Consider the following 107,713-nt stretch of genomic DNA (forward strand, 5'->3'; position numbering starts at 1 on the left):
CCTTCCTCAATCAATCGTGCAAAACGATCTCGCAATTCCATCGGCAACGGTGCTGGCATGATCAATCCTCCCAAAAAGGGTGAACCACAGATCATGTCTCAGGGGAATCCTGCCGACTCAAACTTTTATCGAAATGCTTTATCGCAGGCGGTTCAGACGATCCTGTTGTGGTCGGACACGGCCTTTGACGATCAGCCACCCTTGGCGATGATCGACGGTAACGCGGTCTTAAGACCTGAAATTGCAGATGTGATACGGGCCGCTTATGATCAGGTCATGCCTGCCATGGACCGGGATGCGAGCCATGCGTTGCGGTTACAGGCGAGGATAACACGACCATCATGACACATACCTTCCCTATCCGCGTTTACTATGAAGATACCGACCTGGCGGGCATCGTCTATTATGCCAATTATCTGAAATTCATCGAACGCGCCCGCAGTGAGTGGGTTCGCGGTTTGGGGATTGATCAGGCGCAGATGAAGGCGGAGGGCTATGTCTTTGCCGTCCGCCGGGTCGAGGCGGATTATCTGATGCCGGCCAAATATGATGATGAATTGGTGGTTGAGACGGATACGGTCGAGAATTCGGGTGTTCGCCTGATTGTCCGCCAGGATGTCAAACGTGCCGATGTCACGCTGTTTACCGCCACGGTCACCATCATCTGCATGAATGCCAGTGGTGCCGTGGCCCGGTTGCCAGCGGCGATCCGCCGTTCGATCCATTAAAAGTCGCCAGTTTCAGCTTTGAAATGCGGGATTGATTGGATTTCCCTTTCGCCTTGGGTTATGCCTGTGCCCAATCAGAGCCCAAAATGGGCCTAGAGGCAGAGCAGGCACAATGGAAGCAGCAACCGACTTCACCATGTGGGCGCTATTTGCGCGCGCGACGATTACCGTCAAACTTGTCATGATCATGCTGATCGCTGCATCAATCTGGTGCTGGGCGGTGATCATCGACAAGATCATTCAGTATCGCAAGGCCAAGGCGGAGGCCGATATCTTTGACCGGTCGTTCTGGTCGGGTGAACCGCTGGACGGGCTGTTTGACAAGATCGGGACCGACCCGGATGGCCCGAGCGAGAAGATTTTTGCCGCAGGCATGCTGGAATGGCGCAGATCCCATACCCAAGAGGGTGAGTTGATCGCAAATGCCACCGCCCGGATTGACCGGTCAATGGATGTGGCCATCGCCAAAGAGGCGGCGCGATTGCAGGGCGGTCTGCCGGTGCTGGCCACTGTCGGTTCGACCGCCCCGTTTGTCGGTCTGTTCGGCACTGTCTGGGGTATCATGAACGCCTTTATCGAGATTGCAGAAGCGCAGAATACGAACCTCGCCGTTGTGGCCCCTGGGATCGCAGAGGCGTTGCTGGCCACGGGCCTTGGCCTGCTAGCGGCCATTCCGGCGGTGATATTCTATAACAAATTGTCGGCTGATAGTGATCGGATCGTGGGCGGCTATGAGGCCTTTGCCGATGAGTTCGCCACGATCCTGAGCCGTCAATTGGATAGCTGAGCATGGCTGCAAGTGTTATCAAAACAGGCGGAGGGAGCGGGCGCCGTGGCCGCCGCCGCGGGGGCCGCACCCAACCTATGTCCGAGATTAACGTCACCCCGTTTGTGGATGTGATGCTGGTTTTGCTGATCATCTTCATGGTCGCCGCCCCGTTATTGACCGTCGGCGTTCCAGTGGAACTGCCGCAGACCGCCGCAACCGCCCTGCCGACAGATGATGAGGAGCCGCTGACCGTGACCATAACGGCGGCTGGCGAAGTGACCATTCAGGAGACCGAGACCCCGCGTGATGAACTGGTGGCCAAGTTACAGGCCGTCGCCGCCGAACGCACCAGTGACCGCATTTATCTGCGCGCCGATGGAGCCAATAGCTGGAATGTCGTGGCCGAGATCATGGGTGATCTGAACGCAGCGGGCTTTACCAATATCGGCCTTGTGACGGATGTGGCGAACCCGGAGACCGGCGGGTAGGGCCATGCAAACGCCGGGCACCATTATCTCTGCTGCGGGCCACACGGTTCTGATCGGCTGGCTTTTGCTGGGCTGGGGGTTGAGTTCGGACCCGCTTGAGTTTGACACGATGGTGGTCACAACGGTGAGTGGGGAAGAGTTTGCAGCACTTCAGGCCGCGAGCACACCCGATCCGGGTAGGGCGGAGCCGACCGCCCCTGTGCAACCTGTGACAGATACGGCGCCCCCACCCCCGGCCGATGAGACACCTACCGAAGTGGCGCCGCCGCCGGAGCCTGTTGAACAGCCGGTTGAGGACACCCCACCGCCCCCACCGCCCCCGGCACCACCTGTGGCAGAAGTGGATGATGTCCCCCCTGTTGATCCCGCGCCGCCTGCGCCGCCACCGGCCCGCCCCGATCTTGAGATCAGCGAACGCCCCCGTCCGCGTGTGACTGATACTATCGCCCCTGTGCCAGCAGCACCTCCGCCCCCGGATGCAGCACCGGATGAGATTGCCCGCGATGAGGTTGTGCAGGACGAGACTGCCGATCCTGAGATCATTGAAGATGAGCAGGAAGCGACCGCGCCGCCAGAGGCCGAAACCGAGATTGCGATTGCAGATGAGACGCCCTCGGGTGCAGTGGAAACCTCGATCCGCCCGAGCGCGCGGCCCAGCCGGCCCGCGCCGGAGCCTGAGACAGACGATGCTGTTGCCGCGGCTCTTGCCGATGCATTGGCGGGCGCCGGAGAAACCGCAACACCGGAGGCCCCGGCGGTGGCGGCTGGTCCACCGATGACCGGATCAGAGAAAGACGCGTTTCGCATCGCCATTAACAATTGCTGGAACATTGATCCCGGATCAGAAGCGGCGCGTGTCACAGTCACGGTTGTTTTTGAACTTGGTCGTGATGGCAAAGTTGTGGGTAACCCGCGCCTGATCTCGGGCAGTGGTGGCACTGATGCGAGTATCAACGTCGCATTCGAGGCCGCACGCCGGGCCATTTTACGGTGTCAGGGATCAACTGGATATCAGCTGCCCCCGGAGAAATATGAAGAATGGCGCGAAGTGACAGCCAATTTCGACGCATCGGGGGCACGCTATTGAGAACCCCCGGCGCAGACATGCCAATGGAACCATGCAATACTTGCGGTGTTGGCCAAGAGATGCGCATGGATCATAATAACCAGAGACGCGGTAAAGCGGATGAGAGAGCCCATGTTTAAAAAACTGATGACCCTGCTGTTTGTAGTTTTGCTGGGAACGCAAGCCTATGCACTCGAAATCGACCTGCGAAACCCGCAGGTTGAACCGCTGCCAATTGCGGTACCTGCGTTCCAGGCGGAAAACGCGGCGGCTCAACAGGTGGCCGCCGACATCTCGCGATTGGTGGTGCAGGATTTGACCGGCACGGGTTTGTTCCGCGAAATTCCTCCTAATGCTTTTATCTCGCAGGTGTCATCTTTCACCCAACCAATTGCCTATCCCGACTGGCGTGCGGTTAACGCGCAGGGCCTGATCACGGGAGCCGTGACGGTCAATGGCAATCAGTTGGTGGTCAAGTTCCGCCTGTATGACGTCTTTGCCGGCACTGAGCTTGGGCAAGGCCAGCAACTGGTCGGTACAGTCGATGGCTGGCGCCGCATGGCCCATAAGGTGGCCGATGCCGCCTATTCCCGTATCACTGGTGAAGGTGGCTATTTCGACAGTCGCGTGGTGTTCGTGTCCGAAAGTGGTCCCAAGGACAACCGCCAGAAACGTCTGGCCGTCATGGATTATGACGGGGCGAATGTGCAGTTTTTGACCGATAGCAGTGCCATTGTGTTGGCGCCGCGGTTTTCGCCGAATGGTGATCGCGTGCTTTATACCAGCTTTGAATCCGGTTTCCCGCGCATCAACGTGCTGAACGTGGCCAATGTGGGCCGTCAGCAATTGGCGACCGCACCGGGTGAGATGGCGTTCAGCCCCCGCTTTTCCCGAGATGGGCGGCAGGTGATCTATAGTCTGGCGAATGGTGGCAATACCGATATCTATCGTACTGATCTGGGCAGTGGGCAGCATGTGCGTCTGACCTCGGCACCGTCGATTGAAACGGCCCCCAGCCTGTCACCTGACGGCAGCCAGATTGTGTTTGAAAGTGACCGTTCGGGCACCCAGCAGCTTTATATCATGCCCGCCAACGGGGGCGAGGCACGCCGGATTTCCTTTGGTGAGGGCCGTTACGGCACCCCGGTCTGGTCGCCACGCGGTGATCTGGTTGCGTTTACCAAGCAGAACGCTGGTCGGTTCCATATTGGTGTGATGCGCACGGACGGGTCCGAAGAACGGTTGCTGACCTCGTCTTTCCTGGATGAGGGTCCCACATGGTCGCCCAATGGCCGGGTCATCATGTTCAGCCGTGAAACCCAAGGTGCGGGCGGTACATCGGCGATGTATTCGGTCGATATTTCAGGGCGCAATCTGAAGGCCGTGCCCATTCAGGGGGGCGCGTCCGACCCGTCATGGGGTCCGTTGCAGCCGTAATGAAGTGTGATTCCCAATGCAGGCAAGCCATGCTATGCTGGGACAAAATGAGCAGATAACAACAGGATCAATCCGATGAAGATGATGACACGCGCGACCGTGCTGCTACTGGCGCTCGCCACTGCGGCTTGTACGAACCCGGACCGTTTTGGCGGTGGAGGTGCCGGTGCTGATGGTGCCAATGGGGCGAATGGCGTCAATGGTGGTCTGGCTGGATCGGCCAGTGACCCGACAAGCCCGCAATTCTTTAACCAGACCATTGGCGACCGCGTGCTGTTTGCTGTCGACACCTCGACCATCACGCCCGAAGGCAAGACCATTCTGGATGGTCAGGCCCAGTGGCTGCTGACCAACGCCGATTACCGCGCCGTTGTCGAAGGCCATGCCGATGAACAGGGTACGCGCGAATATAACATTGCCCTGGGTTTCCGCCGTGCGAATGCCGTTCGTGAATACCTTGTGTCGCGCGGTGTGCCCTCTGGCCGCTTGGAAGTGACCAGCTATGGCAAGGAGCGCCCGATTGAGGTGTGCAGCCAAGAAAGTTGCTATGCCAAGAACCGCAGAGCCGTTACGGTGCTTTCATTCTCGGCCATCACAAGCTGATCCAGACTGAAGGAACACCGATGTTGCACCGTATCGCCATTGCCCTTGCCATTGTTCTGGCACCGCTTCCGGGTCTGGCCCAGCAGGATGAAACGCTTGCTGATATCCGCCAGCAGTTGACGGTGCTTTATGTCGATGTGCAGCGGTTGAAACGCGAGTTGTCAACGACCGGTGGTCTGAATTCCGGCGTGGTGGGCAGCACCCCACTGGATCGTCTGAACGCGATCGAGGCGGAGCTGCAACGTCTGACCTCAAAAACCGAAGAGTTGGAGTTTCGCGTCAACCGGATCACCGTGGACGGCACCAACCGTATCGGTGATCTGGAATTCCGCCTGTGCGAGCTGGAGGCAAACTGCGACATCAGCCAGTTGGGTGATACCCCGACCCTGGGCGGTGGTGAGAACCTGACAAATGTGCCGGTGGCCGATCCGCCGCCAGCAACTGGCGGTCCGGCCCTTGCTGTGGGTGAGCGTAACGATTTTGAGCGGGCGCAGGAGGCGCTCGCTGCCGGTGACTTTCGCAGCGCCGCTGACCAGCTTGCGACCTTTGGCACGACCTATCCGGGAAGCCCGCTGACCGCGCAGGCAGAATATCTGCGGGGCGAGGCGCTGGAAGGCCTGGGTGAGATGACCGAGGCCGCGCGTGCCTATCTGGCGGCGTTTTCCGGCGATCCGACAGGCCCCAAGGCGCCTGATGCCCTGTTCAAGCTCGGCGCGTCGCTTGGTGCCATTGGCCAAACCCAGGATGCCTGTCTGACCCTCGCCGAGGTTGGTGTGCGGTTCCCCGGCAATCCGGCGGTGACGGATGCCGAACAGGCGATGTTCAATCTGGGATGTCAGTAGACACCCCCGCTGATGCGGACGCGTTTGATGCGCTGTTGCTGCATTTCGCGCGGACTGTTTTCCTTGATAAGCCACCCCGCCGGATCGGCGTTGCCGTATCGGGTGGCGGGGATTCGATGGCGCTTTTGCACCTTTATGCCCGGCTGGCGCAGGATGACGGTTTTGAAGTTGCCGCCGTCACGGTCGATCACGGTCTGAGATCTGATGCGGTGGCAGAGGCCGCCCATGTTGCCCGCTTTTGCAAGGCTGCCGGGATCAGCCACGACACGCTTCGCTGGGAGGGTTGGGACGGTAAGGGCAACCTGATGGCCGCCGCGCGCACTGCCCGGTATCGCCTGATTGCTGACTGGGCGCATGCCCGTGGCATTGGCGCGGTTGTTCTGGGCCACACGGCAGACGATCAGGCCGAGAATTTTCTGATCAGGCTCGCGCGTAAGTCTGGACCGGACGGGCTGGCCGGAATGGATGTGCGGTTTGAACGCCACGGGATTACATGGGCGCGGCCCTTGTGGCAGCAGTCGCGCAAAGACTTGCGTGATTACCTGCGCAGGCACGGGGTGGCTTGGATTGATGACCCGACCAACGAGGATGACACCTATGAACGCAGTCGCGTGCGCAAGGCGTTGGTGGAACTGGAAGCGTTGGGGATCACAGCAGATGTGCTGAAGTCTGTTGGCGTGACCATGCGCGCCACCAAGGATGCGCTGGATTATTACGCAAGGATTGAGGCAGCAAAGTACATCCGACAGGAGCATGGTGATTTGGTGCTGCATCTGGCCCAAACCGACCCCCTGCCGATGGAGATGCGGCGACGGCTGTGGCGGGCGATGCTGCCTTGGGTCAGTGGCGCATCCTATCCGCCACGCAACACGGCGCTGTTTGAAGCGATCCATGGATTATCAGCCGAGGGCAACACGACGGTTGGTGGTTGCCTGATCACCCGCAAGGGCGAGATGTGGCGCGTGACGCGAGAATATAATGCAGTGGCTGATCTGATCGGCCCGACGACAGCCATTTGGGACAATCGCTGGCAGTTATCTGGTCCACACGCGGATGATCTGAAGGTCCGTGCGTTGGGTGACGGGATCGCCGACTGCCCGGGGTGGCGTGATACGGGGCTGCCGCGCGCTTCGCTTCTGGCGACCCCGGCGGTTTGGCGTGGCGATACGCTGATCGCGGCCCCGATTGCGGGTTTGTCCAATGGTTGGACAGCGCAGATTGTCGCGGATTTTCACGAAGAGGCGTTTGCGCATTGAAGATTAAGGTTTTGCCTCTATTTTAGGTGAAACGCATACGCCGCGACTCTGTCGCGACATTTCCCGATTTCGAAGGAGTTTCTGCCTTGGGCAACGCGCGTAACATGGTCTTTTGGGTCGTCCTGTTCCTTATGGTGCTGGCGCTCTTTAATCTTTTCAGCAGCCCGCCGGGTTCGACGAGCAGTGACTCTCGCAGCTACTCCGAATTTGTGGCCGCCGTCGAAGGTGGCGAAGTCACCGAGGTGGTGATTGATGGCGAGCGGGTGCGCTATACCCAAGGCAGTCGTACCTTTACGACTATCAAGCCGGAAGATGCTGAAATCACTGATCTTTTGATAGCCGCCAATGTCCCAGTTGAGGCGCGCAGTCAGGAAACATCGTTTTTCCAAAGCTTCCTGCTGAGCATTCTGCCCTTCATCCTGCTGATCGGTGTCTGGATCTATTTCATGAACCGGATGCAGGGTGGCGGCAAAGGCGGTGCCATGGGCTTTGGCAAATCGCGCGCGAAGCTGCTGACGGAAAAGCATGGGCGGGTCACGTTTGACGATGTCGCCGGGATTGATGAAGCCAAGGAAGAGCTGGAAGAGATCGTGGAATTCCTGCGCAATCCGCAGAAATTCAGCCGCCTGGGCGGTAAGATTCCAAAAGGTGCGCTGCTGGTGGGCCCTCCGGGTACGGGTAAAACGCTGCTTGCGCGGGCAATTGCCGGTGAAGCAGGCGTGCCGTTCTTCACGATTTCGGGATCGGATTTTGTTGAAATGTTTGTGGGTGTGGGTGCGTCCCGCGTTCGTGACATGTTCGAACAAGCCAAGAAAAACGCCCCATGTATCGTGTTTATCGACGAGATTGACGCGGTCGGTCGGTCCCGTGGTGCCGGTTACGGCGGCGGTAATGATGAGCGCGAACAGACGCTGAACCAGTTGCTGGTCGAGATGGATGGTTTCGAGGCGAATGAAGGTGTGATCATCGTTGCGGCGACCAACCGTCGTGATGTGCTTGACCCCGCATTGCTGCGCCCCGGTCGTTTCGACCGTCAGGTCACGGTGCCGAACCCTGATATCAAGGGCCGCGAGAAGATTCTTGGCGTGCATGCTCGCAAGATCCCGTTGGGTCCTGATGTGGATCTGCGGATCATTGCCCGTGGCTCCCCCGGCTTTTCCGGTGCTGATCTGGCGAACCTTGTGAATGAGGCGGCGCTGATGGCCGCCCGCGTTGGCCGTCGCTTTGTCACGATGATCGATTTCGAATCTGCGAAGGACAAAGTCATGATGGGCGCCGAGCGCCGGTCGATGGTGATGACTGCCGAGCAGAAGGAAATGACCGCCTTTCACGAAGCCGGGCACGCCATTGTCGGGATCACCCTGCCGAAATGCGATCCGGTCTATAAGGCAACGATCATTCCGCGTGGCGGCGCATTGGGCATGGTGATGAGCCTTCCGGAAATGGATCGCCTGAACATGTTCAAGGATGAATGCCACCAGCGTCTGGCCATGACCATGGCAGGCAAGGCGGCCGAGATCATTAAATACGGTGAGGATCAGGTCAGCAACGGCCCGGCGGGCGATATCCAGCAGGCGAGCCAGTTGGCCCGCGCGATGGTGCTGCGCTGGGGCATGTCTGACAAGGTCGGCAATATCGACTATGCCGAGGCCCACGAGGGATATCAGGGCAACACCGCTGGATTGTCCGTGTCCGCCCATACCAAGGAGCTGATCGAGGAAGAGGTGCGCAGCTTTATCCAGAAGGGGTATGAACGCGCCTATGAGATCATCACGGAGCGCAAGGAAGAGTTTGAGCGTCTGGCGCACGGCCTGCTGGAATATGAGACGTTGACCGGTGACGAGATCAAGCGCGTCATGGCGGGCGAACCGCCGCATACCGGTGACGATGCGGATGATGCCAGTTCTGGCGGGACACCATCGGTGACCTCGATCCCGAAAACAAAGCTGAAGAAACCACCGCGCGAACCCGATAGTGGGATGGAGCCAGAACCTTCGGTCTGATTGGATCAAACGCCGCCCTTAGGGGCGGCGTTTTTGGTTGCGGCAGGCGGTGACGTCGAAACGAGCGATGAAGTCCAGCGCGCGTGGGATCGGGTCCGCCCAAAACTGATCCGGCCCGAGATGATTGCGGGCGTTCAGCACTGCTGTGTCAAGCAGATCGAAATCGATCCGCCGGATATCAGCCGACCAGCCTTCGTATCGCCGGGACCAGCCACGCCGATGATGCGACAACAGCGCGTCGCGTCTGGTATAGCCATGAAAATCAAAGCTGATCTGCCCGTCCGTGACATACATATGATGCCCGGGAAGACCGTGGCGCGGGACAATCCATTCGCCATAGCGGGCACAGTATTGCGATTGATTGAGATAGACGCTGGCCAGAATATGGCAGGCCCCGTAACCAAAAAAGATCCGGTCCGGTCGATGCCAGCGCTTGTAGGGATCTTTCTTGATCTCGGGGTCCGGCCAATACATCGCCTCAGCATAGGATTGTTGGAAAGATGTTGAAACCTCATGTCACGATTGCTGATTTGAAGGTCCCGGCGGGATCGGATAGCCCTTGGCTGAGATTGCTTTGGAGTGTGTGATGCCTGCCTTGATACCAACCGAGATTGTGGGAGAAATCGTCTGGATCGGGCGCGTGCCGGATCGTGATGTATCGTTGCGCTCGGTGGCTGTTGAACAGGCGGAACTGACCTATGCCGGTATTCCGGGCGAGGCGCATGGCGGGCTGATCCGTGCTGCCTGTGTGCGGGTGCGCAGCCAGTACGCCAAAGGCGCAGAAATTCGCAATGTGCGTCAGCTCACGGTGATGTCTGCCGAAGAGCTGGCAGAGGTTGCCGCGGATTGTGGTTTGCCCGCATTCGATCCGGCCCATATCGGGGCATCGTTGGTGGTGAGGGGTATACCTGATTTCACTCATGTCCCGCCGTCCTCGCGCCTGCAGTTTCCCGACGGGTCGGCGATTGTGGTCGATATGGAAAACCGGCCCTGCCATCTGCCGGCCAAGGTGATCAATGCGGATCATCCTGGGGCAGGTGATGCGTTCAAGGCGGCCGCCAAAGGCAAGCGCGGTGTGACGGCCTGGGTCGAGCGCGAGGGCCGTATTCAGGTCGGTGATGCCGTGCGGCTGCATGTCCCTGATCAGCGCGCCTGGCGACCCGGGGCCTGTTGATAACGAACCTACGCAACTGGTTTCAGGCAAAATTGCTCAGTTCCAGGAAAAAGAACGCAGGACGAACGGGTTCATTCAAGCTCTTTTGACGCAGAAATGGGCAATTTTGGCGAAACCCCTGCGGGGCGCGGCGCATTTTGCCTCTGCCATCGCGGATTTGCCCTGCCGATGAACCACATCGCTGCGGTCAAATCAGCTTGTCAGCGGCAAAATGTGTCTCGCGCCAGTTGTGCAGGTTCGTTATCAACAGGCCCCAGGTTTCCCATCAGAAACGGTTTCCGCCCGCATGGACGATTCTGAGGGCGAAAATGTCGCAATCCAAGCGCATGCCATGGTGTGCCACCGATAGAAGCGATGGTAATGATCAGTGGCTTTCGGCCGGGCACAGGGAAAAACCAATGGAATACAAGACGGATATCGAGATTGCACGCGCAGCACAGAAGCGTCCCATCCAGGAAATCGGGGCGAAGCTGGGCATCGACAGTGATGATCTGCTGCCCTACGGCCATGACAAGGCGAAGGTCAGCCAGCGGCTGATCGACTCTGTCCAGGACCGGCCTGACGGCAAACTGATCCTTGTGACCGCGATCAATCCAACCCCTGCGGGTGAAGGCAAGACCACCACGACGGTGGGTCTGGGCGACGGGTTGAATGCGATTGGCAAAAAGGCCGCAATTTGTATTCGCGAGGCGTCGCTGGGCCCGTGTTTCGGCATGAAAGGCGGGGCCGCCGGTGGTGGTTATGCCCAGGTTGTGCCGATGGAGGATATGAACCTGCATTTCACGGGCGATTTCCATGCGATCACATCGGCGCACAACCTGCTGTCGGCGATGATCGACAACCATATTTATTGGGGTAATGCGCTGGAGATTGATATCCGCCGCGTCGTCTGGCGCCGCGTTCTGGATATGAACGACCGGGCCTTGCGCCAGATTACGACCAGCCTGGGCGGTGTGGCCAATGGTTTCCCGCGTGAGGCCGGATTTGATATTACCGTGGCGTCAGAAGTGATGGCGATCCTGTGTCTGGCCCGCAATCTGGATGATCTGCAGAAACGTCTGGGTGATATCATCGTGGCTTACAGGCGGGACCGCAGCCCGGTCTATTGCCGCGATATCAAGGCCGATGGCGCGATGACGGTGTTGCTGAAGGATGCGATGCAGCCCAATCTGGTGCAGACGCTGGAAAACAATCCGGCCTTTGTGCATGGCGGTCCATTTGCGAATATCGCGCATGGCTGCAATTCGGTCACCGCAACCACGACCGCGTTGAAACTGGCCGATTACGTGGTGACAGAGGCGGGCTTTGGCGCCGATCTGGGGGCCGAGAAATTCATGAACATCAAATGCCGCAAAGCGGGCCTTGCCCCGTCTTGCGTTGTGGTCGTGGCCACGGTGCGCGCGATGAAGATGAATGGCGGCGTGGCCAAGGCTGATCTGGGTGTCGAGAATGTCGACGCGGTGAATGCCGGGTGCGCCAATCTGGGTCGCCATATCGAGAATGTGAAATCCTTTGGTGTGCCGGTCGTCGTGGCGATCAACCATTTTGTGACCGATACGGATGCCGAGGTTGACGCGGTCAAGGCCTATGTTGCGACCCAAGGGTCCGAAGCGATCCTGTGCAAGCATTGGGCGCTGGGATCTGAGGGAACGACCGATCTGGCCAAACGTGTGGCACAGATTGCCGATGCGGGTGAGGCGAATTTTGCGCCGATCTATGCTGATGATATGGGCCTTTTTGACAAGATCGACACGATTGCCAAAAGGATTTACCGCGCTGATGAGGTAATCGCGGACACCAAAATTCGCGATCAGCTACGCCAGTGGGAAGAGCAGGGTTATGGCCATTTGCCTGTCTGCATGGCCAAGACACAGTATAGCTTTTCAACCGACCCGAACCTGCGCGGCGCGCCAACCGGCCATGCGGTTCCGGTCCGTGAGGTGCGGCTGAGTGCGGGTGCCGGGTTTATCGTGGCGATCTGCGGGGAAATCATGACCATGCCTGGTCTGCCTCGTGTCCCGTCGGCGGAGCAGATCATGCTGAATGCGGATGGTCAGATCGAAGGTTTGTTTTAGGTCGGGCAGGGCGACGCTCGTCCCGGACAGGTCCGGAACATCGCCCCGCCCACCCTCCCATATTGAAAGAGACGATATGACAGCGACAGTGATTGACGGAAAAGCCTTTGCCGCGAAGGTGTGTGGACAGGTGGCCGACCATGTTGCCCGGTTGACGGCCGATCATGGTATCACGCCGGGGCTGGCGGTAGTTCTGGTTGGCGAAGACCCGGCAAGTCAGGTTTATGTCCGCTCAAAAGGCAAGATGACTGTTGAGGTCGGCATGGCGTCATTCGAGCATCGGCTGGATGTCCAGACCACTGAGGCTGATCTGCTGGCGCTGATTGATCAGTTGAACAATGACCCGACGGTGCATGGTATTCTGGTCCAGTTGCCGCTGCCGGATCATCTGGACAGTGATCTGGTGATCAACAGCATTGATCCGGCCAAGGATGTTGACGGCTTTCATATCTCCAATGTTGGCCTTCTGGGGACAGGGCAGAAAAGCATGGTGCCCTGCACCCCGCTGGGCTGCCTGATGATGCTGCGGGATTATCACGGGTCATTGTCGGGGCTGAATGCCGTTGTGGTGGGGCGGTCCAACATTGTCGGCAAGCCCATGGCGCAACTGCTGCTGGGTGATAGCTGCACGGTGACGATTGCCCATAGCCGGACCAAGGACCTGCCCGGTGTGGTGCGGCAGGCCGATATCGTCGTTGCGGCGGTCGGTCGTCCGCAAATGGTACAGGGCGATTGGATCAAGCCGGGCGCAACTGTGATTGATGTGGGCATCAACCGGATTGAAAAACCCGAAGGCGGTACCCGCCTGGTGGGGGACGTGGATTATGACAGTTGTGCGGCGGTTGCCGGGGCCATTACACCTGTTCCCGGTGGCGTTGGGCCGATGACGATTGCCTGCCTGCTCGCCAACACGGTGACGGCCTGTTGCCGGGCGAACGGTCTGGATGAACCCGAAGGTTTGACCGCAACCGCATCCTGAGTTGTGTTACAATTGATTCTGACGGGCAAGCGACGGTTGCCTGACGTGAATAGGTTGGTTAACACACTCATAATGATGAGTTTTCTGTCAAAGGCTGTGCGGTCGTTTGGGACGGATCCGGTTTGGTCGTTTCTGTTCGGGCTGGCGATCATCGTGGCATTGATCGGTCCGTTTGGCACATTTGACGCGCTGAACCTGCCATTGCGGTTGTTGTACTGGGCACCGGTGGTTTTGGGAGCAAATGTGTTTGTCCGGCTCTCCAATCGATTGGTGAACAGGTTCGCCGCAAATCCGACGCCGCTGCAATGGCAGGTCCTGACCATTGTTGTCTTTTCAATGACCTTCTCCCCTGCTGTTTGGTCCTATAGCGCGTTGTTTTCGGATCAGCTTCGCGGCTTGAACAGTCTTTTCGTCATCTTTTTCAACGTATTTTGCGTCACGGCGGCTATCGGGTTTTTGGTGTTTTTCATGACCCGCACGTCAGCTGAAAGGGTTGAAGAGACAACGATCCGCCCGCGTCTTTTCAACCGCCTGCCGGATGGGACTGACGCGGCGATTGTCCGGCTGACGGTGGATGATCACTATGTTCAGGTGCATATGGATGACGGCCATGTGCATCGTATTCTGATGCGCTTTGCCGATGCGGTGAATGAGATGGACGATACGCTGGGGTTTTGCACACACCGATCGCACTGGGTTGCTGCCGGTTTTGTGACGCAAAGCCTGCGCGAGAATAACCGTGAGTTTCTAATGCTGGGCGACGGGGCGAAAGTGCCGGTCAGTAAGACATATCGCGAAAATGTGGCCGCTGCGGGGTTTTTGTGACCGGAACGGCGATGGCTTTTTTTCCGGTCAGGATCGCCATGGGCTGGCCGTCAAACAATTGCTGCAGGCTGGGTGTGTCGCTGGACAGCCCGCCGGTATAGGCCCCATAGGCCGGCATGATTATCCGTGATGCGTTATAAAGAAACGCGGGCCGGCTGCGCCCGGCGAGCCGATGTTTGGGGTGGTAATGTCCTGATACCTCAGCGGTTTGTGTGGATGCGATGTGACGAAAGGTCAGCGCGCCGATGCTGATCTGTGCCAGATGGGTGCCGCCAAGATCAACCGGCCCGGGATCGTGATTACCTTCGATCCAGATCCATTCGCGTCCTGCCTGAAGCCGCGACAGCCAAAGCGCCATGTCGTCCGACAGGCTGAGTGCGGCGTCCAGATCATCGAAACTGTCGCCCAGGCAGATGACCATTTGCGGGCGGGTGGTGTCGATGTCGCTTTCAAGTTTTTCCAGTGTCGCCTGAACCTCGTAAGGTGGCAACATCACCCCGCTGCGGCGCGCGATCCTGTCGGATTTTCCCAGATGCAGGTCAGAGACGCAAAGCAGGTCATGATCCGGCAAATGCAGCGCGCCAGAGGGCAGGGCGGTGCAACGTGTGTCGCAAAAGGTAAAGCTATGGCCGTTCATGATCTGTTCTTTGCGTGATTGTGCCTGAGGGCGCAAGTCCTAAAGGTCGCTGACCCCGGCGGTGTCCATCAGATGCAGCGCGGCCTCTTCCAGCAGTCTGTCTTGGGCAGCCCCGGCGACAGGGACCTTGCCCACCTCAAGGAACAGGGGGGCAGCAAGCGGTGTGACGCGGTCGAGGATCACGTGATCGACGCGGCCCTGCGTGCGGGTCAGCATTTCCTCGATCCGGCCAAAATCCACAAGGCCGCGCATTGCCTCTTCGCGGGTGATTTGCAGCATCAGGTGGTCGGGGTCATATTTCGACAGCGTGTCATAGAGGATGTCGGATGAAAACGTCGCCTGCCGACCGGTCTTGCGGGTTTGTGGCAGGTTGCGTTCGATCAGTCCGGCGATGGTCGCGGCACCTCGAAAGGTCCGTTTCATGACGGCATTCCCGGACAGCCATGTTTCAAATCCCGCCCGCAGATCGGGTTCGCGGAACAGTGGCGCGGGGTCGAGAACCGGATCAAGCCCCCAGATCAGGGTGGCGTAGTCGGTCGCCACGAAGCCGAGCGGGTGCAGGTCCATTTCCTCCATCCGTTGGGTCAATAGCATTCCCAGGGTCTGCATGGCATTGCGTCCGGCAAACCCGTAGGCGCAAATATGCTGCCGCCCGTCATGGGGGAAGCTTTCGACCAGGATGCGGTCGGCCTCGGGCAGTTTGGACACTTCGCGCTGAAGGTTGAGCCACTCGGCGGTGTGGGTGGGCAGTTCGGGCCAGCTGTCCTGCTGGAACATGCGCAGGATGCGTTGCGACAGCTGCGTGGAGTTGGCGAATTTAGTGCCCATGAAGGTGGCGATTTTTGGGGTCTTGCCGCCGCGACGGCTGACCTCAACCGTCATTTCCTTCAGGCCTTCGTAGCGGACAACCTGCCCGCCGATCAGGAATGTATCGCCGGGGGTCAGGGTGGCAGCGAACCCTTCCTCGACCTCGCCAAGTTGTTTGAAACCGCGTTTCAGCCGGACCTTGAGCGTGTCGGTGTCCTGAATGGTGCCGATATTCATGCGAATGCGCTGGGCCGCGCGCGGGTCGCGCAATTGCCAATGGCCATCAGCCGTTTGCAGAAGCCGTTTCCACTTGTCATAGGCGCGCAAGGCGTAGCCACCGGTGGCACAGAAATCGAGGCAATCATCGAATGCGGCGCGTGTGAGTGTGGCGTAGGCACCGACTGTTTTGACCTCCGCAAATAGCGCATCAGCGTGGAACGGGCCGCTGCAGGCGGCGATCAGAATGTGCTGGCACAGTACATCGCGGGGGCCAGCGCCTTTGGGATCACCGTCGAGGTCGTGTTCTCTTGCGGCCTCAAGCGCTGCGACACATTCCACGACCTCGAACCGGTTGGCAGGTACCAAAATCGCCTTGGACGGAGCATTGTAGCGGTGGTTGGCCCGCCCGATCCGCTGCACCAGTCGTTTGACGTTCTTGGGCGCGCCGATCTGGATCACCAGATCGACATCGCCCCAGTCGATGCCAAGGTCGAGCGATCCGGTGCAGACGATGGCGCGCAATTCGCCTGCGACCATCGCCGCCTCGACCCGTTCGCGTTGTTCGCGGGCGAGGCTGCCGTGGTGTATGCCGATGGGTAAGTCATCGGTATTGGCGAGCCAGAGATTATGGAAAAAGATTTCGGCCTGGGCGCGGGTGTTGTGGAAAATCAGCGTGGTTTTGTGCTGTCTGACCTGTTCCAGCACCGCCGGGATGGCATAGGCCGCCCCACCGCCCGACCAGGGCGGTTTTTCGTCGGTCGTCAGCATGCTGATATCCGGGTCGGGGCCGGGATCGGCGTTGATGACCTCGCACGGGTCAGGGTGGCATGCCAGTTGGTGGGCGATGGCGGCCGGGTCTTCGACAGTGGCGGAGAGGCCGATGCGCCGCAGCCCCGGTGCGAGGGTTTGCAGGCGGCTGATGGCCAGCATCAACTGGTCGCCGCGTTTGCTTTCGGTGAGCGCGTGGATTTCATCGACGATGACACGTTTCAACCCCTTGAAGATGCGGGGTGCGTCCTCGTAGCTGGTCAGGAGTGCTAGCGACTCAGGGGTGGTTAGCAGGATATGCGGCGGGTCGGCCCGCTGCCGCCTTTTTTGCGTATAGGACGTGTCGCCGGTCCGATCCTCGATCCGGATCGGCAGGTTCATTTCGGCCACGGGGGTGCGCAGGTTGCGTTTGATGTCAGCCGCCAGCGCTTTGAGCGGTGAAACATAGAGCGTGTGCAGCCCCTCATGCTGGCCATTGGCGAGCTCGGTCAGCGTGGGCAGGAAACCGGCCAGGGTCTTGCCACCACCGGTGGGGGCGATCAGCAGCAGGGATGGCGCATCGGCCCGGTCCAGCATGGCCTGCTGATGCGGGTGGATATGCCATCCGCGACTCGTGAACCAGTTTTCGAAAACGGGGGACAGGGTGGTCATGGCACTAAGGTGCGGCTGGCCGGAGATGGGTCAAGACCCATCTTACGGGCGGGTCCGGGGTGCCAGTGTTTTCAGCGTCGCCTGGGTCGCCCTTAGCAGGTCTGTCTGGTCATCGGGCGCGATGTCGAGTGCGGCGTCGATATCCTTGACCAGAATGCCGATCGTGTTGTCAGGCGCAAAACCGTCGCGTGCGAATTCGATATCGTTGAACCCGGATGCCAGCCAGTTCTGCCCGGAGGCCGTGTGGATCAGGGCGAGCAGTTTGTCTTCTGCCACCCCAGCCGCATCGGCCCAGTCAAGCACCAAGCGTGTCATGGCGGTGTTCGATGCGGCCAACAGGTTGTTCAGCACTTTGGCGGTCATTCCTGCCCCGTAACCGCCCATGTCGTGGATCACGGTGCCCATGGCCTGCAGGAGTGGCAGTACCGCGGACGTATCGCCGCCCGTCATGAAGGTCAGCGTGCCTGCGTCCGCCCGCACCTTGGCACCTGACATCGGGGCATCGATCAACGCGATGCGGGATGGGACACGGCTGCGCAGCGCCTTGACGTAGTTTGGTGACAGGGTGGAACAGATGATGATGGTGTGCAGGTCCGGTGCAGCCGTGACGATCGCCTGATCGTCAAACAGCACTGCGTCCGTTTCGACTGCATCGCGAACCACCGTGATCAGGGTTGTCAGCCCGTCGCAGAATGCGCTGATATCCTGCCCGGCGCCGGGGCGCGGTCGAATGTCAAAACCGCGCGCGTCAAACCCGCCCTTTTGCAGATTGGCCAGCATGCCGGCCCCCATCCGCCCGCAACCGGCCACGCCCACGATATCCGCCATCCTTACCCCCAAACGAAAAAGGCTTCCCCGATGGTATGGGGAAGCCAGTTGCTTGGGAATGTAGAAATGGTGGTGTTAGCGCACGATCTCTTCTTCCTTGACGAACATGTTCGCCCAGGCCCGATCGATCAGTTCCGGCGACATCTGATAGGGGATGCCTTCGAATTCACAGATCGAGATCATCTGGTCGATGAGGAAGATCGGCTGATAGTTCGCATAGACATTGTCGATCTCGGGATAGCGCACGTTCAAGAGGTGAACGAGCGTGTCTTCGTCCAGTGGCATCTTGCGCTTGCGGGCGACCATGGCAAAGATTTTCAGGTAATCTTCCTGGTCGGGGCCATCGATCTTGATCTTGTAAAAGATACGCCGCAGCGCCGCTTTGTCGAAGATCGCGTTGGGGTGGAAGTTGGTCGAGAAGATGACCAGCGTGTCAAACGGCACCTCGAATTTTTCACCTGATTGCAGGGCCAGGATATCCTTGTTTTCTTCCAGCGGAACGATCCAGCGGTTCACAAGGGTCTGCGGTGGTTCGGCCTGACGGCCAAGGTCGTCGACGATGAAGATGCCGCCGGTCGATTTCAGCTGCAGCGGGGCCTGATAGGTCCGCGCGGTGGGGTTGTAGACAAGGTCCAGCATGGACAGCGACAATTCACCACCGGTGATGACGGTGGGCCGCTCGCAGCGCACATAACGGGTGTCGAACCGGCCTGATGTCCGGCGCAGGCTGTTGGGATCGTCCACGTCATCTTCTGCCGCGCTATGTACGATCGGGTCATAGACGGTGATGACCTGGCCGGAATATTCGATGGCACGGGGTACGTAGATCTTATCACCCAGCGCATCGCGAATGCCGTTGGAGATCGAGGATTTACCGTTACCGGGCGGGCCGTACATCAGAATCGAGCGACCGGCGCTGACCGCTGGGCCGAGGTTGGACAGCAAATCCTCTGGCAGAATCAGATGGCCCATCGCGGTGGCCAGTTGATCGCGTGTGATCTGGATGTTGCGGATCGACTGGCGTGCAATCTGTTCGCGATACTTGTCGAGCGGGACCGGCATCGCGCCGTAATATTCCGACTGGCTGAGCGCGTCGAGCGCGCGGGCACGGCCCGCATCGGTCAGCTGATAGCCCATTTCATTGCCGTTATTGGCGTTCAGCGTGCCTGTCGCCTCAAGCAGTAGTTGTCCGCGCGCCAGATCCACAAGTTCTTGTGTGACTGGGATAGGCAGGCAGATGGCGCGGCTAAGCGTTGACACCATGTCCAGGTTCATCCGGAACATGGTCTTGATCAGGATGTCGCGCATCATCGCCATGGGCAGCAGCATGCCTTCGAGGCTGCGCGGCGCTGGCGGCGCCAAGACTGTCGAGTTTTGCACGTTCATATTCATCCAGCCCCTTCAAGAACAACAACCACGCATCACACCGCGTTGTGGTTAAGATTGCAGCCTATTATGGCGAAATAGTGAACAAACATGTGCCAGTAAAAGGCATTGAACTATTTCTCAGCGATATGCCGCCACCAGCAGAAGGTAGAATACCAGGGTCATGCTAAGTGGCAGGCCTTTGGGAAATCGCTTGTCTTCCCAGCTTTTCCAATGCGGGACCTGGGCCCGAATGGGCGTATGTTTGGCCAGCCGGTGCACGATCAATGACGCGATTAGGCACGCGGCGAAGACCCGTAGAATCAGGTCCAGATCGGCCACAGCCAGCATTGGTGCAGCCGCTGCGATGAATTTGGCATCACCCGCCCCCATGACCCGTGCAGCCCATAACAGGATGCAGACCGCCAGCATGACAGGCAGATGCAGCCATTGCCAGAGATACATCGGCAAGCCAAAGGCGAACGGGCCCAGAATTGCGTACACGATCACCAGCGCCATCACCGATTTATTGGTGATTTTCATGGAGCTCATATCGCTCCAGGAGACATAGATGGCGATGGGGATGACGGCTGGCAGAAACCAGTATGCTGCGTATGCCGTCATCCGGGTTTCGGTCTAGTTCGACACGTTGTTTTCAAGTGCGGCGAGCGCCCTTGTTGCTTCTTCGAAAAACCTTGGGTGGGTTTCGATCGCCTCTGACAACAGCGCCTTGCCGGTTGCCACATCATTCTGCTTGATCGCGGTCAGGGCCATAGTGTGCAGAAGCTGCGCCCGTTCCACCTGGGTCATCTGCACAACCGGCAATGTGTAGTCACGCTGGGCCCCGCGTGCCAGAACCATGTTGTTCTTGGCGGTGAACAAGGTCCGATCATACCGCAAGGCGTCGGCGAAAAGCCGTTCCGCCGCGCTGTAATCGCCACGGGTCAGTTTTGAGAAACCCCAGTTGTTGTAGACCGGGGCGGGCCGTGTCGTCAGGCCAATGGCGGTTTCGTAAAAGCTGTCGGCCTTGTCCCATTGTTGGCGGCTATCGGCGACCATTGCTTCGAGACGGTATCGTTTGAACGTTTCATGAGTAGGGGGGACGGTATTAAGGGTTTTCGCCGCGTCGTCCCAAAGATTAGCCCGAATATAGGCGTCGGCCAAATCGACACGATCCGAGCTTTCGGCCTCTTCGTGCGCTACAACCTGTTGCCAGGCTGCGATCGCATCCTGTGGCCGTCTGGCGCGGACCAGCGATTTCGCCAGACCCCTTTGCAGGTCAATGCGGCCTGGATCATTGGCGTTGGCACCTGCGAAGTAGTTCACCGCTTCATCGGGATCCCCCACGGTCAGGAACACGTCGTTGAGGTTCGTTTCGTCAACGACGTTGAGGTCCTTCAGCGCGCGCTCGACCTCAGCCTCGCCGGATTTCTCGCAAGCGGCCAGGCCAGTAACGGCGCATAGCGTCAATAGAATGGTGTGGCGCATTTTTCTGCGTCCTTTTGCTGCTCTACCTATAGTGCCGTCAGGAGTTCAAAATCGCCTCTCCCCCGACGTATCAGATTGAAGTTCTGATTTTCCTGTGCCCCATTATCACCCGGATTTTGTAAATTTGCGAGTGCTAAGCGCAAATTGTCGCGAATTTCGTCGGAATTTCCGTTATCTGCGGCAAATGCACGTCGAAAAACCTCGCTCGCTTCCGCCACATTGCCTCGTTCCATCAAGATAACGCCCAGATTATTCCACGCTGGTGGAAAGGTGGGATCTTCTTCGGTGGCGCGTCGCAGCAGTTTTTCGGCCTGACCCAGGCGCCCCAGTTTGAGGTTTGCCGATCCTAACGCGGACAGCGTATCGACGTTGAGACCCTGCTGAGCTGCCGCGCGGCTGTAGGCCTTCAGCGCCAATTCATATTCATTGGCGGCCATCAGCCGGTGCCCGACGATCAACCCGTCCACGTCCGATTGTCCGGCTACGCCTGGCGCGAAAACCCCGTCCGAACGACCAAGGCCGCCTGAGTTGCAGGCGGCCAATGTGATCAGGGTCAGAATGCACAAGACCCGTTTCAAGCTCATTTTCTGTTTAGCCTCCAGGCTCGACGCCGAGATTTTTTACAATGGCATAGATTGATGGTCCAATGAGAATGGCCATAAGGGGCGGCACCGTCAACATCATCGTAGCCAATGTCATTTTCGTCGGGAGCTTGTTGGCCTTTTCTTCGGCTCGCATCACGCGTTTGTCGCGCATTTCAGAGGCATACACCCGCAATGCATCTGCAATCGACGTACCGAACTGTTGCGACTGCACTAGCACGGTGACAAAGCTTGAGATGTCGGGTGATCCGGCGCGCTCCGCCATATCTTTGAGAACGCTGGTCTTGTCTTTACCGGCTTTCATTTCCTGACTTACGGTCTGGTATTCTTCCGACAGTTCTGGAAACCCTGATTTCAGTTCGCGGGCCACACGCAAAATGGATTGGTCAAGTGACTGTCCAGCCTCGACGCAGACTAGCATCATATCCAAGCTGTCGGGAAAGCCATCCGCAATGGCTCCCTTGCGGATTTCCTGCCGACGAGTGACCCAATACTTGGGGAGCATGTAGCCCGCACCACCTGGGATTAGGATCATGAAGGCAAGTGTCTGTGCGTCGACGTCGCCGATTGTGCTGCTCCAGATCGCATAAACGCCACCAATCAGCAGGCCAAAGATACCCAGAGCAAACTGGAGAAAGTGGAAAATACGAACAGCGTTCTTGCTACGGTAGCCGGCCTGCATCAGCTTGAGCTTTACGGCGGAATACTCTTCCGCATTCTGAGGCTCCAAGAAATTTGAATACTTCTCAAGTTTGTCCTTGCTGCTGGCCGCGCGTAGTTTTTCGCCCTTTTCGGCGGATTTTTTGTCTTGACGCGTACTGGCCTTAAGCCGGTCAAGCGGATCCTCTTCCTTCTTCAGTAGCACAGGCAGCGTGATCAGGATCAGAAAGACCCCAAGTAGACCAACAACCATCAGCGGACCGAAGGGGCCTAGGTATTCAACAATCAGGTTTTGGACAGCTTCCATCGTATCGACCTCAGACTTTGATATTCACAAGCGCGCGCATGACGATCAGGTTCAGCACAAGGAATGCTGCTACCACCAGACAGGCGGGAATGAAGTAGGCGCTTTCCATGACCTCGTCAAAATAATCCGGTCTCACCAGATTGATGCCGATTAACGCAAGGATTGGGAAAGCGGACAACAGTTTGCCGGACCACTTTGCTTCGGCGGTGATAGCGTTTACGCGCCGAAATAGCCGGAATCGCGCGCGGATCACCTTGGCAAGACCGTCGAGAATTTCGGCGAGGTTGCCGCCTGACGTTTGCTGAATGGTTACGGCCACTGCCAAGAAACGCATATCTTGAATGTCGAGCCGTTCGGCCATTGCTTTGAGCGTTTCACCCATATCGCGACCATAAGCAGCTTCGTCTGAGATCATGCCCATTTCAGTACCCAGCGGGTCGGGCACCTCGCGGGCAACAATCGCAACTGCCGACGAAAAGGGGTGACCGACGCGCAAGGATCGCACCATCAGTTCCACTGCTTCTGGCAGCTGTTCACCGATCATGTTCATTCGTTTATTGGCTTTGTTACTGACCCAAGTATAGACGCCACCGACGCCCATGGACACAGCCACAAGAACGCGCACTGCCATCCCGACCTGGGTCATTACAGACAGCAGAACAAAGGCCGCACCGCTGACCAAAATCATCACGAGGATCAGTTGTGTCGGCGTGAACGCGATGTTCGCCTTCTGCGCCTTGTTCGCAAGCATTGAATAGATCGGAATGCTTTGCGATTTCATATGCTGCGTCATTTCCTTACGCAGCTGGTCGAGTACCTGTTCGCGGTTTCCGCCTTTGTCCAGCATTTCAAGGCGACGGTTTACCTTGCCGTCCATGCTGATCGATTTGCCAAAGATGACGAGATAGGCACCTTGCACCAGTGCAAGGACAGCAACAAAGATGATGACATAGATAAGCGGTTCAGTCGAAATCATATCGCTTACTCCGCGACCATTGGTTCAAAGATGGCTGGCGGCAGGTCGAAGCCCCACAGCTTGAAGCGTTCCGAGAAGTGGCTGCGCACGCCTGTGGCCGTGAAGTGGCCGATGATCTTGTTGTCGGGCGTCAGCCCGACCCGCTGGTAACGGAAGATTTCCTGCATTGAGATCACGTCGCCCTCCATGCCGGTGATTTCCGTGATCGAAGTCATGCGGCGCGACCCGTCCTGCAGACGCGAGGCTTGCACGATCAGGTTCACAGCAGATGAAATCTGGCTGCGCATCGCCTTGATCGGCATTTCGATGCCAGCCATCGCGATCATGTTTTCCAGACGGGACACACCGTCGCGCGCGCTGTTGGCGTGGATCGTGGTCATGGACCCGTCGTGGCCAGTGTTCATGGCCTGCAACATATCAATGACTTCCTCGCCCCGCGTTTCCCCCACGATAATGCGGTCTGGACGCATCCGCAGGGCGTTTTTCAGACAGTCGCGCTGAGATACCCCACCTTTGCCTTCGACGTTCGGCGGACGGCTTTCCATCCGGCCAACATGGGTCTGTTGCAGTTGAAGTTCCGCCGTGTCCTCGATCGTCAGGATGCGTTCGGCGTCGTCAATAAAGCCCGACAGGGCGTTCAGTGTGGTTGTCTTACCAGAGCCTGTACCACCGGACACGATGACATTCAGCCGGGTAGAAACGGCGGCCTGAAGATAGGCGGCCATTTCTTCTGTGAAAGCACCGAATTTGACAAGCTCTTCAATACCGAGCTTATCCTTTTTGAATTTACGAATGGAAACCAGGCTGCCGTCAACAGCAATCGGCGGCACCATTGCGTTGAAACGCGACCCATCCGCAAGACGGGCGTCAACATAAGGGTTACTTTCATCGACGCGCCGACCAACCGCCGACACGATCTTGTCGATGATCCGCAGCAGGTGCTTCTCGTCCTTGAAGGCAATGTCGGTCAGTTCAAGTTTACCGTTGCGTTCCACGAAAATCTGCTGTGGTCCGTTGACCAGAATATCGTTCACGCTGTCATCTTTCAGCAGCGTTTCCAGTGGACCAAGACCGGTGACTTCAAAGAACAGATCCTGGCTGAGTGTCTGACGTTCGTCGCGGTTCAGAACGATCCCCATGTCTTCCAGGGTTTCGTTTGCAATCGCGTTGATTTCGGTGCGCAGTTCCTGTTCGGACGCGGTATCAAGAGCAGCAAGGTTCAGGTTATCGAGCAGGGACTTGTGCAGTTCCAGCTTGATTTCCTGCAGTCGTTCCTTGCGCCGTTTTTCCTTGTCCATCGGGCCAGCCTCTGCGGGCCGCTTGGGCATGGTTTTCATCAGGGACTGGCGCGGCTCCTCGGATGGGGCCACGACGATTGGCGATACCTTCCCTTTGGGCGCTGGAGTGGCCGTCTTGACTGGCGCGTCCTTGGGACCATTCGGTTTTTTGTACTTCGAAAACATGGATTTGCCTCTTAAGCTCGGGCTTCGACTGCGTCAGCCTGGTTGACGTCATGCACAGACTTCGCAAGTTTCAGGATTTCCTTACGCAGCGGATTCTTCGGGATGCCTTCGGCCATTGGTGCGCCATGGTCGGCCGCTTGTGCAACAGGCTTACCACCGTCAGGCAGCAAAACCTCGACCGATATTCCAAGGCTTTCGGAAAGTCGTTTCACGCGGCTTTTACCGTTCAGGTCGGTGAAGCCGGGCGCACGGTTCAACACAAAGCGCAACTTTTCAAAAGGCAGATCCTCTGATTGCAAGGCCCGCTTGATCCGCAGCGTATTCTGGGCCGACCGCATATCAAGTTCGATCATGGCGAAATAGACGTGTGCCAGCTCCAGAACGGTCTGCGACCATTCGACCATCGTGGACGGCATATCGATGATGACATAGTCAAAATTCACGCGCGCCATCTCAATCACACGCTGGATGTCTTCGGGTGTGATCATATCCAGCGGAATCATATCGGTGGGCGAGGTCAGGACATGCAGCTTTTCCCCGTAGGTCAAAAGCGCCTGCATGAACACTTCGCTGTCCATGGATTCGGTGTCGGTCAGCATTTCGAGCACGGATTCGCGGCGCGGCAGGTCCAGATATGTCGATGCGGTGCCGAACTGAAAATCAAGATCAATCAGGCAGACCTTGGGCGGATCATCCTTTTCGATATTGGCCAACTCCCAGGCCATGTTGACGGCCAACATGGTTGCACCGGTGCCACCTGCCAGACCATGGATGGGTATCACAACGCCAGACCGATCACCTGTTGCCTTGAATTTGGATTCGCCGCTGGGCGTTTCAACGGGATCTTCGGCGGTCAGGACGCGTTCGATTGCGCGGGCAAGCTCGTTCTCGGGCAAGGGGTAGGGGACAAACTCATCACCGCCTTCGCGCAGCAACTGATGCAGCGCGGTCGGGCTAACATCCTCGGCGATCAGGATAACTTTGACCTTGGCGGCCTTGGCGGCAGCGATAACGCCGGAAATCGTCGGCAGGCTGTCCTCATCCTCTGAGTCCATCGCGATGGTCACAAATTGAAGAGATTTCGCTTCTGGCTGGCTCAGAAAGGATGCCGCATCTTCGAAGCTCAGATCACCCCATGAATCGCCCAGCGCCGCTTCCATGTCCTCAATCAGGAGGTCGAAAATCTGTACATCACGGCTAATTGTGCAAGCAACGATGGGTGGTTGGTCGTGCTGAACGGCCGGGCTCGTGCTCATTGTCTAGCGTCCTCATCATATTCATCGTCGAAACCTATTTCATTTGGTTGCGTGCAGCCAGATGCCGGGTTTCGAGTCAGCCCGAAAACGGGCCCATGGATCCATAATGATGAGTATTGGTTACAATCGTGTCGAGATTTGGACAAAAAGATCGTAATTGTGCGGTATATTGCGACGATCTTGAAGAAATCGAAGGAGTGTTTACGCCGGGCAGTGCCCGGCGTAACAGTTTTTCAGCGGTTATCCGCCTGTACTGATCCGTGTGGTCGTGCGGCCAGAAGGCTGTACAGCCGCGGCAACATACTCGCGGAAGATCACCTGCGCGTACTTGCCATTCAGGATCAGCGGATTGCTTTCTACAAACCCTGACACCTCTGTCACGGTGCGCCGGTTACGACGCTCGCGGTTGGGGGTTTCTACCACTGGTCGCGTCTCACCAAACGATGCGACAGCTTCAAGGCGGCTGCGATCAATACCCTGTGCGACAAGGAACGATACAACAGTTTGTGCCCGGCGGAGACCCAGACGACGGTTGTATGCATTGCTGCCCACAAGGTCGGTATGGCCGTAAACCCGGAAGCGAACCTCTGGGAATTGACGGATCCAATCGGCCTGACGCATCAGGGTCGCCCGTGCATCCGCATCCAGCGTGGTCGAGTTGAAGGCAAAGTTAACGGTGGAATTCACGTCTGCCGCAAAACGACGCGCCAGATTGATCGTGAAATCCTGCTGTTGCCCGGTTTGCGCCAGCATGTTGTTCATGGTGGCGTTGCCGAACGTGCCGGAGTCGACACGTGAACCTGCTTCGACATCAAGATCATCAAAGGCTGGATCTTCCGCCGCGCATCCTGCAAGGAGTGCGGCGGCCATTGCTGTCATCATTAGTTGTTTCATTGACCCGTACTCCAATCATTCATCCAGGACATAGCCATAGGACCCGCTAAAGTCCTGGCGTGCCACTTCGCCTGCACCGCCACTAGATGGCGCGTTCGATGCCGCAACCCGTCCAAACAGGAACAAGTCCTTTTCAGTTGGCGGACGCACGCGATCCGTCGGCAATGCAAGAGCCGTACCCCGCGTTGGCGTGACCAGATGCGGTGTTACAATGATCACCAACTCTGTCTGGCTGCGCTGATAGTCAGCGCTGCGGAACAGGGCACCGAGAACAGGCACATCGCCGATCCACGGTACTTGGCCGCTGAGATCGGTAAAGTTGTCTTGCAGCAGACCCGCAATGGCAAAGCTTTCACCATCTCGCATCTCAACAGTTGTTGATGTTTCTCTACGGGTGAACGCAGCGATTTCGAAGCCACCCGCAGTGAAGCTGTTCGCCGGATCAATGGCCGATACTGCAGCAAGCATCTCGATGTTGATAATGTCATCATCAACGACTGTCGGCACAAATTCAAGCTCGACACCGAAGGGCTTGAATTCGACGGTGATTGTGTCTTCGTCCTCTGCGATGGGAACTGGATACTCGCCACCTGCAAGGAACGTTGCAGCCTGACCACTGAGTGCTGTCAGGTTCGGCTCTGCCAAGGTGCGGACAACACCACGAGATTCAAGTGCCTCAAGGAGGATGCCCACTTCGATTCCGCCGGCGTCAAAGCCGAATAGGAAGGCTCCGTTGCTGTCAGCACCGGATGTCAGTGCGATTCCCGCGTTTTCAACGCCGCGGCCCGAAACGTCTGGTATTGTGGTTACACCGCCACCATTGGTCCCACCAAGTACATTGAGAGCGTTGGATCTGCCGCCCAATGATATGGAGGATGACAGCGCCTTGCTGACAGTCCGCTGCATCTCTGCAAACCGCACTTTCAGCATGACTTGCTGTGTGCCACCCACATTCATGAGGTTGGACACACGTTCTGGTGCGTAGCGTTCGGCCAGTTCTAATGCGCGGTCAAGCCGTGCAATCGAGCTGACGGTACCTGACAGGACGATCCCGTCATTGGCTGTACGCACTTCGATGTTTTCGTTTGGCAGAATCTGCGTCAGACGCTCTTTGAACTCTGCCATGTCGGGGGTTACGTGAACCTCGACATTTGTGATGAGACGACCATCAGTACCCAGAAGGGTCAGTGTGGTGCGCCCCGGTTCCTTACCCAACACATAGATCGTGCGATCGGATAGGGACGAGATGTCTGCAATGCCGGGGTTGGCGATTGAAAGTTCCGTGAATGGAACATCGCTTTCCACGACGACGGCCCGATTCATCGGGACGTTGAGTGCACTGGACGCCGCGCCGCGCAAGACGCGCAACGTTTCGGCCGGTGCCATTGTCGGTGCTGCCGCGGTAAGCGACAACGCCAAGCCGGCTACTGCGGCTTTGATAAATCTGTCATACTTCATAAGTGACCTGCCTCTCCGATCACGCCTCGTTATACGGGTCTTAGATGCCCATGATGTTGGGAACCATGGGGCAGATGCGCATTTATTGCAATAATCAATACGTTGGCGGGTGAACCGAATGTGGATAAATCGCAACACTTCGCTCGATAAAAAAATGGGCACCCGAAAATTCAGGTACCCAAAGCCGTCGGTTTTACTGTCGTCGTCCGGTTAATTGCAGGCGACTTCTTCCTGAATACGCTCTGTTCCGACACGCTTGGTGATGAAGCACCGCTCGGCCTCCTGAACCTCTGGTTCTGGTTCCGGGGCCGCTTCGGCAACTGGTGCTTCAATGCCCAATACTGTTTCAATGTCGGTCTGGATGTCGCCGATTGGGGTTTGGTCACCAGTACCGACAGGTGTCAGCGACAGTCGGCCAGCTTCCTGTGCGGCAGACAGCGCAGCAAAATCTTCTGGTGTGACCTGGATTACGACACCACGACCACGGCTGTTGCCATCTGCATCAGGTTCGTCGACGGCGATGATTTCAAGACCTGACAAAATGATGCTTGTGGTGCTCGTTCCGTCACGCAGCGTGCCGCTCCAATAGATATCAATGCGATCAGTCGGGCGAAGTTCTTCGGCGAAGGCTTCGGTGATTCTGTCAGGCAGGGGAAAGGCTCGCATGCCGGGCTCGAGAAGCGCCGTGATGCCGCGCGGCGCGCCTGGTTCGGTCACTTTTGCCGCGAGAATTGGTTCATTGACTTCCATAGGGCGCGTCACGACCCGCGGAGTATTGGCGCCGAGCGGAAATAGTTCTTCCTCTGTCTTAAAGACGCCTTCCGGAAGAAACTCTTCGGCGTATTTGATAAGTCTTACGTCGTCGGGGGTGATCAACTCACCATAGGTCATCGCCCGTGCCGGTGCGTAGATATCCACTGTAACGATGGCTGAGGCTGCCCTCTGCCGCTCTTGCTGCAGAACCGCTTCTTGCGTTTCAAAGTAACCCTTGACCATATATACTGCAAAGCCGGCAAGCCCCATGCCGACCAAAAGAACCAATCCAAAAACTAGCCGCATCTCTCAACCCTTGCTTATTTGCCTGTCAGCCCGGACGTCATGTTGAGTAGGCCACAGGTTTGCGACCAACTTGCTGTCCATATAGAACATCTGCTCAATGCTCCAGCCTAGGGCAGTATCATGGACCTGCTGCTATTCAAACAAAATACTGATTAAAGCCGTATGACACAGCGGCAATTAGACGCCGCCGTCTTTTAAGAAATGTAATGGTGCGCCTGACCTAAACGACGTAGTCGTTGATGCGGCACCAATTATCTCAAATGTGCGGTTCCTAGTGGTCTTTCGGCCAAGGACTGCCCTTCCTTCGCGGCAAGTTCCGTAGCGCCGTTTGAGATGGACGAACCAACGGCCAAGCCCAAGACCACAATTGCTGCAGTGAGAACGACAAAGTCAACGGTGACTGCGCCGTCTTCCTCTTCGCGAAATTTATTCAAGAGTGTGATCATGCGTCTTTTCCTTTGGTCGTAGTGGCGTCGCGAAAATTCCGCCTGCCTTCGCAAAGCATATACAACAATGCTTAACGACTTGATAAAGATTGCCTGTAACAGTCTGTTTCTAAAAAGAAATTATGTTCAGGCACAAAAAAACCGCGCCGCTTCCGGGGCGCGGTTTTTTCATCTCATACCGACTTATTCGCCAGCAGGGATTGTTGTTTCAACCAGGTTCTTTTCGATTTTGCCTGCCAGAGTTTCAGCACCGTTTGACAGAGCCACGCCGATGGCCAGGCCAAGAACAACGATTGCAGCTGTCAGAACAACGAAGTCAACAGTTACGGCGCCGTCTTCGTCGTTGCGGAATGTTTTCAGAAAGTTAAGCATTGTGGTCCCTCCTCAGGGTATCGCTAGGGTTCATGTTTACCTCGCCGGGTCTCGCTTGCCGTTTCGTGTTTGGCTCGCTCCCCGTCTTGGATGAATACATATAGACAGCGGAATGGGGCGGGAGTTTGACGCGTTTGGCGCATTTTTTGACGGCATTCGGATTTTTCCGTAAAAATAGGTAATGCATTGATTTTAAATGGTAATTTTTTTCAAGAAATTTTTACTCACCTTACGCCACGTTGCGAAAAAGTCTGCAATCGGGCCAAAAATTCACAATTGTCGCCGGGTGAGTGGCTTTTGAGCGGATTTGTGCCATTGTTGATTCAATAAAAATGACGAGCGGTACAAAGATGACTCCTAAAATCATGGCCTTGGCCCTTGTGGCCGCGGTTTCGACTGTCGGTGTGGCCCACGCTGAGGTCGAGCGGTTGCAGCCGGACTTCAGTTTCAAGCGTGTCGGCGTGCCGACAGCCACCAGCCAGAGCCGCATTACTGTCCAGATAGACCCTAATGCACCACGCCTGGGCCCGGTTTATGCGGATCCGCCGGAAGAGGAAGTTTTGCCGATTGCCGGTGGTGCGGTTGCGCCGCGGGCGTCTGGCATGGAATGGTTCTGGTCCAATGTCTCGCCAGCTTTGGTAGGGGCGAGCCCCGGGCGGGTGACAACTGCCCTGCAACAGATCAACAATCCCCCGGTTGGCAAGGGCGTTCCCGTGCCACGGCTGCAAAGCCTGCAGGACATTGCATCGGTTCACGGGCGGGACATCCTGCGCGAAACGGTAGGCACCAATGTATCGCCCGCTCTAGTGCTTGCCGTGATCGCTGTCGAAAGTGCCGGACGTGTTGACGTGACAAGTCATGCCGGGGCGGAAGGGCTCATGCAGCTGATGCCGGATACCGCCACCCGATTTGGTGTCACAGACAGTATGGATGCCGCCCAGAACATCAAAGGCGGCGTTGCTTATCTGGCTTGGTTGCTGGACCACTTTGAAAATGACCCGCTGATGGCGTTAGCTGGCTACAATTCAGGTGAGGGGAATGTGCGTAAACATAACGGCGTGCCGCCTTTTGCCGAAACGCGTGCCTATGTGCCCAAGGTGCTGGCTGCCTGGCAGGTGGCCAAGGGGCTGTGTCAGACCCCGCCACAACTGATCACGGATGCGTGCGTCTTTAATGTGAACGCGATTTAGAGCGAAATCCCAAAAATCTGGATCAGATTTTTGATTTCGAGACAGATGCAACCGTTACTCCTGTCTTGTCGCCGAGAAAATCTGCGTTGCGGATTTTACGGACGAAGCTCTAGACCGAGAAGAGTTCGGCCCATTCAGGATGTTTGCGGCGCTGCGCGTTCACAAAGGGGCAAAGCGGTATGATGCGAAATCCTTTCTCGCGGGCGTCTGCCAATAGATGCTCCAAAAGAACCAAACCAACGCCTTGACCTTCGAAACCCGTCGCTACGTCCGTATGATCGGCGATCACCGTCTGTGGCGACATGATCGAGTAGGTCAGCTCACTCTCACCTTTAGGGTGTATTATATAGTAGCGACCCTTGCTGCCGCTCGCTGTGTGTCTGACATCGAATTCAGACAATGGTCGCTTCCGTAGCCGCAATCATTTCTTCCCGGGTCACGCCGGGTGCAAGTTCCTGAATGTGCAGCCCCTTGTGGGTCACGTCGAGCACGCCCAGATTGGTGATGATGCGATCAACCACCCCCTTACCAGTCAGCGGTAGGGTGCATTCGCGCAGGATCTTCGATTCGCCATGCTTGTTGGTGTGGTCCATCACAACCACGACGCGACCAACACCAGCCACCAAATCCATCGCACCACCCATGCCCTTGACCAACTTGCCGGGGATCATCCAGTTGGCCAGATCACCGTTCTCAGCCACTTCCATGGCGCCGAGGATCGCCATGGCAATTTTGCCGCCGCGGATCATGCCAAAACTGGTCGCAGAATCAAAATACGCTGTCTGGGGGAGCTCCGTGATCGTCTGCTTACCCGCATTGATCAGATCGGCATCTTCGGTACCTTCGACAGGGAAGGGGCCCATGCCCAACATCCCGTTCTCGGATTGCAAGGTCACCTCGATCCCATCCGGGATGTAGTTCGACACCAGCGTCGGTATCCCAATTCCGAGGTTCACATACCAGCCGTCCTGCAGTTCCTTTGCGGCCCGTGCGGCCATCTGATTGCGATCCCAAGGCATGTATCAGCTCTCCGTTGAGGTTTTGAGCGCGGTTTTGATCTCAACCAGGCTGGCTTCGATCTCACCCAGTTTATGTTCCATCATCAGGCTATGTGCGGCCTGAATGGTCAGATGCTGCAATTCGGCTTCGCTACCGCCGAAATTCGCATGGACCTGTTCGCGGGCCTTGTTCAGCCAGAACTGATAATCGCGCTGGACGTTGCGCAACCGCTGCGAATAGGCCTGATCATCTTCTGTCGTCACCATCAAGGTTCCTCACGCAGCCGGGCGCGTCGTACGCTGTTCGATCCGTTTCTCGTGCTCGCCTTGAATGATCCGATGCACGTAGATGCCCGGCAGATGGATACTGTCGGGGTCAAGACTGCCGACCGGCACGATCTCTTCCACTTCGGCGACGCAGACCTTGCCGCACATGGCCGCGGGCGGGTTGAAGTTGCGCGCCGTCTTGCGGAACACCAGATTTCCGGTCGGGTCAGCCTTCCAGGCCTTTACAATGGACAGATCGGCAAAAATGCCTTCTTCCATGATATAGGTTTCGCCGTTGAAGTCTTTGTGTTCCTTGCCTTCGGCAATCACCGTGCCAACGCCGGTTTTTGTATAGAAACCGGGAATACCGCAGCCACCGGCGCGCATGCGCTCGGCCAGCGTGCCTTGCGGGTTGAACTCCAACTCCAACTCGCCGCTCAGATACTGACGCATGAACTCGGCATTCTCGCCCACGTAAGAGCTGATCATCTTTTTGACCTGCCGCGTCTGCAGCAGGATGCCGATGCCAAAATCATCTACGCCCGCATTGTTCGAGGCAAAGGTCAGGTCCTTGGTGCCTGCTTCCTTGATCGCCTGCAAAAGCAGTTCGGGGATGCCACACAGGCCAAAGCCACCCGCCGCAATGAACATGCCGTCCTTCAGCAAGCCGTCCAGCGCTTCTGCGGCCGATCCATAGACTTTCTTCATGAATGGAATCCCCCGATTGTCGTTGGCGCCGAACTTGGCGGTGCCGGGGCGTAAAGTCAATTCGGATGCTGCGGTGCGGCGGGCTCAGCCAGCCTGCGCGTTGAATGCGGCCGCCATGTCGTTCAGCCCGTTTTCCATGAAAGGATGGAAATCCTCCTTCAGAAAGGTCCTGATCGGGCCGCTAAGCAATCCTGTTTTTGGCAATATGCTGTAGCTCCAACTCATCCGCGTCTGCCCGTCACCGACATCCTCATACCAGATATCGCCGCGAATATGATCAATGGCGCGCCCGGACCAACTGGTCAGATCCCAGATTTGATAACTAAAGATATCACGGTTCGATTCCAGCATCCGCTCGGCGGTGTATCCCCCGTCGGCCAGAGAGACCCGACGGACGGCACCTGCCTCGCCCCATGTCCCTGACAGTACATTGACGTCCGTGATGGCCGGGATGCGCCCGGACGGTTTCAGAAATGATGTCAGGCCCGGATCTGCCATGAACGCCAACACCTCGTCCCGGCTGCCATTAAAGATCACACTTTCGGTGTTTGTCAGATAATCACTATCATCTGCCAAAGGCGGCGGGTTGGTGCCATCCGGCGGACCCATAGGCCGCAACTGGTAGCCAACAAATCCAACAATGAGGATCAGAACGATGCCGAGGATTTTCAGGGCGCGCATGGTAAACTCCATTTATTACGATACTCGTAATAAATAATCAGATCGCTTGAGCTTTCAAGCCTTCACTGGCAAGGCTGGCAACATGAACGATCAACCGGCGGAACTTCTGGGTTATGTGCGCAGCCTGTTGCGGGCCTTTCTGGTCAGCGAACAGCTGCACCAACGGCACCCGGACGATCTGCGCTACAATCCGCATGATTTTCAAACGCTGGCTTTTCTGCATGAACACCCCGGTGCGCGCGCCAGTGATCTTGGTGAAGCGCTGGGCGTGGTGCCCACGACCACCAGCAGCGTCATAGATCGGCTTGTCCGGCGGGGCTTTGTCAGGAAATCGCGCAATCAGACGGACGGACGTGCGCTCGCCCTGTCACTCACGAGCGAAGGCCAGAGCGCGGCGGCGCGCCTTCAGGAGGTCGATCGGCGCAACATGACCATGATGCTTGATGCGCTGGATGCGGGCGAACGCGAGGATATCCTGCGTCTGCTCGGCAAAATCACCGATCATATCAGAACCAAGGAAGGCGGCTGACTACTTCTTTGCCGCTGCTTTCTTTTTCGGCGCGGCCTTTTTCTTTGCACTCGGCTTTTTCTTACCCGCCTTTGCCGCACGTTCATCGATCAGATCAACCGCCTGCACCATGGTCAGGTCAGCCGGTTCAATCGTGTCGGGGATCGTCGCGTTGATCTTTTCCCACTTCACATAAGGTCCGTACTTACCGTCAAAGATATTGACGGCGCCGCCAGCCTCTGGATGTTCGCCCAGCTCGCGGATCGGCGTAGCCGCCTTGCCGCGGCCACCGCGCGATGCGACCTTTTCAGCCAAAAGTTGAACAGCGCGGTTCATACCCACGGTCCAGACATCCTCGATCGTTTCAAGATTGGCGTTGGTGCCACCTTTGAAAGACGTGCTTTCGGCATGCTTCAGATAAGGGCCATAGCGCCCCAGATTGGCCCAGACATTCACGCCATCCTCGGGATGGGTGCCGATCAGACGGGGCAGTTCCAGCAGTTTGAGCGCCTGTGCCAGATCCACCTCTTCAGGGGACCAGCTTTCGGGGACACCGGTGCGGGGTGGTTTCTTGTTATCTTCGGTCACGGCGCCGCGCTGCACATATGGACCGAACCGGCCCTTGAACACGCGAATCTCATCGCCCTGGTCGGTGCCCAACAGTTTCCCTTCGGGCGGAATGGCAGAGGCTTCGGCCTCAGGATCCGGTGGACCGAACGGGCGGGTATAGCGGCATTCGGGATAGTTCGAACAGCCGATGAAGGCCCCACCGGACCGGGCGGTGCGCATCGACAACCGGCCAGCGCCGCAATTCGGACAAAGACGCGGATCGCCACCATCTTCGGTGGGAGGGAACAGATGCGGCTCCAGCACCTCGTTGATCTTTTCCAGTACCTCGGTGATCCGCAATTCCGCCGTTTCGGCGATGGCGGCGGAAAAATCGCGCCAGAACTGGCCCAGCACCTTTTTGTAATCAGCATCACCTGCGCTGACTTCATCCAGCTGGTTTTCCAGATCAGCGGTAAAATCGTATCCCACATATTTGCGGAAATAGTTTTCGAGGAACGCGGTCACCAGACGCCCCTTGTCCTGCGGGATCAGGCGGTTCTTGTCCTTTTCCACATAGCCGCGATCCTGAATGGTCGTCACGATCGAGGCATAGGTGGAGGGGCGACCAATCCCCAGCTCTTCCATCCGCTTGACCAGCGTCGCTTCGGTATAGCGTGGCGGGGGTTGGGTGAAATGCTGTTCGGGTGTGACGGATTTCTTGTCCGTCGGCTCACCCTCAGCAATCTGCGGCAAGCGCTTGTCATCGTCATCGACGACGCTGTCATCCTTGCCTTCTTCGTAAACGGCGATGAACCCGTCAAACAACATGACCTGCCCATTGGCGCGCAGAATAACCTGCCCATCGTCGCTGGCGATATCAACGACGGTCCGTTCCAGCCGGGCGGCGGCCATCTGGCTGGCCATGGTGCGTTTGTAGATCAGGTCATACAGTTTACGCTGATCTGCGTCGGCGATCTTGGCGTCGGCCGTATCGACCATCATGTCGGTCGGACGGATACATTCGTGGGCTTCCTGGGCGTTCTTGGCTTTGTTTTTATACATCCGTGGCTGGTCCGGCAGGTATTTGTCGCCGAACTTCGCCTTGATTGCATCGCGGGCGCTTGTCACCGCTTCGGGGGCCATATCGATCCCGTCGGTCCGCATGTAAGTGATCAGGCCTGCCTCGTACAGGCGCTGTGCCACGCTCATCGTCTGCCGCGCGCCCATGCCGAATTTGCGGCTGGCTTCCTGCTGCAATGTGGACGTCATAAAGGGGGGTGACGGGTTGCGCGTTGCTGGTTTCGCCTCGACCGATTTGACAACCAGATCGCGGGAGTTGATGGCCTGCACAGCCATTTCGGCCTGCGTTTCGTTGCCCAGATCGAATTTGTCCAGCTTCTTGCCAGCCAGTGTCGTCAGCCGTGCCTCGAATGTCTGGCCGCGCGGGGTTTGCAGCAGTGCCTTGACGGTCCAGTATTCCTGCGCGCGGAACGCTTCGATTTCCATCTCGCGTTCGACGATCAGGCGCAGGCAGACGGATTGCACGCGGCCCGCAGATTTTGCGCCAGGCAGCTTGCGCCAAAGGACCGGCGACAGGTTGAAGCCCACTAGATAATCCAGTGCGCGGCGGGCGAGGTAGGCGTCGACAAGCGGCTGGTCGACCTGGCGGGGATGCTTCATCGCCTCGGTGACGGCGGATTTCGTGATGGCGTTAAAAACCACCCGGCTGACAGGTGTATCTTTCTTGATCACCTTGCGGGCGGTTAGTGCCTCGGTCAGGTGCCAGCTGATCGCTTCGCCTTCGCGGTCGGGGTCGGTGGCAAGGATCAGCGCATTGTCATCCTTGAGCGCGTCAACGATCGCTTTGATGTGCTTTTTGCTGTCGCTGGCGATTTCCCATTTCATGTCGAAATCTTCGTCCGGCAGGACAGACCCGTCCTTGGGCGGCAGATCGCGCACATGCCCGTAAGAGGCCAGAACGATATAATCCTTACCCAGATACCCGTTTATTTTCTTGGCCTTGGCGGGGGATTCGACAACGACAACCGGCATGAGAATCCTTTTCCAAAAACGCGTGCTCTTAGGTCGCGCAAGATGTGGGGTAGCTCAAGGGAATGTCAATGCAGCGCAAAACCTGTGGACTTCACGTCACACAACCCGCGATAGAAGACCACCGGCCTGACGGGCGATTTTGCCCTCAAGCTCCAGATCGACCAATGCGGGGGCCATGGTTGTGGCAGGCACGGCAATGTCGCGCAGCAACTGATCCTCTGCCACCGGCGCGGGGCCAAGCCGCGACAGGATTTCGTCATGCAGGGCCGCAGTGGCACGCAGCGGGCGCGCATCCGGTTCTGCTGGTATCAACGGCAATTCCGGTTCCGGCATGGCGACGGGTGCCAGCGCGTCGACAACGTCAGCTGCGTTGCGCACCAATGTTGCCCCGTCGCGGATCAGCATGTTGCAGCCTGATGCACGCGCATCAAACGGATGACCGGGTACTGCAAGTACCTCGCGCGCCTGATCCAGCGCGTTACGGGCGGTGATCAGGCTGCCGGATTTGGCTGCCGCTTCAACCACGACAACAGCTTGCGACAGGCCCGAGATGATCCGATTACGGGCCGGGAAATGCCGGGCCTGCGGCTGCAGCCCCATCGGCATCTCGGACAGCCGCAACCCGTTTTTTCCAATATCGTGCGTCAGTTGTGCGTTTTCCGCCGGATAGATCACGTCAACACCACCGGCCTGAACGGCAATTGTCCCACCGGCCAGCGCGCCATGATGGGCGGCGGTGTCTATGCCGCGGGCCAGGCCGGAGACGACGACGAAACCTTCCTTTGTTAGTTCCTCGGCCAATCGTTTGGCCATCCGGGTTCCAAGCGATGAGGCGTTGCGCGCCCCCACCAGCGCAATCATGGGCCGGTGGAGCAGGGCGATGTTCCCGATCGCCCACAAGAGCGGTGGCGCATCGGGGATGTCCGACAGCGCCCTGGGATAATGTGCGTCGCCTTCGACGATCAGTTGCGCACCGGCAGCGCGCGCGGCTTTCATTTCGGCCTGCACCACTCCCGGCGGGCACACCTGATAGTCCTGCACACCGGCGGACTTTGCGATTTCTGGAAGTATTTTCAAGGCGTTCGCCGCGCTGCCGTGTTCTGCCAGCAGCCGACGGTAAGTTGCTACGCCAACCCGACGTGAGCGCAATAGGCGGAGCCGGTTGACCGTATCCTCTTCCGTGGTGGGTAGGAGTGGGGGGTGAGTGGAAGAAGTGTGTGTTCCGGTCATCCCGTAAGCTCCGCCGTATTGCCTGATCAGGATTAGGTTGTCGGGGTTAATGAGGTGTGAACGCATTACAGCAGATTTGCCGAAAGCTGTTCGGAACGCGCTTAACAGACTGTTTTTGCGACAGAACTGCGATACAGACGGCTCGTATATCCCTTACGTACCGCGTCCATGCACCTGCCATACTGGCCCCCCATAAATAGCGGGGCTGGGGCAGCAATAATTGGATCAACGCGAATCGAAAACGAGCCACTCGCCTTTTCGGCCATCAGGCCGCAGCTATGATTCCTGCGAGACGGATCGCTCGTGGCTGGCACCTGACAGCGTAAACCGTTTGCACACGGCTCCTTCCATCCTGCGGTAGGTGCGAAAACCCATCGCCTCGTAATAGGCGAGGCCTTGAGCGTTATCGGCGCCAATGGTTGCATCGATATCGGTCAGCCCCGCATCACGGACCGCATCCAGTGTGGCGACAAACAACGCCTTGCCGATCCCCTGCCGCGCGGCATCGGGGCTGATATGCGTACCAATGATACCCCAGCCAGGTGTGACGCCGTAAGGATTACCCGGACTGGCACGTTTAAGCGATTGCAGGCCGAGGATCGCGCCAGCTTCGCTTTCGGCAACCGAACATAAGATACCATCCGCCGGGGCGATGTAGTTCTGCAGCGCAAATTCCGGGCTGTCGGGCCGCGTGCGCAGGCCCGCTGCTGTCAGCGACCGCAGGACCACGCTCATGCCAATGGCGTCGTCGGCGGTGGCAGGGCGGATATCCATGATCTGTCCTATTTTGGTGATGGCAGGAAACGTCGCATTGCGGGTACACCCCGCTAATCAAGACCGAACATCGCCGCCCAATTCCGGGCTGTCATGCCGCGCCGGTAGTCGTCATACATGGCCTGATCGAGGATTTCGATCAGGATGCGGTCTTCTACCCAAACTTCGACGCAATGAAAGGGCCCGCGATTGCAGATGCGGTTCAGCCAGCCCTGATCGTCGGCAAGCGACTGAATGTCGGACAGGGATAAAACGGACCCGACAGCCGCGTGGCAAAAACTGTGGCGGCTGTCGCTCTGGCCAACGTCGCAGGACACCTGATCCTCGCCTTGCGTCAGGGTATGTGTGTCGGGATAAACCTCGATCGCCGTGCCGTCATCGGCTGCGGTGAAGGCGATCCAGCTGTCGGGAAAGGGCGGAAACGGCATGTGTTTGCCGCCCATGACCGTCGCCAGAAAGGATGCCACGTTCAGTGGGTCGCTGGCGCTGAGAGAGACGTGCAGGAGGCTCATCATGTATCCTTTCCGTTTCCGTCGTCAGGCGTTCTGCAATTCGCCCGGCAGCTAAGGGCCGAGACTGGCCTGCGCCCGGTTCGCATCTGTCGTTTCAGAAAATGCGTTCGCAGGCCCGTGAAAGAGAAAGGCGATCAGAGCCACGCTGACAATAGCCGCAGCCAGTAATGCGAATATTCTGTCATGGCATCACGCCGCCGCACCGCCCACTGTCAATCCGCCGATCATAAGGCTGGGCTGGCCGACACCGACCGGCACCCATTGCCCGGCCTTGCCGCAATTGCCGATGCCGGGGTCAAGCTTCAGATCATTGCCGATGCCCCTGATCTGTTTGAGCGCGGTTGCCCCGTCGCCGATCAGCGTCGCGCCTTTGACCGGCGCGCCGACAACGCCGTTTTTGACTCGGTAGGCCTCGGTGCAGCTGAACACGAATTTGCCGTTGGTGATATCCACCTGACCGCCGCCGAAGCCAACCGCATAGATGCCGTCCTTGAGGTCTGCGACAAGGCTTTCAGGGGCGGCATCGCCCGCCAGCATATAGGTGTTGGTCATGCGCGGCATCGGCGCATGGGCGTAGCTTTCGCGCCGTCCGTTGCCGGTGGGGGCGACGCCCATCAGCCGGGCATTCTGGCGGTCCTGCATATAGCCTGTCAGCACGCCATCCTCGATCAGGGTGTTTTTGGCGCTGGGCGTGCCCTCGTCATCCACGGTGATCGAACCGCGCCGATCCGGGATCGTGCCGTCATCCAGAACGGTCACCCCCTTGGCGGCAATCTGCTGACCCATCAGGCCCGCAAAAGCGCTGGACCCCTTGCGGTTGAAATCGCCTTCCAAGCCATGGCCGATGGCCTCGTGCAGCAGGATGCCCGGCCAGCCGGGGCCAAGGACCACATCCATTACGCCAGCAGGGGCGGGTTCGGCATCAAGATTCACCAGCGCAATGCGCAAAGCCTCGCGCGTCACCGGTTCCCAGTTGTCGCGGCTGATCAGGCCGATCAAGCCGGCACGCCCGCCGCCACCGGACATGCCACTTTCGCGGCGTCCGTCCTTTTCGACAATAACGCTGATGTTCAAGCGGGACATCGGGCGGGTGTCGGTAACCAGCGTGCCTTCAGGACGCAGGATCAGCACCTCTTGATGCGATGCGGCGAGGGTGGCGGAAACCTGCACCACGCGCGGGTCCAGTGCGCGGGCAAAGGCGTCAATCTCGCGCAGGACGTCGATTTTTGCGGGGAAGCTGGCCTGCAACATCGGATCGTCATCGCTGTAAAGCTTGCGATTTGTGCCGGCAGGGGCCGCCGACATCGTGCCGCCGCCATCGCCCACGGCAAGGCGCGCGGTGGAAACAGCGCGGCGCAGGGCGTGTTCGTCGATGGTGGTCGAATGCGCATAGCCTGCCGTTTCGCCTTTCACCGCGCGCAACCCGAACCCTTCGGAGGCATTGAAACTTGCGGTTTTGACCCGGCCATCATCGAATGACAGAACCTCGGACTTGCGCCGTTCGAGGAACAGCTCACCGTCATCGGCACCGTCTGTTGCCTCTTTCAGCAGCGCAAGCGCCGTGGTCTGGTCGAGAATGGTTTCAAACGGGCGAAAGGGGTCGACGGACATGGGGTTTCCTCGTCTCGGGCGTGATTTATCGGCGAAAGCGTCTGTTTGCCGCAACAGCGGTTCTTGAGTTGTTCATCAAGATATGGGACATGGGCACGCAGATACAACGGGATTCCGTCCGCAGCCGGACAGGATGACCAGGGAGACGCGCCAGGGGCGCACTGAAGTTAGGGTAAAACATGCAACTGAAATCCTTTGCCACCTCACTCTGGGCGACAGCGGGCCTAATCATGGCGGGGTCATCCGTCTTTGCACAAGAAGTGAATCAGGAGCTGGAAATTGTAGGGGCACCCGTCAACGGGGCGACAGGTTTCCAGCCGTCGGCAACCGAACTGGCGCGCGACGTTGTGTGGCTGGACAACATGCTGCTTGTGATCATCACGGCGATCACGCTCTTTGTGACGGGTCTGCTCGTCTGGGTGATCGTGCGTTATAATGAGACCAAGAACCCGACACCGGCCCGTTTCACCCACAACTCCCCGCTGGAAGTGGCATGGACAGTGGTGCCCATCGTGATTCTGGTCTTTATCGGGGCCTTTTCGCTGCCTGTGCTTTTTAAACAGCAGGAAATTCCTGAAGGCGACATCAATATCAAGGTGACCGGCTACCAGTGGTATTGGGGTTACGAATATGTAGACGAAGGCGTGAGCTTTGACAGTTTCATGCTGACCCGCGACGAGTTGGAAGAATTTGGCTACAGCCAGGATGAATACCTGCTGGCGACTGACACCGCCGTTGTCGTGCCGATTGGTGCCAAAGTGGTGATGCAAGTCACAGGCGCGGATGTGATCCATTCATGGACGATCCCGGCCTTTGGGGTGAAGCAGGACGCGGTGCCCGGTCGTCTGGCGCAGCTATGGTTCGCGGCAGAGCGTGAAGGCATCTATTTTGGCCAGTGCTCGGAACTTTGCGGCAAGGATCACGCCTACATGCCGATCACGGTTAAAGTGGTGAGCCAGGAGACTTATGACCAGTGGCTGGCCGAGGCCAAAGGCACCTCTTAACAAGGCGATGGGTCAAGACCCATCTTACGACAGATCAACGCCGTAAGATGGGTTTCAACCCATCCTATCCACAAGGTCACGCATGAGCGATATCAGCATTCAGGACACAAGATACGAGGCCAGCATGGGCGACTACTTCGCCCTGCTGAAGCCGCGTGTGATGTCGCTGGTGGTCTTCACCGCACTTGTGGGGCTGTTGGTGGCACCCGTGCCGGTTCATCCGTTCATCGGCTTTGTCGGTATCCTGTGCATCGCCGTCGGCGCCGGGGCGTCCGGTGCGCTCAACATGTGGTGGGACGCCGATATCGATGCCCGCATGCGGCGCACAGCCGGGCGGCCGATCCCATCGGGGCGCGTCGCCCCGGGTGAGGCGCTGGGCATCGGGCTGGCACTGTCCGGGTTTGCTACCATCTTGCTGGCATTGGCGACAAACTTCCTCGCCGCGTTCTTGCTGGCCTTTACCATCTTTTTCTACGCGGTGGTTTATTCGATGTGGCTCAAGCGGGCCACACCGCAGAACATCGTGATTGGCGGAGCCGCTGGTGCTTTCCCCCCCATGATCGGCTGGGCGGTCGCGACCGGCAGTGTGAGCATCGAAAGCCTGCTGATGTTCGCCCTGATCTTCATGTGGACACCCCCGCATTTCTGGGCACTGGCCCTGTTTGTAAAGTCTGATTACGGCAACGCAGGCGTGCCGATGCTGACCGAGACCCATGGGCGGGACGCGACGCGAAAGCATGTGATCATCTATACATTATTGCTCGTGCCTGTGGCCTTGGGGCTAGGCCTGACCAGCATTGGCGGACCATTCTACATGGCGGTGGCGGTCGTGATGAACGTCTGGTTCCTCAAAGGGGCCTACGACATCTACAAACGTGATGACGCCGCCTGCGAAGCGGACAAGCATGCCGTCGAAATCGGTGTGTTCAAAGTGTCGCTCTACTACCTGTTTGCCCATTTCGGGGCGCTTCTGATCGAAGCGGCGCTGCGCCAGTATGGTCTGGGTGGCTGGTGATGGCGATCAAGGTCGAACATGAGCTCCACGAACGGCGGCGCGGGCGCAACTTCGGCGTTTTCGCCCTGCTGATTGGCTTTATCGCGATTATCTTTGGACTTACTGTCGTCAAAGTGCTGCAGCTTGGCGATGCGGCCCAGTTCGAAAAATTCGACCATGTGGCCCGGCCACAGATTGTCCCGCAGGAGGAGAGTGAATGAAACTGTTCCCTAACCTCGTTGGCCCCAAACGCACAGCGGCGCAGGCCGCAAGCGTTGTGGTGATCATGGGCTCGCTCGCCTGGGCCTCTGTCCCGTTTTACGACTGGTTTTGCCGGGTGACGGGTTTTGGCGGGGCCACCAATGTGGCCGAAACCGGCAGTGACGTGATCCTTGATCAGACGATCAAGGTCCGCTTTGATGCGTCACTGGAACGCGACATGCCCTGGACCTTCAAACCAGAAGTGCGCGAGATGGAAATCCGGATCGGTGAGACCGGTCTGGCTTTTTACGAGGCTCACAATCCTTTGGACGTGCCGGTCGCAGGGCAGGCCGCCTATAACGTGACACCTTACGAGGCAGGGGCGTTTTTTGACAAGATCGAATGCTTCTGTTTCGTCGAACAGGTCCTGATGCCGGGTGAGACGGTAATGATGCCTGTCAGCTTTTTCGTGGATCCGGCCATCGTGGACGACCGCGAAGGACAATATGTCCACACCATCACTCTCAGCTACACATTCTACCAGATTGACGTGCCGGATGATGAAATCCAGGCCTCTCTGGCCCCCGCAGCTTTGACAACGGCGCCGCAAGACGCCATAGAAACGAACTAACGACCAGCCGATAGGGACGCACCACATGGCGCATGCAAAGAACCACGACTATCACATTCTGCCACCGTCGATCTGGCCGCTGATCGGCGGTGTCGGCGCATTTGTCATGCTGTTGGGCGCGACCCTCTGGATGCACGGATCCGGGCCTTACATCTTCCTCATGGGCCTCGCCGCTGTGCTCTATGTCATGTATGCGTGGTGGGCCGATGTTGTGGCTGAAAGCCGGGTCGGCGATCACACCCCGGTGGTCCGGATCGGTCTGCGCTACGGCTTCATCATGTTCATCATGTCCGAGGTGATGTTCTTTGCCGCCTGGTTCTGGTCTTTCTTCAAACACGCCATGTATCCGATGGGCCCCCAAAGCCCGGCTGTTGATGGGGTCTGGCCCCCGGTCGGCATTGAAACCTTCGATCCCTGGCATCTGCCCTTGATCAACACGCTGATCCTGCTGTGTTCCGGTGCGGCTGCCACATGGGCCCACCACGCGCTGGTCCATGAAAATAACCGTCAGGACATGAAGTGGGGTCTGATCCTGGCGATCGCGCTCGGTGCGATCTTCACGGTCTTTCAGGCCTATGAATATAGCCATGCTGCCTTTGGTTTCGCAGGCAATATCTATGGCGCTAACTTCTTCATGGCGACCGGGTTCCATGGGGCTCATGTGATCATCGGCACGATCTTCCTGGCCGTATGTCTTTTGCGGTTGCAAAAGGGCGACTTCACCCCGGAAAAACATGTGGGTTTTGAGGCTGCCGCATGGTACTGGCACTTTGTTGACGTGGTCTGGCTGTTTCTGTTCGCCGCTGTCTACGTCTGGGGTGGCTGACAACAGACGCCACACCGTAAGATGGGTTTCAACCCATCTCATTGACAAGATCGACGCGCGGGATAACTCGCGCGTTTTTGCATCAAAGGTCACCGATGCTGCGCAAGATCCTCTTTCCTCTTATTCTTGGTATCGCCGGTTGTGCGATCCTGATCAGCCTTGGGCTGTGGCAGGTGCAGCGTCTGGCCTGGAAAGAGGATATCCTGGAGGGAATCAACGCCCGATTGGCCGCAACTCCGGATGTCCTGACATTGGACGTGACCGAGGCCGATCACGAATACACGCAAGTCAGATTTTCGGGCATACCGACCGGCGATGAGCTGCATGTGCTGGTGTCAGGTACCCAGGCCGGGACCGGCTATCGGGTCATATCCAAGATGCAGACCGGGCTTGGCCCGATCCTTGTCGATCAGGGCCTGCTGCCGCTTGAAGCCAAAGATGCCTCACCACTGATCGAACCGATGCAGATCACCGGGGTCCTGCTCTGGCCCGACGATCAGAACAGCAGCACGCCAGAGCCTGATCCGGCCGAAAATATCTGGTTTGCCCGCAACGTCACTACCATGTCTGCCTCCCTCAACACCGCCCCATTGATGGTGGTTGCCACGACAACCGCGCCGGCCGACCCACGCCTGACCCCGCTGCCGGTCAACACGGCCAATATCAAGAATGACCATCTGGAATATGCGATCACATGGTTCCTGCTGGCCCTCGTCTGGGCCGTCATGAGCCTGTTTCTGATCATCCGCACCACACGGCCAAAGGACGCCTGAGTAATGCGCTATATCTCGACCCGCGGCACCGCGCCTGCCCTGACATTTGAAGAGGCGATGTTGACAGGCCTCGCCCGTGATGGTGGCCTTTACGTGCCCGAAGATGTGCCGACCCTCACCACCGCCCAGATCGCGGCGATGGCAGGTAAAACCTATGAAGAGGTGGCGTTCGAGGTCATGCACCCCTTTATCGGCGATACCTTCACCGATACGGAATTCAAGGCCCTGATTGCGCAGGCCTATGCCGGTTTCGGCCATGCGGCGCGGGCCCCGCTGGTGCAGCTGGACAGCAATCATTTCCTGCTGGAGCTGTTCCACGGGCCGACACTGGCGTTCAAGGATTTCGCCATGCAGTTGATTGGCCAGATGTTTCAGGCTGCACTCAGCCGGTCCGGCGATCGTGTGACGATCGTGGGCGCAACCTCGGGCGACACAGGCTCTGCCGCGATCGAGGCGTTCCGCGGGTTGGAAGCCGTCGATGTCTTCATCCTTTACCCCCATGGCCGGGTGTCAGAAGTGCAGCGGCGCCAGATGACAACACCAAGCGAATCCAACGTCCACGCGCTCGCTGTCGATGGCGATTTCGACGACTGTCAGGCCATGGTCAAAGACATGTTCAATGACTTCGACTTCCGGGAAGAGGTCAAGCTGGCGGGCGTGAACTCGATCAATTGGGGCCGGGTGCTCGCACAGGTGGTCTATTACTTCACCGCTGCGCTGTCTTTGGGCGCACCGCATCGTGAAGTCAGCTTCACTGTCCCCACCGGCAATTTCGGCGACATCTTTGCGGGCTATATTGCCAAGCGGATGGGCCTGCCGATTGCCGATCTGGTCGTTGCCACCAACCGCAACGATATCCTGCACCGCACGTTGGAAACCGGGGCCTACACCAAGGAAGGTGTGACCCCCACGATCAGCCCGTCGATGGATATTCAGGTTAGTTCCAACTTCGAACGCGCGCTCTTTGACGCCTACGGGCGGGACGGGGCCACGGTCGCCGCCCAGATGGAGGACCTCAAGGGTGGCGGTTTCCAGATCAGCCAGGGCGCCTACCAAATGCTGAAAGACACGTTCAAATCAGGGCGCGCATCCGAGGAAGAAACCTATGCGGCGATCAAATCGTACCGCACAGATCATGGCGAATTGTTGTGCCCGCATACGGCTGTCGGCGTTCATGTGGCCGAGGCGCATCTGGGTACAACACCTATGGTGACCCTCGCGACAGCGCATCCGGCAAAGTTTCCAGATGCCGTGAAAGCAGCCTCCGGCGTCGCGGCACCCCTTCCCCCGCGCATGGCAGACCTGTATGACCGTCCCGAGCGCGTCACATGCGTTGCGGGGGATTTGGCGGCGATACAGGCCGCCATCAGGGAACGGATCACGTAATTGACGATTGAACTGCACACGCTGTCCAACGGGTTTCGGATTGTTACCGAACATATGCCCGGGCTGAAATCATCAAGCATCGGCATCTGGGTGCAGGCCGGTGGGCGGCATGAACGGATAGAACAGAATGGGATCGCGCACTTCCTTGAGCATATGGCGTTCAAGGGCACAGCAACGCGCAGCGCCCTGCAGATCGCCGAAAGCATCGAGGATGTGGGCGGCTATATCAACGCCTATACCAGCCGTGAGATGACAGCGTACTATGCCCGCGTTCTGGAAGATGACGTGGCCCTTGGCCTTGATGTGATCGCTGATATCCTGCTGAACCCGGTTTTTGATCCTGCCGAGATCGAGGTCGAACGCGGTGTAATCCTGCAGGAAATCGGGCAGGCGCTGGATACCCCGGACGACATCATCTTTGACTGGCTGCAAGAGGTGGCTTACCCCGATCAGGCGCTGGGCCGCACGATCCTCGGCCCGTCCGAGCGGGTCAGCGCCTTCAGTCGCGGCGATCTGCAGAGCTTTGTCGGCGAACATTACGGCCCCAACCAGATGATCCTGTCTGCCGCAGGGGCCGTGGATCACGACGCGATTGTCACACAGGCCGAGGCGCTGTTTGGCCATCTGCCCGCAGTGACCCGCGCGCCCGAACTGCTGCAGCCCGCTGCCTTTGGCGGGGGGGAGCGGCGCGAGATCAAAGGGCTGGAACAGGTACATTTCGCGCTGGCGCTTGAAGGACCGAATTACCGCGATCCGGCAATCTACACCGCTCAGATCTATGCCTCGGCCATGGGCGGCGGTATGTCTTCGCGCCTGTTTCAGGAGGTCCGTGAAAACCGGGGGCTTTGCTATACGATCTTCGCCCAGGCCGGGGCCTATGAAGATACCGGCCTGACCACGATCTATGCGGGTACCAGTGCCGAACAGATCGCCGAACTTGCCCATATCACCATGGACGAGATGAAACGCGCGGCCGATGACATGACGGCCGCCGAGGTGGCCCGCGCACGTGCCCAGATGAAAGCAGGGCTGTTGATGGGGCTGGAGAGCCCTTCTAATCGGGCCGAGCGTCTGGCGCGCCTTCTGTCGATCTGGGATCGGATCCCATCTCTCGACGAAACCATTGCGCGCATTGATGAGGTGACAACCGGCGATGTCAAAGGCTTCGCCGGCCAGATGGCCGGACAGGCAGGCACGGCCATGGCGCTTTACGGACCGGCTGATGCGGCCCCGAGCCTTGATGCATTGAAAGCCCGGCTGGCTGCCTGATGCTTGGGGCCAAGCGCAAGGTTCGGATCGAAACCGAACGGTTGACCCTGCGCCCGCCGATGCATGGCGATTTCCGAGCCTGGACAGCACTGCGCCGCGAAAGCGAGGAATTCTTGCGCGCGTGGGAGCCGACATGGGCGCATGACCACCTGACGCGCAAGGCGTTCACCAACCGGGTCTATTGGGCGCAACGATCAATTGCGAATGGCACGGCGATGCCGCTGTTTCTGACCCGCCGGGCGGATGGCATGCTGCTGGGCGCCATCACGCTGGACAATATCCGGCGCGGACCAGCGCAGGCGGGCACAACCGGGTATTGGATTGGCGCACCCTTTGCCAGGCAGGGCTACATGCGCGAGGCGATTGAGGCCGTTGTGCATCACGCATTCACTGTGTTGGATATCAGCCGGATGGAGGCAGGGTGTCTTCCTGAAAACGAGGCCTCGCGCCGATTGCTGGAAAAATGCGGCTACAAATACGAAGGCGTCGCGCAAAGTTATCTGCAGATCAACGGGCGATGGCGGAACCACGTGCTTTACGCCAATCTGCGCCATGATCGGCGCGGCAAAACGGATGTCGGCTAAAAAAACGCCCGACAATTGACAGCTACCCTGCGCAGTTTGTACCTCCATGGGCCCGCGCCTGTCCGAACCCCGGATAGTAGTAGATACCGGTCGTAAAAAGAACGTTCAGTTGGTCCGTATCGACGCCACCCGCCATGGCCGCCTGCACCACGCGGGCGTTCTCGGTATAGATGGCATAGTTCAGCACCCCGTCGCTGTATTGGTTGCGCGTGTTGATATTGGCGCCCCGTGCAATCAGCAGGAGCGCGATATCGGTGCGTTCCTCCTGAATGGCCGCCATTAGCGGAGTCAGGCCGGCGCCTGACCGGTCTTCCAAATCGGCGCCTGCATCGACCAGTGCGGTAATGACAGCAGCGCCCGAGCGGCAACTACGCACCGCCGCAGACAATGCATTCATCCCCCGATTACCGGGTTGGTTTGGATCGGCCCCGGCGGTCAGCAGCGTTTGAACCATGTCCAGATCGTTGCGGATCGCCGCGATGGTCAGCGGTGGCATCAACAGGGGCGGAAGGGGGTGGTTGATATCCGCCCCACCAGCAATGGCGGCCTGCGCTGCGGCGATGTCGCCGGCGCGCACCGCCTGATCAAGCGGGGCCGTATCGGCCATTGTGGCGGAACAACAGAACAGGATGGCGGTAAGCAGTGATCGCATGATGATCTCCTAAAGTGAGTCCTGATTTGCAACTTACTCTATCAAGTGAGTTCCATTTTGCAACTGACTTGGATACGGTCCGGCCTATGGATACCAAAGACTATCGCTCTGACTGCCCGATTTCATCGACCCTTGATTTGATAGGTGACAAATGGACCCTGTTGATCCTGCGCGACATGATGTTCGGGGCGCAGCGCTTTTCTGATTTTCTGACCAGTGCCGAAGCAATGAAACGCAATATCCTCAGCGACCGGCTGAAGCGTCTGACCGATCACGGTCTGGTTCTGCGCGTACCCTATCAGGATCATCCACCCCGCTTTCGATATCAGCTGACCACCAAGGGTGCGGCACTGCTACCGGTCATTCAGGCCATGGCGGCGTGGGGCGCGGCCCATCTGGACCATGCCTATGACCCGCCGCCGGAATTATTGGGCTGGGAACCCTCGGATCACGCTTAAAGCCCGCGGACCCGATTGTTGCGCGCGTTATGTTCCAGTTCGACCAGCCCAAGCATCTCCATCACCGGGCTGACATAGTTGGCGAACCGCCCGCGATAGCCCTTGCGCAGCCCGTAATAGCCACCGACCGGATTATCCGCGCTGCGCGCCCAGTGTTCCAGCGTGCCCTCCTTGGTCGGTTTGCCTTCATCCGCGTTGCCCAAGGGTATCCAGTCGCCATGGGCCTTTAGCATCGCATGGGCGTCATCAATGGCGCGCAACTGGTAAGATAGCCGGGTCTTGCCGACCTGCACGATCAGGGCGGGGGGATCAGCTGCCTCGTCCCTCCAGACTTCGAAATCAGAGGTCTGGGGCGGTGTTTTCAGGATCCACGGATCGCCAGCGACCCCCATCCCGTAGGTGACACGGTTCATGCTTCTGCCCTTTCTTTCAACGCATCTGCGAACTTTTCGAAACTGGGTTGCAGGTCGGGGATCGCCTTAGTGATCAGACCTTTCAGCGGGCCCGAATAGGTTTCGCGCATTTCAAACCGCATGCCGGTCCCGATGGGCGTCAGGATGAATTGCCGGTTACCTAGAAACAGACCCAGCGGCATGCCGCCATGCCATTCCATTCGGACTTCAGGCGCCATCACCGCGACCTTGATCGGAAAGGCGCGTTTGGGATCGACCTCAGACCACAGCTTGAAACGCGCGCCCTTCGCGATTTGTCCGTTGATCTTGATGATACTGAAACTGCCATCCGACAGGCGCTCTGCATCGGTCAGAATGGACCAGACGGTGCCGGGCGGGGCCGCGATATCGCGGGTCACGTGATAGGGTGTCATGCAAACTCCTTGTCTTGACACCGATTGGCTTAGCAACCCTTATATGACGTCTTATGTCATGTTTGAGAGGTTGATTTGCGCGCATCCCGTCTTTTGCAGATCCTTCTGCTTTTACAGAACCGGGGCCGCCTGACCTCGGCCCAACTGGCGGCAGAGCTTGAGGTCACGCCGCGTACCATCCTGCGCGACGTTGATGCGATGACCGAAGCCGGGCTGCCGATCATCGTGTTTCAGGGCAATCAGGGTGGGATCGAGTTGGGCTTCAACTACAGAACGCGACTGACCGGGTTGGATCAGGACGAAGCAGAGGCGCTGGGCGTCATCCTTGGCACGCGCAACCCGGCCCTCGTGGCGCTGGGGATGGAACAGGCCGCGAAGCGCGCGCAGGCCAAACTGGTCGAGAGCTTTCCCGACAAGGCGCGTGAAACCGTCCAGCGTGCGATGAATCAGTTTTTGGTCGAAACACCCGCACCGCCTGATGATCCGCGCGTGCCAGCCTTTGCCGCGGCAGTGCGCGGTCGGCGGATCGTGCGGATCAATGCCAGCGGACCGCAGGCGCGGGTGGTGCATCCGTTGGCGATGCGGTTGGCGGAGCAGGGATGGTTCGTGACGGATAGACGGACCGGTGAGGATTTCGCGCTAACAGACAGCGGCGATATCAACATTTCAGCCCATCGTTTTGATCAATGATCTCGTGACGCTCAGGCCCGGCAGCTTGGCTATTGATCTTGGCGCCATTGGTGGGTCTCACACACCCTACCGCCGTCGTGAGACGAGATCCTCTTCCTCTGCCGGGGGCAATCTGCGTCCTTTGAGGATGTCGGTCAGGTCATCGTCCCGGAATGACCTGTCGATCCGGAATTTGTAGAAACCGTCATCCTGAAAGGCCTGGATGACGTGGTAGTCGACCAGCACGGGCACCGCCTTGCCTTTCCAGCTTTCCTCGCTCAGGCCCGATACGGTCACGTCCATCTCGGCCCGGCCGCGGACCGGGACGGTCAGGTTGCCATCGACGGCGGTGACGTTGTTATAGCCGATCACGGCCTCATCGGCCCGGATGGTGGAATAGACCAGCAGGTAGCGGATGGTTGATCCGGGCTGGGCGGCATCATCCAGAAACCATGTGAAACCGACATCTTCGCCAATCGCCTCGCGCCGGTTGATCTCGGCCGAGAGATCGCCAAAGGTGTTGGCATAGGTTTCGTCAAACGCGTTGGTCAGCCGGATATAGCTGTTGCGGGTGATGCTGGCCTTGACCTCTGCATCGATCCCCGCCTCACCGCCTGCGCCGATATCGACACCGCGCACATTGCGGGCGAATTGTTCTTCGAATGTGGCGCCCCGCACCCGGTTGCTGAGGTCGAGCACGGCCAGTTCCTTGAGGCTGCCTTCTTCGGTGTCCAGCAGGTATAGCTGCCCCAAAGTGCGCAGACCGGAATTCAGGTAGCCCTTGTCGGTATAGGCGTGGCTGACATCGACCGGAATTGTGCGGCAGCCTGCGAAACCTGTCAGAATAAGAGTCAGTAAAGCGATCAATCTTAACATCTCAAAACCCCCGAAAATAATGCCAAGATGGTGAAGAAGGCGGATGTCAAAAGCAATAAAAACTTCCGAAGTGTTCTGGCAATGATCCTCGCCCACCAATTTGTCAGGTGACAGATCGCATGTTCCGGTTACAACCAAACCCATGATGATACGTGTTTTTCTGATCCTGCTTGCGTTGCTGGCGGCCCCGGCTGCGGCACAACAGACCAATCCCAATTCGATCCTGCCCGGCAGCCCGTGCCACGGTCAGACGCCGTGCGCACTGGATGGCCGGACCTATCACGTCAAGGAGCCTGACGGCTGGGATGGTGTGTCGCCATTGCCGGTGCTGCTGCATTTTCATGGTTGGGCGCGTACCGGGGCGGTGCCGGTTTATCACGGGCGGATTTCCGGGGCGACCCGCAGGCGTGGCGTGCTTCTGCTGGCGCCGACGGGGATCAACAAGACATGGGATTTCTGGTCAGGGCGCGCGGGCGATGTGGCGTTTGGTGCCGCTGTGATCGAGGATGCAGCGAAGCGTTATCCCATCGACCGCGACCGCATCTTTGTGTCGGGCTATTCGTTCGGGTCCGCCATGGCCTGGCGCTATGTCTGCCAGAACGGTGCCGGTGTGGCGGCCCTTTTGGCGGTGGCGGGTACACTTGATCAGCGCGAGGAATGCGCCCAAGGCCCGCGTGAGGTGCGCCATGTGCATGGGCTGTCCGATACGGTGATGGATTTCCCCATGGGGCCGGGCGGCGATACGCGCTATCCAGTTGCGCTTTGGCGGCAACAATTCGGCTGCGGTGCAAGTGATCAGGTCAGCGATTGGGCCATTACAAGCGACGACGCCTTCACCCGTCATGCATGGGAGCGATGTACCACCGGCAAGCGCGTGACGCTTGATCTGCACCCGCGCGGGCATTTTATCCCCAAAGGCTGGATCGGCCGGCAGCTGGACGAATTGTTGGGCCTGCCGCCAAACTACCCATGATGCGGGCCTATATCATCGCTCTGTTGATTGTGATCGTCGGCGCGCATATCGCCATGTGGACATCCGATATGCCGCGCGATCTGGCGTTGAAGCTGACCCTGATCAACGCAGCCGGGTGGGCAGTTGTTTTGATTCCCGTATATGGTGTGGCGCGCTGGGCTGCGCATCATAGGGTCAAAAATGATGATCAGGACGATACTTAGCAACATCAGATCAATGGCTTAGCAACTTCACAGTTTTTTGTTTGGCGAGCGCAAACTGGCGTGTTAGGCTTGGCCATATTTTGAACACAATTCCTTTTGGGTGATGAAATGCATATTTTAAAGCGGGTCGCGTCGGCGGCTATATTTTTGGTTATTTGCGCAACCGGCGCCTTTGCCTGTGGTGGCTCTTATCAGGTGAAATCAGGTGATACGCTGTCCGGCATCGCTCGGGCCGAAATCGGATCATTCTTTGCCTATCAATCCCTGTTCGAAGCGAACCGCCATGTGATCGGCAGCAACCCCGACCGCATTCAGGCGGGCATGACATTGCAACTGCCGTGTCCGGGCCAGCCGGTGAACTGGGCGGTGATGCCAAGTGCCGCGACAATTGCCCAATTGCAGCAGGTCACAGATATCCAGGTTCTTGATATCCGCCGCCCGACCGCTGTTGCCAAGGGCGTCATTCCCGGCGCGGTGTCCGTCCCCTACAGCCAATGGCGTGGCCCTGCGGGGGCGACCCCGACGGATGTGGAGTTGTCCCGCATTGTGGGTGATGCGGGGCTGCGCGTCGATCAGCCCGTGCTGATCGTGCATTCACAGCCGGATATGATGGATACAGGACGCGCCGCCATGGTGTACTGGCTGCTGAAATCCAGCGGTTTTGACACCATCGCGATCCTCAAGGATGGGTTTCAGGGCTGGACAGAGGCCGGGTTGCCCATCGCCGCCGCACCTGCCGCGCCTTCACCTTACGATGCGGAACTGCTCTTTTCCTATAAATGGCGCGCGGACGAACTCGATGTCTATGCCATCGCCACATCCCAGATCACTGGATACCTGCTGGATGCGCGGCCGCAGCATATGTTTTCCAAAGTCGATGATGAGGGTAAACAGTTGGGTACGACCTTGCCGAATGCCCGCAGTGCGCCGATTGGCCCGCTGATGTCGGCCTTTGGGTCAGAGGTGCCGGTAGAAACGGCGGTCAAGGCCGTCGCCGACCATCTGCAACGCCACAATGCCAACTGGGAAACCGGTGAGGTCATCACGTTCTGTCAGACCGGAGAGTTGGGCGCGCTCAGCTGGTTTTATGCCTCGGAGCTCGCGGGACTCGACAATATGCTTCTGTATCCGGAATCTGTTGCTGGCTGGGCCGATGGCGGTGGCCGGTTGTTCGCCGGGTTGGACTGACCGCGCGCGGGGGTAATGCCCCCGCGCGATCGCCGCACGGTCCTGCTTTCACCTGTCAGTCTGATGCGCTATGAACGCGCGAACCGCAGATTGACGGAAATAAGCTCATGAAATTCACCCTGTCCTGGCTGAAACGCCATTTGGAGACCGACGCCTCTGTCGCCGATATCGCTTACGCTCTGACCGACCTCGGGCTTGAGGTTGAAGGCATCGAAAACCCCGCCGAACGGCTGGCCGATTTCACGATCGGCAAGGTGCTGACGGCGGAGAAACACCCCGATGCCGACAAGCTGAAAGTGTGTCAGGTGGAAACCAAAGATGGCCCGACGCAGATCATCTGCGGCGCGCCGAATGCGCGTGCTGGCATCACTGTCGTGATCGCGTCACCGGGGACGTATGTGCCGGGGATCGATACCACGATTGGCGTCGGCAAGATCCGCGGGATCGAAAGCCACGGCATGATGTGTTCCGAGCGCGAGATGGAACTGTCAGAGGAACATGACGGCATTATCGAGCTGCCTTCTGGCGAGGTGGGTGAGCGGTTTGTCGACTGGCTCGCCGCCAATGATCCATCCAAGGTCGATCCGGTGATCGAAATCGCGATCACCCCCAACCGCCCCGATGCGCTGGGCGTGCGCGGCGTGGCGCGCGACCTTGCGGCCCGTGGCCTTGGCTCGCTGAAAGCGGTCGAGGTGACCACGGTGCCCGCCAATTTCACGTCTGACCTGAATGTGTCCATTGATGACGATACATTGGACGGGTGCCCGGTTTTCTGTGGTCGTTTGATCAAGGGCGTCAGTAATGGCCCCAGCCCCGAATGGCTGCAAACGCAGTTGCGCGCCATCGGCTTGCGCCCGATCAGCTTCCTCGTCGATGTGACGAACTGGTTCACCTATGACCTGAACCGCCCGCTCCACGTCTTTGATGCCGACAAGGTGAAGGGCAATCTGCGTGTCCACCGCGCCAAGGGTGGCGAAACCCTGATGGCGCTGGATGACAAGGAATACACGTTCCAGTCCGGTCAGATGGTGATCTCGGACAAAGACGGCCCCGAAAGTATCGCCGGGATTATGGGTGGGCTGGCCACAGGTTGCACCGAAGAGACGGTAAACGTGTTCGTCGAAAGCGCCTATTGGGATCCGATTCAGATCGCCTATGCGGGTCGCGCGCTAAAGATCAATTCCGACGCTCGCTATCGTTTCGAACGGGGGGTCGACCCGGCCTTCACGCCGGAAGGGCTGGACCATGCCGTGCGCATGATCGTGGATCATGCCGGTGGCGAAGCGTCAGAGATGATCGTCGCCGGTGCTGTCCCTGACACATCCCGCGCCTACAAGCTGGACACGGCGCGCTGTTCATCGCTCGTCGGGATGGATATCCCGGCAGAGACCCAGCACGAGACGCTGACCGCGCTCGGTTTCCGGATGGATGGCGACATGGCACATGTTCCATCCTGGCGACCAGATGTGCAGGGAACGGCTGATCTGGTCGAGGAAGTCGCCCGCATCGCATCGCTGACCAGGCTGCAGGGCAAACCCATGGCGCGCACCCAACCCGGTGTGCCGAAACCGATCCTGACCGCCAGCCAGTCGCGCCAGCAGGCCGCGCGCAGGACCGCTGCGGCGTTGGGGTATAATGAATGTGTGACCTACAGCTTCATCGATGATCAGGCCGCCAAGCTGTTCGGCGGCGGTGATGACAGCACGATGCTGGAGAACCCGATTTCGTCGGAGATGTCGCATATGCGGCCCAACCTGCTGCCCGGTCTTTTGCGGGCGGCGGCACGCAATCAGGCGCGGGGCTTCATGGATATGGCGCTGTTCGAGGTGGGCGCCGGCTTTCATGGCGGTGAACCGGGCGAGCAACACACGCTGATCTCGGGCGTCCTGATCGGGCGGACCGGACCGAAAGACGTGCACGGTACATCGCGCCCCGTTGACCTTTACGATGCCAAGGCCGATGCGGAGGCCGTATTGGCCTCTATCAACGCTCCAGCCAAGGTGCAGATCCTGCGTGGTGCGTCTGATTGGTGGCACCCGGGCCGTCATGGCATGATCTGCCTTGGCCCCAAGAAAGTGCTTGGCATCTTCGGCGAGTTGCACCCCAAGGTTCTGCGCGAGATGGATGTCAAAGGTCCTGCTGTCGCCTTTACCATCTGGCCGGATGAGGTGCCTGCGCCGCGCAATAAATCCGCTGCCCGCGCGCCATTTGTGGCCACCGATCTGCAGGCGGTCGAACGCGATTTCGCCTTTGTGGTCGATGCCGAAGTCGAGGCGCTGATGCTCGTCAACGCCGCCGCCGGGGCCGACAAGGCGATGATCAGCGATGTGCGTGTCTTTGATGAGTTCATCGGGGGGTCACTGGGCGAGGGCAAGAAATCCCTCGCCGTCACGGTTCGCCTGCAACCGACCGAGGCGACCCTGAAGGACGCTGATATCGAGGCGGTCAGCGCAAAGATCGTCGAAAAGGTCACCAAGGCGACAGGTGGCACCTTACGCGGATGACCGACAGCGATGACCCCGCCGCGCATTACAAGGACAGCAGCAAGCTGGCCGTGCGGGGCGGGTTTCACGCGCGCTATTCCAATGTGGGCTGGTTTGGCTGGGTGGATGCCCGGCTGAACATCGCGCCGGGCGCGGGGGTGCTGGATGTGGGCTGCGGGCCGGGATGGTTCTGGGCCGCGTGTCGCCATCTGCCTGCTGACATGACGCTGACGTTGCTGGACCAATCGGCGCATATGGTCGAACAGGCGACTGAGCGGCTGAAGCACCTGAATATCGCGAGCAGCGTCGTGGCGGATGCCGGCAAACTGCCGTTCCCGGACCAAAGCTTTGATGTGGTGGTTGCCATGCATATGCTTTACCACCTGCCCAATCCGGCGGTGGCGCTGCGCGAAATGCACCGCGTGCTGATCCCCGGCGGTCGCTGCATCGTCACCACCAACAACCCCCGTGATCTGCCCCAGATTGCCGCCCTGTCGCGGCATGCGTTCGGGTCGGCGATTGACGATATGGTGCAGGAGCGGTTTGGCACTCCGGTTGCCTTGGACCTGATGCGGCAGCATTTCACGGAAATCTCGCAACAGACCTGCGAAGATATCTATCAGGTGGACGATCCCGAACCGGTGATCGACATGCTGCTGACGATGCCGCCCGGTGACAAAGCCGATACGCAAGGACAGGCCCGATTGCGACAGGCGGTTGGGGACATGATGACGGAACATGACGGCTGCACACCCATGACCCGTGTGCAGGACATGATTGCCGGTATCCGGACATGACGATCACCGTCCGCCCCGCGACGGCAGATGATGCGCATGGGCTTACCGCTTGTATCGACGCGGCCTACGCCCCCTATGTCGCCAAGGGCCTCGACCTGCCTCCTGTGAGTGAAGGGATTGCCGGTGATATCCGCGATCATCACGTTTGGGTCGCAACGCGCGGTGACCGGATCGTCGGTGGTATTGTCCTGGTGCTGGACGACACCGCCCATCTGGCCAACCTGGCCGTTCACCCGGATGCCGGCGGGCAAGGGCTGGGTCAGGCGCTGATCGCCACCGCAACGAGTGCCGCCCGCGCCGCTGGATACGACAGATTGCACCTTGCCACACATATCGAGATGACCGGAACGCAAGGCTTCTACCTGCGGCTTGGATGGGTTGAAGCTGGTCGGGACGGCAATAAGGTCTATTTTGAAATGCAATTATGAAGGAGCGCACCCCATGACCCTGAACATCTATCTTTCTGGTGAAATCCATACCGACTGGCGCGACCAGATCACGGAGGGGGCCAAGGGGCTGGACGTGACCTTCAGTAGCCCGGTGACCGATCACGCGGCGTCGGATGATTGCGGGGTCGCGATCATGGGGGCAGAGCCTGACAAGTTCTGGCACGACAACAAGGGGGCCAACCTGAATGCCATCCGGACACGGCATGGGATCCAGAATGCCGACATCGTCGTGGTTCGCTTTGGTGAGAAGTACAAGCAGTGGAATGCGGCCTTCGACGCGGGCTATGCTGCGGCCCTCGGCAAATCCCTGATCGTGATGCACGGCCCCGAACACCAGCATCCGCTGAAAGAGGTTGATGCCGCGGCGCTGGCGGTGGTCGAGGAGCCAAAGCAGGTGGTGGATATCCTGCGCTATGTTCTGGACGGTAAGCTGCCCTGAGCCATGCACGAGGCGGCACCCGGCCTTGCATCGAAAATTCTTGCACCGACGCGCGGCACTTCATAGAAAGGCGGTGAGCCAAGGAGGTCTTGGCGAAAATCCATACGCTGCGGAGGTCGCGCGACATGAGTACCAGACACAGGCTGGCCGTCTTTATTGGCCGTTTCCAACCCTTTCATGCCGGTCATCTGGACGTTGTGCAGAATGCTCTGACACAGGCCGATAGCCTTTTAATGCTTGTGGGCAGCGCCTATCGGCCACGCAGTTGGAAGAACCCCTTCACCTATGCCGAAAGGGCTGCCTTTATCCGCGCCAGCACGGACGATGTTGGTAAGCCCGTCGCCACGCTGCCGCTGGTGGATACGCTTTACAACGACCGGGCCTGGACTGTGAATGTGCGCACTGCCGTGACCTTGCACATGCGCAAGGCGGGCTTGAATCCGGACAAGACAGATGTGGTGCTGACCGGGTTCGAAAAGGACAAATCATCGCGCTATCTGGGATGGTTCCCGACATGGCAGATGCTGCCAGCCGACCCACATATGCACGATGGAGAGATCGTCAGCGCCACTGACCTGCGTCAAGAACTGTTCTTTGGCCGTGGTGAAAACACGGGCCGGATGGCGAAACGCTATGGTCTGGCGCAGATCGCGCCGGTGCTGGACTGGATGAAGAAACATCCTGATGCGGTGTCGACAGTCCGCGACGAAGGGTCGTTCGTCTTGGATTATCGCGAACGGACCGCCAAAGCTGAAGAGGTTTTTGGCTACCCCATCCCGGTCAACACGGCTGACGCGGTTGTCGTGCAATCCGGCCATATCCTGATGGTCGAACGCAAGATGCAGCCCGGCAAAGGGCAATGGGCATTGCCCGGTGGGCATATCGACCGGGGCGAGCAGGCGCTGGATGCTGCAATCCGCGAGCTTTATGAAGAGGCCGGACTGGACATGCCTAAAGGGGCGATGCGTGGCAGGCTGCGGGAACGGCGGGTGTTCGACCATCCCGAACGGTCCGAAAAGGGCTGGGTTCGGACAGAGGCGTTCGTGTTCGAATTGCAGGACAAGGCCAAGCTGGAAAAGATCAAATCCGGCAGCGATGCATCCGCCGCCCGCTGGGTGCCGATCACCGAAATCACACCGGACAACATATTCGAGGACCATTTCGACATCATCCAGGCCCTCGTGCCTGATGTGCCTTTTGCGTATTCATCGATCCTGATGGCGCAAGGCTAAGGCCGGCAAAGAGCCCATCTTTGCACACCCTGCGGGAGGTCCGCAGGCGTTCAAAACCGTCCAAATCCGAGGAGGAACAGGACAATGAAAGACCAAGTGACTGGCGCTGCGGCGCTGTTTGATAACCCTGTCGCGTTCGACAATCTGATCTTCGATACCGACAGCTATAAGCTTTCCCACTTCAGCCAATATCCGGAAGGCACGCAATACGTGTCGTCCTATATCGAACCGCGCCGTGCGTGGGGTGATATCGACCGGGTGATGTTCTTTGGCCTGCAGATCGAACTGGCGAAATTGGCAGGGCAGGCGGTCACGCAGGCGATGCTGGACGAGGCAGCACCCTTTCTGAAGGCGCACGGGTTCGATGTATTTGTCGATGGCTGGCAGTACATCATCGACCGGCATGAGGGGCGTTTGCCCGTGCTGATCGAAGCTTTGCCAGAGGGGACGCTGGCCCCGGTGTCGGTCCCGCAACTGCGGATCGAAAACACCGACCCTAATTGCTACTGGCTGGTCAGCTATCTGGAAACCCGGTTGCTGCGGGCGGTGTGGTACGGCTCGACCGTCGCGAGCCTGTCGCATTATGTGGTGGGCAGCATCCGGGAACGGTTGGCCCAGACCGATGGCAGCGATGCCGGGGCCGAGTTCAAACTGCATGATTTCGGTGCGCGCGGTGCGTCCAGTAATGAGGCGGCTGGCATTGGCGGTGCTGCGCATCTCGTTAACTCCTTCGGGACCGATACCATCGCCGGGTTGGTCTATGCGCGGAACTACTATGGCGCTGACATGGCCGGGTTTTCGATCCCCGCGACTGAACACAGTACCATGACAGCCGCTGGTGAGGCGGGCGAGTTGGACCAGATGCGTCGGTTTCTGGCCGCCAACCCAACCGGCCTGATCGCCTGTGTCAGCGACAGCTATGACCTGATGCGCGCAGTGAAAGAATACTGGGGCGGCACGTTGAAAGACGCCGTGCTCGCCCGCGATGGTGTGCTGGTTGTGCGCCCCGACAGCGGTGATCCGGTTGAGATTGTGCCGGATGTGATCGAGGCGCTGATGGCCAAGTTCGGCTACAGCACAACAGATCAGGGTTACCGGCTGCTGAATGACAAGGGGCGGGTGATCCAGGGGGATGGGATCGACAAGGATTCCATCGTCAGGATCATGGACACCATGATGGAACGTGGCCTTGCTATCGGTAACATCGCCTTCGGCATGGGTGGCGGGCTGCTGCAAAAGGTGAACCGTGACAGTTTTGGCTATGCCATGAAAGCCTCTGCCATCTTCTATGACGGGGCATGGCGGGATGTGTTCAAGGACCCCAAGACCGCGGGCGGCGCCAAGACCTCAAAGAAGGGCAAGCAGGGGGCGATGCGCACCGATAGCGGCGCTTTCGTCGCACGGCCCGCTGCGAATATCCCAATGGGGGCGGATGCGTTGGTGCCCGTGTTTCGGGACGGGCGCATCCTGAACCTGCATTCATTTGACCAGATCAGGGCGCGCGCTTGGCCTGATGCCTTGGGCTTTGGCGCGGCAGCTTAGAAATCGATAGGCCCCGGTGCTGATCACGGGGCCTATCATCCTATGGGTATAATGGGGTTTCACCTCACCTATGACGGATCAGGGATACGCTTGGCTTTCTCAACGGCCGGACGGGCAAAAAACCGCTCAACATACGCGGGCACGTTTTTCAGATCGTGATAGCCGACAACATCCTTGGTGCCGTAGAATTCCAGCGCATTGATCCAGGGCGCGATGGCCATATCGGCGATGGAGAAATCGCCTGTCATCCAGTCTTTCCCTTCCAGCTGCTTCTCGACAACGGCAAGCAGGCGGATCGCCTCATCGCGGTAGCGTTCGCGTGGGCGTTCGTCTTCGATATCCTTGCCCGCGAACTTGTAGAAGAAACCCATCTGCCCCAGCATCGGACCCAATCCGCCCATCTGGAACATCAGCCACTGGGTGATATGGGCTTTGTCCGTTGCGGTGGAGCCCAGAAATTTTCCAGACTTTTCAGCAAGATATAGCAAGATCGCCCCGCTTTCGAAAATCCCCACAGGGCCATCCGGACCGCTGGGGTCGATAATCGCCGGGATCTTGTTATTAGGGTTCAGCGACAGGAACGCATCGCTTTTGACATCCTCGTCTTTCAGCGTGACCAGATGCGGCTCATAGGCCAGACCCATCTCTTCCAGTGCGATGGATACCTTCACCCCGTTGGGTGTCGGAAAGGAATAAAGCTGGATGACCGAAGGGTCCTTGGCGGGCCAGCGTTGGGTGATGGGAAAGGCGGACAGATCGGTCATTGCAGGTGCATCCTTTGCAAAATCGGTGTTGATGACAGTTAGGGGGAAAAGATCGGAATAAAACCCATGGTTCTGTGGGCCAATCGGGGTAAGACTGTGCGCAGTTGCGCAGCGGGCGTCAGACCCGCGCGCCGGTTAACAGTAGTGGGGACTTACACATGATCAACGAATTCAAGGACTTCATCGCCAAGGGCAATGTCATGGACATGGCGGTGGGGATTATCATCGGGGCGGCCTTTACGGCCATTGTCACGTCGCTCGTGGGCGACCTGATCAACCCGATTATTGCACTGTTTACGGGCGGGATTGATTTCTCGGGCTGGTTCTATGTGCTGGGCGACGGTGAATGCGCATCGGTTGATGCCTGCGCCGAAGCGGGAATTTCCGTCTTTGCGATCGGTAACTTCCTAATGGCTGTGATCAACTTTCTGATCATTGCTTTCGTGGTCTTTATGCTGGTCAAGACGGTCAACCGGATCAAAGCCGCCGCCGAAAAGCCCGACGAGGTTGCGCCAGAGGTCCAAACCGGGCCATCGGAGCTTGATATCCTGATTGAGATCCGGGATGCGCTGGCCAAACAGGCCTGAAAATAGATGCTCAAAGGTCCGCCTAACCGGCGGACCTTTTTCGTTGAAAGGGGATTGGATATGAGAATCAACGTTCTGACCGTATCACTCTTGGCGATGGCTGTGACCGGTTGTGACATGGACCCGCCCTATAGCCCACTAGAGGCGTCCGGGCTTGTCAGTGTGCGACCTTATCCGATGCCTGCGGATGTCTGCCAGGTTATCGGTGAAAATGAACTGACGGTTGAATATCTCGATGATGCGGCCATCCTGATTGGCTGCCCGGCGGTTGAAACTGGCGCGATTGCCGATCGGCTGGCCGAAGGGGCCATGCAAATCACGCAAGTTGGCGAATGGGTGCTGTTCTCACAGCCGTTGCGCTGACGGCTCCGCTGGTAAGATGGGTTTCAACCCATCACGCCTTCAGGGCAAGACTGGGCGAAATCACGTCGATTCCCAGCGCCTTGCCGACCGCATAATAGGTCAACTGCCCCGCATGCACGTTCAGACCGTTCAGCAGATGCGGATCGTCCTCGCAGGCCTGCCGCCAGCCCTTGTCAGCCAGTGACAGCATGAACGGCATGGTCGCATTGCCCAGCGCAATGGTCGAGGTCCGGGCGACGGCCCCGGGCATGTTGGCCACGCAGTAGTGCATGATACAATCCACATCATAGATCGGGTCCTGATGCGTGGTCGCCTTTGACGTCTCGAAACAGCCGCCCTGATCAATAGCCACATCCACAAGGGCCGCGCCGGGTTTCAGTTCCGACAGCTGCGCCCTGGAAATCAGCTTGGGTGCGGCCGCCCCCGGGATCAGCACCGCGCCGACGATCATGTCAGCGGCGCGCGCCAGCTCAATCGTGTTGCCCGCGCTGGCATAAGAGGTTTTAAACACACCGCCGAAGACATCGTCCAGATAACGCAAGCGTGGCAAGGACCGGTCCAGCACCGTCACATCCGCGCCCATGCCGGCGGCAATCCGGGCCGCATGCGTGCCCACCACACCACCGCCAATCACCACGACGCGAGCAGGACCGACCCCTGGCACGCCACCCATCAAAACACCGCGCCCGCCATTGGCCTTTTGCAGGGTCCATGCACCCACCTGCGGGGCCAGCCGCCCTGCGACCTCTGACATGGGCGCCAATAGCGGCAGACCGCCGCGATCATCCGTCACAGTCTCATAGGCGATGCAGGTCGCCCCGCTTTTCATCAGATCCTTCGTCTGTTCGGGGTCGGGGGCAAGATGCAGATAGGTGAACAAAATCTGACCGTCGCGCAGCATTTTCCGCTCAACCGGCTGCGGTTCTTTCACTTTTACAACCATATCGGCGATTTCGAAGATTTCAGGGGCGGTCCCGACAATGGTGGCACCGGCCGCCACGTAATCTTCATCAGGAAAGCCTGCGCCTGCCCCTGCGCCGGTTTCGACGCTGACTTGGTGTCCGTGGCTCACCGCCTCTCGCGCGGCGTTTGGTGTCAGTCCGACGCGAAATTCCTGTGGTTTGATCTCTTTAGGGCATCCAATATGCATGTCCGGTCTCCTCCCGATCTTCATCTGCGAGATTTGCCCGAATGCGGCGCAATTGTACCGGCATTTCTCTTGGATGATGGCGATAACAGCGATAGGAATGTGCGGCAAACCAACAAATCATCGAAGGATCGTGCGGCAAATGGAACTCGACAGTATCGACCGGCGAATCCTTGAGGTTCTGCAGAAGAAAGGGCGGATGTCCAATGCAGAGCTGTCCGAGGTCGCGAACCTATCTCCATCGGCCTGTCACCGGCGGGTGCAACGGCTTGAGAAAGAAGGCTATATTCGTGACTACGTGGCCCTCCTCAACCCGCGCAAGGTGGGGCGACCGACCACTGTCTTCGTCGAAATCACGCTGAGCGGTCAGGCGGACGAGGTTCTGGATGCGTTCGAAAGGGCGGTCGCACTGGTGCCGGATGTGCTGGAATGTCACCTGATGGCTGGTACGGCGGATTATCTGCTGAAAGTAGTAGCCGGCGACACCGAGGATTTCGCCCGTATCCACCGCCGCTATCTGGCAACCCTGCCTGGGGTGGCGCAGATGCAATCGTCCTTTGCGCTGCGAACGGTGCGGCAGACGACGGCGCTGCCGGTTTGACCACCGTTCGGCAAAAAACCGCACAAATGCGCAGCAAATCTAAACCATTGACCAGTATGGTGCCGAATTCTTCGTGCTTTGGTCACAATTTGGCCATGTCACGTCGCAACCAGTGATTATCGGTGATTTTCGCGCAAATCCCTCCAGGCAAGGACGGAGTTACATGACCTATCAGTTGATTGAGGCCAATTTTGACGGGCGGGTTCAAAACCTTAAATGGGGTGATGATGAATTGGGTCGTGCAAGTAACGAGATCACCTGGTCGTTGTCGCTGGCGGGACTTGATTTCGATGGAATGGACTATTCGATCAGCCAATTCGAACAGGCCACTCAAGCGGCATTTGACGCATGGGCCGCAGTTGCCAATCTGACCTTTCGCATGGTGACTGGTGACGCTGACATCGACGTCGTCACGGCCACCGAGGCTGAGGAGCCCCGCCTGGCCGGTGGTACAGTCGGTCTGGCGCGTTACAGTTTCTCTAGCGGGGATGATCGGTTCAACGACGTCGCTGAACTCGTTGCAGCGACGGTTTACATGGACCTCGCCGTCACCTGGAGCCCTTTTGGTGGCAGCGATACCAACCCCAACGATGCTGATGGCGATCTGAGTTTCTTTGGTGTGGTTCTGCACGAAATCGGCCATGCGCTGGGCCTCGAACATGTGAATGACACGTCTGAGATCATGAACCCGTCCATCTCGACAAACTCGCTTGGTGACGGCGACATCACCGGTATTCAGGCGCTTTATGGGGTTCGCAACTATGGGACATCCGGGGTCGATAACATCGATCTGAGCGATGGTATGACTGGTGTCGTTATCAGGGCGCTTGCGGGTAACGATATTGTATCGGCGAGCCAGGGCAATGACCAAATCTTTGGCGGTTTGGGCGATGACACGCTGTCGGGCAATGACGGTGACGATTTCATCGTTGATGTCTTTGGGACCAATACGCTTGTCGGTGGGAATGACAACGACACGTTGATCGGCGGTGTCGGGCAGACGACCGCAAACGGAGAGTCTGGCAATGACATCGTGATTGGCGGTATCGGGAACGACATCATTGATGGTGGTGCTGGCAATGACATCCTGCGTGGCGATCCCGGCGGCAGCTTTATCTTCGGAAACGACCGCCTGACGGCAGGTGCGGGCGACGACATCCTCGAAGGCGGTGGCGGTGCCGATACATTCATCTTTGTCCGTAATGGCGGCGACAACACAATTGGCGAATTCCGGATTTCCGGCGACAGTGCTATTGTGACCGGTAGCGACTATCAGGTGGGGATTGACGAGGTTGATCTGACTGACTTTGGCTTCGTCAACTTCTCCGACGTGCAGGCTAATCTTCGGACCGACGGCAGCAACGCGATCTTCGAAGACCAGAACACGATTATCACCTTTATCGGCATCACGGCTGGGCAGCTGACAACAGAGGACTTCCTGCTATGACTTTCCCTTTGCTGAAAACGGGCACGGGCCTCATGGCCGCCATGCTGCTAGGTGCTTGTGGCAGTGGTGGCGGGGATGATACCGTGGTTGATCCGACCGTCGAAGTGACCGACCCTGCCTATACAGCGTTGAGCGATCGCACATCGACCGAAACGCGCACTCTCACCTTCATTTTTCTGGAAAACGGTGATCTTGACGATGAAAACGGCAGTGTCTTCAGCTACGCTGACGGGACCATTTCTGGGGGTGCTCTGGGCGGGTTTGGTATTGATGATGCCGAATTTACCAATCCTGCCAACGGAGAATTCACCCGCATCCTGACCACATCAAGCAGCGGAAATCTCTTTGGGGTTGTGGGTATCGGAACAGAAAGCGCTGATCGACCGGACAGCGGAACAGTAAACTATAATGAAGGTTGGATTGGCGTTACGGCAACAGCCGATAGCAAAGTATATGTTCTTGAAGGCGATGCGAGCCTTACTGCGGACTTCGACACGGGTGAAGTCAGTGCGACCTTCGCAGGGTTTTCGGGGACCGATGAGCTTGATCAGACTGTGAACAATGCTGGCACATTGACCGTCACCGGGGCGCCAATTGTTGGGCTTGGCGGATTTTTTGAAGAAGGCACCGTTGCTGGTACGGGCATATTTGCAGACATTGATCCAGATCTGAACAACACAGAGTTTTTTGGCGCTTTTTATGGTCCTGATGCAGACGAGGTTGGCGGCGTTATCGATGTGGATACCGGGCCGGTCACAGTCAGTGGAGCCTTTCAGGCCGACTAGCCGCCTTCTTGACGCTCACTATCTTCCCGCTCTAACCCATAAGGCTTCGCCAGGTTCCAGACATGCTCTGGCACCATGTTCTTCATCTTTGCCGGTTCCGCCCGGCGCAGATGTAGGACGGTTTCAGCCGCCTTCATCTCGACCCGCGCGCGGGCGAATTCTAGCCCCCGTGGTCCGATCCACGGCATCAGCCAGCCCATGATCCCGCGTAGCCAGTCTGGCATCCGGCGTAGCGGCAATCCGCCTGCGGCCAGCCGCGTGTTTTCGACAAACCCTTTCACCGATCCGGCCCGTTTGCCCCATGATCCGGGTGGTTCCAGCGTCACCTCGCAATCCAAAGCGGCCAGCATCTCGGCCCCCCGCGCATTGCGGACGATCAGCCATTGTTCCCCTTCGCCAGCCATATAGCCCACTGTGATATCGGCGAGCCGGTTGGTGTAATCCACGCAGGTGCGGCAGGTCAGCGGAAAGAAATCGTCAGGCAGATCGCTGATGGGAAGCTTCAGGAACGGGATCAGGCGCTGTGTGCCATCGGCGAAACGCAGTTCCACGTGATAATCTGCCCGAAACTCCAGATAGGTCACTATCTCTGGCGCATCGGTCAGCAGGGCCAGAAAATCATGGAAATTCTCGGTCGTCGTGTTGTCGGAACACGGCGTACCGATGACATAAATCCGGTCAAATCCCAGTTCGGCTTCCAGCGCGCGCAGGGCGTAGATCTGGCAGGGGATACCGATGACGGCGATGCGTGTGTGGCCTGCGTCCCGCGCCGGTTCGAGCAGTGCGAGCAGAGGGGCATAGCCCATCCGCATGCCGCGCGCCTCGGCCATATCGGCGGGGTCTGTGATGATGGCGGGGTGCGGTCGCCAGCGATCCACCGGGTCCGGCACCATGGTCAGCACCGCATCCACCGCGCCCATTTCCAGCAACCTTTCGGCCAGTCGCGTGGTCAACCCGGTCCATTGTGCGCCTTTCCGGGCTGGGCGCAGGGCAGCGCGATACATCACCTGTGTGACGCCAAAGAACCGTTCATCGTCTTGATCGGTTGCGGCGCGACCATGCACCAGCGTTTCCAGCGTAGGATAGTCTGGTCTGATGAACTGGCAGGCCTTGCCACAGGCCGCCGGGTCCGCCATGCGCGACACCCCGCAATCGGTGCAAAGGCCGCGTGGCGCCGGATCTGCAAAAGACGGGGTGGTGATCATGCCCGCAGCCTAGTCGCTATGACGGGGGTGTCTAGAACCCAATCTGCCGCTGGGGGTCGACGAGTGCTGCAACCACGCTCATCGCCGCAAGGGCAGAGCTGCGCGGGTTGTCCGGCAGGCTGTTGCCAGCGATTGTGAACTGCATATCACCAAAATCACCACTGGCGCTGATCTGGTGGATGTTGGTGGTCACGCTAGGATCGGCGATCAGCTCTACTTTTGTCCTGTCCAGCCCAATTCCGGCGAGCGCCACCGCTGCCGCCACATTGGCGTTCTTGGGGTAGGCCAGCGCGGCCTCGCGAGCGGACCCTTTGAAATGTACGGCGGCCTCTGTGATTGCATCAAGATCGAGCGTCCTTTCTGCAGGCGAACCGCGCCAACCGTCGGGTGGTTTGCGTCCGGTGTAGGTCACCTGATCGAGCTGCCCCACCGTAGCCGCCCGCAATGCATCAAGCCCGCCAATGGCGCCAGTGGCGAGCGACAGGCGCGCGCCACCAGCCTGCGCCGCTGCCAACAACCGGTCATGCAGATCAGCGTCTGCCAGCGCGCCCAGCGATACGGTCAGCACATCGATGCCGCGTGCCAGGGCGGCGGGTCGATGGGCTGCCAACGCCGCATGGCCGCCACAATCGACGATCAGATCAACCGCCCCCGGCAGATCACCAACGCACGAGATGCTTGGCGGTGACCCCGCCATCTCCTTGCCCGGTCGGACGATCTGGGCGATCTCTGAAATCCCGTGCCGCTTGATGTGCGCCCGGACATAGCTTGCGATAGCCCCTTGACCGATGATTGCGATTTTCATGATGGTTTTACCCTGTCTACCCGCGCGGGGCCGCAGCCCGGCGCAGGCGATCATTGATGGCGCGCCCCAATCCGTGGTCGGGGATGGGTGAAACGGCAATCCGCTTTGCACCCATCGCGTCCAACCGGTGCAGACAGTCAAACAGCCGCGCCGCAGCCTCGGTCAGATCGCCCGAGGGGGACAGGTTCAGCGGTGCATCGACCGGGCCAAAACCCAACAGGACCTCGTCCGGAGCCGCCTTTTCGGCATTGAGCCGCACCGTACCGGTGGGCGCGTAATGCGAAACGAGTTGGCCGGGTGCCTGCGGCGTTGCGGGGTCCGTCGCCACTGCCAATGGCTGACCCAGACACGCCTCTAGGGCCTCGGTCGGTATCCCACCTGCGCGCAGCAGCGTCGGTAATCCGACGCAGCTGACAATCGTGGATTCGACACCCACACCACATGGTCCGCCATCAACCAACCCGTTGATCTTATTGCCAAGCCCGGCCTTGACGTGTGCTGCTGTCGTTGGGCTGACCCGCCCTGACGGGTTCGCGGAGGGGGCCGCTATCGGCCCGTCAAAGGCCTGAAGCAGCCCCTGGGCGACGGGATGATCCGGTACGCGTACCGCCAGTGTATCAAGGCCCGCCGTGACCAGTTTGGAGATGCCTGCATCGGCCTTTAGCGGCAGCACAAGCGTCAATGCACCGGGCCAGAATGCTCCGGCCAACCGCCGTGCATCATCGTTGAACCGGCAGAGGTTTTCTGCGGCCGAAAGGTCAGGCAAATGCACGATGAGCGGGTTGAAACTGGGGCGCCCCTTGGCGGCGAAGATGGCTGCGACGGCGGTGTCATCGCGGGCATCCGCCCCCAGCCCATAGACCGTTTCGGTTGGGAACGACACCAAGCCACCGCGCGCCAGAATGGCGGCGGCTTGCGCCAACCCGACCGGATCGGGGCCAAATGTCTGTAAGGTCGCATTGGTCATGACGTGGCGTTTTGCTAGATGGGTGTGGGGCTGTCAGGTAGGTTAGAATGGAATTGAAGATGCATAACTGTGGCGTCCTCCTTTGCCAAGTCACAGCATAAACCGGAGAGAAAACAATGCCTTATCGCGCCCCTGTCAGCGATTTCCGCTTTCTGATGGACCATGTCGTCGGCTTTTCCGATGTGGCGGCGACCGAACGGTTCGCCGAAGCCACCCCCGATATGGTCGACGCGATCCTGACGGAGGCGGCGAAAATGTGCGAAGAAATCCTCGCCCCGCTGAACCGTAACGGTGATCTGCACCCGGCGCATCTGGAAAACGGCGTTGTGCGCACCTCGCCCGGATTTACCGATGGCTATAAGGCGATTGCCGAGGGTGGCTGGATTGGCATGTCGGCTGACCCAGAAAACGGAGGTATGGGTCTGCCAATGACATTGACAACGACGGTCAATGAAATGATGTCGTCAGCCTGTTTGGCGCTGCAACTGAACCCCCTGATGACCCAAGGCCAGATCGAGGCGCTGGAGCATCATGCATCCGATGCGATCAAGGAAACCTATCTGCCCAAGCTGATTTCGGGCGAATGGTGCGGCACGATGAACCTGACCGAACCGCAGGCCGGGTCTGACGTGGGCGCGCTGCGATCCAAGGCCGAGCCGAATGGCGATGGCAGCTATGCGATCACCGGCCAGAAGATCTATATCAGCTGGGCCGATAATGATTTCACGGAAAACGTCTGCCATCTGGTGCTGGCGCGCCTGCCGGACGGTGTGCCGGGAACAAAGGGGATCAGTCTGTTCATGGTGCCCAAATTCATCCCCGATGCCGATGGCAATCCCGGCAAACAGAACGACCTACGGGTGGTGAGCCTTGAGCATAAGATGGGCCTGCACGGATCGCCTACCGCTGTCATGGAATACTCTGGTGCGACTGGCTGGCTCGTCGGCCCAGAGCACGGCGGCATGGCCGCGATGTTCACGATGATGAACAATGCCCGCCTTGGCGTTGGCGTTCAGGGTATCGGCGCGGCCGAAGGCGCGCTGCAGCACGCGCTGGCCTATGCGCAAGAGCGGAAACAAGGCAAGGCCCCCGGCACCGGTACGATTATCGAACATGCTGATGTGCGCCGGATGCTGACCACGATGAAGGCCGATATCTACGCCGCTCGTGCCGTCGCCCTGCTGAACGCGGTTGCCATCGATATGGCGCTGGCGACCGGAGATGCAGGGTGGAAGGCGCGCGCTGCCTTCCTGACACCCATCGGCAAGGCCTTTGGCACAGATGTGGGCATTGAAGCGTCCAGCACAGGTGTGCAGGTCCATGGCGGCATGGGCTTTATCGAGGAAACAGGCGCTGCCCAGTATTCCCGCGATGTGCGTGTGACGGCGATCTACGAAGGCACCAACGGCATTCAGGCAATGGACCTGGTGGCCCGTAAACTGATGGACGGGGGCGAGGCCGCGTTCCGTCTGCTGGAAGAAATCCAGCAAGGGGCCGAAGCCGCCAAGGCGACATGCCCCGAACTGGCCGAGGCTGTATGGGATGCGGCTGAGTCCCTGCGCGAGACGACCGAATGGCTGGTCGAACAGGGCGATCTGAACCAGCGTTTTGCGGGCGCGGTGCCTTACCTGCGCGCCTTTGCCCGTGTGCTGGGCGGGCATGTGCATCTGGCCTCTGCGCTGGCTGGCGATGAGGCACGCGAAAAACTCGCCACCTTCTATATCAAGCGCCTGCTGCCGGAGCATATCGGCCTGCTGGCGCATGTGCGTGAAGGTGCGGACGATCTGATGGCGATCACGCCGGAAGAACTGGCCGCCTGATGGCTGACGGCGCAAGCGGTATCCGTTATCCCTTTGCGGAGCCGCCTGGCGAAGGCGACGCAATCCAGATCGCCGACGGCGTGTTCTGGATGCGCCTGCCGCTGCCGATGGCGCTGGATCATGTGAATGTCTATGCGCTGGATGATGGCGACGGCTGGACAGTGATCGACACCGGTTTTGCGTCCAAGCGCAGCCGCGCGATCTGGAACACGTTGCTGGATGGCCCCTTGGTTGGCAAACCGGTGACCCGCCTGATCGTGACCCATCACCATCCTGACCACGTAGGACTGGCAGGTTGGTTCATCACCAAAGGCGCCGACCTACATATGCCCCGCACTGGCTGGCTGATGGCGCGGATGCTGACGATGGACCTGCAGGAACGGGCTACGTCAGAGACGCTGGATTTTTACAGGCGCGCTGGCATGGACGAGGCTGAATTCGAGAAACGCAAGACTGATCGCCCTTTCAATTTCGCGGATTGTGTCGTGCCGCTGCCTGTTGGTTATGCCCGGCTGAAAGAGGGTGAGACCATCACGATGGGCGGGCGTATCTGGGATATTCGGATGGGTGACGGGCATGCGCCGGAACACGCAACCTTCTGGAGCCGGGATGATAATCTGGTCATTGGCGGCGATCAGTTGCTGCCGTCAATCAGCGCCAATCTGGGCGTCTACCCGACAGAGCCGGAGGCTGATCCGGTGACCGATTGGATCGCGTCTTGCGAACGTCTGGCTCCTTTTGCCCGCGACGATCAATTGGTGCTGGGTGGGCACAAGCTGCCTTTTACCGGCTTGCCACTGCGGATCAGTCAGATGATCGAAAACCATCATGGGGCATTGGCGCGGCTGCTGGATCACCTGACTGAACCGCGAACGGCGGGTGAATGCTTTGCCCCGCTTTTCAAGCGCAGTATTGGATCGGGTGAATACGGACTGGCCCTGGTTGAGGCGGTGGCGCATCTGAACCATTTGCATCAGACAGGGAAGGCCGTTCGGGAGCTGACGGATCAAGGGGCCTGGGTCTATCGTGCCATCTAGGACACGTTGGTATCAACCAGTCCGAAGAACGCGCCAGCCGGGTCTGACATCACGACCAGTTCGCCCATATGCGGAATAACTTCGGGGTGGACCTGAATGATGCCGCCGGCGCGCCGCGCCCGCTCTGTATCGCCGCCAACACTGGATGATCGAAAATAGGGGATCCAGCGCGGCGGATGGATGTCCACATCGCTGTTGCGCAGGAACAGGCGAGGCGTGGACCGGTCGCGGAGCATGATGCCTGTGTCTGTCGGGACGGCCTGCAGATCAAGGGCGGCGGCATAGAAATCCGCCGCGTCTATCGCGCCCGGACCCCAGAACTCTGCCATGCAGGGATCACCATATTGGTCATGTGCAGGGACATCCTGGTCCAGGGCAATGAGCGCGAAGGGATAGCCGCGATTGTCGAGCGCGTTCAGCAACAAGCCCAGATCACCAAGGCGGTGAATGCCTTGACCGACGTCGCCGCCACCGGCGATGATTGCCTTTTCAGCCTTCTCTAGGTCGCCCGAAAACCATAGGTTCCAACGCGGTGCGGCAAACGATCCCATCGCCATGAACTGATTGCCAAAGAGGCGCTTGCGGTTGACGATATTGGGCATCGCGCCCCACGGCGGAACGTGCAGAGGGCGCGACCACCACCCGAAAACTGTTTCATAAAATGCGATCCCGGCCTGGACCCGCTGGGCGTTCAGCTCAAGCCAGATGGGCCGTCCGGGACGGATCTGCTGTGTCATTGGTACGCTTCCCCAGGGTCAACCCCATCACCGGTTCTAACCCGGCTTGGGTGATGGTGCAAAGCGTATCGTCAGGTACCGCTGTCCAACGCGATGCCACACCGCAGAGCGGTTCTGACGCCAGCGCGCGCCCGCCATTGTCCAGCACACCAGATACATAAAGTGTCGGACTGATGCCATTAGAGCCGTGCCGAAAGGCATAGAGCGTTTGCCCGTCAGAAAAGACGCAGGTCAGTTTGATGGGACCCTGATCAGTGGTCGGGCCAATATCGGCGAGGGTTTGTTGCACTGCCGATGCCGGGTCATTCTCCAGCCCGTGATGCAGCAATGTCAAAAATATCATCTCGCTATCTGTGGTGCCGCGCCGCAAATCGAACAGATGGTCGGGCAGGGCCGCCATCACCCGCCGCTTGATTGCCCCGAAATGTGGGATCTGCCCGTTATGGCAGAACGACCAGTTCTTGTAAGTGAAGGGGTGACAGTTGGTTCGGCTGGTTTCGCCCACCGTCGATGCCCTGATATGGGCGATGAAATGGTGTGAGCGGACCATCCGGCACAGGTTGGTCAGGTTGTCATCCGCCCAAGCGGGCAGCACGTCGCGATAAAGCCCCGGTTCCGGGTTGTCGCCATACCAACTGATCCCGAAGCCGTCGCCATTGACCGCCAACTTCGCCTCGGTCGCGTGTTGGCTTTGCGTCAGAAGCGAATGGTTCGGCCGGACGACGATGTTTTCAAGCGGGATCGCGGGGCCGGTATAGGCAGCAATACGGCACATTCAGTGGCGGGCCATGATCCGGGCATGCAACCGCTTGAGGATGCGGCTGGCCGTGGTTTCACAGAGCGCGGGAATGACCGCATGGATCAGGGCCGCAATCGCCGCCACTCCAAGCCAGAACGAAAATCCGAAGGCAAAGCGCATATGCCCGAAATAGGTTTCGTTCACCGTCGCCGGGTGATCAAGAAAGATCGCGGCAATTGGGTTGCGGCGGCTGGTGCTGTGGCTTGCGTCGGACATTGGTAGTTCCTTTGGCTGACCTTCGGTGCAGACTATGCGAAAGGTAGAGTCAAGCGATCCCAAATATGATTGCGCGATCACCAAATATTGGGATACGGTCCCAACAATGACCGGAAGAATAGATACTATAGACCGCGCGATCCTGCGCTTGCTGCAAAATGACGCCACGCTTTCGGTGGATGATGTCAGCAGCATGGTCAACCTGTCGCGCAATGCCTGCTGGCGCCGGATCAAGGCGCTGGAACAGGCGGGGGTGATTACGGGCCGCGTCGCGCTTGTGAACCCGGCCAGCGTGGGTGTGCCGCTGACGGCAATGGTTCTGATCCGCACCAACGCCCATGACGCCAAATGGATGGATCAGTTCCAGACAGCTCTGCGCGCGCTGCCGGAGGTGGTGGGCGCCTATCGCATGACCGGCGATCTCGATTACGTGCTGCGGGTGCGGGTTGCCGATGTGCCGGCCTATGATGCGTTCTATAAACGGCTGACATCACGGATTTCTGTCTCGGATATCTCTGCCAGTTTCGTTATGGAGGAGATCAAGGAAACAACGGCGGTGCCCCTATGACCCAGACGACCATGAGTATCGACACCTCGGCAGAGCTGCTGGAAAATGACATTCTGCCCAAGATGAAAGAGGTGCATACCGATCCTAATGTCGGCTGCCCGTCTGACAAGGAACTGCCCAAGGCGCTGGTGGAATCCACGGCCAAGAAAAGCCCGGCGCAATGGGCCTATGAACGAATCATCATGTATATTCAGAATTTCGAACAGCAGTTGGACAATGACCACGAGGTAGGCATGGGGCTGGCCGGGGGGAATGTTGGCGTGATCCGGATCGAAGGGCTGGGCTATTATGATCCGGACATCGTAACCTATTACGGCACGAACGAAATTGGGGCAAAAACCCAGCTGATCCAGCATGTCAGCCAGTTGAATGTCACCCTTGTAGCGAGCCCCAAACACATTGATCAGCCAGAACCGAACCGGATCGGTTTCCGCCTGGCCGAGGCGCTTGAGCGATCCGAGAATGTGACGACCTGACCGGGTGACAGCCCGTTTTTTATCGGCTATGCGGTGACCAAGCAGAATTACGAAGGGGCCGAAAGATGGCTGACAATTACAAACCGGGTGAAATGGATATCAGCGTTCAGGAAAAGACCTTTGCCGGCTTTATCAGCATGGTCACCAAGGGCGCGATCATCTGCATTCTGGTGTTGATCTTTATCGCTCTGGTCAACGCCTAGGCCTTTATGAAACGGCGTCAGTTCCTGATCGGCTTGCCGCTGGCCGTGTCTGCGTGCACCGCGCAAGAGGTGTGGGCCCCTGACGATGTGATTGCCCGCGCCATCCATCGTGGCACCGGGCCGAAATCCCTGACGCTTTACACCATGAAGAATACAGGGTCCGATAATGGGGCCCATTCGGCGCTGATGATCGACGCCAGCCAACGGGTCATGTTCGACCCGGCTGGATCGTGGAAACAGGCCCGGATGCCGGAACGCAATGACGTGCTGTTTGGTGTGACCCCGGAGCTGGAACAGTATTATGTCAGCTTTCATGCCCGCGTCACCTATTACGTGATAGGCCAGCAGATCGAGGTGTCGCCAGAGGTTGCTGAGCGCGCATTGATCCTTGCCCTGTCGAACGGCCCGGTGGCGCAGGCTAATTGTACCCGAGCCACGTCGCGCCTGATCGGGCAGCTTCCGGGGTTTGAAAGCATTCGCCAGACATGGTTTCCCAACAAACTGTCGGACGATTTTGCAAAGCTTCCCGGGGTCACGACTCGCGAATATCGCGAGGCCGATGCCGACGACAAAAGCATTGCCGCCCGCGAAATCGACGCAGCCCTCAGAGCAGGGCAGTAACGCCCAACCCGGCATAGAGCGTGACTGCGCCCCCAATGATCCCCCACAGCACATTGCGCGTCCACAGGCCGATGGCGAGGGTCGCGATGGCGGCGATCATGCGCACCAGATCTGGCTGACCTCCGGTTGCGGCAGGCCAAAGCACCAGTGGTGCCACCATCCCCGGCAAAACGGCGACCGGCGTAAACCGCAACAGTCGCAAGATGATGGGTGGCATGGGGCGATCCCCGATCAGCCCCAGAAACGAAAATCGGATCAGGAACGTACCCACGGCCAGAACGGCGATAACTCCCCAGATTTCGGCAGTCGAATAGGTCATGCGCGTCGTTCCATCCATGTCTCGACAGCGGCCCCGGTGACCATGGCGGCCAGCGCTGCGATCAGCAGGCCGGTGCCGGACGGCAGGTTGATCAGGGAAAGCGCTACAATGATTGACACTGCTGCTGCGGCGACATGCGCCAGCGATTTCATCATTGGCCCGACCATGGCCAGAAATGTGATCGGCAGGATGAAATCCAGCGCCCAAGCCTCTGGAATGGCCTCGCCCGCGTAGATCCCGACAAGGGTCATGCCGTACCAAAGTGGGGTGATTGGCGTCGCGACCCCGACAAAATACTGGAACCGCTCTGCCACAGTCATTTCCGGCCGCGCCTCGTACCGGGTGATGCTAGTAATATAGGTCTGGTCGAAGTTCAAATAGGATACCAGCGCCCTTTGCCACAAGGGCGCCGCCCCCAGATGTGGCACGAGCGATGCCGAATACATCGCCATGCGCAGGTTCACCGCCAGTGCCGCCAGCAGTACAAAGATGATGCCTGCGTTTTCCATCATCATCTGCAATGCCGCGAACTGGGCTGCACCAGCGATGACCAGCACCGTAAAGCCCATCGCCTGTGCCAAGGTCAGCCCGGCATCGGTGGCCACCACCCCGAACAACGTCGAAAACGGGATCACGACAAAAATGAACGGCCACCCATCGCGCACACCGGCAAGATAGGCGTTTTTGGCTGGTGCTTTGGCGGTGGAAACTGACATCTGATTGCCCTAGCTTGGCAGCGTTGCGACAGGCTTAACCGGGCAGGCAGGGAATGACAATTGGCGCGTCTTGGTGACATTTCTGATTATCTGATCGCCCCGGAACCGGGGGCGGCCCGGCTGACCCGCGCTGTCACGGGGACCGACCAGAACGGGCAGGCGGTTGACCTGAACGTGGTTGAGGAGCGACCGCTGACCATCTTTCTGAACGGCCAAGAGATTGTGACCGCCATGACGATTGGCGATTATCCCGAATACCTTGCCCTCGGGTTTCTGCGCAATCAGGGCATGTTGCGCGACGGTGAGGTGATCAAGGGCGTCGATTACGACGAAGAACTGGAAACGGTGGTGGTGCGGACCGAAGGCACCACGACCTTTGAGGACAAGCTGAAGAAAAAGACCCGCACCAGCGGCTGCGCGGTTGGCACCGTTTTTGGCGATATGATGGAAGGGTTGGAGGGTGTTGTGCTGCCTGATGTGCAGGTGAAGACTTCCGACCTCTATGCGCTCGCCGCGCAGATCAACCGCACCCCGTCGCTGTATCTCGAGGCGGGCGCCATCCATGGCACGGTGCTGTGTCAGGGCGCCCGCCCTTTGGTCTATATGGAGGATGTGGGACGGCATAACGCTGTGGACAAAATCGCCGGCTGGATGCTGTCCGAAAGGGTAAGTGCCGACGACAAGCTGCTTTATACAACCGGGCGGCTGACATCCGAAATGGTCATCAAGACAGCCCTGATGGGCATCCCGGTGCTGGCCTCGCGGTCGGGCTTCACAGCCTGGGGGGTCGAGATCGCCCAGCAGGTGGGCCTGACCCTGATCGGTCGGATGAAAGGGCAACGGTTCGTGTGCCTGGCCGGGGAGGAACGGCTGCTGCGTGATGCGGACCCGGCACAGGTGGCCGATGAGCCAAGGAAAAGCCGGCGGAAGGGGTCGGGATGAGTGAGAACGAGAGTGTCACGATCCGTTATGATGACGTCACCCAACCGGCCCGCGCTTTGGCGCGGATGCGCCGCTTCGGGCTTGGTTCACCTCGCGATCATCTAGCCGTCGAATTTCTGCGCGTGGCCTTTTTTCTCATTCCGCTGCTTTTGCTCTTTGCTGGAGTCATTTCACCGCGCGAGTTTATCGCGGTTTTTGCAGGGTACTTTTTTTTGCGCTGGTTTGAACGGTATTTGAAGCCCAGAATACTTGCTGCCACTGGACCCGTGGCTTTCAAACGCAGGAAAGCAAGCCCGCTGACAATTCAGCTGGACCCGCAGGGACTGAGATCAGAGTCCAATTTTGGCAGCTTGGTGCTTGGATGGGCAGATGTTCCGCCGCCCCGTGTGTTTCAGAATGGTGTCCTGATCCGAGTGTATGAGGAACAGTCGCTCGCTATCGACGCCGATTTTCTCCCGGGCGGGATGACACCGGTCGCATTGGCCGAGAAAATAAGGCGCTGGCAAGAGGTTGTGAGTGAATGAGGGAACCCCTTGGCGTCATTCTTGCCGGCGGTAAGGCGACTCGGATGGGAGGCGGTGACAAGGGGCGTTTGCGGTTAGGTGACCGGACGATCTTGTCTCATGTGATTGAGCGATTGGAACCGCAAGTGGCGGGCCTTGCGTTGAATGCCAACGGTGATCCGGACCGTTTTGCTGATATGGGCCTGCCCGTGATCGCCGACAGCATTGACGGATTTGCTGGGCCTTTATCCGGTGTGCTGGCGGGGCTGGACTGGGCCGCAACGCAAGGGGCCAGCCTTATCGTGACGGCCGCAGCAGACACCCCATTTTTCCCCTGTGATCTGGTTCCCCGTTTGATGCTGGCAGCTGAACAGGCTGGGGCTGACATGGCCCTTGCCGCCACGCCGGGCGGGCGGCATCCAACCTTTGGTCTTTGGCCTGTGGCGTTGCGCGACGATTTGCGGGCCGCGTTGCAAGGCGGATTGCGCAAGGTGGTGCGGTGGACCGACAGGCATGGTTGTGGCATGGCTGAATTTCCTGACGACGCCGCCTTTTTCAACGTCAACACGCCGGACGATCTGGCCACAGCCGAGGCGATGTTATGAGGATTTATGGCGTTGTCGGCTACAAGAACGCAGGCAAGACTGGCCTGATGGAACGGTTGGTGACCGAGATCACAGGCCGTGGTTTCAGCGTTTCGACCCTGAAGCATGCCCATCATACCTTTGATGTCGATCAGCCCGGCAAGGACAGTTACCGTCACCGCATTGCCGGCGCGCAGCAGGTGCTGCTGGCATCGCGCGCGCGGTGGGCGTTAATGACGGAAATCCAGGATGCAGAGGAACCGCCGCTGGCCGATCTGCTGACCCGTCTTGATCCCGTCGACCTTGTGCTGGTCGAAGGCTACAAGCGGGATGGCCATCCCAAGGTTGAGGCGCATCGCTCTGAAACCGGCAATCCGCTGATTGCCCGCGATGACCAGACAGTGCGCGCGGTGGCCAGCGATACCGCGCTTGATCTTCATCGGCCGGTGTTTGACCTGAACGATACGACGGCGATCGCCGATTTCATCCTGTCAGAGGTCGGCTTGTGAGATTCGACCGCGTCATCATGGTGGACTGGTCCGGCGGCAATGATCGCGGCCCGCGCGCCGTGAAAGACGCGATCTGGGCCTGCATCGCTGCGCATGGAGCGGCCGAGGCACCGGTCTATCTGCGTAACCGGCAACTGGCCGAGGCGTGGATCATCGACACGCTGACCGGTCTGCGTGCCGCTGGGCATCGGGTGCTGGTCGGGTTCGATCTGTGCTTTGCCTATCCTAAGGGCTTTGCCACGCAGTTGATCGGGTCCGAGGATACGCTGGCGCTTTGGGATTGGTTTGAGGAACAGGTGCAGGATAGCCCAACGGCCAATAACCGGTTCGATCTGGCCGCCGAGATCAACGCCCGCTTTCCCGGTACTGGCCCGTTCTGGTTCAACGGGCTGCAACGTGACATCGCAAATCTGCCGCGCAAGGGGCGTAATCGGTCAGGGCATGGCCTGCCCGAAAAACGCGCGGCGGATCTGGCGATCCCCGGCAGCTTTTCACCTTGGCAACTGGCCGGTGCCGGTGCTGTCGGTGGGCAGGTCATCATGGGTCTGCCGGTGCTGTCGCGCCTGCGCAGGGCCTTCGGCGCGGATCTGTGCGTTTGGCCTTTCGAAGCCCCGGATGCGCAGATCGTCCTAGCGGAAACCTATTTCTCGCTCCTGCCCGATCTGGTTGCCGCTGATCCTCATACGATCCGTGATGCATCGCAGACATCGCTGTTTGCGCGCGCCTTTTCTGCACTGCCGCCTGACCAGATGGCCCGGCTGATGGCGGTGGATGCAACCCCCGAGGGCTGGGTGCTAGGCGCAGGCGAGGCGGAGACGCTGCGCGCCGCCGTGGCTTTACAACCGCCGCCCTTGCGCAACGATTGCTTTGCGATGCCGCAAGGGGCGCATTGGACACCGGTGGATGAGGCACTGGCGCACCTGAAGGCGCAGCTGTCTGTCGTTACAGGGGTTGAGACGCGGCCAGTTGCCAAGGCGGCGGGGTTGTTTTTGGCCGAGGATGTCCGGGCTGCGCGATCCCATCCACCCGCTCCGAACTCTGCGGTGGACGGCTACGGGTTTGCCGGACTGGCGCCGGAGGGTGTGAACCAACTGCCTTTGGTGGCGGGGCGTGCGGCTGCGGGGCGGCCTTATGACCACGCTGTGCCCGCGGGCTATGCGATCCGCATCCTGACCGGTGCGAACCTGCCGGATGGGGTGGATACGGTCATCCTGCAGGAAGACGTGACCGCGACCGATGCGCAGATCGCCTTTCACGGCCCGTTGAAGAAGGGGGCGAACGCGCGTGATGCAGGCGAGGATATGGTTGCGGGTGACGTGATCATGCACGCCGGACGTCGTCTGACGCCCGCTGATCTGGCCACCATGACGGCGGCCGGGGTTGGGCAGATTAAGGTCCGTAAACCCTTGCGTGTCGGCATTCTGTCCACCGGAGATGAGTTGCGCGAGCCCGGGGATGCCGCAGGTCCAGGCCAGATATTTGACGCCAACCGCCCGATGCTTTGCGCGGTCGCGGCGGCATGGGGCTATAATGTGGTTGATCTGGGCCGCGCGCCGGATGACAGGTCCAAACTGCGCGGCATTCTGGACGATGCTGCCGGACGCTGTGATGTGATCCTGACATCCGGCGGGGCCTCTGCGGGGGACGAGGACCACATGTCGGCCTTGCTGGAGGGGACCGGGACACTTGCTTTGTGGCGCATGGCGATCAAACCGGGGCGTCCTCTGGCGCTGGGGCTTTGGCAGCAGACGCCGGTTTTTGGGCTGCCCGGTAATCCCGTGGCGGCGATGGTCTGCGCGCTGATCTTTGCCCGACCAGCGCTGCGTGTTTTGGCTGGCGGCGACTGGGTCGAACCGCAGGGGTTCATGGTACCCGCCGGTTTCACAAAATCGAAAAAGGAAGGGCGCCGCGAATATCTGCGCGCCCGGATCGAAGATGGGCGGGTGGCGATCTTTCCGTCCGAAGGCTCGGGCCGGGTATCAGGGCTCAGTTGGGCTGCTGGGCTTGTCGAACTGGGCGATGCTGCGCAGCAAATCACCCCGGGCGATCCGGTTCATTTCATTCCGTTCAGCAGTTTTGATATATGATCATCACAACAGGTATACCCGAGAGTAACCGCCCCGAAGCCGCCGCCCTGTATTGGGAGGCGTTTGGTGAAAAGCTAGGATTTGTTTTGGGGCCGAAATACCGCGCGCTGATTTTCATCACCCGCGTTCTGCGGTCCGATCACGGGATCTGCGCCCATGATGAGGATGGTCAACTGCTGGGGGTTGCGGGGTTCAAAACGGCGCAAGGCGCGCTTGTGGGCGGTGAGTTTCGCGATCTGCGCAAGGTCTATGGCTGGGTCGGGGCGTCGATCAGGGCGCTGTTGCTAAGCGCGTTGGAGCGCGACACGGAAAACGAACGGTTCCTGATGGACGGGATTTTCGTGGCGGAAGAGGCGCGGGGAAAGGGTGTTGGCACGGCCTTGTTGCATGCAGTCTATGCCGAGGCGAAGGTGCGGGGGTACCGGCAAGTGCGGCTAGATGTCATCGATACCAACCCGCGTGCGAGGGCGTTATATCTTCATGAGGGTTTTGAAGAGGTCGACACCCGACAGATCGGCATTCTGCGCCATATCTTCGGGTTCAATGCGTCCACCACGATGGTGCGCGACGTCTAGCCCGACCCGATCAGCGCGCCTGCGGCAAAGACCAGCGCGCCCCCCAGCACGACCTGAAACGTCGCCCGCAAAAACGGGGTATCCATGTAGCGGTTCTGGATCCAGACAATCGCCCATAGTTCCACGAAAACGACGATCAGCGCGATGGTGGTTGCAGTCCAGAAATCGGTGATCAGATAGGGCAGGGCATGGCCCAACCCGCCGATTGTCGTCATGATACCGGATGCAAAGCCGCGCTTGTAGGGCGATCCGCGCCCTGAAATCTGACCGTCATCCGACGCAGCCTCGGTAAATCCCATCGAGATACCGGCCCCGACAGAGGCCGCGAGACCGACCAGAAAGGTCGTCCAGGTATCCTGCGTGGCAAAAGCGGTCGCGAATATCGGGGCGAGGGTGGACACCGAGCCGTCCATCAACCCGGCTAGGCCCGGTTGCACCCAGGTCAGTACGAACTGGCGATGTGCCGCACTTTCCTCTTCTGATTTCGCATCGGTGCCAAGATGCTTTTCAGCCAGCGCGCCCGCCTTTTCGGTATGTCCGGCCTCTGCCGCCGCCAGATCGCCCAGCAATTTCCGGGTCGCGGCGTCCGATGTACTCGCCGCAGCGGTTTCGTAAAACCGTTGCGCGTCACGCTCCATCTGTCCGGCTTCTTCGCGGATGCGTTCGAGTCCCAGATTTTCGATCAGCCAGACCGGGCGGCGGGCATAAAAGCCTGACACGTGTTCGCGGCGGATCAATGGAATCACCTCGCCAAAACGGGTGGCGTGCAGATCAATAAGGCGGCGACGGTGTTCATCTTCCTCTACCGCCATGCCATCAAAGACGGCGGCAGAGGCGGGATACTCCGCGCGCAGATGTTCGGCATAGCTGCGATAGATACGCGCGTCGTCTTCCTCGGACGAGATGGCGAGGGCCAGAATTTCCTGCTCTGACAGGTCTTTGAAGCGGCGGCGGTTTGCGAGTCCGGGGATCATTTGTTTTTCCAGGATTAGAATGATTCTAAATTAGCTGATTGCCTGATGAGGGCAAGGGCGAAAAAGTGAACTAATCAGTTCATTTTTCCCTTGCAATCTAAACTGAACTGTTTAGTTATGTTTTTAGAGATAACACCAACCCAGGAGCCAATGATGAACCGCATCCTTTTTGCCACTCTGACCGCCGCTACACTTGCAGCCGCTGCCCCTGCGGCTGCGTTTTCCTACGCCGTTGATTTCCCGGTCCTGACCTTCCCACCCCAGCCGACACCGGAAACGACACAGGGTTGCACCGATTTGACAACCACAGTTCAGGGCGAAACTTGCACCGCACCCGCAAAGTAAGCGCCCCTGGCGGTGGGGTACCCCGTCCCCTTTGGCCCCACCGCCGCAATATCCTTGCCCGAAATGAACCGATCAGTTTATGATGCGTTACCACAAGGGGAGGACACGATGCCCGATGGCACAATAGAACCCAAAAAAGGCCGGAAGTTTGATCAGGTGCTGGAAGGCGCCCGACAAGTATTCCTGTCCGACGGGTTCGAAGGCGCGTCGGTTGATGATATCGCCCGCGCTGCAGGTGTATCCAAGGCAACGCTTTACAGCTATTTCCCCGATAAACGTTTCCTGTTTATGCAGGTTGCCAAGACCGAATGCTGCAGGCAGGCGGATACTGCCATCGAGTCGATCGACATGAATGCGCCGGTGCAGACGGTGCTTTGCGATATTGCCCGGCAGATGGTCGATTTCATGACATCGGAATTCGGCCAGCGCATTTTCCGCATCTGTGTCGGCGAAAGCGACCGGTTTCCTGAATTGGGCCGCGAGTTCTACGAAAGCGGTCCGATGCTGATCCGCGATCGGTTGGTCGCCTATTTCGACAACGCAATCGCGCGCGGCGAATTGATGATCGAGGACAAGACGCTCGCGGCAGAACAATTCCACGAACTGTGCAAGGCGGACCTGTTCCCACGCATGGTCTTCAACATGGCCAGCGAATTCACCGAAGCTGAAAAACTACGGGTCGTGGATGGCGCGGTTGAAATGTTCATGGCGCGATACGGCGTCAAGGATTAGTCGATCCTACGCACTTCCAGGTGGTTACCCTGTCCCTTGCGGGTTTCAAATCTGCCTGTCTTTTCCAGAAGATCGCTGAGTTTCGCGCTGCCATAGGTCCGCGGATCGAAATCGGGATTGGCGCGGGTGATATATTGCCCCAACTGGCCCAGCTTGAACCATTCCCCTTCCAGGTCGATACTGTCCATCGCCTTGATCACCATCGGCACCACCTTTGATGGTGGCTGACGCTTTGTCGTTTCCGTGGTCGCCGTTTTGGCCGCCTTTTTGGGCGGTGTATCGGGCGTGTCCTGCCCGACGATGTTTTCGATCAGGATGAACCGATTGCAGACATTGCGCAGACTGACCGGGGCTTTGCCTTCACCAATCCCGATCACCTCGACTCCGTCTTCGCGCAGCCTGTTGGCAAGCGCGGTAAAATCGCTGTCGGAAGAGACCAGCACAAAGCCGTCGAACCGGCCTGTATGCAGAATATCCATCGCATCGATGACCAAACCGATATCGCTGGCATTCTTGCCTTTGGTGTTCGCGGTTTCCTGATTGGCGACCAGACCCAGTTCGACCACTTGCTTTTTCCAGCCGCTCAGCGCAGCACTTGACCAGTCGCCATAGACCCGGCGCAGCGCCGGTTCACCATAGGTCGTGATCTCGCGCAGGATCGCGTCAGCGTATTTGGCGGGAATATTGTCCGCGTCGATCAGCACGGCAAACAGCATTCGGTCCTTGGCCATGGTCATCCTTTCCAGTCAGCTAGGACCGCGCATATCTGCAATTCGGCGTCCGAGAAAGCATCATCTTCATCCCCCACCGCCAGCCCGTTCAACGCATAGGCGAAGCTCAGGTCGCGTTCGCGATCATACCAAACCCCGCCCCTGAACCCGTAGGCATTGCCGAAATGGCCGATCAGGGGGCGGGGGTAGAAGTTCGGCGTGTTGAATATCTGTAGCCCTGCGCCATAGCTTTCAAACACACCGCCTTCATATTCGCCCGGCCCCATCGCGGGCGTCCACAGTGGTGTTGCATCGGCGTTTCGCAATCCCTGCGCCAATGCCAGCATACCCTTTAGCGACAAACGCAGCCCGCCCTGCGGCGAATAAACCCCCGGATGGGACCCTTCGGGTACGGGTGCAATCGTGTCATCAATCTGCGCTACAAATCCGCTATCGTCCCGCCGATAGGTCGGCAATCGGTCCGCGCTATCGATCCCAACCCAGTTGAAGCCGGCGCGTTCCGGCAGCAAGTGGCTCACCGCATCGGGAAAGGGTTGCCCGGAAAGTTTTTCCAGCGCGGCAGCGAGGATCAGATAGTCCAGATTGGAATAGCTGAAATATGTGCCGGGCTGGTGGCGATGGATCGGCTGCGCCGCGCACCACTCTGCCAATACCGCATCCGGTGGCAGCACATATCCGGCCTCATCCGTCAGCCCCGCGCTGTGGCTGGCCACCATGCCAAGTGTGATGGGGGTGTCGGAAAACTCCGGGTTGCGCAGCCGCCAGCCCAGAATGTCGGAGATTTCCGTTTGCCATGTCGTGGCCTTTGTCTTGACGAAGGCCGCCACGGCCTGCCCCACGACGATCTTTGAAATTGACGCGACGCGGAACATCGTGTCCGGCCCGGCACTGATCCCCGGTGCCGTCGCGATTGCAAGATGGGTGTGGCCCCCCTGTGCTAGCCCGATCCCGCAAAACGCAAAAGGCCCGGTCAGTGACCGGGCCAATGCGTCAAGCCGGGCTGCGTTCAAAACTCTACCACCGCCCGGATCGATTTGCCTTCATGCATCAGGTCGAACCCTTTGTTGATATCATCCAGCGACAGCTTATGCGTGATCATCGGGTCAATCTCGATCTTGCCCTGCATGTACCAGTCCACGATCTTGGGCACGTCCGTCCGGCCACGCGCCCCACCAAAGGCAGTGCCGCGCCAGCTGCGGCCGGTGACCAGCTGGAATGGGCGGGTGGAAATCTCGGCCCCAGCGGGGGCCACGCCGATGATGATGCTTTCGCCCCAGCCTTTATGCGCGGCCTCCAACGCGGTGCGCATGACGCCCACATTGCCTGTGGCATCAAAGGTGTAATCGGCCCCGCCGCCGGTCAGTTCGACCAGATGGGCGACCATATCGCCGGTGACATCCTTGGGGTTCACGAAATCGGTCATCCCGAACCGTGTGGCCATCTCGACCTTGCCGGGGTTCAGGTCGACGCCAACGATCTGATCTGCCCCCGCCAGCCGCAGCCCCTGAATGACATTCAGCCCGATGCCGCCCAGACCGAACACAATGGCGCGGCTGCCGATCTCGACCTTGGCGGTGTTGATCACGGCGCCGATGCCGGTGGTGACGCCGCAGCCGATATAGCAGATCTTGTCAAAGGGCGCGTCGTCCCGGACCTTGGCCAGCGCAATCTCGGGCAGGACGGTGTGATTGGAAAAGGTCGAGCAGCCCATGTAATGCAGGATCGGCGTACCATCCAGCATGCTGAAACGGCTGGTTCCGTCCGGCATCACCCCGGCCCCTTGGGTGCTGCGGATTTTCTGGCACAGGTTGGTTTTCGGGTTCAAACAGTATTCGCATTCGCGACATTCAGGCGTGTAAAGCGGGATCACATGATCGCCCGGCTTCAGGCTGGTCACACCTTCACCCACCTCGACCACCACACCGGCGCCTTCATGGCCCAGAATGGCGGGAAACATGCCTTCGGGGTCGGCCCCGGACAAGGTGAATTCATCGGTATGGCAGATGCCCGTTGCCTTGATTTCCACCAGGACCTCTCCGGCTTTCGGCCCCTCCAGGTTCACCTCCATCACTTCCAGAGGCTTGCCAGCCTCCATCGCAACTGCCGCGCGTGTCCGCATCATACCGTCTCCCTTATCATTGCCTGAAAACCATCAGCCAACGGGCAGTCGATTTCAACCATTCAATGACTTGGCCCTTGCCAAGCCACGCGCATTGGGCAGATGATGTCTGCATGAAGAAACTGGCTTTTATCCTGCTGCTTGCGGCCTGTGGCGATGCCACGGTCGGCGGCAGTTGTAACCTTTCTGCCTTTGACGATCTGGTCGGGCAGAATGCATCGGTGCTGGCGCAACGCACTGACGCCGATTTTGTCATCATCGAAAATGGTGAGGTCTGGACCGGTCAGCCCACGGGACGGCAGACCATTGTGTTCCTGGACGCCAACCGCAACATCCTGAGCTTTGGCTGCGGGTGATGCTGCGTCGTGTCGGACCTATTGGGCTGATCGCGACCTTGTCCGCCTGTACGGGTGGAGAGACGCCGACCCCGCCATTGCCACCCACGATCGAGGATACTTGCAACGCCGCCCGCTACGGCGATCTGATCGGTCAGGATGCAACCGCGCTGGAAAAGGTGCTGATCCTTGGCATGGTCCGTGTGGTCCGACCCGGCGATATGGTGACGATGGATTTCCAACCCGAACGGATCAATTTCGGCATTGGCATCGATAACCGGATCACCGATATCTCCTGCGGCTGACAAATCTTGCCGTCACAAATACTGGCTTGGCGAATGGTGATATTGTGTGATGGGGGTCAAGCGAAAGTCTCCGGTGTCACGAACTGGGTGGGGGCTATTGACCGCAACACCGGAGTAGCATTTCGCTATGCCCTTAACATTGCGTTCACTTGTGTTCCCAGTGCGTAACAGCAGAGGCAGAGGAAAGGTGATTTTGCGGCATAACAAAGGCAGGTGGTTCTGCGTGCTTGATTTTCCAAGGATTTGCGGTGACGCTGGGGTATGAATATTCAACCCCAGCCGCCTTTTCAGGCCCCGCCACAGGTTGCATTTCACCGGACAGAGCTTGGGGTGATTCTCGGGCTTTATGGACGGATGGTGGCGGCGGGCGAATGGCGTGACTATGGCATATCCAGCCTGCGCGACGTCGCGATCTTTTCGGTGTTTCGCCGGACGGCCGAGAACCCGCTTTATCGCATCGAAAAACGGCCCAAACTGCGCCTGAAGCAGGGTCAATATGCCGTTATCGGTATGGATGGGCAGATCCTGAAACGGGGCAATGACCTGCGCCAGGTCCTGCGTGTGTTAGAGCGCAAGTTGATCCGGGCGGTCGAATAGACGCCGCAAAAATCTATACCTGACAAAAAAACTCGGATTGACATATGCGCCTGTTTTGCACATGCTGAACGGTGTATCCAGCCACCCGCGCACACGCCGTGGGAAGCCCGATCATGACACATGAAAGGACACCAAGGCGATGCAACCGGACACAACTCCAAAAGACGATGACAACCGCCAACCGGTAGAACCCGATCTTGCGCAATTGATGGACATGCTGGACGTCCCACAAGATGTCGATCTTGCCTGGCTCTTTGAACGGCAGCCGCGCATGTCGGAGGATCTGTAATGTCGATCCACACCATGCCTGCCCAAACCGATCAGCCTAACCCAAACCTGCCCGTCTATGATGCCAAGGTGCTGACAGAAGGTGGCGATCTGGCCCATATCGTGCTGGGCGAACAGGTCTATACGTTACGCATTACCCGCGCCGGCAAGCTGATCCTGACAAAATGAACCCGGTATCAGCGCCCGCAGGCGGCAGGAGTGTTGGCCATATGGCCGACCTGAGCCCGATTGAGGCCAATCTGATCTTATACATGCGCCTTTGGTGCGATGGATCTGACGGTCAGACCGCTGTGTGGAGCGATCTGTCACAGGCGCTTGGCCCGCAAAGGGGCCGGTCCGCGCTGGGCGCGTTCGAGATGCTGTTTAACCTCTGTGCCCGGCATGGGCGGCGATCCCTGATGCGTCATGCTGTCGGCTGTTGTTGCGTCGGTGCGGACGAGGCGTGTTTCGCCAATTTCGTCATGACCGCCGCGACAGGCGAGCGTGACGATGCCATGCTGATCGCCACCCTGCTTGTGCGCGCAGATGTGGCCCCGGTGGTCACCAGCGTCGCGGTTCAGGTGGGTTTGGCATTGCACCAGATGGAATTGCGCCCCCAGATCGCCACGACCGATCTATCGCAGCGGCCCAGCATCCTGCACTAAAGCCGCTTGCGGGCAAGAACAGGTCCGTCGCCCTGCGCTTCGATCCGCAGGATGGCCTGATCGATGGGTTCGTATCGCGTGGCCATGTGATGCGCATTGGCGTGGATCAGTGTCTCGACGTCCACCATCATGCCCACATGGCCTTTCCAGAAAATCAGATCGCCGCGCTGCAACGGTTCGATCAGGTCATGGCCCAGCCCGTCGCGCTGCATGTCGCTGTCAGCAGGGCAGGGTAGGCCGCATGCGTTCAGGCTGGCGCTGATCAAACCGGAACAATCGATGCCCCGGGTGGAATTTCCGCCCCATAGATAGGGCACACCGAAATGCAGCTGCGCGATGGTGGCTGGATCCGTGAAAGGTTTATCCAGCGGGCGCAGATGGCTTTTGGGCACAAAGCCCAAGTTGGTTTCAAAGAATTTGCGGCGTTCATCCGCCACGGTGAGCTGCGCCCCAAAGGGTAGTGCGACCAGCGCGGGTGATTTGAAATCTTCGGCCTCATAAGCGTGGATCGCAAAGGTGGACACGATATGTGTTGCCTGAACGGGCTGGATCAGGCGGCCAGAGGGCAGGTAGCCCACGTAACCATCCGCCGCTTGCACGAATGACCAGCCCTCATGATCCTCGAACACGGTCACAATTGCCCCGATCAGCAACTGCCGGTCGCGCGGTCCGCCAGGGCTGGCGCAGAGATCCGTGACCGGAAAGGCCAGCATCATCGGCCAGCCCTCAACGAACTTCTCTGTCGTCACCTGCCCCGCCAGATGCATCGCCGCCAAGCGGGCGTTGGCCGGTGTCAGGCGGCGGTCGGTCACAGGTCCAACAGCTTTGGCAGGGCTTCCAGTACGGCGCGGGCGCCCATGCCGACACCACCCTTGAGCCGGGCCGGGGCGGCACTTGGCTGCCAGCCGTAGATGTCGAAATGCATATAGGGGCTTTCGACAAAGCGACGCAGGAAAAGGGCTGCCGTGATGGATCCGGCAAACCCGCCGGAAGGCGCATTGTCCAGATCGGCAATCCCCGGTTCGATCATTTTCTCATAGGGTTCGTGGAACGGCATCCGCCAGACAGGATCAGCCACAGCACGGCCCGATTGCATGATCGCATCCGCATGGGCGTCACTGTCGGTGTAGAATGGCGATAGGTCCGGCCCAACCGCCACACGCGCCGCCCCGGTCAGGGTGGCCATGGAAATCACCAGATCCGGTTCATCCTCGTCTGACAGGGTCAAAGCATCCGCCAACACGAGCCGTCCTTCGGCGTCGGTATTGTTGATCTCGACCGTCAGACCCTTGCGCGATGTGAGGATATCCTGAGGGCGGAAGGCATTGCCATCGATGCTGTTTTCTACCGCCGGGATCAGGACGCGCAGTCGCAGCTTCAGCCCCAGCCCCATGATCATATGGGCAAGGCCCAGCACCGTGGCGGCCCCGCCCATATCCTTTTTCATCAGCCCCATTGAGCTGCCCGGCTTGATATTCAGACCGCCGGTGTCGAAACAGACACCCTTGCCGACCAGTGTCAGCTGCGGGCCTGCATCGCCCCAGCGCATATCCAGCAGACGTGGTGCGCGGACGGAGGCGCGCCCGACTGTGTGGATCATCGGAAAGTTGGATGAGATCAAATCATCGCCTGTAATGACATTGAGCGTCGCACCATGATCCGCGGCCAGCGCGCTGGCTGCGTATTCAAGCTCATCTGGCCCCATGTCAGAGGCGGGCGTGTTGATCAGGTCGCGGGTCAGCGCCTCGCCCGCCGCGATGATTTCAAGCCGTGTGGCATGAATGCCATCCGGCGCGACGAGTTGGGCAATCTCTCCTTTGGGTTTGCGATAGGTGTCAAAGCTGTAGCCCGCCAGAAGCCAGGCCAATGCCGCCTCTTCCAGATCGGGTTGATCCAGACCGTTTGCAATCTGGTAGGTGCCTTTGGGCAGTTTGGTTGCCGCAGTTGCCATGTGGAAGCGGCCGCGCGCACGCTTTTCCACCGTGCCATATCCCACCAGCGCCAATTCAACCTGGCCCGTCTGATCTGGCACGCAAAGGACCTGACCCAATGTGCCCTTGAATTCCTGCGCCTTGGCCCAGGCGCTGGCCATAGGCGGCAGGTCTGCCAGTTGCTGATCCAGATCATCGGATCCGATCACATGCAAGGGAATGGCGTCGTCGGATGTGTCGGCAAAGGCGAAGGGCATCAGCGGTCCTGTCAAGTGTAGTTTGCCGACAGACTACCCGCCTTGCCCCCGCCTGCAAGGCCCTACATCTCGCGGAAGTTCCACACCTCTGAAACGGCCACGTCAAAGCTGCGTTCCAGACGGGCCATCGTCGCCTCCAGCGCGACACCGTCGCGTTGTTTCAGACAGGTCGAGACGTGACTGGCGGCAATTGACACCTCTGTCAGGCCAATCTGATCGGCAATCAGGGCGACACGATTGGCCGGTTTGACCATTTTGCCAAAATCGCTGTCCGCCAGCGCATTTTGCAGAGCATCAAGCCGCATGGCGATATCTTCCAGCACGCGGCACACAACCTCCTCTGCCTCATATGCCGCCTTTTCCGCATAAAGCCGATTCAACGGCGCGGGATCGAAATGCATCTGATCCGGGCACCGCAGAACGATAATGCCTTGATCGGGTTCGGCCGCGTGGGGCTGGAGATGTGTAATATTTGTCATGCGACCGATTTAGGTCATCAAGGTTCCCAGAAGGTTGAGAGCCAAAAGAAAAATCTCTCGAAATCCATGAAAATGCAACGTATCTACGGACAACATCGCGAGGGACAAAGAATATGAAACACGCGCGTCCGCTGCCAGCCTATCTTGTGACCCGGTACAAGGGTTGGAAGGCCACGACCTACGCCGAAAACAAGAGCTTCTATCGCCATTTGGCCGAGGACGGCCAGCATCCGAGAGCCATGGTGATTTCCTGTTGCGACAGCCGGGTGCATGTCACCTCGATCTTCGGGGCCGATCAGGGCGAGTTCTTTATCCACCGAAATATCGCCAATCTGGTGCCGCCCTATAATCCGGACGGGCATCATCACGGCACCTCTGCCGCCGTCGAATACGCGATCAACGCGCTCAAGATCAGTCATCTGATCGTGCTGGGCCATTCCGGCTGTGGCGGGGTCGAGGGCTGCTATGACATGTGTTCGGGCAACGCCCCGGCGCTTGAAGAACCAACCAGCTTCGTCGGGCGCTGGATGGAAATCCTGCGGCCGGGCTTTGACGGCTTGCCCGATGGCGATGACGAGACCCGCAAACGGGCGCTGGAAAAAGCATCGGTCGTCATATCGCTGGGCAACCTGATGACATTCCCTTTCGTGAAAGAGGCTGTCGAGAATGACATGCTGACGCTGCACGGGCTCTGGAACGAGATCGGCGAAGGCGGGCTGGAAGGCTATGATCCGACGACGGGCGGTTTTGTTGCGGTTTAGGCGGTGGCTGCACCGGTCAATCGCGTTTCTACTGGTCGTGGTGGCGCTGATCTGGGTGCTGGCGCCGCAATTCTTCGTATTGGTCCCAGAAGGATTTCCGCAGCCGGTTTGGCCTGCACCCGGTCGTCACGCTCTTGTTGCTGGGGTCAGTGACCCCACCCAGCCACCTGCCGGTATGGCACCACCCCATGCCGCGGAAATACGTTTTGCGCAAAGTGATGGGCGCGCCCTGCTAGTGGAAAATGCAGGCCGACTGACGATCGAGGCCTATGGCGCTGGACTCGATCGCGAAACGCGCCTCAACTCCTATTCACTGGTCAAGGGGCTCGTGGGTGCGCTGGTCCTGCGTGGGGTTGCGGACGGAAAGATCGCCAGTCTTGATACGCCTGTACGCACCATCCTGGGGCCCGATGCGCCCGACATTACCGTGAAAGAAGCCCTGCTGATGACCAGTGGCCTGGCGCCCGAGGGTGACTGGGACAAGCCGGTCGAAGACGCCGGATTTTCACCTTTTGGGCCACTTGCCCGTATCCACGCCTATGGTGTTGATGACAGCCTGGCGCAGCTTCATGTCGATGAGGGGCGGCGCGGACACTTCAGCTACCAAAGCGCGAACACCGCCATTCTTGGTCGGTTGCTGGAACGGGTCTATGATCTACCATTGGAACAGCTGCTGTCCGAGATGATCTGGAAGCCAGCGGGTGCCGCCGGCGCGCATTGGCGGCAATATCCGGATGGCAGCGGGGTATCGGCCTATTGCTGCCTTTACGCGCGTCCGCTGGACTGGATGCGTGTTGGCCGCTTTTTGATGGATAATGGGACTGCGGATCAGCCTTTTTTGCCGTCGGCGATGTGGCAGGAATTCATAATGCCGCCGCTTCCCACCACCGAAAGGGCACAAGGTGTCTATGGTTTGCATGTGCGGCATGATGTGCTGGACCGTGCAGAAGCGCGAACGCAGGGACCGTTTGCGTACTTCTTGGGGCATGGCGGGCAGGTCCTTTATATCTTGCCTGACCAGAACAGTATCGTCGTTAGGTTCGGCGCGCATCAGCAGTTGCTCCATTCCACGCTTTACGAGCTTTTCGAGGATTAGGCCCGCCCCTGTCGCCATGCCGCGTTGACGTCGCCTTTGCTGCTGTCTCTTGTCATTGAACGGAGGTTCAATCATGAAGCACGAAACCTGAACGGGAGCGGGCGATGAACGAGATACTCTCACTGGCCGGGGCGAACCTGATCTCGCCGATCATCCTCAGCTTTGCGCTGGGATTGGCAGCGGCACTGGCCCGGTCCGACCTGACTATCCCCGAGGCCGTGGCGAAGGGCATGTCGATCTATCTGCTGTTCGCTATCGGCTTCAAGGGCGGCGTGGCGGTCAGCGCGCATGGGGTGGATACGACGCTGATCCTGACGATTATTGCAGGTCTGGGGCTGTCCTTTGGTCTGCCGCTCATTGCCTTTGCACTGCTCAAGTTGATGACTGGTTTGTCACGTATCGATGCAGCGGCGGTTGCGGCCCATTACGGATCCATCAGCATTGTGACCTTCGTGGCGGGAACCTCTGTTCTGGAAGGGCGGCTGATCGAGGCCGAAGGGTATATGGTTGCTGTAGCAGCCGCGATGGAGGCGCCTGCAATCCTGTCCGCACTTTGGCTTGTGGCGCGCGGTGGTGACGGCGGAAAAATGGAACCGGGGCTGATCCGCGAGCTTCTGCTGAACGGCTCCATCGTGTTGCTGGTCGGGGCGTTCTTTATCGGGGCGGTCACGGGCGAAAAAGGGCTGGAAGAAATCAGTTCCTTCATCGTGGCGCCTTTCAAAGGCGTGTTGTGCCTGTTCCTGCTGGATATGGGGTTGATCGCAGGGCGTGGGCTGCGGCAGTCGCGGGGCGTTTTGGGGCTGGGCGCTGTCAGCTTTGCCATTCTGATGCCGCTGATCAGTGCCACAATCGGGTTGACGCTGGGCGTGCTGATCGGCTTGTCGCTGGGCGGGACTGTGCTGTTGATGGTGCTGTCGGCCTCGGCCAGCTATATCGCGGTGCCTGCGGCCATGCGGGTTGCCTTGCCAGAGGCGAACCCGTCGATCTACCTCACCCTCTCGCTTGGGGTGACGTTCCCGTTTAACCTGACGCTGGGCATCCCGCTTTACCTGGCCATCGCCCAAATCGTGACCGGAGGCTGACATGGAAACGCATACCGCAAAACGGGTCGAAATCGTGATCGAGGCGCCTTTGGAACGCCGGTTGACCAAAGCCCTGACGGAGGCCGGGGTGACCGGCTACACTATCCTGCCGGTGCGCGGCGGATCGGGGCGATCCGGACAATGGAGCAGGGCAGGGCAAGTGGGGCAATCGGGTATGGTGGCAGTGGTCTGCCTGATCAAGCCCGAGCGGCTGGATGGGCTACTGGAGGCGGCCTTTGCTGTTGTCGAAAAACATATCGGCGTGGTCAGCATCACCGACGCGCAGGTCTTGCGCGCCGAACGGTTTTAGACGCAGCAGATCCGCCGGTAAGATGGGTTTAAACCCATCTTACGTTGTGGTGTCTGCTGGCGATTATTGCAGCACATAGCCGTTGGGCCAGGTCAGCGTGTAGTCCAGTGTGACCTCCTGCTTTTCGCCCGCTGGCACTGTCAGATCCCATTCCAGAATGCCGCGCTGCCCTTCCGGATTGGTCCGCGTCACACGCGGGCTGGCCTCATATGTCACTTCCAGATCGTCCTGTTCGGAATAGGGGATCGCGTCGCGCAACAGCACATCCCAATCCTGCCCGGTGAGGTTTTCGACACTCATGATCGCCTGTTCTGTCAGCTGATTGGCGCTGGAAAACACGCCCCTTTCACCTTCACTCTTGTTTGGCGTGGCCCGGGTCAGCACGATGCCGTCAAGCGGGCCAAATCCCATCTCCGTCTCAGCCCCTGCGGCCAGAAGCGGCAACTGGCTGAACCCGATCATGGTGCCATCGGCAAAGAGCAGGGCCTGTCCTGGCAGCAACAGCTCTGGCGTCGTGTTGGTGAATTCGGCCATCCGATACGCGATGCTGTCGCGGCTTGGCACAGCCTCGGCCCATACCTCGGCCTCCAGGTTCAACTGATCCAACGGCAGGCGCAGATCCTCGACCCCATTCCGGATATCGACCGTGCCCGGGTAGGTGTAAGTCACTGATGCGCCTCTGAAATTCGCCGTCGCCTTGAATTCCTGCTCGGCCATTTCCATCGGGGCGGCCGTGACGGCACCCACCGACCGCGACATCATCGGTGCTTCGTCCATCATAAAGACCTCGCGCCGGTCGCGCTCCAGCTCTTCCTCCGAGATAATCCGGCGCAACGGCGCCCAGACCCCTCCAGGGGCAATCTGTTCACCGGGGCGGGCGGTCGACAGCACAAGCTTTACATCCAACCAATCCTGCCCTGTCTGCTGGCTGACGACGACCGACCGGTCGATATCCAGTTGCGGCGCGTCGCCAGTGGTCAGCCGTACATCATAGACCGGCGACCAGTTCGCGTAGCCTTCCAAGGTACTGATATCGACGGTGACCTCACCCGCCTCTGCCGCGTCCAATGTAAAGGTCAGGACGGACCCGTCACTTTCCGGGGCCATCAGAGCGGCCAATGCGCGCCGGGCATCGTCGAGCACCTCGACATCATCTTCCCGGGCGCGCTCCGCCGCCTTGGCCTCTTCCTCGGCGGCGAAGGCCTCTTGCCGGACGCGCAGTGTTTCGGTGCCCACCATCTGAGCCAGCGCCTGAATGTCGGCGATGGCAGAGGCGGTCAGGGTTTCGCCCGCGCTGGCCTGCGACAGGCTTTGCAAAAACGCCACCTGTTCTTCTGCCGCTTTCACGCGCAACCGGATTTCAGCAATGGAAACATCACGTTGGCGCAGGATATCTTCCAGTCGCTCGACCTCTTCCTTGGCGGCCACGATCTCGGGCGACGTCTGGTCGGGGGTGACCGGCAGCCGATCATAGGCGAGGTTCACGGCACCGACCTGAACGCCATCAGGTGCCGCGAGCCGCAAGCCTTGGGCATTCAGGTTTTCAGGCAGATCGGGCACGATAATCTCATGCCGTCCCGCGGGCAGATCCAGCGTGATCTGACGCATGATCGTGGCCACGCCGGGATAAATGGTGACGGTATCCACACGTGCCTCGGCGGTGAATGTGTCAGCAAAGGCGGGCGCGGTCAGCGCGATCAGGCTGGTCGTAAGTAAAGGGCGAAACATTGGGTTCTCCTGCAAATGTCGCTCGTCATTGATATAGCTTTGACGGGACGCAGGTGCCAATCCTTGGTCGCAATGCAAATATTTTTCAGAGTAGTGGTTGTCAGGCCCTGCAACATGCGCAGGGCCTTAATCTGTTAGTGCCAGCGCCGCCACCAGCTGCGCCGCTCGTGCCGGTCGATGCGCGGCGTGTTTTCGATACCGGCGCGGTCAAGCACGCTTTCGGCCCGGTCGATACGATCCTCGATGACGTCGCGCGGGCCCAGATCAACCCGTTCGTCGCGGCGGCTTTCGATGCGGTCAATCCGGTCTTCGATCCGATCAAGATTGCGGTGACCATCGGCAAAGGTCGTTGCGGGCAGGGCGATTGTGACTGCCGCGCAGAGCAGAACCGTTGTCGTTTTCATATCCGTGACTCCTCTGTTTTGGGATATGAGGATTGAACGGTGGGCGGTGCTGTTTCCGTCGCGGACTGGCTTCACGAAAGCTGACAGATCGAAACAAGAAGGGGCGCCCGCTGGACGCCCCGCAGTAAAATCAAAGGGTTAGGTTAGCCTTTTTTCAGGCATTCCCGTCCAAGGGTCTCGGCAATTTGCACCGCATTCAGCGCCGCACCCTTGCGCAGGTTGTCCGACACGCACCACAGGTTCAGCCCGTTGTCGATTGTGCTGTCCTGACGGATCCGGCTGATGAAGGTCGCAAAGTCGCCCACACATTCGACGGGGGTGACGTAGCCACCATCCTCGCGTTTGTCGATCACCATCACGCCGGGAGCCTCGCGCAGGATGTCGCGGGCTTCGTCCTCGTCCAGGAAATCCTCGAACTCGATATTCACGGCCTCGGAATGCCCCACGAAGACTGGTACACGCACACAGGTTGCTGTGACCTTAATGGAGGGATCGACGATCTTTTTCGTCTCGGCCACCATTTTCCATTCTTCCTTGGTCTCGCCGCTATCCATGAACTTGTCGATATGCGGGATCACGTTGAAGGCGATCTGCTTGGTGAACTGCTTGGGCGGCTTGTCGTCGGTGGGATTGTAGATTGATTTTGTCTGGTCCCACAGCTCATCAATGCCGCCTTTGCCGGCGCCGGACACGGATTGGTAAGTACTTACCACCACACGCTTAATCCGGGCGCGGTCATGCAGCGGCTTGAGCGCCACAACCATCTGCGCGGTCGAACAATTGGGGTTGGCGATGATGTTTTTCTTGGCATAGCCGTGGATCGCGTCAGCGTTCACCTCGGGCACGATCAGCGGCACATCGGCGTCATAGCGATACAGCGATGAGTTATCGATGACGACGCAACCGGCCTTGGCCGCCTTGGGCGCATAAGTCTTGGTCGCGTCCGATCCGATGGCGAAAAGCGCGATATCCCAGCCGGTGAAGTCAAACGTATCAAGGTCCTGGGTTTTCAGGGTTTTATCGCCAAAGCTGACCTCGCTGCCCAGCGATTTGCGGCTGGCAAGTGCGACGATTTCATCAACGGGGAAGGCCCGTTCGTGAAGGATATTCAGCATTTCGCGGCCCACATTGCCCGTGGCACCTGCGACGACGATTCGATAGCCCATTGGCTGGCTCCTTGGTTGCAAGTGGGGCCTATTACCGCGCAACGCGGGCAAGTGAAAGGGGGCGGCGCGCAACGTTCGGTGGGGGGCTGCGAACGCACGCAACACCGGGTTTTCGCCGTAATTGGCGAATCATCAGTTAACACTGGGGTTCTGGTCAGAAAGGCCGGTCGGCATCGCGTCGGATTTACGTCGGCAAAACGTCGGACCCTTCGCGCCAATTTCGCCGGTTTAACGCGGCGTGCGCTGGTCATGTTAACCTTAAGTTAGCTTTTGTGCTGAAAATCACAGCCAATAGTTCATACTTGTGTAAAAGTATCAGTGTTTGGCCCGATGCGGTCATCTAGTAAGGAACCAGTTTATGTTAACGAGTATCGCTTCTTTGTCGCGGATGGCGGCAGTTGCAGGTTTGGCGCTGTTGCCAATGACCGCCAAGGCCAATGAAATCATCCTGACATCACCCGACAACACGGTGCGGTTGGTCGGTCAGTATGTCGGTTTCGAGGTCGACACCTACGTCATCACCATTAACGGTATCGAGATGCGCGTATCGGCTGCAAAAATGAACTGCGCGGGTGCGAATTGTTTGAATTTCGAGCCTGTTGCGACAGCGGATGCCAGCGGCTGATCATCCCTGACGTATCGGCCTTGCAGCGCATGGAGGGCCGATAATCGTTTCCGCAGGCGAACAACTAAGCCATCGCAATGGCGTTTGTTGCCGTGCAGGAATCGGTGGTTTTCGGCAGGACAAAAAAGCCCAATTAAAGATGTATTTGCTGGCTGATTTGCCGCAAAAATGCCGTGAAACTGACGGACAGGGTGGCCCAAAGAAAAGGATACCCTGCCATGAAGAACCCCCTTACTGCCTTTGGCCGCATCGCCCGCACGTCACTGATGATTGGTCTGGCGCTGGCCCCTGCTGCATTGTCAGCGGGCGAAATCACCCTGACATCGCTGGATCAGACTGTCCGTTTCCACGGCGAATTCGTCGGGTTCGAGGATAACACCTATATCATCACGATCAGCGGTACCGAAATGCGGTTGCCTGCCGACAGGCTGACATGCGAAGGGGCGGATTGCATTGCCGCCGGGCCGATTGTGATCGAAGACCTCAACAGCTAAGAGCGGTCAGAGCCGCTATGTCCGCCCCAGCAGACGACCGATGATGGATTTGATCGTTCACTGCGCTTGAAGGGCGTCGGGCCTAACCTGCGTTCTGCCGTTCGATATAGGCGCGCAGTTCTTCGGTTTCGTGCCGTGCTTCACGCAGCCCGTCCATGGCGGCGCGCAACTCTGCCTCCGTCTGGGACAGCTGGTTGGTCATCTCGGCCTCGCGTTGCTGCAGATAGGTGATCGCCTGATCACGGGTTTCCTCGGCCTCGTGCAGGGCCTGGGCCATTTTGTCCAGCTCACCGATTTCGGCCTTGGTCACGCGGGTAAAACGGTTGACCAGCCAACTGGCAAACCAGCCCAGGGCAAAAGCCACGAAAAGGATTATGGCGGTCGCGAGGATGAATTCGGTTCTGTTCAACGTCTTGCCCTTGTCTATTCGCCGTCGGTTTCGTCGGTGCCATTTTCGGGCACTGGCGTCTCGCTTGCAATCTCGTCCAGTATGCTGGTTTCCTCGGCGGTCGATTCCGGGATGATCAGGCTGAATTCGATCCGTCGGTTCGCCTCGCGGCCTTCTTCGGTGTCGTTATCGGCAATGGGGTCAGCCTCACCAAATCCGATGGCGTCGAAGGTGCTGACCGGAACCCGACGGGCGCGCAGCGCTGTCAGGACCGATTCAGCCCGCTGTTGCGACAGGTTGAGGTTCATTTCCTCGCGCCCCTGACTGTCGGTATAGCCTGCCACCCGAATGCGCAGATCGCCGCAGCGTTTGAGGATTTCGGCGATGTCATCCACAACCGCAAGGGCCGAGGCCGAGATATCGGCCGAACTGGGATCAAAGGTGATCTTGCGGTTTTCGGTCACGATCTTGATCTGGTCGATGCATTCCTCGGGCGTGGGCAGCCCTGCGATGGGATCAAGCTGTTCGACGTAAGTGACATCAATTTCGAAGATCGCACCTTGCCCCAGCTTTTCGATCAGCAGCCGCGATATTGCGGCGCTGGCATCTTCGTTCCCTGTGTTGCCCCTGACCTGTACCGTGTCGGGCTGGACGATGACCGCCCCGTTGGACAGTTCCGACAGTGCCTCAATCCCGGCAAGGACCCGGACCGACCAGCCAGCAGGCAGCCCGTCAACGACCCGAGTGCCCATGGTGATCTGGCGCTGCCCGAATTTGGCGGAGGCAAAGTTTTCGGCCACGGTATTGGTCACGTCGTCGGGGATCCGCCCGCGCAGTTGCACCTGACCTTCGGGGCTGAGCGTGGCGGTGAATTGCGGTGGCCCTTCGGCCGTGACCACGGCGGCCACCGGCAATTCGGCGGTCAGGGCAAAAACCTCTGGCAGGGCGTTTTCAAGCTCGCCCACCACATCGTCGAATGTACCCGGGCCGGTGCCCAGCGGCGCAATTAGCGTTACGTCGGTATCGGCAATCGTGACAGTGCCGCCGCCCAGTTCACCGATGGCGCTGATGGACATCGCCACCGCCTCGCCCCAGGTGCGCGACGGGGCGCCCAAGGCCAGCGTGCAATTGGCCCGTTCGTTAAAACCTGCCTCTGATGCGGCCTTGAGGATGGTCGCCAGCGCCTCCTCGGTATCGGCAGCGCAGGCGTCGAAATGCGGACCGGCATCGTCAATGGTAAAGCGCGTGGTGAAGGGGGAAATCACCGGTCGCGGCGCGCTGATGCTGACGGCCAGACGCACGCCTTCTGGCGTATTGCGGGCCAGCGCCGTTTCCAACTGCCGCTTTTCTTCGGGGCTGTCAGATATCGCATTCACCGCAACCCGGTCCGCATTTACCGATATTTTGGAGCGCGGCAGCATCTCAAGCGCCCGCAAGGAATAATTGAGTGCGGCGCGCCATGTGGGTGGCGTTGGGTAATCGCCGACTTCAAGCAGATCTGTGACGGGCTGCCCATCGGCGATGTCGGTGATCCGGTCGGCCAGCGCATCGCGGTCAGTGTCGGCGGGGATCAGCCCGATCAGCGACACGCCGCTGTCATTGCGCAAGATCTCGATGGCGAATTCCGGGGGGGCGAGGATCTCCGAATCGGCGACGGACAGGTTGTCGATCACCCGGCTGGCATCGACCATTTCGCTGGCGGCGGAAATTGCGCGGAACCGCACCGCCTCTGTCGGGGCCTGCCCTTCGAGGATGACCTGCAATCCATCGCCCAGCACCGTGGCCCATTCATATCCCTTATCCAAAAGGCTATCCTGTACGGCGATCACTGACCGTTCCTCGACCACGGTCACGGTTGTGCGTGCCGCAAAGAATGCGCCGACACCGGCCAGCGCAAAGACGAACAGACGAAGAAGAAGAGCGGAAAGTCGCATGGAAGTCCGTATGATTCAGGTGCTGACTGCATAGGCCCGTCCGGGCCGGTGTTCAATCATACCAGAAAGGCGATAGCGAAAAATGGCAGGGGGATCAGCCCGGCGTTTCTGTTTGACCGAAAAAGCCGGAGTAACCCGTCATTGTCGTCGGCATCGAAACGCTGCAACTGCCATGTCAGATGCCAGCCCATGGCCCATGGTCCACCGATGGCAATCACCAGTGACAGGATCGACCTTTCGTGGCAGGCCATCACAACGGCCGCCCCGAACAGGATGACGGTGATTGTCAGGAACAGCCGCAGCCATTTGCGTGTATCCTCCCCAAAAAGCCGGGCGGTAGACCGCACCCCGATCAGGGCGTCATCTTCGGTATCCTGATGGGCATAGATCGTGTCATAAAACAGCGTCCAGGCGATACCCGCCATATAGAGAACCAGCGGCGCTGGCCCCACGTTATTGGTATGCGCCGCCCAGGCGAGCAGAGCGCCCCAGTTGAAGGCCAGCCCCAGAAAGATCTGGGGCCACCAGGTGAACCGCTTTGCAAAAGGATAGATCGCCACAGGGGCCAGAGCGATGATTCCCAGCCAGATGGCGGTTTGGTAGAACGTGATCAGAATGAAAAAGGCGATTACAGCCTGCGCGATCATCCAGATGAGGGCCGCGCGCACGCTGGCCTGACCGGAAGGGATCGGGCGTGATCGTGTCCTTTCAACCTGCCCGTCAATGTTCCGGTCGGTGATATCGTTCCAGGTGCAGCCCGCCCCACGCATCAGGAACGCCCCGATCCCACACCCCACCACTGTCCACAGGTCATGGTTGCTGGCGCTGTTGGTGGCCAGAATGGCCAGCGACAACCCCCAAAGGCAAGGCAGGTAAAGCAACCATGTCCCGATGGGTCGGTCCGCCCGGCTGAGCCGCAGATAGGGCCGTGCAAAGCGTGGTGCCAACCGGTCCACCCAGTTGCCTTTGACGGCATCAGCAACGGTCCCCGCGGGCTCTGGTGTCTGGGCGTTCTCGGTCATATGGTCCGCCTCATGGCATCCAAGGTTCGGCTTTTTGTAGATCACCCGCTGGGGGAAGGGCAATCGGTTCCACTGTCGCGGGAGCAGGCGCATTACCTGTTTGGGGTGATGCGGTTGCCTGTTGGTGCGGTTTTGTCGCTGATCAACGGTAAAGATGGCGAATGGGATGCCGAGGTTGCCGAGGCGGGCAAGAAGGGCGGGGTGCTGGTTTGCCGCGCACAGACGCAGGCATTGCAGATGCCCCCAGACCTGTGGTTGCTCTTTGCCCCGATCCGCAAGGAGCGCACGGCCTTTATCGTGGAAAAGGCGGTGGAGATGGGGGCAGCGCGGATCATGCCCGTGCAGACTGCGTTCACCCAGAATGCCGACCGTATCCGGCAGGACAAGCTGCAGGCCCATGCGGTTGAAGCCGCCGAGCAATGCGGGGGCACCTTTGTGCCGCCAGTGGACGGGCTGGCAAAGCTGGACCGTGTGCTGTCCGACTGGCCAGAGGGCCGCCAATTGATGTTTTGTGATGAACTTCTGATCGGGGACGCGGTAGCCTTGCCCGCGATACCTGGTCCCTGGGCGATCCTGATCGGCCCGGAGGGCGGGTTTTCGGACGCAGAGCGTGACCGGCTACGCAGCCTGCCCTTTGCGCATCCCATCAGCCTTGGCCCGCGCATCCTGCGCGCCGATACGGCTGCGGTCGCGGCGCTGACGGTCTGGCAACAGGCGCTGGGGGATTGGGGATGAGCACGCCGCCTGTGATCCAGCTTCACCTGTTCTTTGCGACAGAGAATGACAGCGCGCTGATTCTGCGAAGGGCCGGCAGGCAGCTCTACAATCTGATCGCCTGGGATCGGGCGACAGACACGTTCACCGAAGGGCAGTGGCTGAAGAAATCCGTGCAGCCGGATGTTTGTGATCTGTCGCCGGATGGCAGACATTTCATCTATGCGGTGCGGGACGCCTATCCGGAGACGGAGGCGACCGCAAATTACACCGTGATCAGCCGCCCGCCCTGGTTTACCGCCCTGGCCCTTTTTCCGCATGAATACAGTTGGCTTGGCGGTGGATCGTTTCTGGGCAACGGTCTTTACCGTCTGAACGGCGATGCGCCGCTTCGCGACATTCGTGGGCGTGCCGATGGGCTACGGAAGGTGGTCGCTGGCAAAGTGACCAAGGATTGCCGCACCGGGTTGCGGTTGTTGAATGGTAAGCCCGCACCGCTGCCGAATGATGTCCGTGACAGTTTACTCGGGCGCGATGTGCCGGTTCGATCTTCCGCGATGGATCGCTACGAAACCCAAGGTGGGCGGCTTTATCGGCGCGAGGGGATGGAGTTGTCGCTGATCCGGGATTTTACCGAGATGGAACAGCAATTTGTCCGTGCGCCCTACGATGACCGCCCTGATCGGGAACCGGACACCGGCTGGCACCCGATAGATGCGGAGCGTTTCCGATGATCCGTGCCAACGAAGCTGATCGTCCAGAGATCGAGGCGTTTTTGGCGCCCCATGCCCCGTTTGCCATGTTTCCCCTGAATAATCTGGCCCATTACGGGATGGCGGGTGGCAGTGATTATGCGGTGACCTGCTGGATCGCCCGTCGCGATGGCCTCGTCACCGATGTGATGACCCTGTGCGACAACGGGATGGCGATGCCGTTTCTGCCTTCGGCTGATTATGCTGCGGCCGTGGCAGCGATGGAGGGTTGCCCCCTGATGGGGATCATTGGTCCAACGGATCAGGTGCGCGGGGTCGAGGCGCAGGGCTTCGCCGATGCCCCCCGCACGCTGGATCATGATGAGCCGCATTTTCTACTGGAACTGGACCGGATGACCCTGCCGGATGGACCCGGTATGTTGCGCCCGCTGCAGGATACCCCGGCTGATGTGATTAAAGGCTGGATGCTGGACTATCAGTTGACTGCGCTGAACACCCCTGCGGGAGAGGCCGGGCAGATGGTGGAAAGCAGTTATGCCAACTACGTTGCCCGCGACAGTCATCGGGTGTTGATGGAGGAGCAGACGCCGCTGGCCATGACCGGGTTCAATGCACAATTGCCGGATATCGTGCAGATCGGTGGTGTCTATACGCCCCCTGATCTGCGGGGTCATGGCTATGCCCGCCGGGCGCTGGCGCTGCATCTGGTTGAGGCCGCAACGCGTGGCGTGAACCGCGCGACCCTGTTTTCCGCCAGTGACATGGCTGCGCGCGCCTATCGCGCCATCGGGTTTGAACGGATCGGGGACTGGACGCTGTTGCTGTTTGACGGCCCGCAGCGGCTGGTAGTCCCATGATTGCTGCGACCGAGGCGGACCGCCCGATGATCGAGGCGTTTTTGCACAGACATTTCGCTGAGGCGATGTTTCCGCTGTCCAATCTCGCGCGACACGGTATGGCAGGTGGCCATCCGCGTGCGATGCGGTTCTGGCTGCGCTGGGCAGCGGGAGAGGTGACCGATGTGTTGGGCGTGTCGGATGAAGGGCGGGTGTTTCCCATCTGTCCGACGGGGCCATGGGGCAAGGTGGCTGTGGTGCTGGCGGGCCAGCCTGTGCGCAGCATTATCGGGGCGGCTGATCAGGTCGCGGCTTGCCGCGCCGCGTTGGGGCTGACGGCGCGGGGCGATCTGGATGAGATCGAGCCGCATTATGCCCTGTCGCTGACCGATCTGATCATGCCGGATGCGCTGGGGTTCCGGTTGCTCAGCCTGCACGAGGCTTCGCTCGAAACCGCAACCCGCTGGCGCGCGGCCTTTTGTGAAGAGGCGATGGACTATGAACCGAAGGACGCAATGGACCGGGCGATGGCGGACGTGACCCATTATCTGGAACTGGATACGCATCGGATATTGGTCAAGGGACAGGCGCCGGTGGCTATGACCGGTTTCAACGCGGTCCTGCCGCATGTTGTGCAGGTGGGCGGGGTCTATACGCCGCCTGATCAGCGTGGCCGGGGTTACGCGCGGCTGGCCGTCGCGCTGCATCTTGCCGAGGTGCGCGAAAATGGGGTCAGGGACGCGGTGTTATCAGCGGCGAATGCGGCGGCGGCGCGGGCCTATGAGGCGATCGGGTTCCGCCGCTGCGGATCATTCGCCATTCTTGATTACGCGGAGCCACAGGTGATCCATGGCTGATTTCATCCGCCCTGAATTACGCGCCTTTGTCTGGCGCTGGCGCGAGGTGCTGATCGCGGGCGGCCTTTGCCTGCTGGGGCTTTGGTGGCTGTGGCAGGGGATCGGGATTGTCCGTTGGCTGGGCGGTGTCGCGATCATTGTGGGGCTGGCCTGGGGCTGGGCGGCGGTGCAGCGGGTCCGCTTTGCCCAAGATGGCGAGGGGCCAGGCGTGGTCCAGATCCGCGAACGCAGGCTGGCCTATTTCGGCCCGTTAGATGGCGGTGTCATGGATATGGACGACGTCAATATGCTGGAGCTGGACCCCACCACCTATCCCGCGCCCAGCTGGATCCTGACGGGGATGGGCGGGCAACGCATAGCCATCCCTGTCAATGCCGTCGGGGCCGAGGATCTGTTTGATGTCTTTGCGGCCTTGCCCGATATCCAG

General features: G+C 59.1%; 125 protein-coding genes and 1 pseudogene (1 of these 126 cut by a window edge). 72 read left to right on the plus strand and 54 right to left on the minus strand.

Annotation, left to right across the window (positions count from 1 at the left end; translation table 11 throughout):
- The 10 genes and pseudogenes from ACFWW2_RS22040 to ftsH form a co-directional block, all read left to right on the plus strand.
- Positions 1–345, plus strand: a pseudogene (locus tag ACFWW2_RS22040) (hypothetical protein); the annotation flags it as partial.
- Positions 342–728 (plus strand): tol-pal system-associated acyl-CoA thioesterase, encoded by a 387-nt coding sequence (gene ybgC / locus ACFWW2_RS22045; protein WP_393931903.1) that lies wholly within the window; start codon positions 342–344, stop codon positions 726–728. The pseudogene ACFWW2_RS22040 and the gene ybgC, both read left to right, overlap by 4 nt.
- A 112-nt stretch (positions 729–840) precedes the next feature.
- Positions 841–1,515, plus strand: a complete 675-nt coding sequence (tolQ, locus tag ACFWW2_RS22050; RefSeq protein WP_393931905.1) for a protein TolQ — start codon at positions 841–843, stop codon at positions 1,513–1,515.
- Positions 1,516–1,517: 2 nt separating this feature from the next.
- Entirely contained in the window at positions 1,518–1,985 is a 468-nt protein-coding gene (gene tolR / locus ACFWW2_RS22055; RefSeq protein WP_393931907.1) for a protein TolR, read from the plus strand.
- A gap of 4 nt (positions 1,986–1,989) precedes the next feature.
- Positions 1,990–3,072 (plus strand): energy transducer TonB, encoded by a 1,083-nt coding sequence (locus ACFWW2_RS22060; protein WP_393931909.1) that lies wholly within the window; start codon positions 1,990–1,992, stop codon positions 3,070–3,072.
- 111 nt (positions 3,073–3,183) lie between these two features.
- Complete coding sequence (tolB, locus tag ACFWW2_RS22065; protein ID WP_393931911.1) at positions 3,184–4,488, plus strand: Tol-Pal system beta propeller repeat protein TolB; 1,305 nt, start codon at positions 3,184–3,186, stop codon at positions 4,486–4,488.
- A gap of 75 nt (positions 4,489–4,563) precedes the next feature.
- Positions 4,564–5,091, plus strand: a complete 528-nt coding sequence (pal, locus tag ACFWW2_RS22070; protein ID WP_393931913.1) for a peptidoglycan-associated lipoprotein Pal — start codon at positions 4,564–4,566, stop codon at positions 5,089–5,091.
- A 20-nt stretch (positions 5,092–5,111) separates the two neighbouring features.
- Complete coding sequence (gene ybgF, locus ACFWW2_RS22075; protein WP_393931915.1) at positions 5,112–5,933, plus strand: tol-pal system protein YbgF; 822 nt, start codon at positions 5,112–5,114, stop codon at positions 5,931–5,933.
- The gene (tilS, locus tag ACFWW2_RS22080) at positions 5,924–7,189 is read left to right on the plus strand and encodes a tRNA lysidine(34) synthetase TilS (RefSeq protein WP_393931917.1); all 1,266 of its coding nucleotides are present in this window, start codon (positions 5,924–5,926) and stop codon (positions 7,187–7,189) included. The genes ybgF and tilS overlap by 10 nt, the downstream gene beginning before the upstream one ends.
- Before the next feature lie 86 nt (positions 7,190–7,275).
- Positions 7,276–9,192 carry an ATP-dependent zinc metalloprotease FtsH gene (ftsH, locus tag ACFWW2_RS22085; protein WP_393932430.1) on the plus strand — a complete coding sequence of 639 codons (1,917 nt, stop codon included), beginning with the start codon at positions 7,276–7,278 and terminating at the stop codon, positions 9,190–9,192.
- Between the two features lie 18 nt (positions 9,193–9,210).
- On the opposite strand, the gene ACFWW2_RS22090 is transcribed toward ftsH, so the two are convergent.
- On the minus strand, positions 9,211–9,666 hold the full coding sequence (locus tag ACFWW2_RS22090) for a hypothetical protein (protein ID WP_393931919.1): 456 nt from the start codon (positions 9,664–9,666) through the stop codon (positions 9,211–9,213).
- A 112-nt stretch (positions 9,667–9,778) separates the two neighbouring features.
- Here ACFWW2_RS22090 and ACFWW2_RS22095 point away from each other — a divergent pair, with 112 nt between their 5' ends.
- The 4 genes from ACFWW2_RS22095 (at position 9,779) to ACFWW2_RS22110 (ending at position 14,245) form a co-directional block, all read left to right on the plus strand.
- The gene (locus ACFWW2_RS22095) at positions 9,779–10,366 is read left to right on the plus strand and encodes an MOSC domain-containing protein (protein WP_393931921.1); all 588 of its coding nucleotides are present in this window, start codon (positions 9,779–9,781) and stop codon (positions 10,364–10,366) included.
- A gap of 398 nt (positions 10,367–10,764) precedes the next feature.
- A complete protein-coding gene (locus ACFWW2_RS22100; protein ID WP_393931923.1) occupies positions 10,765–12,441 on the plus strand; it encodes a formate--tetrahydrofolate ligase in 1,677 nt (558 codons plus the stop codon).
- A gap of 76 nt (positions 12,442–12,517) precedes the next feature.
- Complete coding sequence (gene folD, locus ACFWW2_RS22105) at positions 12,518–13,420, plus strand: bifunctional methylenetetrahydrofolate dehydrogenase/methenyltetrahydrofolate cyclohydrolase FolD (RefSeq protein WP_393931924.1); 903 nt, start codon at positions 12,518–12,520, stop codon at positions 13,418–13,420.
- Positions 13,421–13,495: 75 nt separating this feature from the next.
- Complete coding sequence (locus tag ACFWW2_RS22110) at positions 13,496–14,245, plus strand: LytTR family DNA-binding domain-containing protein (RefSeq protein WP_393931926.1); 750 nt, start codon at positions 13,496–13,498, stop codon at positions 14,243–14,245.
- On the opposite strand, the gene pdeM is transcribed toward ACFWW2_RS22110, so the two are convergent.
- From pdeM to ACFWW2_RS22190, 16 genes are all read right to left on the minus strand, one after another.
- Complete coding sequence (gene pdeM, locus ACFWW2_RS22115; RefSeq protein WP_393931928.1) at positions 14,199–14,882, minus strand: ligase-associated DNA damage response endonuclease PdeM; 684 nt, start codon at positions 14,880–14,882, stop codon at positions 14,199–14,201. The two genes, ACFWW2_RS22110 and pdeM, sit on opposite strands and share 47 nt — an antisense overlap.
- A gap of 39 nt (positions 14,883–14,921) precedes the next feature.
- Positions 14,922–17,327, minus strand: coding sequence for a ligase-associated DNA damage response DEXH box helicase (locus ACFWW2_RS22120; RefSeq protein ID WP_393931930.1), 2,406 nt, complete (start codon positions 17,325–17,327; stop codon positions 14,922–14,924).
- Positions 17,328–17,369: 42 nt separating this feature from the next.
- A complete protein-coding gene (locus tag ACFWW2_RS22125; protein ID WP_393931932.1) occupies positions 17,370–18,155 on the minus strand; it encodes an NAD(P)-dependent oxidoreductase in 786 nt (261 codons plus the stop codon).
- Between the two features lie 75 nt (positions 18,156–18,230).
- A complete protein-coding gene (locus ACFWW2_RS22130; protein WP_393932432.1) occupies positions 18,231–19,541 on the minus strand; it encodes an ATPase in 1,311 nt (436 codons plus the stop codon).
- Between the two features lie 120 nt (positions 19,542–19,661).
- The gene (locus ACFWW2_RS22135) at positions 19,662–20,144 is read right to left on the minus strand and encodes a prepilin peptidase (RefSeq protein WP_393931934.1); all 483 of its coding nucleotides are present in this window, start codon (positions 20,142–20,144) and stop codon (positions 19,662–19,664) included.
- Positions 20,145–20,156: 12 nt separating this feature from the next.
- Positions 20,157–21,008 carry a tetratricopeptide repeat protein gene (locus ACFWW2_RS22140; RefSeq protein ID WP_393931936.1) on the minus strand — a complete coding sequence of 284 codons (852 nt, stop codon included), beginning with the start codon at positions 21,006–21,008 and terminating at the stop codon, positions 20,157–20,159.
- Positions 21,009–21,034: 26 nt separating this feature from the next.
- A complete protein-coding gene (locus ACFWW2_RS22145) occupies positions 21,035–21,592 on the minus strand; it encodes a tetratricopeptide repeat protein (RefSeq protein ID WP_393931938.1) in 558 nt (185 codons plus the stop codon).
- A 7-nt stretch (positions 21,593–21,599) separates the two neighbouring features.
- Entirely contained in the window at positions 21,600–22,577 is a 978-nt protein-coding gene (locus ACFWW2_RS22150; protein ID WP_393931941.1) for a type II secretion system F family protein, read from the minus strand.
- A gap of 10 nt (positions 22,578–22,587) precedes the next feature.
- On the minus strand, positions 22,588–23,553 hold the full coding sequence (locus tag ACFWW2_RS22155; RefSeq protein ID WP_393931944.1) for a type II secretion system F family protein: 966 nt from the start codon (positions 23,551–23,553) through the stop codon (positions 22,588–22,590).
- Between the two features lie 5 nt (positions 23,554–23,558).
- Entirely contained in the window at positions 23,559–25,016 is a 1,458-nt protein-coding gene (locus tag ACFWW2_RS22160; protein ID WP_393931946.1) for a CpaF family protein, read from the minus strand.
- An 11-nt stretch (positions 25,017–25,027) separates the two neighbouring features.
- Entirely contained in the window at positions 25,028–26,272 is a 1,245-nt protein-coding gene (locus ACFWW2_RS22165) for a CpaE family protein (RefSeq protein ID WP_393931948.1), read from the minus strand.
- Positions 26,273–26,512: 240 nt separating this feature from the next.
- A complete protein-coding gene (locus ACFWW2_RS22170; RefSeq protein ID WP_393931950.1) occupies positions 26,513–27,166 on the minus strand; it encodes an OmpA family protein in 654 nt (217 codons plus the stop codon).
- Positions 27,167–27,181: 15 nt separating this feature from the next.
- Positions 27,182–28,624 (minus strand): type II and III secretion system protein family protein, encoded by a 1,443-nt coding sequence (locus tag ACFWW2_RS22175; protein WP_393931952.1) that lies wholly within the window; start codon positions 28,622–28,624, stop codon positions 27,182–27,184.
- 210 nt (positions 28,625–28,834) lie between these two features.
- The gene (gene cpaB / locus ACFWW2_RS22180; RefSeq protein WP_393931954.1) at positions 28,835–29,683 is read right to left on the minus strand and encodes a Flp pilus assembly protein CpaB; all 849 of its coding nucleotides are present in this window, start codon (positions 29,681–29,683) and stop codon (positions 28,835–28,837) included.
- A 251-nt stretch (positions 29,684–29,934) separates the two neighbouring features.
- Positions 29,935–30,129 carry a hypothetical protein gene (locus ACFWW2_RS22185; RefSeq protein WP_393931956.1) on the minus strand — a complete coding sequence of 65 codons (195 nt, stop codon included), beginning with the start codon at positions 30,127–30,129 and terminating at the stop codon, positions 29,935–29,937.
- Positions 30,130–30,312: 183 nt separating this feature from the next.
- Positions 30,313–30,501: a Flp family type IVb pilin gene (locus ACFWW2_RS22190; protein ID WP_393931958.1), complete on the minus strand. Its 189-nt coding sequence runs from the start codon at positions 30,499–30,501 to the stop codon at positions 30,313–30,315.
- A 350-nt stretch (positions 30,502–30,851) separates the two neighbouring features.
- Here ACFWW2_RS22190 and ACFWW2_RS22195 point away from each other — a divergent pair, with 350 nt between their 5' ends.
- On the plus strand, positions 30,852–31,691 hold the full coding sequence (locus ACFWW2_RS22195; protein ID WP_393931960.1) for a lytic transglycosylase domain-containing protein: 840 nt from the start codon (positions 30,852–30,854) through the stop codon (positions 31,689–31,691).
- 109 nt (positions 31,692–31,800) lie between these two features.
- Here ACFWW2_RS22195 and ACFWW2_RS22200 read toward each other — a convergent pair whose 3' ends face one another.
- From ACFWW2_RS22200 to ACFWW2_RS22220, 5 genes are all read right to left on the minus strand, one after another.
- Positions 31,801–32,112, minus strand: coding sequence for a GNAT family N-acetyltransferase (locus tag ACFWW2_RS22200; RefSeq protein ID WP_393931962.1), 312 nt, complete (start codon positions 32,110–32,112; stop codon positions 31,801–31,803).
- Positions 32,084–32,710: a 3-oxoacid CoA-transferase subunit B gene (locus ACFWW2_RS22205; RefSeq protein ID WP_393931964.1), complete on the minus strand. Its 627-nt coding sequence runs from the start codon at positions 32,708–32,710 to the stop codon at positions 32,084–32,086. Before ACFWW2_RS22205 ends, ACFWW2_RS22200 begins: the two co-directional genes overlap by 29 nt.
- Positions 32,711–32,713: 3 nt before the next feature.
- Positions 32,714–32,956 (minus strand): hypothetical protein, encoded by a 243-nt coding sequence (locus ACFWW2_RS22210; protein WP_393931966.1) that lies wholly within the window; start codon positions 32,954–32,956, stop codon positions 32,714–32,716.
- 9 nt (positions 32,957–32,965) lie between these two features.
- A complete protein-coding gene (locus ACFWW2_RS22215) occupies positions 32,966–33,664 on the minus strand; it encodes a CoA transferase subunit A (protein ID WP_393931969.1) in 699 nt (232 codons plus the stop codon).
- A gap of 84 nt (positions 33,665–33,748) precedes the next feature.
- Positions 33,749–34,345 (minus strand): SRPBCC family protein, encoded by a 597-nt coding sequence (locus ACFWW2_RS22220; RefSeq protein ID WP_393931970.1) that lies wholly within the window; start codon positions 34,343–34,345, stop codon positions 33,749–33,751.
- Positions 34,346–34,427: 82 nt separating this feature from the next.
- On the opposite strand from ACFWW2_RS22220, the gene ACFWW2_RS22225 reads away from it, so the two are divergent.
- On the plus strand, positions 34,428–34,874 hold the full coding sequence (locus ACFWW2_RS22225; protein ID WP_393931972.1) for a MarR family winged helix-turn-helix transcriptional regulator: 447 nt from the start codon (positions 34,428–34,430) through the stop codon (positions 34,872–34,874).
- Here ACFWW2_RS22225 and topA read toward each other — a convergent pair whose 3' ends face one another.
- The 5 genes from topA to tldD form a co-directional block, all read right to left on the minus strand.
- Positions 34,875–37,454, minus strand: a complete 2,580-nt coding sequence (topA, locus tag ACFWW2_RS22230; protein WP_393931974.1) for a type I DNA topoisomerase — start codon at positions 37,452–37,454, stop codon at positions 34,875–34,877.
- A gap of 96 nt (positions 37,455–37,550) precedes the next feature.
- Positions 37,551–38,684: a DNA-processing protein DprA gene (gene dprA, locus ACFWW2_RS22235; protein WP_393932434.1), complete on the minus strand. Its 1,134-nt coding sequence runs from the start codon at positions 38,682–38,684 to the stop codon at positions 37,551–37,553.
- Positions 38,685–38,960: 276 nt separating this feature from the next.
- Entirely contained in the window at positions 38,961–39,458 is a 498-nt protein-coding gene (locus tag ACFWW2_RS22240) for a GNAT family N-acetyltransferase (RefSeq protein ID WP_393931976.1), read from the minus strand.
- Positions 39,459–39,511: 53 nt separating this feature from the next.
- Positions 39,512–39,970: a hypothetical protein gene (locus ACFWW2_RS22245; RefSeq protein ID WP_393931978.1), complete on the minus strand. Its 459-nt coding sequence runs from the start codon at positions 39,968–39,970 to the stop codon at positions 39,512–39,514.
- Between the two features lie 189 nt (positions 39,971–40,159).
- A complete protein-coding gene (gene tldD, locus ACFWW2_RS22250; RefSeq protein ID WP_393931982.1) occupies positions 40,160–41,581 on the minus strand; it encodes a metalloprotease TldD in 1,422 nt (473 codons plus the stop codon).
- A gap of 179 nt (positions 41,582–41,760) precedes the next feature.
- Here tldD and coxB point away from each other — a divergent pair, with 179 nt between their 5' ends.
- The 9 genes from coxB to ACFWW2_RS22295 all read left to right on the plus strand — a co-directional run bounded on the left by coxB (position 41,761) and on the right by ACFWW2_RS22295 (position 49,249).
- A complete protein-coding gene (gene coxB, locus ACFWW2_RS22255) occupies positions 41,761–42,585 on the plus strand; it encodes a cytochrome c oxidase subunit II (protein WP_393931984.1) in 825 nt (274 codons plus the stop codon).
- A gap of 82 nt (positions 42,586–42,667) precedes the next feature.
- Positions 42,668–43,600 (plus strand): heme o synthase, encoded by a 933-nt coding sequence (gene cyoE / locus ACFWW2_RS22260; protein WP_393931986.1) that lies wholly within the window; start codon positions 42,668–42,670, stop codon positions 43,598–43,600.
- A complete protein-coding gene (locus ACFWW2_RS22265) occupies positions 43,600–43,800 on the plus strand; it encodes a hypothetical protein (protein WP_393931988.1) in 201 nt (66 codons plus the stop codon). Before cyoE ends, ACFWW2_RS22265 begins: the two co-directional genes overlap by 1 nt.
- Positions 43,797–44,411 carry a cytochrome c oxidase assembly protein gene (locus ACFWW2_RS22270; RefSeq protein WP_393931990.1) on the plus strand — a complete coding sequence of 205 codons (615 nt, stop codon included), beginning with the start codon at positions 43,797–43,799 and terminating at the stop codon, positions 44,409–44,411. Before ACFWW2_RS22265 ends, ACFWW2_RS22270 begins: the two co-directional genes overlap by 4 nt.
- A 25-nt stretch (positions 44,412–44,436) precedes the next feature.
- Positions 44,437–45,237 (plus strand): cytochrome c oxidase subunit 3, encoded by an 801-nt coding sequence (locus ACFWW2_RS22275; RefSeq protein WP_393931992.1) that lies wholly within the window; start codon positions 44,437–44,439, stop codon positions 45,235–45,237.
- A 95-nt stretch (positions 45,238–45,332) separates the two neighbouring features.
- Entirely contained in the window at positions 45,333–46,010 is a 678-nt protein-coding gene (locus tag ACFWW2_RS22280; protein ID WP_393931994.1) for an SURF1 family protein, read from the plus strand.
- 3 nt (positions 46,011–46,013) lie between these two features.
- A complete protein-coding gene (gene thrC, locus ACFWW2_RS22285; protein ID WP_393931996.1) occupies positions 46,014–47,396 on the plus strand; it encodes a threonine synthase in 1,383 nt (460 codons plus the stop codon).
- The gene (locus tag ACFWW2_RS22290) at positions 47,397–48,665 is read left to right on the plus strand and encodes a M16 family metallopeptidase (RefSeq protein WP_393931998.1); all 1,269 of its coding nucleotides are present in this window, start codon (positions 47,397–47,399) and stop codon (positions 48,663–48,665) included. It abuts the gene before it with no gap.
- Positions 48,665–49,249, plus strand: coding sequence for a GNAT family N-acetyltransferase (locus tag ACFWW2_RS22295; RefSeq protein WP_393932000.1), 585 nt, complete (start codon positions 48,665–48,667; stop codon positions 49,247–49,249). Before ACFWW2_RS22290 ends, ACFWW2_RS22295 begins: the two co-directional genes overlap by 1 nt.
- Before the next feature lie 22 nt (positions 49,250–49,271).
- Here the strand turns inward: ACFWW2_RS22295 and ACFWW2_RS22300 are convergent, their stop codons facing one another.
- Positions 49,272–49,901, minus strand: a complete 630-nt coding sequence (locus tag ACFWW2_RS22300; RefSeq protein WP_393932002.1) for an ankyrin repeat domain-containing protein — start codon at positions 49,899–49,901, stop codon at positions 49,272–49,274.
- An 86-nt stretch (positions 49,902–49,987) separates the two neighbouring features.
- On the opposite strand from ACFWW2_RS22300, the gene ACFWW2_RS22305 reads away from it, so the two are divergent.
- Positions 49,988–50,359 (plus strand): winged helix-turn-helix transcriptional regulator, encoded by a 372-nt coding sequence (locus tag ACFWW2_RS22305; RefSeq protein WP_393932004.1) that lies wholly within the window; start codon positions 49,988–49,990, stop codon positions 50,357–50,359.
- Here ACFWW2_RS22305 and ACFWW2_RS22310 read toward each other — a convergent pair.
- A complete protein-coding gene (locus tag ACFWW2_RS22310) occupies positions 50,356–50,772 on the minus strand; it encodes a DUF6855 family protein (protein WP_393932006.1) in 417 nt (138 codons plus the stop codon). The two genes, ACFWW2_RS22305 and ACFWW2_RS22310, sit on opposite strands and share 4 nt — an antisense overlap.
- The gene (locus ACFWW2_RS22315; RefSeq protein ID WP_393932008.1) at positions 50,769–51,185 is read right to left on the minus strand and encodes an SRPBCC family protein; all 417 of its coding nucleotides are present in this window, start codon (positions 51,183–51,185) and stop codon (positions 50,769–50,771) included. The genes ACFWW2_RS22310 and ACFWW2_RS22315 overlap by 4 nt, the downstream gene beginning before the upstream one ends.
- 75 nt (positions 51,186–51,260) lie before the next feature.
- Here ACFWW2_RS22315 and ACFWW2_RS22320 point away from each other — a divergent pair, with 75 nt between their 5' ends.
- Positions 51,261–51,875: a helix-turn-helix transcriptional regulator gene (locus ACFWW2_RS22320; RefSeq protein WP_393932011.1), complete on the plus strand. Its 615-nt coding sequence runs from the start codon at positions 51,261–51,263 to the stop codon at positions 51,873–51,875.
- Between the two features lie 66 nt (positions 51,876–51,941).
- Here the strand turns inward: ACFWW2_RS22320 and ACFWW2_RS22325 are convergent, their stop codons facing one another.
- On the minus strand, positions 51,942–52,730 hold the full coding sequence (locus ACFWW2_RS22325; protein WP_393932013.1) for a hypothetical protein: 789 nt from the start codon (positions 52,728–52,730) through the stop codon (positions 51,942–51,944).
- Between the two features lie 142 nt (positions 52,731–52,872).
- Between ACFWW2_RS22325 and ACFWW2_RS22330 the strand changes: the two genes are divergently transcribed.
- The 9 genes from ACFWW2_RS22330 to ACFWW2_RS22370 all read left to right on the plus strand — a co-directional run bounded on the left by ACFWW2_RS22330 (position 52,873) and on the right by ACFWW2_RS22370 (position 62,036).
- The gene (locus ACFWW2_RS22330) at positions 52,873–53,703 is read left to right on the plus strand and encodes an alpha/beta hydrolase family esterase (protein ID WP_393932015.1); all 831 of its coding nucleotides are present in this window, start codon (positions 52,873–52,875) and stop codon (positions 53,701–53,703) included.
- The gene (locus ACFWW2_RS22335) at positions 53,700–53,906 is read left to right on the plus strand and encodes a phenylalanyl-tRNA synthetase subunit beta (RefSeq protein WP_393932017.1); all 207 of its coding nucleotides are present in this window, start codon (positions 53,700–53,702) and stop codon (positions 53,904–53,906) included. The genes ACFWW2_RS22330 and ACFWW2_RS22335 overlap by 4 nt, the downstream gene beginning before the upstream one ends.
- 108 nt (positions 53,907–54,014) lie before the next feature.
- A complete protein-coding gene (locus ACFWW2_RS22340; RefSeq protein WP_393932019.1) occupies positions 54,015–55,094 on the plus strand; it encodes a rhodanese-like domain-containing protein in 1,080 nt (359 codons plus the stop codon).
- A gap of 107 nt (positions 55,095–55,201) precedes the next feature.
- On the plus strand, positions 55,202–57,598 hold the full coding sequence (gene pheT / locus ACFWW2_RS22345; RefSeq protein WP_393932021.1) for a phenylalanine--tRNA ligase subunit beta: 2,397 nt from the start codon (positions 55,202–55,204) through the stop codon (positions 57,596–57,598).
- Positions 57,595–58,374: a class I SAM-dependent methyltransferase gene (locus tag ACFWW2_RS22350; RefSeq protein WP_393932023.1), complete on the plus strand. Its 780-nt coding sequence runs from the start codon at positions 57,595–57,597 to the stop codon at positions 58,372–58,374. Before pheT ends, ACFWW2_RS22350 begins: the two co-directional genes overlap by 4 nt.
- The gene (locus tag ACFWW2_RS22355) at positions 58,371–58,802 is read left to right on the plus strand and encodes a GNAT family N-acetyltransferase (protein WP_393932025.1); all 432 of its coding nucleotides are present in this window, start codon (positions 58,371–58,373) and stop codon (positions 58,800–58,802) included. Before ACFWW2_RS22350 ends, ACFWW2_RS22355 begins: the two co-directional genes overlap by 4 nt.
- 13 nt (positions 58,803–58,815) lie before the next feature.
- Positions 58,816–59,262: a YtoQ family protein gene (locus ACFWW2_RS22360; protein ID WP_393932027.1), complete on the plus strand. Its 447-nt coding sequence runs from the start codon at positions 58,816–58,818 to the stop codon at positions 59,260–59,262.
- 125 nt (positions 59,263–59,387) lie between these two features.
- Complete coding sequence (locus tag ACFWW2_RS22365; protein ID WP_393932029.1) at positions 59,388–60,494, plus strand: NUDIX domain-containing protein; 1,107 nt, start codon at positions 59,388–59,390, stop codon at positions 60,492–60,494.
- 84 nt (positions 60,495–60,578) lie between these two features.
- Positions 60,579–62,036, plus strand: a complete 1,458-nt coding sequence (locus tag ACFWW2_RS22370; protein WP_393932031.1) for a nicotinate phosphoribosyltransferase — start codon at positions 60,579–60,581, stop codon at positions 62,034–62,036.
- Positions 62,037–62,104: 68 nt separating this feature from the next.
- Here ACFWW2_RS22370 and ACFWW2_RS22375 read toward each other — a convergent pair whose 3' ends face one another.
- On the minus strand, positions 62,105–62,800 hold the full coding sequence (locus ACFWW2_RS22375; RefSeq protein ID WP_393932033.1) for a glutathione S-transferase family protein: 696 nt from the start codon (positions 62,798–62,800) through the stop codon (positions 62,105–62,107).
- Positions 62,801–62,958: 158 nt separating this feature from the next.
- On the opposite strand from ACFWW2_RS22375, the gene mscL reads away from it, so the two are divergent.
- Positions 62,959–63,387: a large conductance mechanosensitive channel protein MscL gene (gene mscL, locus ACFWW2_RS22380; RefSeq protein WP_393932035.1), complete on the plus strand. Its 429-nt coding sequence runs from the start codon at positions 62,959–62,961 to the stop codon at positions 63,385–63,387.
- Positions 63,388–63,447: 60 nt separating this feature from the next.
- Positions 63,448–63,750 carry a hypothetical protein gene (locus ACFWW2_RS22385; protein WP_393932037.1) on the plus strand — a complete coding sequence of 101 codons (303 nt, stop codon included), beginning with the start codon at positions 63,448–63,450 and terminating at the stop codon, positions 63,748–63,750.
- 31 nt (positions 63,751–63,781) lie between these two features.
- Here ACFWW2_RS22385 and ald read toward each other — a convergent pair whose 3' ends face one another.
- A complete protein-coding gene (gene ald / locus ACFWW2_RS22390; RefSeq protein WP_393932039.1) occupies positions 63,782–64,900 on the minus strand; it encodes an alanine dehydrogenase in 1,119 nt (372 codons plus the stop codon).
- Positions 64,901–65,039: 139 nt separating this feature from the next.
- Between ald and ACFWW2_RS22395 the strand changes: the two genes are divergently transcribed.
- The 3 genes from ACFWW2_RS22395 to ACFWW2_RS22405 all read left to right on the plus strand — a co-directional run bounded on the left by ACFWW2_RS22395 (position 65,040) and on the right by ACFWW2_RS22405 (position 67,730).
- Positions 65,040–65,498, plus strand: coding sequence for an Lrp/AsnC family transcriptional regulator (locus ACFWW2_RS22395; protein WP_393932041.1), 459 nt, complete (start codon positions 65,040–65,042; stop codon positions 65,496–65,498).
- A 163-nt stretch (positions 65,499–65,661) separates the two neighbouring features.
- Positions 65,662–66,945, plus strand: coding sequence for a matrixin family metalloprotease (locus ACFWW2_RS22400; protein ID WP_393932043.1), 1,284 nt, complete (start codon positions 65,662–65,664; stop codon positions 66,943–66,945).
- On the plus strand, positions 66,942–67,730 hold the full coding sequence (locus tag ACFWW2_RS22405) for a transferrin-binding protein-like solute binding protein (RefSeq protein ID WP_393932045.1): 789 nt from the start codon (positions 66,942–66,944) through the stop codon (positions 67,728–67,730). Before ACFWW2_RS22400 ends, ACFWW2_RS22405 begins: the two co-directional genes overlap by 4 nt.
- On the opposite strand, the gene ACFWW2_RS22410 is transcribed toward ACFWW2_RS22405, so the two are convergent.
- Genes ACFWW2_RS22410 through ACFWW2_RS22420 form a run of 3 tightly spaced genes read right to left on the minus strand, consistent with a single transcriptional unit; the run spans position 67,727 to position 70,707 of the window.
- The gene (locus tag ACFWW2_RS22410; protein WP_393932047.1) at positions 67,727–68,935 is read right to left on the minus strand and encodes a Coenzyme F420 hydrogenase/dehydrogenase, beta subunit C-terminal domain; all 1,209 of its coding nucleotides are present in this window, start codon (positions 68,933–68,935) and stop codon (positions 67,727–67,729) included. The two genes, ACFWW2_RS22405 and ACFWW2_RS22410, sit on opposite strands and share 4 nt — an antisense overlap.
- Positions 68,936–68,966: 31 nt before the next feature.
- The gene (locus ACFWW2_RS22415) at positions 68,967–69,740 is read right to left on the minus strand and encodes an aspartate dehydrogenase (RefSeq protein ID WP_393932049.1); all 774 of its coding nucleotides are present in this window, start codon (positions 69,738–69,740) and stop codon (positions 68,967–68,969) included.
- Positions 69,741–69,756: 16 nt separating this feature from the next.
- A complete protein-coding gene (locus ACFWW2_RS22420; RefSeq protein WP_393932051.1) occupies positions 69,757–70,707 on the minus strand; it encodes an L-threonylcarbamoyladenylate synthase in 951 nt (316 codons plus the stop codon).
- 116 nt (positions 70,708–70,823) lie between these two features.
- Between ACFWW2_RS22420 and ACFWW2_RS22425 the strand changes: the two genes are divergently transcribed.
- Positions 70,824–72,527: an acyl-CoA dehydrogenase gene (locus ACFWW2_RS22425; protein WP_393932053.1), complete on the plus strand. Its 1,704-nt coding sequence runs from the start codon at positions 70,824–70,826 to the stop codon at positions 72,525–72,527.
- On the plus strand, positions 72,527–73,564 hold the full coding sequence (locus ACFWW2_RS22430) for an MBL fold metallo-hydrolase (protein ID WP_393932055.1): 1,038 nt from the start codon (positions 72,527–72,529) through the stop codon (positions 73,562–73,564). Before ACFWW2_RS22425 ends, ACFWW2_RS22430 begins: the two co-directional genes overlap by 1 nt.
- On the opposite strand, the gene ACFWW2_RS22435 is transcribed toward ACFWW2_RS22430, so the two are convergent.
- The 3 genes from ACFWW2_RS22435 to ACFWW2_RS22445 are packed head-to-tail and all read right to left on the minus strand — an operon-like array spanning position 73,561 to position 75,316.
- On the minus strand, positions 73,561–74,301 hold the full coding sequence (locus tag ACFWW2_RS22435) for a hypothetical protein (RefSeq protein WP_393932057.1): 741 nt from the start codon (positions 74,299–74,301) through the stop codon (positions 73,561–73,563). The two genes, ACFWW2_RS22430 and ACFWW2_RS22435, sit on opposite strands and share 4 nt — an antisense overlap.
- Complete coding sequence (locus ACFWW2_RS22440) at positions 74,261–75,076, minus strand: class II glutamine amidotransferase (protein ID WP_393932059.1); 816 nt, start codon at positions 75,074–75,076, stop codon at positions 74,261–74,263. Before ACFWW2_RS22440 ends, ACFWW2_RS22435 begins: the two co-directional genes overlap by 41 nt.
- Positions 75,077–75,316 (minus strand): DUF6356 family protein, encoded by a 240-nt coding sequence (locus tag ACFWW2_RS22445; protein ID WP_393932061.1) that lies wholly within the window; start codon positions 75,314–75,316, stop codon positions 75,077–75,079.
- A gap of 106 nt (positions 75,317–75,422) precedes the next feature.
- On the opposite strand from ACFWW2_RS22445, the gene ACFWW2_RS22450 reads away from it, so the two are divergent.
- From ACFWW2_RS22450 to ACFWW2_RS22465, 4 genes are all read left to right on the plus strand, one after another.
- Positions 75,423–75,884, plus strand: a complete 462-nt coding sequence (locus tag ACFWW2_RS22450; RefSeq protein WP_393932063.1) for an Lrp/AsnC family transcriptional regulator — start codon at positions 75,423–75,425, stop codon at positions 75,882–75,884.
- Positions 75,881–76,360, plus strand: coding sequence for a DUF6173 family protein (locus tag ACFWW2_RS22455; RefSeq protein ID WP_393932065.1), 480 nt, complete (start codon positions 75,881–75,883; stop codon positions 76,358–76,360). Before ACFWW2_RS22450 ends, ACFWW2_RS22455 begins: the two co-directional genes overlap by 4 nt.
- A gap of 65 nt (positions 76,361–76,425) precedes the next feature.
- Positions 76,426–76,563, plus strand: coding sequence for an aa3-type cytochrome c oxidase subunit IV (locus ACFWW2_RS22460; protein WP_393932067.1), 138 nt, complete (start codon positions 76,426–76,428; stop codon positions 76,561–76,563).
- A gap of 6 nt (positions 76,564–76,569) precedes the next feature.
- Complete coding sequence (locus ACFWW2_RS22465) at positions 76,570–77,184, plus strand: hypothetical protein (protein WP_393932069.1); 615 nt, start codon at positions 76,570–76,572, stop codon at positions 77,182–77,184.
- On the opposite strand, the gene ACFWW2_RS22470 is transcribed toward ACFWW2_RS22465, so the two are convergent.
- The gene (locus tag ACFWW2_RS22470) at positions 77,168–77,503 is read right to left on the minus strand and encodes an AzlD domain-containing protein (protein WP_393932071.1); all 336 of its coding nucleotides are present in this window, start codon (positions 77,501–77,503) and stop codon (positions 77,168–77,170) included. The genes ACFWW2_RS22465 and ACFWW2_RS22470 overlap by 17 nt on opposite strands.
- Positions 77,500–78,219, minus strand: a complete 720-nt coding sequence (locus tag ACFWW2_RS22475) for an AzlC family ABC transporter permease (RefSeq protein WP_393932073.1) — start codon at positions 78,217–78,219, stop codon at positions 77,500–77,502. The genes ACFWW2_RS22470 and ACFWW2_RS22475 overlap by 4 nt, the downstream gene beginning before the upstream one ends.
- A 60-nt stretch (positions 78,220–78,279) precedes the next feature.
- Between ACFWW2_RS22475 and ACFWW2_RS22480 the strand changes: the two genes are divergently transcribed.
- From ACFWW2_RS22480 to ACFWW2_RS22505, 6 genes are all read left to right on the plus strand, one after another.
- Positions 78,280–79,161, plus strand: a complete 882-nt coding sequence (locus ACFWW2_RS22480) for a formate dehydrogenase accessory sulfurtransferase FdhD (protein WP_393932075.1) — start codon at positions 78,280–78,282, stop codon at positions 79,159–79,161.
- A 65-nt stretch (positions 79,162–79,226) separates the two neighbouring features.
- Positions 79,227–79,685: a hypothetical protein gene (locus ACFWW2_RS22485; RefSeq protein WP_393932078.1), complete on the plus strand. Its 459-nt coding sequence runs from the start codon at positions 79,227–79,229 to the stop codon at positions 79,683–79,685.
- On the plus strand, positions 79,682–80,269 hold the full coding sequence (gene mobA / locus ACFWW2_RS22490) for a molybdenum cofactor guanylyltransferase MobA (protein WP_393932080.1): 588 nt from the start codon (positions 79,682–79,684) through the stop codon (positions 80,267–80,269). Before ACFWW2_RS22485 ends, mobA begins: the two co-directional genes overlap by 4 nt.
- Positions 80,266–80,757, plus strand: coding sequence for a molybdopterin-guanine dinucleotide biosynthesis protein B (gene mobB / locus ACFWW2_RS22495; RefSeq protein ID WP_393932082.1), 492 nt, complete (start codon positions 80,266–80,268; stop codon positions 80,755–80,757). The genes mobA and mobB overlap by 4 nt, the downstream gene beginning before the upstream one ends.
- A gap of 17 nt (positions 80,758–80,774) precedes the next feature.
- Positions 80,775–82,844 (plus strand): gephyrin-like molybdotransferase Glp, encoded by a 2,070-nt coding sequence (gene glp, locus ACFWW2_RS22500; RefSeq protein WP_393932436.1) that lies wholly within the window; start codon positions 80,775–80,777, stop codon positions 82,842–82,844.
- On the plus strand, positions 82,841–83,419 hold the full coding sequence (locus ACFWW2_RS22505) for a GNAT family N-acetyltransferase (protein WP_393932084.1): 579 nt from the start codon (positions 82,841–82,843) through the stop codon (positions 83,417–83,419). The genes glp and ACFWW2_RS22505 overlap by 4 nt, the downstream gene beginning before the upstream one ends.
- Here the strand turns inward: ACFWW2_RS22505 and mbfA are convergent.
- The gene (gene mbfA / locus ACFWW2_RS22510; RefSeq protein ID WP_393932086.1) at positions 83,416–84,393 is read right to left on the minus strand and encodes an iron exporter MbfA; all 978 of its coding nucleotides are present in this window, start codon (positions 84,391–84,393) and stop codon (positions 83,416–83,418) included. The two genes, ACFWW2_RS22505 and mbfA, sit on opposite strands and share 4 nt — an antisense overlap.
- A 153-nt stretch (positions 84,394–84,546) precedes the next feature.
- On the opposite strand from mbfA, the gene ACFWW2_RS22515 reads away from it, so the two are divergent.
- Positions 84,547–84,738: a hypothetical protein gene (locus ACFWW2_RS22515; protein WP_393932088.1), complete on the plus strand. Its 192-nt coding sequence runs from the start codon at positions 84,547–84,549 to the stop codon at positions 84,736–84,738.
- A 108-nt stretch (positions 84,739–84,846) separates the two neighbouring features.
- On the plus strand, positions 84,847–85,470 hold the full coding sequence (locus ACFWW2_RS22520) for a TetR/AcrR family transcriptional regulator (RefSeq protein WP_393932090.1): 624 nt from the start codon (positions 84,847–84,849) through the stop codon (positions 85,468–85,470).
- Here the strand turns inward: ACFWW2_RS22520 and ACFWW2_RS22525 are convergent.
- From ACFWW2_RS22525 to ACFWW2_RS22535, 3 genes are read right to left on the minus strand one after another with little or no spacing between them, the layout of a single operon-like run.
- Entirely contained in the window at positions 85,467–86,201 is a 735-nt protein-coding gene (locus ACFWW2_RS22525) for an NYN domain-containing protein (protein WP_393932438.1), read from the minus strand. The genes ACFWW2_RS22520 and ACFWW2_RS22525 overlap by 4 nt on opposite strands.
- A 2-nt stretch (positions 86,202–86,203) precedes the next feature.
- Positions 86,204–87,211, minus strand: coding sequence for a serine hydrolase domain-containing protein (locus ACFWW2_RS22530; protein WP_393932092.1), 1,008 nt, complete (start codon positions 87,209–87,211; stop codon positions 86,204–86,206).
- Entirely contained in the window at positions 87,208–88,320 is a 1,113-nt protein-coding gene (locus tag ACFWW2_RS22535; protein ID WP_393932440.1) for an S-(hydroxymethyl)glutathione dehydrogenase/class III alcohol dehydrogenase, read from the minus strand. Before ACFWW2_RS22535 ends, ACFWW2_RS22530 begins: the two co-directional genes overlap by 4 nt.
- Positions 88,321–88,433: 113 nt before the next feature.
- On the opposite strand from ACFWW2_RS22535, the gene ACFWW2_RS22540 reads away from it, so the two are divergent.
- The 6 genes from ACFWW2_RS22540 to ACFWW2_RS22565 all read left to right on the plus strand — a co-directional run bounded on the left by ACFWW2_RS22540 (position 88,434) and on the right by ACFWW2_RS22565 (position 90,489).
- Positions 88,434–88,676 carry a hypothetical protein gene (locus tag ACFWW2_RS22540; RefSeq protein ID WP_393932094.1) on the plus strand — a complete coding sequence of 81 codons (243 nt, stop codon included), beginning with the start codon at positions 88,434–88,436 and terminating at the stop codon, positions 88,674–88,676.
- Positions 88,676–88,960 (plus strand): I78 family peptidase inhibitor, encoded by a 285-nt coding sequence (locus ACFWW2_RS22545; RefSeq protein WP_393932096.1) that lies wholly within the window; start codon positions 88,676–88,678, stop codon positions 88,958–88,960. Before ACFWW2_RS22540 ends, ACFWW2_RS22545 begins: the two co-directional genes overlap by 1 nt.
- A 261-nt stretch (positions 88,961–89,221) precedes the next feature.
- A complete protein-coding gene (locus tag ACFWW2_RS22550; protein ID WP_393932098.1) occupies positions 89,222–89,557 on the plus strand; it encodes a DUF2794 domain-containing protein in 336 nt (111 codons plus the stop codon).
- Between the two features lie 139 nt (positions 89,558–89,696).
- Positions 89,697–89,846, plus strand: coding sequence for a hypothetical protein (locus tag ACFWW2_RS22555; protein ID WP_393932101.1), 150 nt, complete (start codon positions 89,697–89,699; stop codon positions 89,844–89,846).
- Entirely contained in the window at positions 89,846–90,013 is a 168-nt protein-coding gene (gene hemP / locus ACFWW2_RS22560) for a hemin uptake protein HemP (protein ID WP_393932104.1), read from the plus strand. Before ACFWW2_RS22555 ends, hemP begins: the two co-directional genes overlap by 1 nt.
- A gap of 41 nt (positions 90,014–90,054) precedes the next feature.
- A complete protein-coding gene (locus ACFWW2_RS22565; RefSeq protein ID WP_393932106.1) occupies positions 90,055–90,489 on the plus strand; it encodes a hypothetical protein in 435 nt (144 codons plus the stop codon).
- Here ACFWW2_RS22565 and ACFWW2_RS22570 read toward each other — a convergent pair.
- The 3 genes from ACFWW2_RS22570 to ACFWW2_RS22580 all read right to left on the minus strand — a co-directional run bounded on the left by ACFWW2_RS22570 (position 90,486) and on the right by ACFWW2_RS22580 (position 93,156).
- The gene (locus ACFWW2_RS22570; protein WP_393932108.1) at positions 90,486–91,301 is read right to left on the minus strand and encodes an NlpC/P60 family protein; all 816 of its coding nucleotides are present in this window, start codon (positions 91,299–91,301) and stop codon (positions 90,486–90,488) included. The genes ACFWW2_RS22565 and ACFWW2_RS22570 overlap by 4 nt on opposite strands.
- Positions 91,298–92,677 (minus strand): leucyl aminopeptidase family protein, encoded by a 1,380-nt coding sequence (locus ACFWW2_RS22575; protein ID WP_393932110.1) that lies wholly within the window; start codon positions 92,675–92,677, stop codon positions 91,298–91,300. The genes ACFWW2_RS22570 and ACFWW2_RS22575 overlap by 4 nt, the downstream gene beginning before the upstream one ends.
- 62 nt (positions 92,678–92,739) lie before the next feature.
- Positions 92,740–93,156 carry a hypothetical protein gene (locus ACFWW2_RS22580; protein ID WP_393932112.1) on the minus strand — a complete coding sequence of 139 codons (417 nt, stop codon included), beginning with the start codon at positions 93,154–93,156 and terminating at the stop codon, positions 92,740–92,742.
- 113 nt (positions 93,157–93,269) lie between these two features.
- On the opposite strand from ACFWW2_RS22580, the gene ACFWW2_RS22585 reads away from it, so the two are divergent.
- The 4 genes from ACFWW2_RS22585 (at position 93,270) to ACFWW2_RS22600 (ending at position 96,405) form a co-directional block, all read left to right on the plus strand.
- Positions 93,270–93,917, plus strand: coding sequence for a carbonic anhydrase (locus tag ACFWW2_RS22585; protein ID WP_393932114.1), 648 nt, complete (start codon positions 93,270–93,272; stop codon positions 93,915–93,917).
- Positions 93,883–95,013, plus strand: a complete 1,131-nt coding sequence (locus ACFWW2_RS22590; RefSeq protein ID WP_393932116.1) for a serine hydrolase domain-containing protein — start codon at positions 93,883–93,885, stop codon at positions 95,011–95,013. Before ACFWW2_RS22585 ends, ACFWW2_RS22590 begins: the two co-directional genes overlap by 35 nt.
- A gap of 104 nt (positions 95,014–95,117) precedes the next feature.
- Positions 95,118–96,095, plus strand: coding sequence for a sodium-dependent bicarbonate transport family permease (locus ACFWW2_RS22595; protein WP_393932119.1), 978 nt, complete (start codon positions 95,118–95,120; stop codon positions 96,093–96,095).
- A gap of 1 nt (position 96,096) precedes the next feature.
- Complete coding sequence (locus tag ACFWW2_RS22600; protein ID WP_393932121.1) at positions 96,097–96,405, plus strand: P-II family nitrogen regulator; 309 nt, start codon at positions 96,097–96,099, stop codon at positions 96,403–96,405.
- 63 nt (positions 96,406–96,468) lie between these two features.
- Here the strand turns inward: ACFWW2_RS22600 and ACFWW2_RS22605 are convergent, their stop codons facing one another.
- From ACFWW2_RS22605 to ACFWW2_RS22615, 3 genes are all read right to left on the minus strand, one after another.
- The gene (locus ACFWW2_RS22605; protein WP_393932123.1) at positions 96,469–98,133 is read right to left on the minus strand and encodes a DUF4139 domain-containing protein; all 1,665 of its coding nucleotides are present in this window, start codon (positions 98,131–98,133) and stop codon (positions 96,469–96,471) included.
- A 134-nt stretch (positions 98,134–98,267) separates the two neighbouring features.
- Positions 98,268–98,537: a hypothetical protein gene (locus ACFWW2_RS22610; protein ID WP_393932126.1), complete on the minus strand. Its 270-nt coding sequence runs from the start codon at positions 98,535–98,537 to the stop codon at positions 98,268–98,270.
- Positions 98,538–98,680: 143 nt separating this feature from the next.
- Complete coding sequence (locus ACFWW2_RS22615; protein WP_393932128.1) at positions 98,681–99,703, minus strand: aspartate-semialdehyde dehydrogenase; 1,023 nt, start codon at positions 99,701–99,703, stop codon at positions 98,681–98,683.
- A gap of 358 nt (positions 99,704–100,061) precedes the next feature.
- On the opposite strand from ACFWW2_RS22615, the gene ACFWW2_RS22620 reads away from it, so the two are divergent.
- Both ACFWW2_RS22620 and ACFWW2_RS22625 read left to right on the plus strand, forming a co-directional pair.
- Entirely contained in the window at positions 100,062–100,328 is a 267-nt protein-coding gene (locus ACFWW2_RS22620; protein WP_393932130.1) for a hypothetical protein, read from the plus strand.
- Positions 100,329–100,546: 218 nt separating this feature from the next.
- Positions 100,547–100,822: a hypothetical protein gene (locus ACFWW2_RS22625; protein WP_393932132.1), complete on the plus strand. Its 276-nt coding sequence runs from the start codon at positions 100,547–100,549 to the stop codon at positions 100,820–100,822.
- Between the two features lie 82 nt (positions 100,823–100,904).
- Here ACFWW2_RS22625 and ACFWW2_RS22630 read toward each other — a convergent pair whose 3' ends face one another.
- The 3 genes from ACFWW2_RS22630 to ubiA are packed head-to-tail and all read right to left on the minus strand — an operon-like array spanning position 100,905 to position 104,166.
- Positions 100,905–101,231 (minus strand): hypothetical protein, encoded by a 327-nt coding sequence (locus tag ACFWW2_RS22630; protein ID WP_393932135.1) that lies wholly within the window; start codon positions 101,229–101,231, stop codon positions 100,905–100,907.
- A 14-nt stretch (positions 101,232–101,245) separates the two neighbouring features.
- Positions 101,246–103,144: an OmpA family protein gene (locus tag ACFWW2_RS22635; RefSeq protein WP_393932137.1), complete on the minus strand. Its 1,899-nt coding sequence runs from the start codon at positions 103,142–103,144 to the stop codon at positions 101,246–101,248.
- Between the two features lie 56 nt (positions 103,145–103,200).
- Entirely contained in the window at positions 103,201–104,166 is a 966-nt protein-coding gene (ubiA, locus tag ACFWW2_RS22640; RefSeq protein ID WP_393932140.1) for a 4-hydroxybenzoate octaprenyltransferase, read from the minus strand.
- Between the two features lie 12 nt (positions 104,167–104,178).
- On the opposite strand from ubiA, the gene ACFWW2_RS22645 reads away from it, so the two are divergent.
- The 5 genes in view from ACFWW2_RS22645 to ACFWW2_RS22665 are tightly spaced (each overlapping or abutting the next) and all read left to right on the plus strand, a layout consistent with a single transcriptional unit that may run on beyond the window.
- Positions 104,179–104,901, plus strand: coding sequence for a 16S rRNA (uracil(1498)-N(3))-methyltransferase (locus tag ACFWW2_RS22645; RefSeq protein WP_393932142.1), 723 nt, complete (start codon positions 104,179–104,181; stop codon positions 104,899–104,901).
- On the plus strand, positions 104,898–105,614 hold the full coding sequence (locus ACFWW2_RS22650; protein ID WP_393932144.1) for a hypothetical protein: 717 nt from the start codon (positions 104,898–104,900) through the stop codon (positions 105,612–105,614). The genes ACFWW2_RS22645 and ACFWW2_RS22650 overlap by 4 nt, the downstream gene beginning before the upstream one ends.
- A complete protein-coding gene (locus ACFWW2_RS22655) occupies positions 105,611–106,450 on the plus strand; it encodes a GNAT family N-acetyltransferase (RefSeq protein ID WP_393932146.1) in 840 nt (279 codons plus the stop codon). Before ACFWW2_RS22650 ends, ACFWW2_RS22655 begins: the two co-directional genes overlap by 4 nt.
- On the plus strand, positions 106,447–107,286 hold the full coding sequence (locus ACFWW2_RS22660) for a GNAT family N-acetyltransferase (RefSeq protein ID WP_393932148.1): 840 nt from the start codon (positions 106,447–106,449) through the stop codon (positions 107,284–107,286). Before ACFWW2_RS22655 ends, ACFWW2_RS22660 begins: the two co-directional genes overlap by 4 nt.
- Positions 107,279–107,713: the 5' portion of a hypothetical protein gene (locus ACFWW2_RS22665; RefSeq protein WP_393932150.1), read on the plus strand. It continues 84 nt past the right edge of the window; 435 of the gene's 519 nt are visible here — the first part of the coding sequence; its start codon is at positions 107,279–107,281; its stop codon lies off the right edge, out of view. The genes ACFWW2_RS22660 and ACFWW2_RS22665 overlap by 8 nt, the downstream gene beginning before the upstream one ends.

It is taken from the genome of Yoonia sp. R2-816 (assembly GCF_046762905.1).
Lineage (GTDB): Bacteria > Pseudomonadota > Alphaproteobacteria > Rhodobacterales > Rhodobacteraceae > Yoonia.

Excerpts from the sequence above, each read along its gene's own strand:
- ybgC (WP_393931903.1), top strand. The coding sequence starts at position 342 with ATGACACATACCTTCCCTATCCGCGTTTACTATGAAGATACCGACCTG.
- tolQ (WP_393931905.1), top strand. The coding sequence starts at position 841 with ATGGAAGCAGCAACCGACTTCACCATGTGGGCGCTATTTGCGCGCGCG.
- tolR (WP_393931907.1), top strand. The coding sequence starts at position 1,518 with ATGGCTGCAAGTGTTATCAAAACAGGCGGAGGGAGCGGGCGCCGTGGC.
- ACFWW2_RS22060 (WP_393931909.1), top strand. The coding sequence starts at position 1,990 with ATGCAAACGCCGGGCACCATTATCTCTGCTGCGGGCCACACGGTTCTG.
- tolB (WP_393931911.1), top strand. The coding sequence starts at position 3,184 with ATGTTTAAAAAACTGATGACCCTGCTGTTTGTAGTTTTGCTGGGAACG.
- pal (WP_393931913.1), top strand. The coding sequence starts at position 4,564 with ATGAAGATGATGACACGCGCGACCGTGCTGCTACTGGCGCTCGCCACT.
- ybgF (WP_393931915.1), top strand. The coding sequence starts at position 5,112 with ATGTTGCACCGTATCGCCATTGCCCTTGCCATTGTTCTGGCACCGCTT.
- tilS (WP_393931917.1), top strand. The coding sequence starts at position 5,924 with ATGTCAGTAGACACCCCCGCTGATGCGGACGCGTTTGATGCGCTGTTG.
- ACFWW2_RS22090 (WP_393931919.1), bottom strand. The coding sequence starts at position 9,666 with ATGTATTGGCCGGACCCCGAGATCAAGAAAGATCCCTACAAGCGCTGG.
- ACFWW2_RS22095 (WP_393931921.1), top strand. The coding sequence starts at position 9,779 with ATGCCTGCCTTGATACCAACCGAGATTGTGGGAGAAATCGTCTGGATC.
- ACFWW2_RS22100 (WP_393931923.1), top strand. The coding sequence starts at position 10,765 with ATGGAATACAAGACGGATATCGAGATTGCACGCGCAGCACAGAAGCGT.
- folD (WP_393931924.1), top strand. The coding sequence starts at position 12,518 with ATGACAGCGACAGTGATTGACGGAAAAGCCTTTGCCGCGAAGGTGTGT.
- ACFWW2_RS22110 (WP_393931926.1), top strand. The coding sequence starts at position 13,496 with ATGAGTTTTCTGTCAAAGGCTGTGCGGTCGTTTGGGACGGATCCGGTT.
- pdeM (WP_393931928.1), bottom strand. The coding sequence starts at position 14,882 with ATGAACGGCCATAGCTTTACCTTTTGCGACACACGTTGCACCGCCCTG.
- ACFWW2_RS22120 (WP_393931930.1), bottom strand. The coding sequence starts at position 17,327 with ATGACCACCCTGTCCCCCGTTTTCGAAAACTGGTTCACGAGTCGCGGA.
- ACFWW2_RS22125 (WP_393931932.1), bottom strand. The coding sequence starts at position 18,155 with ATGGCGGATATCGTGGGCGTGGCCGGTTGCGGGCGGATGGGGGCCGGC.
- ACFWW2_RS22130 (WP_393932432.1), bottom strand. The coding sequence starts at position 19,541 with ATGAACGTGCAAAACTCGACAGTCTTGGCGCCGCCAGCGCCGCGCAGC.
- ACFWW2_RS22135 (WP_393931934.1), bottom strand. The coding sequence starts at position 20,144 with ATGACGGCATACGCAGCATACTGGTTTCTGCCAGCCGTCATCCCCATC.
- ACFWW2_RS22140 (WP_393931936.1), bottom strand. The coding sequence starts at position 21,008 with ATGCGCCACACCATTCTATTGACGCTATGCGCCGTTACTGGCCTGGCC.
- ACFWW2_RS22145 (WP_393931938.1), bottom strand. The coding sequence starts at position 21,592 with ATGAGCTTGAAACGGGTCTTGTGCATTCTGACCCTGATCACATTGGCC.
- ACFWW2_RS22150 (WP_393931941.1), bottom strand. The coding sequence starts at position 22,577 with ATGGAAGCTGTCCAAAACCTGATTGTTGAATACCTAGGCCCCTTCGGT.
- ACFWW2_RS22155 (WP_393931944.1), bottom strand. The coding sequence starts at position 23,553 with ATGATTTCGACTGAACCGCTTATCTATGTCATCATCTTTGTTGCTGTC.
- ACFWW2_RS22160 (WP_393931946.1), bottom strand. The coding sequence starts at position 25,016 with ATGTTTTCGAAGTACAAAAAACCGAATGGTCCCAAGGACGCGCCAGTC.
- ACFWW2_RS22165 (WP_393931948.1), bottom strand. The coding sequence starts at position 26,272 with ATGAGCACGAGCCCGGCCGTTCAGCACGACCAACCACCCATCGTTGCT.
- ACFWW2_RS22170 (WP_393931950.1), bottom strand. The coding sequence starts at position 27,166 with ATGAAACAACTAATGATGACAGCAATGGCCGCCGCACTCCTTGCAGGA.
- ACFWW2_RS22175 (WP_393931952.1), bottom strand. The coding sequence starts at position 28,624 with ATGAAGTATGACAGATTTATCAAAGCCGCAGTAGCCGGCTTGGCGTTG.
- cpaB (WP_393931954.1), bottom strand. The coding sequence starts at position 29,683 with ATGCGGCTAGTTTTTGGATTGGTTCTTTTGGTCGGCATGGGGCTTGCC.
- ACFWW2_RS22185 (WP_393931956.1), bottom strand. The coding sequence starts at position 30,129 with ATGATCACACTCTTGAATAAATTTCGCGAAGAGGAAGACGGCGCAGTC.
- ACFWW2_RS22190 (WP_393931958.1), bottom strand. The coding sequence starts at position 30,501 with ATGCTTAACTTTCTGAAAACATTCCGCAACGACGAAGACGGCGCCGTA.
- ACFWW2_RS22195 (WP_393931960.1), top strand. The coding sequence starts at position 30,852 with ATGACTCCTAAAATCATGGCCTTGGCCCTTGTGGCCGCGGTTTCGACT.
- ACFWW2_RS22205 (WP_393931964.1), bottom strand. The coding sequence starts at position 32,710 with ATGCCTTGGGATCGCAATCAGATGGCCGCACGGGCCGCAAAGGAACTG.
- ACFWW2_RS22210 (WP_393931966.1), bottom strand. The coding sequence starts at position 32,956 with ATGGTGACGACAGAAGATGATCAGGCCTATTCGCAGCGGTTGCGCAAC.
- ACFWW2_RS22215 (WP_393931969.1), bottom strand. The coding sequence starts at position 33,664 with ATGAAGAAAGTCTATGGATCGGCCGCAGAAGCGCTGGACGGCTTGCTG.
- ACFWW2_RS22220 (WP_393931970.1), bottom strand. The coding sequence starts at position 34,345 with ATGCGCGCCCTGAAAATCCTCGGCATCGTTCTGATCCTCATTGTTGGA.
- ACFWW2_RS22225 (WP_393931972.1), top strand. The coding sequence starts at position 34,428 with ATGAACGATCAACCGGCGGAACTTCTGGGTTATGTGCGCAGCCTGTTG.
- topA (WP_393931974.1), bottom strand. The coding sequence starts at position 37,454 with ATGCCGGTTGTCGTTGTCGAATCCCCCGCCAAGGCCAAGAAAATAAAC.
- dprA (WP_393932434.1), bottom strand. The coding sequence starts at position 38,684 with ATGACCGGAACACACACTTCTTCCACTCACCCCCCACTCCTACCCACC.
- ACFWW2_RS22240 (WP_393931976.1), bottom strand. The coding sequence starts at position 39,458 with ATGGATATCCGCCCTGCCACCGCCGACGACGCCATTGGCATGAGCGTG.
- ACFWW2_RS22245 (WP_393931978.1), bottom strand. The coding sequence starts at position 39,970 with ATGAGCCTCCTGCACGTCTCTCTCAGCGCCAGCGACCCACTGAACGTG.
- tldD (WP_393931982.1), bottom strand. The coding sequence starts at position 41,581 with ATGTCCGTCGACCCCTTTCGCCCGTTTGAAACCATTCTCGACCAGACC.
- coxB (WP_393931984.1), top strand. The coding sequence starts at position 41,761 with ATGCAACTGAAATCCTTTGCCACCTCACTCTGGGCGACAGCGGGCCTA.
- cyoE (WP_393931986.1), top strand. The coding sequence starts at position 42,668 with ATGAGCGATATCAGCATTCAGGACACAAGATACGAGGCCAGCATGGGC.
- ACFWW2_RS22265 (WP_393931988.1), top strand. The coding sequence starts at position 43,600 with ATGGCGATCAAGGTCGAACATGAGCTCCACGAACGGCGGCGCGGGCGC.
- ACFWW2_RS22270 (WP_393931990.1), top strand. The coding sequence starts at position 43,797 with ATGAAACTGTTCCCTAACCTCGTTGGCCCCAAACGCACAGCGGCGCAG.
- ACFWW2_RS22275 (WP_393931992.1), top strand. The coding sequence starts at position 44,437 with ATGGCGCATGCAAAGAACCACGACTATCACATTCTGCCACCGTCGATC.
- ACFWW2_RS22280 (WP_393931994.1), top strand. The coding sequence starts at position 45,333 with ATGCTGCGCAAGATCCTCTTTCCTCTTATTCTTGGTATCGCCGGTTGT.
- thrC (WP_393931996.1), top strand. The coding sequence starts at position 46,014 with ATGCGCTATATCTCGACCCGCGGCACCGCGCCTGCCCTGACATTTGAA.
- ACFWW2_RS22295 (WP_393932000.1), top strand. The coding sequence starts at position 48,665 with ATGCTTGGGGCCAAGCGCAAGGTTCGGATCGAAACCGAACGGTTGACC.
- ACFWW2_RS22300 (WP_393932002.1), bottom strand. The coding sequence starts at position 49,901 with ATGCGATCACTGCTTACCGCCATCCTGTTCTGTTGTTCCGCCACAATG.
- ACFWW2_RS22305 (WP_393932004.1), top strand. The coding sequence starts at position 49,988 with ATGGATACCAAAGACTATCGCTCTGACTGCCCGATTTCATCGACCCTT.
- ACFWW2_RS22310 (WP_393932006.1), bottom strand. The coding sequence starts at position 50,772 with ATGAACCGTGTCACCTACGGGATGGGGGTCGCTGGCGATCCGTGGATC.
- ACFWW2_RS22315 (WP_393932008.1), bottom strand. The coding sequence starts at position 51,185 with ATGACACCCTATCACGTGACCCGCGATATCGCGGCCCCGCCCGGCACC.
- ACFWW2_RS22325 (WP_393932013.1), bottom strand. The coding sequence starts at position 52,730 with ATGTTAAGATTGATCGCTTTACTGACTCTTATTCTGACAGGTTTCGCA.
- ACFWW2_RS22330 (WP_393932015.1), top strand. The coding sequence starts at position 52,873 with ATGATGATACGTGTTTTTCTGATCCTGCTTGCGTTGCTGGCGGCCCCG.
- ACFWW2_RS22335 (WP_393932017.1), top strand. The coding sequence starts at position 53,700 with ATGATGCGGGCCTATATCATCGCTCTGTTGATTGTGATCGTCGGCGCG.
- ACFWW2_RS22340 (WP_393932019.1), top strand. The coding sequence starts at position 54,015 with ATGCATATTTTAAAGCGGGTCGCGTCGGCGGCTATATTTTTGGTTATT.
- pheT (WP_393932021.1), top strand. The coding sequence starts at position 55,202 with ATGAAATTCACCCTGTCCTGGCTGAAACGCCATTTGGAGACCGACGCC.
- ACFWW2_RS22350 (WP_393932023.1), top strand. The coding sequence starts at position 57,595 with ATGACCGACAGCGATGACCCCGCCGCGCATTACAAGGACAGCAGCAAG.
- ACFWW2_RS22355 (WP_393932025.1), top strand. The coding sequence starts at position 58,371 with ATGACGATCACCGTCCGCCCCGCGACGGCAGATGATGCGCATGGGCTT.
- ACFWW2_RS22360 (WP_393932027.1), top strand. The coding sequence starts at position 58,816 with ATGACCCTGAACATCTATCTTTCTGGTGAAATCCATACCGACTGGCGC.
- ACFWW2_RS22365 (WP_393932029.1), top strand. The coding sequence starts at position 59,388 with ATGAGTACCAGACACAGGCTGGCCGTCTTTATTGGCCGTTTCCAACCC.
- ACFWW2_RS22370 (WP_393932031.1), top strand. The coding sequence starts at position 60,579 with ATGAAAGACCAAGTGACTGGCGCTGCGGCGCTGTTTGATAACCCTGTC.
- ACFWW2_RS22375 (WP_393932033.1), bottom strand. The coding sequence starts at position 62,800 with ATGACCGATCTGTCCGCCTTTCCCATCACCCAACGCTGGCCCGCCAAG.
- mscL (WP_393932035.1), top strand. The coding sequence starts at position 62,959 with ATGATCAACGAATTCAAGGACTTCATCGCCAAGGGCAATGTCATGGAC.
- ACFWW2_RS22385 (WP_393932037.1), top strand. The coding sequence starts at position 63,448 with ATGAGAATCAACGTTCTGACCGTATCACTCTTGGCGATGGCTGTGACC.
- ald (WP_393932039.1), bottom strand. The coding sequence starts at position 64,900 with ATGCATATTGGATGCCCTAAAGAGATCAAACCACAGGAATTTCGCGTC.
- ACFWW2_RS22395 (WP_393932041.1), top strand. The coding sequence starts at position 65,040 with ATGGAACTCGACAGTATCGACCGGCGAATCCTTGAGGTTCTGCAGAAG.
- ACFWW2_RS22400 (WP_393932043.1), top strand. The coding sequence starts at position 65,662 with ATGACCTATCAGTTGATTGAGGCCAATTTTGACGGGCGGGTTCAAAAC.
- ACFWW2_RS22405 (WP_393932045.1), top strand. The coding sequence starts at position 66,942 with ATGACTTTCCCTTTGCTGAAAACGGGCACGGGCCTCATGGCCGCCATG.
- ACFWW2_RS22410 (WP_393932047.1), bottom strand. The coding sequence starts at position 68,935 with ATGATCACCACCCCGTCTTTTGCAGATCCGGCGCCACGCGGCCTTTGC.
- ACFWW2_RS22415 (WP_393932049.1), bottom strand. The coding sequence starts at position 69,740 with ATGAAAATCGCAATCATCGGTCAAGGGGCTATCGCAAGCTATGTCCGG.
- ACFWW2_RS22420 (WP_393932051.1), bottom strand. The coding sequence starts at position 70,707 with ATGACCAATGCGACCTTACAGACATTTGGCCCCGATCCGGTCGGGTTG.
- ACFWW2_RS22425 (WP_393932053.1), top strand. The coding sequence starts at position 70,824 with ATGCCTTATCGCGCCCCTGTCAGCGATTTCCGCTTTCTGATGGACCAT.
- ACFWW2_RS22430 (WP_393932055.1), top strand. The coding sequence starts at position 72,527 with ATGGCTGACGGCGCAAGCGGTATCCGTTATCCCTTTGCGGAGCCGCCT.
- ACFWW2_RS22435 (WP_393932057.1), bottom strand. The coding sequence starts at position 74,301 with ATGACACAGCAGATCCGTCCCGGACGGCCCATCTGGCTTGAGCTGAAC.
- ACFWW2_RS22440 (WP_393932059.1), bottom strand. The coding sequence starts at position 75,076 with ATGTGCCGTATTGCTGCCTATACCGGCCCCGCGATCCCGCTTGAAAAC.
- ACFWW2_RS22445 (WP_393932061.1), bottom strand. The coding sequence starts at position 75,316 with ATGTCCGACGCAAGCCACAGCACCAGCCGCCGCAACCCAATTGCCGCG.
- ACFWW2_RS22450 (WP_393932063.1), top strand. The coding sequence starts at position 75,423 with ATGACCGGAAGAATAGATACTATAGACCGCGCGATCCTGCGCTTGCTG.
- ACFWW2_RS22455 (WP_393932065.1), top strand. The coding sequence starts at position 75,881 with ATGACCCAGACGACCATGAGTATCGACACCTCGGCAGAGCTGCTGGAA.
- ACFWW2_RS22460 (WP_393932067.1), top strand. The coding sequence starts at position 76,426 with ATGGCTGACAATTACAAACCGGGTGAAATGGATATCAGCGTTCAGGAA.
- ACFWW2_RS22465 (WP_393932069.1), top strand. The coding sequence starts at position 76,570 with ATGAAACGGCGTCAGTTCCTGATCGGCTTGCCGCTGGCCGTGTCTGCG.
- ACFWW2_RS22470 (WP_393932071.1), bottom strand. The coding sequence starts at position 77,503 with ATGACCTATTCGACTGCCGAAATCTGGGGAGTTATCGCCGTTCTGGCC.
- ACFWW2_RS22475 (WP_393932073.1), bottom strand. The coding sequence starts at position 78,219 with ATGTCAGTTTCCACCGCCAAAGCACCAGCCAAAAACGCCTATCTTGCC.
- ACFWW2_RS22485 (WP_393932078.1), top strand. The coding sequence starts at position 79,227 with ATGCGCCGCTTCGGGCTTGGTTCACCTCGCGATCATCTAGCCGTCGAA.
- mobA (WP_393932080.1), top strand. The coding sequence starts at position 79,682 with ATGAGGGAACCCCTTGGCGTCATTCTTGCCGGCGGTAAGGCGACTCGG.
- mobB (WP_393932082.1), top strand. The coding sequence starts at position 80,266 with ATGAGGATTTATGGCGTTGTCGGCTACAAGAACGCAGGCAAGACTGGC.
- glp (WP_393932436.1), top strand. The coding sequence starts at position 80,775 with ATGGTGGACTGGTCCGGCGGCAATGATCGCGGCCCGCGCGCCGTGAAA.
- ACFWW2_RS22505 (WP_393932084.1), top strand. The coding sequence starts at position 82,841 with ATGATCATCACAACAGGTATACCCGAGAGTAACCGCCCCGAAGCCGCC.
- mbfA (WP_393932086.1), bottom strand. The coding sequence starts at position 84,393 with ATGATCCCCGGACTCGCAAACCGCCGCCGCTTCAAAGACCTGTCAGAG.
- ACFWW2_RS22515 (WP_393932088.1), top strand. The coding sequence starts at position 84,547 with ATGAACCGCATCCTTTTTGCCACTCTGACCGCCGCTACACTTGCAGCC.
- ACFWW2_RS22520 (WP_393932090.1), top strand. The coding sequence starts at position 84,847 with ATGCCCGATGGCACAATAGAACCCAAAAAAGGCCGGAAGTTTGATCAG.
- ACFWW2_RS22525 (WP_393932438.1), bottom strand. The coding sequence starts at position 86,201 with ATGGCCAAGGACCGAATGCTGTTTGCCGTGCTGATCGACGCGGACAAT.
- ACFWW2_RS22535 (WP_393932440.1), bottom strand. The coding sequence starts at position 88,320 with ATGCGGACACGCGCGGCAGTTGCGATGGAGGCTGGCAAGCCTCTGGAA.
- ACFWW2_RS22540 (WP_393932094.1), top strand. The coding sequence starts at position 88,434 with ATGAAGAAACTGGCTTTTATCCTGCTGCTTGCGGCCTGTGGCGATGCC.
- ACFWW2_RS22545 (WP_393932096.1), top strand. The coding sequence starts at position 88,676 with ATGCTGCGTCGTGTCGGACCTATTGGGCTGATCGCGACCTTGTCCGCC.
- ACFWW2_RS22550 (WP_393932098.1), top strand. The coding sequence starts at position 89,222 with ATGAATATTCAACCCCAGCCGCCTTTTCAGGCCCCGCCACAGGTTGCA.
- ACFWW2_RS22555 (WP_393932101.1), top strand. The coding sequence starts at position 89,697 with ATGCAACCGGACACAACTCCAAAAGACGATGACAACCGCCAACCGGTA.
- hemP (WP_393932104.1), top strand. The coding sequence starts at position 89,846 with ATGTCGATCCACACCATGCCTGCCCAAACCGATCAGCCTAACCCAAAC.
- ACFWW2_RS22565 (WP_393932106.1), top strand. The coding sequence starts at position 90,055 with ATGGCCGACCTGAGCCCGATTGAGGCCAATCTGATCTTATACATGCGC.
- ACFWW2_RS22575 (WP_393932110.1), bottom strand. The coding sequence starts at position 92,677 with ATGCCCTTCGCCTTTGCCGACACATCCGACGACGCCATTCCCTTGCAT.
- ACFWW2_RS22580 (WP_393932112.1), bottom strand. The coding sequence starts at position 93,156 with ATGACAAATATTACACATCTCCAGCCCCACGCGGCCGAACCCGATCAA.
- ACFWW2_RS22585 (WP_393932114.1), top strand. The coding sequence starts at position 93,270 with ATGAAACACGCGCGTCCGCTGCCAGCCTATCTTGTGACCCGGTACAAG.
- ACFWW2_RS22590 (WP_393932116.1), top strand. The coding sequence starts at position 93,883 with ATGATCCGACGACGGGCGGTTTTGTTGCGGTTTAGGCGGTGGCTGCAC.
- ACFWW2_RS22595 (WP_393932119.1), top strand. The coding sequence starts at position 95,118 with ATGAACGAGATACTCTCACTGGCCGGGGCGAACCTGATCTCGCCGATC.
- ACFWW2_RS22600 (WP_393932121.1), top strand. The coding sequence starts at position 96,097 with ATGGAAACGCATACCGCAAAACGGGTCGAAATCGTGATCGAGGCGCCT.
- ACFWW2_RS22605 (WP_393932123.1), bottom strand. The coding sequence starts at position 98,133 with ATGTTTCGCCCTTTACTTACGACCAGCCTGATCGCGCTGACCGCGCCC.
- ACFWW2_RS22610 (WP_393932126.1), bottom strand. The coding sequence starts at position 98,537 with ATGAAAACGACAACGGTTCTGCTCTGCGCGGCAGTCACAATCGCCCTG.
- ACFWW2_RS22615 (WP_393932128.1), bottom strand. The coding sequence starts at position 99,703 with ATGGGCTATCGAATCGTCGTCGCAGGTGCCACGGGCAATGTGGGCCGC.
- ACFWW2_RS22620 (WP_393932130.1), top strand. The coding sequence starts at position 100,062 with ATGTTAACGAGTATCGCTTCTTTGTCGCGGATGGCGGCAGTTGCAGGT.
- ACFWW2_RS22625 (WP_393932132.1), top strand. The coding sequence starts at position 100,547 with ATGAAGAACCCCCTTACTGCCTTTGGCCGCATCGCCCGCACGTCACTG.
- ACFWW2_RS22635 (WP_393932137.1), bottom strand. The coding sequence starts at position 103,144 with ATGCGACTTTCCGCTCTTCTTCTTCGTCTGTTCGTCTTTGCGCTGGCC.
- ubiA (WP_393932140.1), bottom strand. The coding sequence starts at position 104,166 with ATGACCGAGAACGCCCAGACACCAGAGCCCGCGGGGACCGTTGCTGAT.
- ACFWW2_RS22645 (WP_393932142.1), top strand. The coding sequence starts at position 104,179 with ATGGCATCCAAGGTTCGGCTTTTTGTAGATCACCCGCTGGGGGAAGGG.
- ACFWW2_RS22650 (WP_393932144.1), top strand. The coding sequence starts at position 104,898 with ATGAGCACGCCGCCTGTGATCCAGCTTCACCTGTTCTTTGCGACAGAG.
- ACFWW2_RS22655 (WP_393932146.1), top strand. The coding sequence starts at position 105,611 with ATGATCCGTGCCAACGAAGCTGATCGTCCAGAGATCGAGGCGTTTTTG.
- ACFWW2_RS22660 (WP_393932148.1), top strand. The coding sequence starts at position 106,447 with ATGATTGCTGCGACCGAGGCGGACCGCCCGATGATCGAGGCGTTTTTG.